78 protein-coding genes, 2 tRNA genes and 2 pseudogenes (1 of these 82 only partly in view) are annotated in these 115,343 nt (G+C 68.9%); 39 read left to right on the forward strand and 43 right to left on the reverse strand.

Going from position 1 to position 115,343, the window contains the following annotated elements; all coding sequences use genetic code 11:
• From D7Y04_RS14140 to D7Y04_RS14185, 10 genes are all read right to left on the reverse strand, one after another.
• Positions 1 to 2,828, reverse strand: a 2,828-nt coding sequence (locus D7Y04_RS14140; RefSeq protein WP_121759661.1) for an amino acid adenylation domain-containing protein, incomplete at its 3' end; no start/stop codon positions are given.
• A gap of 44 nt (positions 2,829 to 2,872) precedes the next feature.
• Positions 2,873 to 7,408, reverse strand: coding sequence for a type I polyketide synthase (locus D7Y04_RS46525; RefSeq protein WP_121759662.1), 4,536 nt, complete (start codon positions 7,406 to 7,408; stop codon positions 2,873 to 2,875).
• Positions 7,408 to 22,329 carry a non-ribosomal peptide synthase/polyketide synthase gene (locus tag D7Y04_RS14150; RefSeq protein ID WP_121759663.1) on the reverse strand — a complete coding sequence of 4,974 codons (14,922 nt, stop codon included), beginning with the start codon at positions 22,327 to 22,329 and terminating at the stop codon, positions 7,408 to 7,410. The genes D7Y04_RS46525 and D7Y04_RS14150 overlap by 1 nt, the downstream gene beginning before the upstream one ends.
• Positions 22,326 to 23,846 carry a GMC family oxidoreductase gene (locus D7Y04_RS14155; RefSeq protein WP_121759664.1) on the reverse strand — a complete coding sequence of 507 codons (1,521 nt, stop codon included), beginning with the start codon at positions 23,844 to 23,846 and terminating at the stop codon, positions 22,326 to 22,328. The genes D7Y04_RS14150 and D7Y04_RS14155 overlap by 4 nt, the downstream gene beginning before the upstream one ends.
• Positions 23,843 to 24,946: a Gfo/Idh/MocA family protein gene (locus D7Y04_RS14160; RefSeq protein WP_121759665.1), complete on the reverse strand. Its 1,104-nt coding sequence runs from the start codon at positions 24,944 to 24,946 to the stop codon at positions 23,843 to 23,845. The genes D7Y04_RS14155 and D7Y04_RS14160 overlap by 4 nt, the downstream gene beginning before the upstream one ends.
• 47 nt (positions 24,947 to 24,993) lie before the next feature.
• On the reverse strand, positions 24,994 to 26,634 hold the full coding sequence (locus D7Y04_RS14165) for a cyclic peptide export ABC transporter (protein ID WP_121759666.1): 1,641 nt from the start codon (positions 26,632 to 26,634) through the stop codon (positions 24,994 to 24,996).
• Between the two features lie 72 nt (positions 26,635 to 26,706).
• A complete protein-coding gene (gene sbnB / locus D7Y04_RS14170; protein WP_121759667.1) occupies positions 26,707 to 27,720 on the reverse strand; it encodes a 2,3-diaminopropionate biosynthesis protein SbnB in 1,014 nt (337 codons plus the stop codon).
• A 43-nt stretch (positions 27,721 to 27,763) separates the two neighbouring features.
• Positions 27,764 to 28,723, reverse strand: coding sequence for a 2,3-diaminopropionate biosynthesis protein SbnA (gene sbnA / locus D7Y04_RS14175; RefSeq protein ID WP_199749663.1), 960 nt, complete (start codon positions 28,721 to 28,723; stop codon positions 27,764 to 27,766).
• A 415-nt stretch (positions 28,724 to 29,138) separates the two neighbouring features.
• Positions 29,139 to 30,524: a serine hydrolase gene (locus tag D7Y04_RS14180; RefSeq protein ID WP_121759669.1), complete on the reverse strand. Its 1,386-nt coding sequence runs from the start codon at positions 30,522 to 30,524 to the stop codon at positions 29,139 to 29,141.
• On the reverse strand, positions 30,521 to 31,627 hold the full coding sequence (locus tag D7Y04_RS14185; RefSeq protein ID WP_121759670.1) for a serine hydrolase: 1,107 nt from the start codon (positions 31,625 to 31,627) through the stop codon (positions 30,521 to 30,523). The genes D7Y04_RS14180 and D7Y04_RS14185 overlap by 4 nt, the downstream gene beginning before the upstream one ends.
• Before the next feature lie 745 nt (positions 31,628 to 32,372).
• Here D7Y04_RS14185 and D7Y04_RS44025 point away from each other — a divergent pair.
• Both D7Y04_RS44025 and D7Y04_RS14195 read left to right on the forward strand, forming a co-directional pair.
• A complete protein-coding gene (locus D7Y04_RS44025; protein WP_147477109.1) occupies positions 32,373 to 34,478 on the forward strand; it encodes a P-loop ATPase, Sll1717 family in 2,106 nt (701 codons plus the stop codon).
• A 35-nt stretch (positions 34,479 to 34,513) separates the two neighbouring features.
• Positions 34,514 to 35,299 (forward strand): TIR domain-containing protein, encoded by a 786-nt coding sequence (locus tag D7Y04_RS14195; RefSeq protein WP_121759672.1) that lies wholly within the window; start codon positions 34,514 to 34,516, stop codon positions 35,297 to 35,299.
• A gap of 519 nt (positions 35,300 to 35,818) precedes the next feature.
• Here the strand turns inward: D7Y04_RS14195 and hutH are convergent.
• Positions 35,819 to 37,345, reverse strand: a complete 1,527-nt coding sequence (hutH, locus tag D7Y04_RS14205; RefSeq protein WP_121759674.1) for a histidine ammonia-lyase — start codon at positions 37,343 to 37,345, stop codon at positions 35,819 to 35,821.
• Between the two features lie 146 nt (positions 37,346 to 37,491).
• Here hutH and D7Y04_RS14210 point away from each other — a divergent pair, with 146 nt between their 5' ends.
• The 5 genes and pseudogenes from D7Y04_RS14210 to D7Y04_RS14225 all read left to right on the forward strand — a co-directional run bounded on the left by D7Y04_RS14210 (position 37,492) and on the right by D7Y04_RS14225 (position 42,616).
• Complete coding sequence (locus D7Y04_RS14210) at positions 37,492 to 38,769, forward strand: aspartate kinase (protein ID WP_121759675.1); 1,278 nt, start codon at positions 37,492 to 37,494, stop codon at positions 38,767 to 38,769.
• Between the two features lie 119 nt (positions 38,770 to 38,888).
• Positions 38,889 to 39,188, forward strand: a complete 300-nt coding sequence (locus D7Y04_RS14215; protein WP_233601410.1) for a helix-hairpin-helix domain-containing protein — start codon at positions 38,889 to 38,891, stop codon at positions 39,186 to 39,188.
• A gap of 9 nt (positions 39,189 to 39,197) precedes the next feature.
• A pseudogene (locus tag D7Y04_RS46755) lies at positions 39,198 to 39,296 on the forward strand (zinc-ribbon domain-containing protein); the annotation flags it as partial.
• 6 nt (positions 39,297 to 39,302) lie between these two features.
• Entirely contained in the window at positions 39,303 to 41,264 is a 1,962-nt protein-coding gene (locus D7Y04_RS14220) for a lipopolysaccharide assembly protein LapB (RefSeq protein ID WP_233601411.1), read from the forward strand.
• A 155-nt stretch (positions 41,265 to 41,419) separates the two neighbouring features.
• The gene (locus D7Y04_RS14225; protein WP_120600211.1) at positions 41,420 to 42,616 is read left to right on the forward strand and encodes a glycosyltransferase family 2 protein; all 1,197 of its coding nucleotides are present in this window, start codon (positions 41,420 to 41,422) and stop codon (positions 42,614 to 42,616) included.
• Between the two features lie 95 nt (positions 42,617 to 42,711).
• Here D7Y04_RS14225 and D7Y04_RS14230 read toward each other — a convergent pair whose 3' ends face one another.
• Positions 42,712 to 43,560, reverse strand: a complete 849-nt coding sequence (locus tag D7Y04_RS14230; RefSeq protein ID WP_121759678.1) for a CHAP domain-containing protein — start codon at positions 43,558 to 43,560, stop codon at positions 42,712 to 42,714.
• A gap of 134 nt (positions 43,561 to 43,694) precedes the next feature.
• Here D7Y04_RS14230 and D7Y04_RS14235 point away from each other — a divergent pair, with 134 nt between their 5' ends.
• From D7Y04_RS14235 to D7Y04_RS14265, 7 genes are all read left to right on the forward strand, one after another.
• Positions 43,695 to 45,383: a HEAT repeat domain-containing protein gene (locus D7Y04_RS14235; protein ID WP_121759679.1), complete on the forward strand. Its 1,689-nt coding sequence runs from the start codon at positions 43,695 to 43,697 to the stop codon at positions 45,381 to 45,383.
• Positions 45,384 to 45,429: 46 nt separating this feature from the next.
• The gene (locus D7Y04_RS14240; RefSeq protein WP_121759680.1) at positions 45,430 to 47,499 is read left to right on the forward strand and encodes an ATP-dependent helicase; all 2,070 of its coding nucleotides are present in this window, start codon (positions 45,430 to 45,432) and stop codon (positions 47,497 to 47,499) included.
• Positions 47,500 to 47,653: 154 nt separating this feature from the next.
• Positions 47,654 to 49,276 carry an Hsp70 family protein gene (locus tag D7Y04_RS14245; protein WP_120599638.1) on the forward strand — a complete coding sequence of 541 codons (1,623 nt, stop codon included), beginning with the start codon at positions 47,654 to 47,656 and terminating at the stop codon, positions 49,274 to 49,276.
• A gap of 9 nt (positions 49,277 to 49,285) precedes the next feature.
• Positions 49,286 to 49,711, forward strand: coding sequence for a hypothetical protein (locus D7Y04_RS14250; protein WP_120603318.1), 426 nt, complete (start codon positions 49,286 to 49,288; stop codon positions 49,709 to 49,711).
• Positions 49,712 to 49,726: 15 nt separating this feature from the next.
• A complete protein-coding gene (locus D7Y04_RS14255) occupies positions 49,727 to 50,011 on the forward strand; it encodes a hypothetical protein (RefSeq protein WP_120599633.1) in 285 nt (94 codons plus the stop codon).
• An 86-nt stretch (positions 50,012 to 50,097) separates the two neighbouring features.
• Positions 50,098 to 50,169 (forward strand) — tRNA-Val (locus D7Y04_RS14260).
• Positions 50,170 to 50,404: 235 nt separating this feature from the next.
• The gene (locus D7Y04_RS14265) at positions 50,405 to 50,695 is read left to right on the forward strand and encodes a hypothetical protein (protein ID WP_169822488.1); all 291 of its coding nucleotides are present in this window, start codon (positions 50,405 to 50,407) and stop codon (positions 50,693 to 50,695) included.
• 99 nt (positions 50,696 to 50,794) lie between these two features.
• Here D7Y04_RS14265 and D7Y04_RS14270 read toward each other — a convergent pair whose 3' ends face one another.
• The gene (locus tag D7Y04_RS14270; protein WP_370457110.1) at positions 50,795 to 51,760 is read right to left on the reverse strand and encodes a TerC family protein; all 966 of its coding nucleotides are present in this window, start codon (positions 51,758 to 51,760) and stop codon (positions 50,795 to 50,797) included.
• A 415-nt stretch (positions 51,761 to 52,175) separates the two neighbouring features.
• Between D7Y04_RS14270 and D7Y04_RS14275 the strand changes: the two genes are divergently transcribed.
• On the forward strand, positions 52,176 to 53,228 hold the full coding sequence (locus tag D7Y04_RS14275) for a carbohydrate-binding protein (RefSeq protein ID WP_121759681.1): 1,053 nt from the start codon (positions 52,176 to 52,178) through the stop codon (positions 53,226 to 53,228).
• A gap of 249 nt (positions 53,229 to 53,477) precedes the next feature.
• The gene (locus D7Y04_RS14280; RefSeq protein WP_121759682.1) at positions 53,478 to 55,109 is read left to right on the forward strand and encodes a Rieske 2Fe-2S domain-containing protein; all 1,632 of its coding nucleotides are present in this window, start codon (positions 53,478 to 53,480) and stop codon (positions 55,107 to 55,109) included.
• Positions 55,110 to 55,113: 4 nt separating this feature from the next.
• On the opposite strand, the gene uraH is transcribed toward D7Y04_RS14280, so the two are convergent.
• The 10 genes from uraH to D7Y04_RS14330 all read right to left on the reverse strand — a co-directional run bounded on the left by uraH (position 55,114) and on the right by D7Y04_RS14330 (position 65,569).
• Positions 55,114 to 55,455, reverse strand: coding sequence for a hydroxyisourate hydrolase (gene uraH / locus D7Y04_RS14285; protein WP_014397447.1), 342 nt, complete (start codon positions 55,453 to 55,455; stop codon positions 55,114 to 55,116).
• Positions 55,452 to 55,964, reverse strand: a complete 513-nt coding sequence (gene uraD, locus D7Y04_RS14290) for a 2-oxo-4-hydroxy-4-carboxy-5-ureidoimidazoline decarboxylase (protein WP_121759683.1) — start codon at positions 55,962 to 55,964, stop codon at positions 55,452 to 55,454. Before uraD ends, uraH begins: the two co-directional genes overlap by 4 nt.
• On the reverse strand, positions 55,961 to 56,983 hold the full coding sequence (gene alc / locus D7Y04_RS14295; protein WP_121759684.1) for an allantoicase: 1,023 nt from the start codon (positions 56,981 to 56,983) through the stop codon (positions 55,961 to 55,963). The genes uraD and alc overlap by 4 nt, the downstream gene beginning before the upstream one ends.
• 27 nt (positions 56,984 to 57,010) lie before the next feature.
• Positions 57,011 to 58,357: an allantoinase AllB gene (allB, locus tag D7Y04_RS14300; protein ID WP_121759685.1), complete on the reverse strand. Its 1,347-nt coding sequence runs from the start codon at positions 58,355 to 58,357 to the stop codon at positions 57,011 to 57,013.
• Positions 58,354 to 59,796 (reverse strand): FAD/NAD(P)-binding protein, encoded by a 1,443-nt coding sequence (locus tag D7Y04_RS14305; protein ID WP_120596085.1) that lies wholly within the window; start codon positions 59,794 to 59,796, stop codon positions 58,354 to 58,356. The genes allB and D7Y04_RS14305 overlap by 4 nt, the downstream gene beginning before the upstream one ends.
• Before the next feature lie 86 nt (positions 59,797 to 59,882).
• Positions 59,883 to 60,668, reverse strand: a complete 786-nt coding sequence (locus tag D7Y04_RS14310) for a hypothetical protein (RefSeq protein WP_233601412.1) — start codon at positions 60,666 to 60,668, stop codon at positions 59,883 to 59,885.
• Complete coding sequence (locus D7Y04_RS14315) at positions 60,665 to 61,792, reverse strand: hypothetical protein (protein ID WP_120596086.1); 1,128 nt, start codon at positions 61,790 to 61,792, stop codon at positions 60,665 to 60,667. The genes D7Y04_RS14310 and D7Y04_RS14315 overlap by 4 nt, the downstream gene beginning before the upstream one ends.
• A 32-nt stretch (positions 61,793 to 61,824) precedes the next feature.
• Positions 61,825 to 62,925 carry a hypothetical protein gene (locus D7Y04_RS14320; protein WP_120578869.1) on the reverse strand — a complete coding sequence of 367 codons (1,101 nt, stop codon included), beginning with the start codon at positions 62,923 to 62,925 and terminating at the stop codon, positions 61,825 to 61,827.
• Entirely contained in the window at positions 62,922 to 64,175 is a 1,254-nt protein-coding gene (locus D7Y04_RS14325) for a glycosyltransferase family 2 protein (RefSeq protein WP_121759686.1), read from the reverse strand. The genes D7Y04_RS14320 and D7Y04_RS14325 overlap by 4 nt, the downstream gene beginning before the upstream one ends.
• A 185-nt stretch (positions 64,176 to 64,360) precedes the next feature.
• Positions 64,361 to 65,569 carry a phosphatase domain-containing protein gene (locus D7Y04_RS14330; protein WP_121759687.1) on the reverse strand — a complete coding sequence of 403 codons (1,209 nt, stop codon included), beginning with the start codon at positions 65,567 to 65,569 and terminating at the stop codon, positions 64,361 to 64,363.
• 104 nt (positions 65,570 to 65,673) lie between these two features.
• Between D7Y04_RS14330 and D7Y04_RS14335 the strand changes: the two genes are divergently transcribed.
• Complete coding sequence (locus D7Y04_RS14335) at positions 65,674 to 66,468, forward strand: 4'-phosphopantetheinyl transferase superfamily protein (protein ID WP_121759688.1); 795 nt, start codon at positions 65,674 to 65,676, stop codon at positions 66,466 to 66,468.
• A gap of 2 nt (positions 66,469 to 66,470) precedes the next feature.
• Here D7Y04_RS14335 and D7Y04_RS14340 read toward each other — a convergent pair whose 3' ends face one another.
• Entirely contained in the window at positions 66,471 to 67,226 is a 756-nt protein-coding gene (locus tag D7Y04_RS14340) for a hypothetical protein (protein ID WP_121759689.1), read from the reverse strand.
• Between the two features lie 16 nt (positions 67,227 to 67,242).
• Positions 67,243 to 68,016 (reverse strand): thioesterase II family protein, encoded by a 774-nt coding sequence (locus tag D7Y04_RS14345; RefSeq protein WP_121759690.1) that lies wholly within the window; start codon positions 68,014 to 68,016, stop codon positions 67,243 to 67,245.
• A gap of 235 nt (positions 68,017 to 68,251) precedes the next feature.
• Here D7Y04_RS14345 and cysD point away from each other — a divergent pair, with 235 nt between their 5' ends.
• From cysD to D7Y04_RS14375, 6 genes are all read left to right on the forward strand, one after another.
• Complete coding sequence (gene cysD / locus D7Y04_RS14350; protein WP_120578874.1) at positions 68,252 to 69,157, forward strand: sulfate adenylyltransferase subunit CysD; 906 nt, start codon at positions 68,252 to 68,254, stop codon at positions 69,155 to 69,157.
• Positions 69,157 to 70,422 (forward strand): sulfate adenylyltransferase subunit 1, encoded by a 1,266-nt coding sequence (locus D7Y04_RS14355; RefSeq protein ID WP_120596096.1) that lies wholly within the window; start codon positions 69,157 to 69,159, stop codon positions 70,420 to 70,422. The genes cysD and D7Y04_RS14355 overlap by 1 nt, the downstream gene beginning before the upstream one ends.
• 10 nt (positions 70,423 to 70,432) lie before the next feature.
• Positions 70,433 to 70,993: an adenylyl-sulfate kinase gene (gene cysC / locus D7Y04_RS14360; RefSeq protein ID WP_120578876.1), complete on the forward strand. Its 561-nt coding sequence runs from the start codon at positions 70,433 to 70,435 to the stop codon at positions 70,991 to 70,993.
• 99 nt (positions 70,994 to 71,092) lie between these two features.
• Entirely contained in the window at positions 71,093 to 72,880 is a 1,788-nt protein-coding gene (locus tag D7Y04_RS14365) for an FHA domain-containing protein (RefSeq protein ID WP_121759691.1), read from the forward strand.
• Between the two features lie 8 nt (positions 72,881 to 72,888).
• Positions 72,889 to 76,980, forward strand: a complete 4,092-nt coding sequence (locus D7Y04_RS14370; RefSeq protein ID WP_233601413.1) for a TOMM system kinase/cyclase fusion protein — start codon at positions 72,889 to 72,891, stop codon at positions 76,978 to 76,980.
• Position 76,981: 1 nt separating this feature from the next.
• On the forward strand, positions 76,982 to 77,395 hold the full coding sequence (locus D7Y04_RS14375) for a BMA_0021/BMA_0022 family TOMM bacteriocin (RefSeq protein ID WP_158620662.1): 414 nt from the start codon (positions 76,982 to 76,984) through the stop codon (positions 77,393 to 77,395).
• 16 nt (positions 77,396 to 77,411) lie between these two features.
• Here the strand turns inward: D7Y04_RS14375 and D7Y04_RS14380 are convergent, their stop codons facing one another.
• The 4 genes from D7Y04_RS14380 to D7Y04_RS14395 are packed head-to-tail and all read right to left on the reverse strand — an operon-like array spanning position 77,412 to position 84,129.
• Positions 77,412 to 78,809, reverse strand: coding sequence for a SagB family peptide dehydrogenase (locus D7Y04_RS14380; protein ID WP_121759693.1), 1,398 nt, complete (start codon positions 78,807 to 78,809; stop codon positions 77,412 to 77,414).
• Between the two features lie 10 nt (positions 78,810 to 78,819).
• Positions 78,820 to 79,977 (reverse strand): amidohydrolase family protein, encoded by a 1,158-nt coding sequence (locus D7Y04_RS14385; protein WP_121759694.1) that lies wholly within the window; start codon positions 79,975 to 79,977, stop codon positions 78,820 to 78,822.
• Positions 79,978 to 79,980: 3 nt separating this feature from the next.
• Positions 79,981 to 81,933, reverse strand: coding sequence for a radical SAM protein (locus D7Y04_RS14390; protein ID WP_121759695.1), 1,953 nt, complete (start codon positions 81,931 to 81,933; stop codon positions 79,981 to 79,983).
• A gap of 3 nt (positions 81,934 to 81,936) precedes the next feature.
• Complete coding sequence (locus D7Y04_RS14395; RefSeq protein ID WP_121759696.1) at positions 81,937 to 84,129, reverse strand: TOMM precursor leader peptide-binding protein; 2,193 nt, start codon at positions 84,127 to 84,129, stop codon at positions 81,937 to 81,939.
• 95 nt (positions 84,130 to 84,224) lie between these two features.
• Between D7Y04_RS14395 and D7Y04_RS14400 the strand changes: the two genes are divergently transcribed.
• The gene (locus D7Y04_RS14400) at positions 84,225 to 85,898 is read left to right on the forward strand and encodes a protease pro-enzyme activation domain-containing protein (RefSeq protein WP_121759697.1); all 1,674 of its coding nucleotides are present in this window, start codon (positions 84,225 to 84,227) and stop codon (positions 85,896 to 85,898) included.
• A 20-nt stretch (positions 85,899 to 85,918) separates the two neighbouring features.
• Here the strand turns inward: D7Y04_RS14400 and D7Y04_RS14405 are convergent, their stop codons facing one another.
• On the reverse strand, positions 85,919 to 86,479 hold the full coding sequence (locus D7Y04_RS14405; RefSeq protein ID WP_121759698.1) for a hypothetical protein: 561 nt from the start codon (positions 86,477 to 86,479) through the stop codon (positions 85,919 to 85,921).
• A 56-nt stretch (positions 86,480 to 86,535) separates the two neighbouring features.
• On the opposite strand from D7Y04_RS14405, the gene D7Y04_RS14410 reads away from it, so the two are divergent.
• A complete protein-coding gene (locus D7Y04_RS14410) occupies positions 86,536 to 86,994 on the forward strand; it encodes a DUF3592 domain-containing protein (RefSeq protein ID WP_368666417.1) in 459 nt (152 codons plus the stop codon).
• Between the two features lie 41 nt (positions 86,995 to 87,035).
• Here D7Y04_RS14410 and D7Y04_RS14415 read toward each other — a convergent pair whose 3' ends face one another.
• The 3 genes from D7Y04_RS14415 to D7Y04_RS14425 all read right to left on the reverse strand — a co-directional run bounded on the left by D7Y04_RS14415 (position 87,036) and on the right by D7Y04_RS14425 (position 89,599).
• Positions 87,036 to 88,625 (reverse strand): MBL fold metallo-hydrolase, encoded by a 1,590-nt coding sequence (locus tag D7Y04_RS14415; RefSeq protein ID WP_121759700.1) that lies wholly within the window; start codon positions 88,623 to 88,625, stop codon positions 87,036 to 87,038.
• Positions 88,626 to 89,098: 473 nt separating this feature from the next.
• Positions 89,099 to 89,172 (reverse strand) — tRNA-Arg (locus D7Y04_RS14420).
• Between the two features lie 193 nt (positions 89,173 to 89,365).
• Positions 89,366 to 89,599 carry a hypothetical protein gene (locus tag D7Y04_RS14425; RefSeq protein ID WP_120597018.1) on the reverse strand — a complete coding sequence of 78 codons (234 nt, stop codon included), beginning with the start codon at positions 89,597 to 89,599 and terminating at the stop codon, positions 89,366 to 89,368.
• Between the two features lie 72 nt (positions 89,600 to 89,671).
• Between D7Y04_RS14425 and D7Y04_RS14430 the strand changes: the two genes are divergently transcribed.
• Entirely contained in the window at positions 89,672 to 90,802 is a 1,131-nt protein-coding gene (locus tag D7Y04_RS14430; protein WP_120597019.1) for an asparaginase domain-containing protein, read from the forward strand.
• A 14-nt stretch (positions 90,803 to 90,816) separates the two neighbouring features.
• Here D7Y04_RS14430 and D7Y04_RS14435 read toward each other — a convergent pair whose 3' ends face one another.
• The gene (locus tag D7Y04_RS14435; protein ID WP_233601414.1) at positions 90,817 to 91,833 is read right to left on the reverse strand and encodes an MBL fold metallo-hydrolase; all 1,017 of its coding nucleotides are present in this window, start codon (positions 91,831 to 91,833) and stop codon (positions 90,817 to 90,819) included.
• An 88-nt stretch (positions 91,834 to 91,921) separates the two neighbouring features.
• On the opposite strand from D7Y04_RS14435, the gene D7Y04_RS14440 reads away from it, so the two are divergent.
• Positions 91,922 to 92,851 carry a LysR family transcriptional regulator gene (locus D7Y04_RS14440; protein WP_121759701.1) on the forward strand — a complete coding sequence of 310 codons (930 nt, stop codon included), beginning with the start codon at positions 91,922 to 91,924 and terminating at the stop codon, positions 92,849 to 92,851.
• 106 nt (positions 92,852 to 92,957) lie between these two features.
• Here D7Y04_RS14440 and dnaG read toward each other — a convergent pair whose 3' ends face one another.
• Complete coding sequence (dnaG, locus tag D7Y04_RS14445; protein ID WP_121759702.1) at positions 92,958 to 94,709, reverse strand: DNA primase; 1,752 nt, start codon at positions 94,707 to 94,709, stop codon at positions 92,958 to 92,960.
• Positions 94,710 to 94,799: 90 nt separating this feature from the next.
• Between dnaG and D7Y04_RS14450 the strand changes: the two genes are divergently transcribed.
• The gene (locus D7Y04_RS14450) at positions 94,800 to 95,432 is read left to right on the forward strand and encodes a glutathione S-transferase family protein (RefSeq protein ID WP_121759703.1); all 633 of its coding nucleotides are present in this window, start codon (positions 94,800 to 94,802) and stop codon (positions 95,430 to 95,432) included.
• Positions 95,433 to 95,445: 13 nt separating this feature from the next.
• Here D7Y04_RS14450 and D7Y04_RS14455 read toward each other — a convergent pair whose 3' ends face one another.
• Positions 95,446 to 95,784 (reverse strand): UBP-type zinc finger domain-containing protein, encoded by a 339-nt coding sequence (locus D7Y04_RS14455; RefSeq protein ID WP_120597025.1) that lies wholly within the window; start codon positions 95,782 to 95,784, stop codon positions 95,446 to 95,448.
• Between the two features lie 37 nt (positions 95,785 to 95,821).
• The gene (locus tag D7Y04_RS46530) at positions 95,822 to 97,567 is read right to left on the reverse strand and encodes an FAD-dependent oxidoreductase (protein ID WP_121759704.1); all 1,746 of its coding nucleotides are present in this window, start codon (positions 97,565 to 97,567) and stop codon (positions 95,822 to 95,824) included.
• Between the two features lie 440 nt (positions 97,568 to 98,007).
• Here D7Y04_RS46530 and D7Y04_RS14465 point away from each other — a divergent pair, with 440 nt between their 5' ends.
• From D7Y04_RS14465 to D7Y04_RS14485, 4 genes and pseudogenes are all read left to right on the forward strand, one after another.
• Entirely contained in the window at positions 98,008 to 99,012 is a 1,005-nt protein-coding gene (locus tag D7Y04_RS14465) for a hypothetical protein (protein WP_121759705.1), read from the forward strand.
• A gap of 169 nt (positions 99,013 to 99,181) precedes the next feature.
• Positions 99,182 to 99,897: pseudogene (locus tag D7Y04_RS45640) on the forward strand (transposase); the annotation flags it as partial.
• 29 nt (positions 99,898 to 99,926) lie between these two features.
• Complete coding sequence (locus tag D7Y04_RS14480; protein ID WP_121759708.1) at positions 99,927 to 100,700, forward strand: hypothetical protein; 774 nt, start codon at positions 99,927 to 99,929, stop codon at positions 100,698 to 100,700.
• A gap of 119 nt (positions 100,701 to 100,819) precedes the next feature.
• Complete coding sequence (locus D7Y04_RS14485; RefSeq protein ID WP_121759709.1) at positions 100,820 to 102,085, forward strand: DEAD/DEAH box helicase; 1,266 nt, start codon at positions 100,820 to 100,822, stop codon at positions 102,083 to 102,085.
• Positions 102,086 to 102,101: 16 nt separating this feature from the next.
• On the opposite strand, the gene D7Y04_RS14490 is transcribed toward D7Y04_RS14485, so the two are convergent.
• Positions 102,102 to 103,379: an APC family permease gene (locus D7Y04_RS14490; protein ID WP_121759710.1), complete on the reverse strand. Its 1,278-nt coding sequence runs from the start codon at positions 103,377 to 103,379 to the stop codon at positions 102,102 to 102,104.
• A 225-nt stretch (positions 103,380 to 103,604) separates the two neighbouring features.
• On the opposite strand from D7Y04_RS14490, the gene D7Y04_RS44030 reads away from it, so the two are divergent.
• Positions 103,605 to 104,042: a DUF6210 family protein gene (locus D7Y04_RS44030; protein ID WP_147477110.1), complete on the forward strand. Its 438-nt coding sequence runs from the start codon at positions 103,605 to 103,607 to the stop codon at positions 104,040 to 104,042.
• A gap of 132 nt (positions 104,043 to 104,174) precedes the next feature.
• Positions 104,175 to 105,461, forward strand: coding sequence for an HNH endonuclease (locus tag D7Y04_RS14495; RefSeq protein WP_121759711.1), 1,287 nt, complete (start codon positions 104,175 to 104,177; stop codon positions 105,459 to 105,461).
• A 545-nt stretch (positions 105,462 to 106,006) separates the two neighbouring features.
• Here the strand turns inward: D7Y04_RS14495 and D7Y04_RS14500 are convergent.
• The gene (locus D7Y04_RS14500; RefSeq protein ID WP_120595514.1) at positions 106,007 to 106,903 is read right to left on the reverse strand and encodes a virginiamycin B lyase; all 897 of its coding nucleotides are present in this window, start codon (positions 106,901 to 106,903) and stop codon (positions 106,007 to 106,009) included.
• A gap of 151 nt (positions 106,904 to 107,054) precedes the next feature.
• Between D7Y04_RS14500 and D7Y04_RS14505 the strand changes: the two genes are divergently transcribed.
• On the forward strand, positions 107,055 to 107,291 hold the full coding sequence (locus D7Y04_RS14505; protein WP_233601415.1) for a SelT/SelW/SelH family protein: 237 nt from the start codon (positions 107,055 to 107,057) through the stop codon (positions 107,289 to 107,291).
• A 151-nt stretch (positions 107,292 to 107,442) separates the two neighbouring features.
• Positions 107,443 to 107,979, forward strand: a complete 537-nt coding sequence (locus D7Y04_RS14510) for a hypothetical protein (protein ID WP_147477111.1) — start codon at positions 107,443 to 107,445, stop codon at positions 107,977 to 107,979.
• A gap of 255 nt (positions 107,980 to 108,234) precedes the next feature.
• Here D7Y04_RS14510 and D7Y04_RS14515 read toward each other — a convergent pair whose 3' ends face one another.
• From D7Y04_RS14515 to D7Y04_RS14530, 3 genes are all read right to left on the reverse strand, one after another.
• Positions 108,235 to 108,687 carry an SMI1/KNR4 family protein gene (locus tag D7Y04_RS14515; protein ID WP_121759714.1) on the reverse strand — a complete coding sequence of 151 codons (453 nt, stop codon included), beginning with the start codon at positions 108,685 to 108,687 and terminating at the stop codon, positions 108,235 to 108,237.
• Between the two features lie 281 nt (positions 108,688 to 108,968).
• Positions 108,969 to 110,162, reverse strand: a complete 1,194-nt coding sequence (locus D7Y04_RS14525; protein WP_233601416.1) for a HAMP domain-containing sensor histidine kinase — start codon at positions 110,160 to 110,162, stop codon at positions 108,969 to 108,971.
• 13 nt (positions 110,163 to 110,175) lie between these two features.
• Positions 110,176 to 110,844, reverse strand: a complete 669-nt coding sequence (locus tag D7Y04_RS14530; protein WP_120595518.1) for a response regulator transcription factor — start codon at positions 110,842 to 110,844, stop codon at positions 110,176 to 110,178.
• Positions 110,845 to 110,961: 117 nt separating this feature from the next.
• Here D7Y04_RS14530 and D7Y04_RS14535 point away from each other — a divergent pair, with 117 nt between their 5' ends.
• Positions 110,962 to 111,747, forward strand: coding sequence for an alpha/beta hydrolase (locus tag D7Y04_RS14535; RefSeq protein WP_120595519.1), 786 nt, complete (start codon positions 110,962 to 110,964; stop codon positions 111,745 to 111,747).
• A gap of 97 nt (positions 111,748 to 111,844) precedes the next feature.
• Complete coding sequence (locus D7Y04_RS14540) at positions 111,845 to 113,014, forward strand: serine/threonine-protein kinase (protein ID WP_120595520.1); 1,170 nt, start codon at positions 111,845 to 111,847, stop codon at positions 113,012 to 113,014.
• Positions 113,015 to 113,018: 4 nt separating this feature from the next.
• On the opposite strand, the gene D7Y04_RS14545 is transcribed toward D7Y04_RS14540, so the two are convergent.
• Positions 113,019 to 113,378: a helix-turn-helix transcriptional regulator gene (locus D7Y04_RS14545; protein WP_120595537.1), complete on the reverse strand. Its 360-nt coding sequence runs from the start codon at positions 113,376 to 113,378 to the stop codon at positions 113,019 to 113,021.
• 197 nt (positions 113,379 to 113,575) lie between these two features.
• Between D7Y04_RS14545 and D7Y04_RS14550 the strand changes: the two genes are divergently transcribed.
• Positions 113,576 to 115,343: the 5' portion of a serine/threonine-protein kinase gene (locus tag D7Y04_RS14550; protein ID WP_368666418.1), read on the forward strand. Its footprint extends 74 nt past the window's final position; only the first 1,768 of its 1,842 coding nucleotides appear in the window; its start codon is at positions 113,576 to 113,578; its stop codon lies off the right edge, out of view.

Genomic DNA, 115,343 nt, shown 5'->3' on the forward strand with positions numbered 1-115,343 from the left:
GCGGGCAGCTGGCGCAGAGAGGCTTCGATTTCCCCCAACTCGATGCGGAAGCCGCGCAGCTTCACCTGGAAGTCGATGCGGCCCAGGAAGTCGAGGGAGCCGTCAGGCAGCCAGCGGACGCGGTCCCCGGTGCGGTAGAGGCGCGCGCCGGGTGAGGAGGCGAAGGGGTCCGGAATGAAGGAGACGGCGGTGCGGGAAGAGTCGAAGAGGTAGCCGCGGCCAACGCCCGTGCCCGCGACGAAGAGCTCACCGGGAATGCCGAGGGGGCAGGGACGCAGGAGAGAGTCGAGGACGTAGAGGCGGGTGTTGCAGACGGGGCGTCCGATGGGGACGACGGAAGAGGCCGGAGGGGAGGAGAGGAAGGCGTGGGTGACGTCGTCGGAGCACTCGGTGGGGCCGTAGGCGTTGACGAGGGGAATGGAGGGCCAAGCGAGGAGCCAGCGGCGAGCGGTTTCGGCGGGAAGCGCTTCGCCTGTGGGAAGCATGAAACGAAGGCGAGAAAGCGCGGGGCGCGAAGAGCCGCGAGAGTCCGCCTCCTCGAGCAGGGCGCTCAGCAGCGAGGGGACGGACTCGACGATGGAGACGGCGTGGGCCTCCAGTGCGTTGAGGAGGGCAGAAGGCGAATGCGCGACGTCGTCACCGAGCACGAGCGTCTGGCCACCGACGAGCAGGGCGACGAAGGACTGCCAGACGGAGATGTCGAAGCACTGAGAGGCCGTCTGGGCGACGACGTCCTTGGGACCGAGGCCGAGAGCAAGCACCTTGGCATGCAGGTGGTTGAGCATGCCGCGCTGCTCGACCATGGCGCCCTTAGGGGTGCCGGTAGAGCCGGAGGTGAAGATGACGTAGGCGAGGTGCGAAGGAGACGCGCGAGGCGAGAGGCGCGAAGAAGGAACGTCCGCGTTCAGAGAAGCTTCGAGCGAAAGGACGCGCGGGCGAGAGTCCTCGGGCAACAGCGCGAGGGCGGATGCCAGCAGCGGCGCGAAGACATCAGCGACGAGGACGAAGGGAGCGCGACTGAGGGAGAGAATCTGGGCGAGACGCTGGGGCGGGTGGAGCGGGTCGAGCGGCAGCCAGGCAGCGCCGGCCTTGAGGACGCCGAGGTTGGAAGCGATGAAGTCGCAGCCACGAGGGGCCAGCAGAGCGACGATGGAGTCGGCCTGGACGCCAGAGGCGACGAGGTGGTGGGCGAGGCGGTTGGAGCGAGCGTCGAGGGCGCGGTAGCTGAAGGAAGACGACGCGTCGCGGACGGCGACGGCGTCGGGAGCGCGGTCGGTCTGGGCCTCGAAGAGCTGGTGGAAGCAGACGTCGAGAGGGACGTCAGTGTCGGTGCGGTTGAAGTCGAGGAGCACCTGACGCTGCTCGGCCTCGGGCATGAGGGGCAGTGAGGCCAGGGGCGCCTCTGGGCGAGCGACGGCGGCCTCCAGCACCCTGCGCAGGTGTTGGGTGAGGCGCGCGATGGTCGCCTCCTCGAACAGGTCGGTGCTGTACTCCACGTGGCCGACGAGCCCGCCTCGCTCCACCTCCACCAGCGACAGGGTGAGGTCGAACATCGACCGGCCCGCGGTGCTCTTGATGGCCTCCAGCGCCAGGCCTCCCAGTTGGGGACGGCCCTGCGGCTTCTGGAGGATGAGCATCACCTGGAACAGCGGCGTGTAGCTGAGGCTGCGCCGAGGCTGGAGCTCCTCCACCAGCTTCTCGAAGGGCACGTCCTGGTTGTCGAACGCGCCCGTCGCGGCCTCACGCACCCGGCCCAGCAGTCCCAGGAAGGTGGGATCGCCGGACAGGTCCGTGCGCAGCACCAGCGTGTTGAGGAAGAAGCCGATGAGGCCCTCCAACTCGGCCTGGCTTCGGCCGGCGCTGGGCGTGCCCACGCAGACCTCGTCCTGCCCCGAGTACCGGTGCAGCACCGTCTGGAAGGCCGCGAGCAGCACCATGTAGAGCGTGGCGCCACTGCGCCGGCCCAGCGCCTTGAGCTGCTCCACCAGCGCGGCGGGCAGCTCCACGCGCAGCTCCGCCCCCTGGAACGTCTGCACGGCCGGACGCGGCCAGTCCGTGGGCAGCTCCAGCACCTGAGGCGCTCCGCTCAGCCGAGCCTTCCAGTAGTCCAGCTGACGCCGCAGGGTCTCGCCCTCGCGTCCCTGCTGCTGGCGCGCGAAGTCCGCGTACTGCAAGGGCATCGCCGGGAGCACTGGCGTGATGCCGGCGACGAAGGCCTCGTAGAAGACGCCCACTTCGCGGATAAGCACTTCGATGGACCAGCCGTCGGAGACGATGTGGTGCATCGTCAGGAGCAGCACGTGCTCCTCCGGTGACAGCCGCAGCAGCCGGGTGCGAAGCAGAGGTCCTCGCGTCAGGTCGAACGGCCGTCGCGCCTCCTCCGCCATCCGCTTGCGCGTCTGCTCCTCGCGCTGCTCCAGCGGCAGGCCCGTCAGGTCCTCCGGTGCCAGCGCCAGCGTCAGCGACGGATCCGCCACCTGCACGGGCTGGCCGTCCTGTTCCATGAAGCGCGTCCGCAGTGATTCATGGCGTTCCACGAGCGCGTTGAAGGCGCGTCCCAGGGCCTTCACGTCCAGCGGCCCTCGCAGGCGGAATGCGGCCGGGAGGTTGAACAGCGTCGTCCCGGGCTCCATCCGATCCAGGAACCACAGCCGCTGCTGAGCGAAGGACAGCGGCGACGGCTCGGACGCCGAGCGCGCGGGCCTCGGGGCCGGCGGAAGGTCCAGCGCCGGCGCACCGGAGGCCTGCTGCCGCTCGGCCATCTTGCGCAGCAGTTGCTCGCGCTTTTCGGGAGGAAGGTGGGCGATCCGGTTGCGAATGTCGCTCATGGTGCTCGGTCGGTGAAGAAGGTGGGGCGAAGAGGGGGAGCGGCTCACTCCAGCTCGGACAGGAGGGACTCCAGCTCTTCCTCGCTCATGTTCTCGGTGCGGCTTTTGACGATGGCCACGGCCATGCCCGCGATGGTGGGTGTCTCGAAGAGCGTCCCCAGGCGCAGCTCCACCTGGAACGCCTGCCGGACGCGCGCCACGACCTGCGCGCCCACCAGCGAGTGTCCGCCCAGCTCGAAGAAGTCATCGTGGATGCCGGGCTCCGCGACGCCGAGCAGCTCCGCCCAGATGGCGGCGATCCCCTGCTCGACGGAGTCCCTGGGCGCCACGAATGCGGTCCGCACGCCGCGCCGCGAGTGCCCGGTTCCCGTGCTCGTGGTTGGTGCCGTGCCGGTGCGCTCGCGCCGCAGCCACATCGCCTGCCGTGCGGAGAGGTCCGTGGTGGACACGGCCCAGCGGCCCTCGGCTCGCGCGGACAACAGCCGCCGCAGGGCGTCCGAGCCCTCGGCGAGCGTCATGTCCGACGCGCCAGGCACTTCACCGTCCTGATGCCAGCCGTCCCAGTCCACGCTGAGCCATTGCGTCCCGCCCGCCCGGGCGCGCTCGCACGCCAGCGTGTCCATGAAGGCATTGGCCGCCGCGTAGGCGCTGAACCCCGGGCCACCCAGCACGGTGGACAGCGAGGACTGCAACACCACGAAATCCAGCGGCGGCCCACCGGCCAGCGCGGCCGTGAGCCACCGGGTGCCATTCACCTTGGCGGCGAGCTGCTCCTCACTCCGCTCGCGTTCCAGGTCCACCAGCGGCACCGACGTCCGCGCGCCGATGATGCCTGCGGAGTGCACCACGCCATGCAGTGCCCCGAAGCGCGCTCGCGTGCGGGCCACCACGGACTCCAGCTCCGCCCGCCGGGACACGTCCGCCGACAGCACCAGCACCTGCGCGCCACGGGCCTCCATCGCCCGCAGGCGATGAATCTTCCGCGACACGTCATCCTCCTCGCCGTGCGCGCGCAGCCACGCGTCCCATTCTTCCGGAGAGGGGAAGGGCGAGCGGCCCACCAGCACCAGCCGCGCCCGCACCGCCGCCGCGAGGTGTTCGGCCAGGCCCAGGCCGATCCGCCCCAGGCCTCCGGTCAGCAGGTACACGCCCGCTTCGCGCAGCGGCGCTGTGTCCGCGCTCGCGGAGGGCAGCCGCGTCGCCTCGAAGTGCTCGGCGTAGCGGCGCGAGCCGCGCCAGGCCACCACGGGCTCCGCCGCGTCCAGGCGCACCTCCGCCACCAACCGCTCCAGCAGTCCCGCCTGTTTCGCCGCGTCCTCGGGCAGGCGCACGTCGATGCAGCGCGTGCGCAGCCCCACGTGCTCCTGCGGAACCACCTTGCAGGGGCCCACCATGAGCGCACGTGCGGGCACCAGCGGCTCGTCTCCCGTCACCTCCAATGCGCCACTCACCAGCACCGCGACGTCCACCGGCCCATTCGCCGGCCGGGCCTGGAGCGCCCGCAGCAGGGCGACGAGGCCGTGGAACCCACGCTCCAGCTCCGTGGCGAGCGCCGCGTCTTCGTCCCCACCAGTAGCGGGGCCCAGACTCCATGCGTGCACCACACGCCGGGGCGTGCCCACGGCCTCCAGCAGCGCGCGGTAGTGCGCGGGTTCGCCCGGCATGATCTCGAAGGTGCGCGCGTCCCGTTGAGAGAATCCGGACGCGGGCACCACCCGCACCACCGCTGAGCCTTCCGCCTCCAGCCGCGCCGCCAGCTCAGCGCCGAAGCCGCTGGTGTCGACGAAGGCCAGCACACGCTCGCCACCCGTGGCCGAAGGGTCAGGTGGCGGCGTGGGCTTCCAGGCCGGCTGGTAGAACCACTCCGCCGCGTCATCCCGCTTGCGGAGCGCCGTCCGGGAATCCGCCGATGCGTGCGTTCCCGCCGCGGCCTCCAGCCAGTAGTCCTCCCGCTGAAAGGGATAGGGCGGCAGCTCGACGCGGCGGTGCTCGCCCGGACCCTGGAGTCGCTCCACGTCCAGCTCCGCGCCCGCCAACCACAGCCGCCCCGCGGCGTTCAGGAGCACCACTGCGTCCGGTTGCGGATCCTGCGGCCGGCGCATCGAGGCGACAATCGTGCGCCCCGCCGCGTTCGTGGCCTGCCGCGCCAGCATCGTCAGCGCCTGCCCAGGCCCCACCTCCAACAACAGCCGGTCCGGCTCCTCGAGCAGCGTCGCCACGCCTTCCGAGAAGCGTACGGGCCGCCGTACCTGCTCCGCCCACGCGCGCGGATCCGTCGCCTCCGCGTCGGTGAGCCAGGTGCCGGTGAGGTTGGAGACGCAGGGGATGGATGGCGGCGACAGGCGTACGCGGCGCAGCGCCTCTTCCAGGGGCCGCAGCATCGGCTCCAGCATCGCGGAGTGGCCGGCGTAGGTGCTGTGCAGCAGGCGGCACTCCACGCCGCGCGCCACCAGCTCCGCCTGAACCGCGTGCACGGCATCGGGAGGCCCCGACACGACGCACAGCGAGGGCGCGTTGCTGGCGGCGATGCCCACCGGCCTTCCCACCAGCAACGGGCGCACCTCTGCTTCAGGGAGTGACACGGACAGCATGGACCCCGCGGGCAGCTGCTGGATGAGCCGGGCGCGCAGCGCCAACATCGCCGTGGCGTCCTCCAGCGTGAAGATGCCCGCCACACAGGCCGCCGCGTACATGCCGACGCTGTGGCCGATGAGCGCCTGGGGCCGCACGCCCACGTCCATCCACCAGCGCGCCAGCGCGTACTCGATGGTGAAGAGCGCCGGGTGGCCGAACGTCGTCTGCTCCAGCTTCCGGGTGGCCTCCGCGTGCTCCGACGCGGCCGGGAAGAGGATGCGCCGCAAGTCGGAGCCCAGGTGCGGGGTGAAGCGCTCGCAGCACGCGTCCACGTGCTCGCGGAAGCGGGGCTCCGCGGCGTACAGGCCGCGGCCCATGTCCACGTGGTGCGAGCCCTGACCGGGGAAGAGGAACGCCACCGAGCAACGCCCGTCCCCCGCGACCTCCGTGAGCAGCCGCGCGTCGCGTGCCGCCAGGGCCTCCCGGGCCTCGCGCGCGTCCTGGGACACCAGCACCCGCCGGTGCTCGAAGCGACGACGTCCCACCATCAGCGTGTGGGCGACGTCCGCCAGCGCAACCTCCGGGTGCTGCTCCAGGTGCGTGGCCAGCCGGTCCGTCATCTCCTCCAGCGCGGGCGCGGTCCGAGCGGACAGGGCCAGGAGCTGCCACGGGCGCCGCGCGGGCGGGCGCTGCGCGGGCGTGGGGGCCTCCTCCAGCACCACGTGCGCGTTGGTGCCTCCCATGCCGAAGGAGCTCACACCCGCGCGCCGGGACTTCGCGGCGGGCCACGGCCGCGACGCGGTGTTGACGGCGAAGGGACCGTCGTCGAAGGGGACGCGCGGGTTGGGATTCTGGAAGTGCAGGCTGGGGGGAAGCCGCCGGTGCTCCAGGGCCAGCGCCGTCTTGATGAGGCTCACCACGCCGGCCGCCGCGTCCATGTGGCCCAGGTTGCTCTTCACTGAGCCCAGGGCGATGGAGCCCCGAGGCAGTCCCTGGAACACCTGGTTGAGCGCGGCCACTTCAATGGGGTCTCCCAGTTGGGTGGCCGTCCCATGGGCCTCCACGTACTGGATGGAGTCGGGCTCCACGCACGCCACCGCGAGCGCCTCGGAGATGACCTGGGACTGTCCGTCCACGCTGGGCGCGGTGAAGCCCACCTTGTCCGCGCCGTCGTTGTTGATGGCCGAACCACGGATGACCGCGTGGATGCGGTCTCCTGCCTCCAGCGCGTCCGACAGGCGCTTGAGCGCCACCACCGCCACGCCCGAACCACCAATGGTGCCTTCGCCCCGAGCGTCGAAGGGACGGCAGCGTCCATCCGGGGAGAGGATGCCCCCGTCCCGATACGCGTAGCCGGCGCGCTGGGGCAGCGCCAGCGCGACACCGCCCGCGAGCGACAGATCCGACTCGCCGGACAGCAGGCTCTGGCAGGCCAGGTGCACCGCCACCAGCGACGTGGAGCACGCCGTCTGCACGGTGAGGCTCGGGCCTCGCAGGTCCAGGCGGTGGGAGACGCGCGTGGCGAGGAAGTCCTTCTCGTTGGCCACCATCAGCGAGAACAAGCCCTGCGACGCCACCAGGTCCGGCCGGGTCAGCAGGTTCGCGATGAGGTAGGTGCTCCGGCCCTCGCCCGCGAAGACGGACGTGGCGCCACGCCCACGTGCGTCCCCATGGCCGGAGCGCTCCAGCGCCTCCCACGCGCACTCCAGGAAGAGGCGGTGCTGGGGATCCAACAGCTCCGCCTCCCGGGGGCTGTAGCCGAAGAAGGCCGCGTCGAAGGCGGCCACGCCGTCCAGGACGAAGCCTTCGCGCACGTAGCCCGACTGCTCGCGCACGGTGCGAGGCACTCCAGCCGCCTCCAGCTCCGCGTCGGAGAAGGACGTGCGCGGCTCGACGCCGTCGTCGAGCAACCGCCAGAAGGATTCGGGATCGCGAGCGCCCGGAACGCGCAGCGCCATGCCGACGATGGCGACGGCCTCGGACGGGGACGAAGGGTCCTGAGCCATCACGCGCTTCCCTTCTTGCGGCGGTTCAGTCGCTGCTCCCGCTGTTGATCCATGCGCTCCTTGCGGCCCTCGCCGCGCTCCTGGCTGGACTCCAGCCGCGAGCCTCCGCCGGACTGGGACAGGTGTTCGGCCAGGCCCGCGATCGTGGGGTACTGGAAGAGCACGGGCAGGGAGAGCCGCAGGTCCAGCGTCGTCTGGAGGCGCTCCTGCACGCGGACGATGAGCAGGGAGTTGCCGCCCACGTCGAAGAAGCGCTCGTGGCGTCCCACGCGCTTGAGGCCCAGCAGCTCGCACCAGAGAGCCGCCAGCGTGCGCTCCAGATCACCCTGCGGCTCCACGTAGCCCTGACCGCCGCCGATATGGGTCTCGTCGGGAGCGGGCAGCGCGCGCGTGTCCACCTTGCCGCTAGCGGTGAGGGGCAGCGCGTCCAGGAACACGAACGCCGCCGGCACCATGTACTCCGGCACGCGCTCGCGCAGGTATGTGCGCAGCGCCGCCGCATCGTGCCCGGGCTCGCGCGAGACGACGTAGGAGACGAGGCGGTGGAGAGAAGGCGAGTCCTCGCGAAGCAGCGTGAAGGCGTCGAGGACGGAGGAGTGGTCGCGAAGGAGGGAAGAGACTTCGGAGGGCTCGATGCGGAAGCCGCGCAGCTTCACCTGGGAGTCGAGGCGTCCGAGGAACTCGAGGCGACCGGAGGGCAGCCAGCGGACGCGGTCACCGGTGCGGTAGAGGCGCTCGCCCGGCTCGCGCGAGAACGGATGAGGAATGAACCTCTCCGCAGTGAGCGAGGGCTGGCCGAGGTAGCCGCGAGCAACGCCGGGGCCGGAGACGAAGAGCTCACCGGGGAGGCCAACGGGGACGGGGCGCAGGAGTGAGTCGAGGACGAAGAGTCGGACGTTGGGGAAGGGCGCGCCAATGGTGGGCTGAGAGGGATTGAGCTGCGACTCGATGGAAGCGCAGACAGTCACTTCAGTGGGTCCGTAGGCGTTGAGCAGGAGGCGCTGGGGGTGTGCCCAGCGGGAAGCGACGGCAGCCGGAAGCGCCTCGCCCGCGGAGATGACGGTGCGCAGGGAGTCGAGCCCAGAGGGGTCGAGCTGCGCGAGGACGGACGGGGTGAGGGTGACGGCGGAGATGGAGCGGGCGCGGAGCAGGGAGTGGAGAGGAGTCCCTGGGAGGAGTTGGTCACGAGGGGCGAGGTGGAGGCAGGCGCCCGCGAGGAGAGAGGAGAAGACCTCGCAGACGCAGGCATCGAAGCCGATGGAGGCGAACTGGAGGACGTGGGAGGAGGAGTCGAAGCGGTGCTCGCGAACGGCGGCGAGGGCGGTGTTGGAGAGGCCGCGATGGGTGAGGAGGGTGCCCTTGGGCTTGCCGGTGGAGCCAGAGGTGTAGATGACGTAGGCGAGCGAGTCGGGCAGGGAGCGGGGAGGAGGCGGCTGGGTGGAGCGGGAGGCCACCTGACTCCAATCCGCGTCCACGCACACCGAAGCGCCGGCATGCGCGGGCAGCACGGACTTCAAGCGCTCCTGGGTGAGGACCACGCGAGCGCCGGAGTCGGCGAGCATGAACGCGAGTCGGTCCGCGGGCAGGGTTGGATCCAGGGGCACCCAGGCGCCACCGGCCTTGAGTACGGCGAGCATCGAGACGACGAGGTCGAAGGAGTGCTCGACGCAGAGCGCGACGCGGATCTCGGGACCGACGCCGTAAGCGCGCAGATGCCAGGCGAGCTGGTTGGCGCGTTCGTCGAGCTGCTGGAACGAGAGGGTGTCGTCGCCGGAGGCGAGCGCGGGGGCCTCGGGCGAGCGGGCCACCTGGGCTTCGAAGATCTGGTGGACGAGGCGCTCCTGGGGGAAGGCCACGTCGCTGGCGTTCCACTCCACCAGCACCTGATGACGCTCTTGTTCCGGAAGGAGCGACAGCGAGGCGAGCGGGCGGGCCGGCGCGGCGATGACCTCGGTGAGCAACGCGGACAGGTGATCCGCCATGCGCGCCACCGTGGCCTCGTCATGGAGGTCGGTGTTGTATTCGAACGACGCGCGGAGGCCTTCGTCGGTGTCGGTGAAGGAGACGGTCAGGTCGAACTTGGCGCCCTGTCCATCCAGGGGCACCGGGCGCGCGATGAGGCCGGGCAGTGCCTGCTCGACGTGCAGGTCCTGCTGGTAGGCCACCATCACCTGGAAGAGGGGTGAGCGGCTGAGGTCGCGCTCGGGCTGGAGCGCCTCCACCAGCTTCTCGAAGGGCACGTCCTGGTGCGCGAGCGCGCCCAGGGTGGATTCGCGCGCCTGGGCGAGCAGCTCCCGGAAGCTGATGCGTGGATCGAACCGGGCACGTAGCACCAGCGTGTTGACGAAGAATCCGACGAGCGCCTCCATCCCGGCATGCGTGCGGCCGGAGACGGGAGCGCCCACGGTGAAGTCGTCCTGGCCCGAGTAGTGATGCAGCAGCGCCTGCGTCGTCGCCAGCAGGGTCATGAACGGGGTGACGCCTTCAGCGCGGTGGAAAGCGCGCAGCGCTTCGGAGAGCGGGCGCGGCAGCATCCGGGTGAGGAGGGCGCCGTTGAACGTCTGCAGCGCCGGACGCGGACGGTCCGTGGGCAGTCGCAACGCATGCGGTGCGCCGTGGAGTTGCTGGCGCCACCACCCGAGCTGCGCGTCGAGCACGTCGCCCTGGAGCCAGGAGCGCTGCCACAGGGCGTAGTCCGCGTACTGCACCGGCAGCGGCGGAAGCGGCGACGCCTCGTCGCGAAGGAAGGCGTCGTAGAGCGCGGCCAGCTCACGCAGCACCACCTCCGAGGATCCGCCGTCGGAGACGATGTGATGCATCACCACCACCAGCACATGGTGATCCGCATCGAGCCGCACCAGCGTGGTGCGCAGCAGCGGTCCATGCGCAAGGTCGAAGGGCCGCCGGGCCTCATCGCTGGCGATGCGGAGCGCTTCCGGATCGCGCTGCTCCGAAGACAGCTCCCTCAGATCCACCAGGGTGAGCGGAGACGTGAGCACGGGGTGGATGAGCTGCACCGGGCCCTCAGGGCTGTCCTGGAACGTCGTCCGGAAAGATTCGTGACGACGGATCAGTTCGTCGAAGGCCGACTGGAGCGCGGGGAGGTGAAGGGGGCCGGTGAGCCGGAGCGCGGAGGGGACGTTGTAGAAGGCGCTCTGGGGCTGCCAGCGATCGAGGAACCAGAGTCGTTGCTGGGCGAAGGAGAGAGGCGGAGGCGCGCCATCACGGGGTGAGGGGCGAAGAGGAGGCGCGGAAGAAGAGAAGGAGGAGTCGCGAAGCGCATCGAGGCGCTGGGCGAGGAGCGCGGGAGAGGAGGCCTCGAAGAGGGCGCGAAGGGGCAGCTCCAGGCCGAGGGCTTCGCGCAAGTGGGCGACGAGGCGGGTGGCCAGAAGGGAATGGCCACCGAGAGCGAAGAAGTCGTCGTGGATGCCGACGCGCTCCAGGCGCAGGAGGCGAGCGAAGAGGCCGCAGAGGAGGGCCTCGGTGCGCGTGCGGGGCGGGACGAAGGAGGCGGCGCGAGAGGCGTCGGCGTCGGGGAGAGGAAGGGCCTTGCGGTCCACCTTTCCGTTGGAGCTGAGGGGCAGGGTGTCCAGCACCACGAAGGCGGCGGGCACCATGTACTCGGGAAGCACCTGACTCAGGTGGACCCTAAGGGCCTCGACTTCCAGCGAGGCATCCGCCTTGGGCGTGACGTACGCAACGAGACGCGCGTCGCCGGGGGAGTCCTGGCGCACGAGGACGACGACGTCACGCACAGCGGGCAGCTGGCGCAGAGAGGCTTCGATTTCCCCCAACTCGATGCGGAAGCCGCGCAGCTTCACCTGGAAGTCGATGCGGCCCAGGAAGTCGAGGGAGCCGTCAGGCAGCCAGCGGACGCGGTCCCCGGTGCGGTAGAGGCGCGCGCCGGGTGAGGAGGCGAAGGGGTCCGGAATGAAGGAGACGGCGGTGCGGGAAGAGTCGAAGAGGTAGCCGCGGCCAACGCCCGTGCCCGCGACGAAGAGCTCACCGGGAATGCCGAGGGGGCAGGGGCGCAGGAGAGAGTCGAGGACGTAGAGGCGGGTGTTGCAGACGGGGCGGCCGATGGGGACGACGGAAGAGGCCGGAGGGGAAGAGAGGAAGGCGTGGGTGACGTCGTCAGAGCACTCGGTGGGGCCGTAGGCGTTGACGAGGGGAATGGCGGGCCACGCGAGGAGCCAGCGGCGAGCGGTTTCCGCTGGAAGGGCCTCACCCGTGGGAACCATGAAGCGAAGGCGAGAAAGTGCAGGACGTGCGGAGCCGCGAGAGTCGGCCTCGTCGAGCAGGGCGCTCAGCAGCGAGGGGACGGACTCGACGATGGAGACGGCGTGGGCCTCTAGCGATTCGAGGAGGGCAGAAGGCGAGTGCGCCACGTCGTCACCGAGCACCAGCGTCTGGCCACCGACGAGCAGGGCAACGAAGGACTGCCAGACGGAGATGTCGAAGCACTGGGAGGCCGTCTGGGCGACGACGTCCTTGGGCCCTAGGCCGAGTGCGAGCACCTTGGCATGCAGGTGGTTGAGCATGCCGCGCTGCTCGACCATGGCGCCCTTGGGAGTGCCGGTAGAGCCGGAGGTGAAGATGACGTAGGCGAGGTGCGAAGGAGACGCGCGAGGCGAGAGACGCGAAGAGGGAACGTCCGCGTTCAGAGAGGCTTCGAGCGAAAGGACGCACGGGCGAGAGTCCTCGGGAAGCAGCGCGAGAGCGGACGCCAGCAGCGGCGCGAAGACATCCGCGACGAGGACGAAGGGGGCGCGGCTGAGGGAGAGAATCTGAGCGAGACGCTGAGGCGGATGGAGCGGGTCGAGCGGCAACCAGGCAGCACCGGCCTTCAGGACGCCGAGGTTGGACGCGACGAAGTCGCAGCCACGAGGAGCCAACAGAGCGACGAGGGAATCGGGCTGGACGCCAGAGGCGGCGAGGTGGTGGGCGAGGCGATTGGAGCGAGCGTCGAGGGCGCGGTAGCTGAAGGAAGAAGACGCGTCGCGGACGGCGACGGCGTCGGGGGCGCTGTCGGCTTGAGTCTCGAAGAGCTGATGGAAGCAGACGTCGAGAGGGACGTCGGCGTCGGTGCGGTTGAAGTCGAGGAGCACCTGACGCTGCTCGGCCTCGGGCATAAGGGGCAGCGAGGCCAGGGACGCCTCAGGGCGAGCGACGGCGGCCTCCAGCACCGTGCGCAGGTGCTGGGTGAGGCGCGCGATGGTCGCCTCCTCGAACAGGTCGGTGCTGTACTCGAAGCGGCCACGCAGGCCGTCATTGGACGCGGTCAGCACCAGCTCCAGGTCGAACTTGGAGGTGCCGTGGTCGACGTCCAGCCGGTGTAGCTCCAGGCCCGCGTGGGCGGTCTCCGGCAGGCGGTTGTTCTGGAACGTGAACATCACCTGGAACAAGGGTGAGCGGCTCAGGTCGCGCCGGGGCTGGAGTTCCTCCACCAGCTTCTCGAAGGGCACGTCCTGGTGCGCATATGCCCCGAGCGCCGCCGTGCGCACGCGCGTGAGCAGCTCCCGGAAGGAGATCGCGTCATCCAGACGCGTGCGCAGCACAAGCGTGTTGGCGAAGAAACCAATCAACCCCTCCAACTCGACGCGGCTCCGGCTGGCGACGGGCATGCCGATGCAGAGGTCGTCCTGGCCCGAGTACCGGTGCAACACCACCTCGAACGCGGACAGCAGCACCATGAACGGGGTGACGCCTTCACGCCGGCTCAGAGCCTCGACGGCGTCGGACAGCTCGCGGGGCAGGTGGACGAACCAGCTCGCGCCCTGGAGGGACTGGATCGCGGGGCGCGGCTTGTCGGTGGGCAGCTCCAGGACGCGCGGCGCGTCCCCCAACTGCTGACGCCAGTACGACAGCTGCGTCTCCAGAGCCTCGTCCCGCAGCCACCGCCGCTGCCACGCGGCGTGATCCGCGACCTGGATGGGCAGGTCGGAGAGCGGCGAGGGCTGGCCCCGGGTGAACGCCGCGTAGAGGGCCATCAGGTCCTCGACGAGCACGTTCATGGACCAGCCGTCGGAGACGATGTGGTGCATGGTCAGCAGCAGCACATGCTCGCGTTCGGCCAGGCGCAGCAGCGTGACGCGCAGCAGGGGGCCGCGCGTCAGGTCGAAGGGCCGGCGCGCCTCCATGGTGGCCCGGTGCTGGACCTCCGCCTCGCGCTCCGCAGTGGAGCGTGCCGACACATCGATGACCGTGAAGTCGGGAGCCAGCGAGTCCGCGATGCGCTGCTCGGGCCCTTCCACGCCCTCGTGGAAGGTGGTGCGCAGGGACTCGTGGCGATAGGTGAGGGCGGAGAAGCCGCGACGCAGGGACTCCACGTCCAGCGCTCCGCTGACACGCACGGCGGCCGGCACGTTGTACGCGACGCTGCCCGGCTCCAACTGCTCCAGCAACCAGAGGCGCTGCTGCGCGAAGGACAGCGCCAGGGGCCCGGTGCGCTCCGCCGGTGAGAGCGGAGGCGACTGCCGGCCCTGCTTCGCCGCGCGCAACGCATCCACCTTCTCCGCGAGCGCCGCCAGGGTCGGGGCCTCGAAGAGGCTGCTCAGGGGCAGCTCCACCTGAAGCGCCTCGCGGATCCGCGAGACGGCCTGGGTGGCCAGCAGAGAGTGCCCGCCCAGCTCGAAGAAGTGGTCATACGCGCCCACTCGCTCCACGCGCAGGACGCGAGCCCACACGGAGGCCAACAGCTCCTCGGTGAAGGTGCGCGGCGCGACGGTGCCGGACTCCACCGCGGTGGCCTCCGGCGCGGGCAGCGCCTTGCGGTCCACCTTGCCGTTGGGCGTGAGGGGCAGCGCGGCCAGGGTGACGAAGGCGGACGGCACCATGTAGCGAGGCAGGTGCCGCTGAACTGCTTCCTTGAGGACTGCCGCGTCCGGCACGTGGCCGGGCTGGGCCACGACGTAGGCCACCAGTCGCTTCTCGCCTGGAGCGTCCGAGCGCGCGTGGACGACGACGTCCCGCACGGACGCGTGAGCGCGGAGCACCGCCTCCACCTCGCCCAGTTCGATGCGGAAGCCGCGCACCTTCACCTGGTTGTCGATGCGGCCCAGGTACTCCAGGTCTCCGTCAGGCAGCTGCCGGACCAGGTCTCCGGTGCGGTAGAGGCGCGCGCCGGGCTCGCGTGAGAACGGATGGGGGATGAACCGCTCCGCGGTGAGCTCAGGCCGGTGGAGATACCCGCGAGCCTGCCCCGCGCCTCCCAGGTGCAACTCGCCGGGGACGCCCAGGGGCACGGGGCGTCCGCGCGCATCCAGCACCCACGCGGAGGTGCCGGGCAGCGGGCGCCCGATGGTGGGCTCGCTGCGCGCGTCCTGGGGAACCCGCGTGAACGTGGAGTAGGTGGTGTCCTCCGTGGGGCCGTACAGGTTGAAGACGTGCTCCACGTGGCCCGTGCGGTACAGGTCCGCCACCAACGAGCCCGGGAGCGCCTCGCCCGCCAGGTTCACCGTGCGCAGGGACGCGGGCAGTGCACCGGCCCGCACCAGCTCCGTCATGGCAGACGGCACCGTGTTGACGAGCGTCACCTCACCCGCCGCCGCGAGCCCCGCCAACGCCAGCGCGTTGTCCGCGAGGATGACGGTGCCTCCCCGTGCCAGCGGGGCGAACATCTCGAAGAAGGACAGGTCGAAGCAGAACGACGTCGCGGCCAGCACACCGGACAGCTGCTCGCGCGAGAACACCGACAGCGCCCAGCGCAGGAAGGCCACCGCGCTGCGATGCTCCAGCGCCACGCCCTTGGGCCGGCCGGTGGAACCGGACGTGTAGAGGACGTAGGCCAGGGAGTCCGGCCCGGTGCTCGCAGGCGCCAGCGGAGCCAGCGACGTGGGGACCTCCGCTCCCGCCTCCAACCGGATGACGCGCGCTCCGTGCGAGGGCAGCGTCCCCTCCAGCTTCGCCGTGGTGATCAGCACCGGCGCCTGGGAGTCCTCCAGCATGAACGCCAGCCGCTCGGCGGGGTAGGCCGGATCCAACGGGACGTAGGCTCCGCCCGCGCGCATCACGCCCAGCAGGGCGATGACGAGCTCGGGCGTGCGCTCCAGGCACACGGCGACGCGCGTCTCCGGGCCCACGCCAAGCTCACGTAGCGTGTGCGCCAGTTGGCGCGTGCGCGACTCCAGCTCGCCGTAGGTGAGCCGCCGCGCCTCATGCACCAGCGCCACCGCGTCCGGCGAGCGCGCGGCCTGTGCCTCCACCAGGTGATGGACACACGTCTCCCCCGGAAGCTCGGCGTGCGTCCCGCTCCACGCGCGCAGTTGCTGCCACTCGCGCTCGGGCAGCAGCTCCGCCCGGTCGTAGCGGCTCTGAGGCGCCTTCGACATGGCGCTGAGCACGCTCAGGTAATGGGCCTTGATTGACTCCACCTGCTCGGCGCCCAGGCCGTTGCAGTCCAGGGCGATGTGCAGCTCGGTGCTGGCCGTGTTGACGTTGAAATAGGCCGTCCAGGCGAAGTACGTCTGGTCGGTGGCCATCATGTCCAGGACCTCCAGCCCGCGCAGTTCGCGCAGCCGGTCCAGGATGTGGAACTGGGTGAAATTGAAGGCCGTGTCGAAGAGGGGCTGACCGCCTCCGAAGGTCTTCTGCAGCTCCGCCAGCGGGAAGCGCCGGTGCGGCAGCCGGGCGCGCTCCGCCTCGAAGGCGTCACGCGTCAGGTCCAGCCACGCCCCGCCCGCCACGTCCATGCACAGCGGCAGCGTGTTGAGGAAGATGCCCAGCACCTGATCGCCGCCGGGCACCTCCGGGCGTCCGTTGGCGATGATGCCCGTCACCACCTCGTCCTTCCCGGTCAGCAAAGCCACGACGCGCGCGTGAGCGGCGACGAGGACGCTCTTGAGCGGGAGGGTCGTCTCGGTGGCGATCTGCTTGAGGCCGGTGAGCACCTCGTCGGCCACCGGGAAGATGATCCGCAGGTGCTGTCCGGCCGGCTCACCTTCGGCCAGCGGCCAGGGCATGAGCGGGGCTCGCTCCAGCCGGGAAAGCTCCCGGGCCCAGAAGTTCTTCGACGCCTCGGAGGCCAGCGCCGACCGCTCCAGCGCGATGAAGTCCCGGTAGGTGGTGGCCGGAGGAGGCTCCACCGGCGTCGGGCCGTCCAGCGACGCCACGTAGAGCCGCAGCAGCTCCGACCACAGCGAGGCCACGCTCCAGCCGTCCAGGAAGGGCTCGGACAGGGTGATGCGGAAATCGTCGTCGGTGAGGCGGTGGACGCTGAGCCGGATGAGCGGCGGCGCGCGCCAGGTGAAGCCCAGACGGCGCTCGGCCTGGCTCCAGGCCTTGAAGTCCTGCCGCTGCTCCTTCTCCGTGCGATCCCGCCAGTCGAACACCGCGAGCGGCGCCTGCGCGTGCGTGTACACCAGCTGCAACGGCTCGCTGAAGGAGACGTCGAAGGCGGAGCGCAGCATGGGGTGTCGCCGCGCCATCTGCTCGAGCGCCCGTCGCAGCGCGTCCTCATCGAAGCGCACCCGGACGTGGAAGCTGGTGAGGTAGACCTCGTAGCCCTGGCGCAGCTCCGCGTGGAACACGAAGCCCGCTTGCAACCGCGACAGCGGATAGGCGTCCGAGAGGCCCGCGGGCAGCGCCGCGAGGTCCGCGTCGGACACCAGCGAGAACGGCTCGGTACGCACTGCGGTCTCACCCGAGCGGCGCAGCGCCTGGGCCAGCGCGCTCACCGTCTGGTGGTCGAACATCTCCGCAATGCTGAGCGTGAGCCCCCGCTCGCGGGCTCGCGCCACCACGCGCAGGCTGCGGATGGAGTCGCCTCCCAGCTCGAAGAAGTTGTCGTCCACGCCCACCTGATCCACGCCCAGCGCCTCGCTCCACACCTGGCACAGCAGCCGCTCCAGGTCGTTGGTGGGCGCCACGTAGCCCTCGCTCAACGATGGGCGCAGACGCTCCGGGGCGGGCAGCGCGCGGCGGTTCACCTTGCCGTTGGCGGTGAGCGGGAGCGTGTCCAGGAAGACGAAGGCGGCGGGCACCATGTGCTCGGGCAGCCGCTCGCGGAGGAAGGCGCGCAGCTCGCCCACGGTGGGCGCTTGCGCATCCGGGCGCGCCACCACGTAGGCCACCAGTTGCTTCTCGCCAGCCGCGTCCTCGCGCGGCACCACCACCACTTCGCGCAGCGCGGGGTGCCGGGCGATCGCGCTCTCCATCTCACCCAGCTCGATGCGGAAGCCGCGCACCTTCACCTGATCATCCAGGCGGCCCAGGTACTCCACGTCTCCATCGGGCAGTCCGCGAGCCAGGTCTCCGCTGCGGTAGAGGCGGGCCCCTGTCCCGGGGCGGAAGGGGTCGTCCAGGAAGCGCTGCTGATTGAGCTCGGGCCGCTGGAGGTAGCCGCGCGCGACGCCCGCGCCGCCGACATACAACTCACCGGGCACGCCCACCGGCACCGGCTGCTGGTGCTTGTCCAACAGCAACAGGGACAGGTCCTGGATGGGCGCGCCAATCACGCTGCCCGGCGCCTCGTCCACGTCACGCGCGCGCAGGGGCCGGTAGGTGACATGCACCGTCGTTTCGGTGATGCCGTACATGTTGACCAGCCGGGGCCGGGCGTCCCCGTGGCGCTCGAACCAGGGGCGCAGGCTGCCCAATGGCAGGGCTTCGCCGCCGAAGATGACGTGGCGCAGGGCCAGGGCGTCGGCCGGCGCCGCCAGGTCCTCGTGGATGAGCGACCGGAAGGCGGACGGCGTCTGGTTGAGGACGGTGACCTGCTCGGCGCGCAGCAGCGCGTGGAAGGCCTCCGGGGAACGGCTCACCCGGTACGGCACCACCACCAGCCGGCCGCCGTACAGCAGCGCGCCCCACAGCTCCCACACGGAGAAGTCGAACGCGATGGAGTGGAACAGCGTCCAGACGTCGGAGCTGTCGAAGCGGAAGTCGTCCCAGGTGGCGTCGAAGAGCCGCGTGACGTTGGCGTGCGTCACCTGCACGCCCTTGGGGCGGCCCGTGGAGCCCGACGTGTAGATGACGTACGCGAGCAGATCGCCCGATACCGCGACGTCAGGCCGCGAGCGCGGCGCGTCGGTGAGGCTCGGCGACTCCTCATCCAGCGCCACCACGTGGGCCGCCACGTCACCCAGGGAGTCCGCCAGCCGGCGCTGCGTGAGCAGCACGCGAGCCTGACTGTCCTCCAGCATGAAGCGGGCCCGCTCGGCGGGGTAGGCCGTGTCGATGGGCACGTACGCCGCCCCTGCCTTCAGGATGGCGAGCACGGCCACCACCATGTCCAGCGAACGCTCCAGGTACAGCCCCACCAGGTCGCCCGGCACGACGCCCTGGTGCACCAGGTGGTGGGCCACCTGATTGGCGCGGGCGTCCAGCTCCGCGTAGGTCCACGAGCGCTCCTCGAGCGTCACCGCCACGGCATCCGGCCGCTCCGCCGCGCGCGCCTCGAAGCGTTGATGCAGGCAGGCCTCGCCCCGGGGCTCCACGCGGAGCGAACGGGGAGGACGCGTGAGCGCCTCGCGCTCCTCCGCCGAAAGCAGGGGCAGCCGGGAGATGGGCCGCGAGGGATCCTCCGCGATGCCCTCCAGCAGCCGCTCCAGGTGCCCCGCCATGCGGACCACGGTGGCCGCGTCCAGCAGGTCCACGTTGTAGCGGAGCGAACCCGCGAGCGTGCCCTCCACCTCGGCGAACGTCAGCGTGAGGTCGAAGGGGGCGACGTGCCGAGCGAGCGCGAGCGACTCCACCTCCAGCTCGCCCAGGCGCATCCGCAGCCCGCTCTCGTCCAGGGCGAAGCCGCTCAGGTCCTCCTGTCCGGGCAGCGACGCGCGCTGCAACACCAGCTCCACCTGGGCGAGCGGAGGCCGGCTGGGATCGCGCCGCACGCGCAGCCGGTCCACCAACGTCGTGAAGGGCAGGTCCTGGTGGGCCAGCGCGTCCACCACCACTCCGCGCGCGCGCTCCAGCAGCTCCAGGAAGGACGGCTCGCCGCTCAGGTCTCCGCGCAGCACCACCTGGTTGACCAGGTAGCCCACCACGCTCGCCAGCTGCGGCCGGGGGCGGCCGTTGACGGGAGAGCCCACCCACACGTCCTCCTGCCCGGTGTAGCGGTGCAGGAGCGTCTGGAACGAGGCGAGCAGCAGCGTGAAGAGCGTGACGCCGCGCTCGCGGGTCAGCGTGAAGAGCCGCTGGGCCAGCGGCGCCGGAAGCCGGAAGGCATGCGCCGCGCCCGCGTAGGTCTGCACGGGCGGACGCGCGCGGAAGCGGGGCAGCTCCAGCGGCGTGGGCTCACCGGCAAGCCGCTCCTTCCAGTGCTCCCAAAGCCGCTCGCCGTCGCGCGCGAGGACTTCGCGCAGCTGACGCTCGACGCCGGGCATGTCCAGACGCACCGGAGGCAAGGCCGGCGGCTGGTGACGGAGCTCGCCCTCGTACAGCGCGCCCAGGTCTTGGAGCAGCACCGCCATGGACACCAGGTCCACGACGATGTGATGGACGCCCAGGATGAGCACGTGCTCGCCCGCGGGACGCGCCAGGACGTGCACGCGTATCAGTGGCCCAGAGGCGAGGTCGAAGGGCCGGGCCGCCTCTTCGCCCAGGAACTGCTCCAGCCGCGACGCGTCCCACGCGGTGGCGTCCTCGTGGACGAAGTGGACCGGCGCGTGGGGCAGGATGCGCTGGACGGGCTGGCCCTCCACGCGGACGAAGAGGGTGCGCAGGCTGGCGTGACGGTCCACCAGTGCCTGGAAGGCGCGCTGCAACGCGGGCACGTCCAGCGCGGAGCGGATCCGCAAGGCCTGCGTGACGTTGTACTCGGTGGTGTGCGGGGAGAGCTGGTGCTGGAACCAGAGCCCCCACTGGCCGGGGGTGAGCGCGTAGTCCCCGGGCGCTACCGTCGTCGTCTCGGAGGCGGGCACATGCTCCGCGACGTCGAGCGCCTGCACGAGGAAGCCCGCGAGCTCCTCCGGCGTGGGGCCGCTCAACACGCGCTGGAGCGGGAGCGTCACGCCCAGGTGCTGCTCGACGGCGTGGCCCAGCTCCACGATGCCCAGCGAGTCCAGTCCCAGTTGGCTCACCCGGACCGCCGGCTCCACGGCAGACACCGGGGCGCGCAGGGCCCGCGCCAGCTCGCGCCGCACCCAATCGAGCAGGGCCTGCTGCCGCTCGGCGACGGGCATGGCCCGCAGCGTGGCCACGTCCGGCCCGGGTCCGGCGTCGGGGCTCGCGTCCTCAGTGGAGGCGAGCGTCAGCACGGAGCGGCCCACCACCCGGATCTGGCCATCCCCCAGCCACTGCCGACACGTGCTGCGCATCAGCTTGCCGCTGGAGGTCTTGGGCACCGCGCCGTGGGGCACCAGCACCACGGTGTCGAGCCGCAGCTCGTGTTCCTGTTCCATGGCCGCGCGCACCGCGGCGGCCACCTCCTCCACGTCCACCGTCTCGTCGCCCACCTCGACGACCATCACCACCCGCTCGCCCTCCGACGCGTGCTCGGAGAAGGCCGCGTTGCAGCCCGGCCGGATCGCGGGGTGGCTGCGCTCGGCCGTCAGCTCCAGGTCCTGGGGGTAGTGGTTGCGGCCGCGGACGATGATCAGGTCCTTGCGGCGGCCGGTGATGAAGACCTCGCCGTCCTGCACGAAGCCCATGTCACCCGTGCGCAAGAAGGGACCCGTGCCATCCGCCAGACGAGCCCTGAAGATCTCCTCGGACATCTCGGGCCGGTTCCAGTAGCCGGCGGCCACGCTGGGGCCGGACACCCAGAGCTCGCCCACCTCGCCGGGGGCCCGGAGCTGGCGCGTCTGTGGCTCCACCACCAGGATGTCGTGGTCGGGCAGAACCCTCCCGCTGCCCACCAGCACGCGGGCTTCCGGAGCGTCCGCGCTCGTGGGCACGGGCCGGTGGTCCTCCATGCTGGACGCGACCACCGGGAACAGCACGGGGGGCGCGGTCGTCACGCAGGCGGTGAGGGCGAGCGTCGCCTCCGCCAGGCCGTAGCCCGGCATGAAGGTCTCCATGCGGAAGCCCTGGGGCGCGAAGGTCCGCGCGAAGCGCTCCAGCGTGTCCGGGCGGATGGGCTCCGCGCCGTTCATGGCTCCGCGCCAGTGGCTCAGGTCCAGCGTGGCCCGCTGCTCCGGCGTCGTCTTGCGCACGCACAGGTCGAACGCGAAGTTGGGGCCGCCGGACACCTGGGCGCGAAACCGCGACATCGCCTCCAGCCACCGCAGGGGCTTGCGGAGGAAGGACAGCGGCGACATGAGCGTCACCGGGTTGCCCGCGTACAGCGGGTTGAGGATGCCGGAGATGAGGCCCATGTCGTGGTACGGCGGCAGCCACATCACCCAGCGGTCGTCCTGCCGCAGGTCCAGGCCATGCGTGATGATCCGCATGTTGGCCACGAGGTTGCCGTGGCCGACCATCACGCCCTTGGGCATGCCGGTGGAGCCGGACGTGTACTGGAGGAACGCCAGCGACTCGGCCTTCAGCTCCGGGCGCCGCCAGCCGTCCTCCAGCCCCTCGGGCAGCGCGTCGGTGGCGATCCACTCCAGGTCCCGCAGCTCCGGGGCCAGCTCGAAGATGTACTCCGCCAGCTCCAGGATGAAGGACGTGGTGAGCACCACCGTCGCCTGGGCGTCGCGGATGATGGCGCGCAGTCGCGGCAGCGTGCGCTCCAGCCGAGTCGGATCCGGCGGATACGCAGGCACCGCCACGGCGCCGCCCAGGACGCAGCCGAAGAACCCCGCGATGTACTCAGTGCCCGGCGGGTAGAGCAGCATCACCCGCTGTCCCGAGTGCCGCTCCGCCAGCCGTGCGCCAATGCGCCGCGCCCGAGTGAAGAGCCCCGCGTGCGTCATCACGGTCTCCTCGCCCGGTTCGTCCTCCAGGAACGTGTAGACGGGGAAGTCCGCGCGCGTCTCCACCCGGAGCGCGAGGAGGTCCATCAGCGTGTCGGCCTTGGGATGAATGACTCGATCGTTCATGGCTCGGGGCGGGGCGGCGCGGGACGCGCGGAAGAAACAGAAGGGAGGGAAGCGTGGGGTGAAACCCGAGCGGCGATGTGTTCGGCCACCCGCAGCGACATGGCGATCACCGTCAGCGTCGTGTTCACCGCGCCCGCGGAGGGCAGGAAGCACGAGTCGACGACGTAGAGGTTGTCCATCCCGTGGACGCGGCAGTGCGGATCCAACACGGAGGTGGCCGGGTCTTCGCCGAAGCGCGCCGTGCCCACCAGGTGCCACAGGTCCGCGGGGCTGCGGGGCGCCAGCACGACGGGGAAACCGGCCTTCTTGAAGATGTCGATCGCCATGCGCCGCAGGCGCCGGAACGTCTTCACGTTCGGCCGGGGAGGCTCCATCCGGACGATCTCATCGCCCTGGAACACGAAGCCGGACTCCTTGCTGGCCACGGCCTCGGTCATCAGGAAGCACGTCACGCTGCGCTCGACGATGAACCGCACGAACGGCCGAGCCACGGCGGGCACGCTCTTCCACAGCGGCAGCTGGCCCGCGGCCTGGATGACGCCCAGGGGGTAGGGCCATTCCGCGGAAGGGCCATAGAAGGAATTGATGGCGAACGTCTTCTGGTGCAGGTCCGGCACGCGCTTGAAACCGCGCATGGGGAACACCAGCCCCGCCGTGTGGCCCGCCAGGTAACGGCCCAGACACCCGCTGGCGTTGCCAATGCCCTCCGGGTGCGCGTCATTGCGTGAGCGCCGCAGCAGCAGTGGCGTCCGAGCGAAGCCCGCGCACACCGCCACCACGTCCGCGTCCACCTCCCACGTCTCGCCGTCCTGCTGCAGCAGCACACCCGTGGCCCGGCGCCCATCCGGTGTGGTGAGCACCCGCAGGCACTGCGTCCGAGTGAGCAACTGGACCCGCCCCGTCGCCAGAGCAGGGCGCAACGCGGCGATCTCCGCGTCCATCTTCGCGTCGCGCTGGCAGTAGTGGCCGTCGCACCGTGCGCAGAGGATGCACTTGCCGCCGGGGCCCACGTCCACGGCCTTGGGGATGTACGAGACGGGAAGCCCCTGGGCCCGCAGGCGCTCCACGATGGGCGCGATGTACGGCTCGTGCTCGATGGGCCCGTACGGGAAGGGGCGGGAGCGGGGAGGCTCGGAGGGGTCCTCGTGCGTCGAACCGCGGACGGCGTAGAGGCGCTCCGCCTCGTCGTAGAACGGCTCCAGGTCGCTGTAGCGGACGGGCCACGCGGGGGACTCGGCAGTCTCCGTGGCGGTGGCCTGGAAGTCCTGCTCGCGCAGCCGGTAGAGCGCCGCGCCATAGAACTTCGACGGCCCGCCCACGAAGCTCTGCTGCGCACCCTGCATGAACTCCTGCATGTGGATGCTCGTGTCCGCACGCGAGGGATCCGGCCGCAGAAAGTCCCCTTCCTCCACCACCAGGACCCGCGCGCCGCGGCGGGAGAGGCCATGCGCGAGCGTGCTGCCGCCAGGACCGCTGCCGATGATCACCACGTCGCAGCTGCGAGGACGCGGGCTCATGACAGGCCCCCCGCCACCGCCGTCAAGGGGACGGCATCCTCCAGCCGGACGGGCCTCGTGACGGTGCGCTCCCGGGCCGATGTGAGCAGGGCCTCGATGACGGCCAGGTCGTGCAGGGCCTCGCGGGGGCTGTTGCGGATGGGCTGACCCGCGCGAACCCCAGCGTGGAAGTCCTCGAACTGCCGCACCATCATGTCGGCCGAGCGGACCTTGAACACGGTCCGCTTCAGGCCCCGCACCAGCTCCACGCGGTCATGCATGAAGAAGATGGACCCGTGCGTGCCCACGATGTGCTTGCGGCCAAAGCGGTCGCGCACGGGCCGCTCGGCTCCGGAGAGCAATGCCTTCACCACGCTCCAAGGCGTCAGCCGGACCGGCTCCAGCGCGTAGCTGACGGAGTAGTTCGCCACGAGCCCGCTCTCGAACTGGAGCGACGCGGCCAACGTGTCGGCGGGAGGCAGCGCCGGGTCCACGCCGCGCACGAAGGCGCTGACGTGCGACACCTCGCCCAGCATCAACCGCAGGGCGGCGATGTCGTGCACCCCGCCGTCCAGCAGGAAGCCGCCCGAGTACCCCGGCTCGCGGCGCCACTGCGTCTGGAACCACGGCGTGGACTTGATGGGGACCAGCGTCGGGTAGTGGCACAGAAGCGGCGTACCAATCTCCCCCGAGGCGATCAGCTCCCGGACGCGCCAGGCCGTCTCCCAGAAGCGGAAGTTCTCCGCGACGTACCAGACCTGCTCAGGGCGCGGAGCCTGGAGCGTGAGCAGCGCCCGCGCGCGCTCCACGGACTCGGCGATGGGCTTCTCGCTGAAGACATGCAGGCCCCGGCTCAGTGCCGCCGCGATGGCGTCCGACGCGGGCAGGATGGGAAGCGCCACGTCCACGGCTTCAATCCCAGGCATCTCCAACGCCCGGTCCAGCTCCGTGAACACCTCCACCGGTCCTGGCAGCTCGCCCGCCACGGCCTCCGCCTTCGCGCGCGTCCGGCTGAAGACCCCCGCGACGCGGAAGCGCTCGCCCAGACCTCGCAGGGCAGGGACGTGCGCTCCCCGGGAGAAACCGGCTCCCAGCAGCAGGAGTGGGATCGGGCGGCTCATCGGGCGTCAGGGGCGTTGGGGTGGAGAGCGGGGCGCATGTGAAAGCCTCACGCCGCCGAAGCGGGCGCCGCCGCGACGGTCTTGCCCAGCTCCAGCTTGATGACCCGATGCGCGAGGTGGAAGTAGCGGTCGTCGTGCGTGATGACGAGCACGCCCTTGCCCCGCGCGGCCAGCTCCGGAAGCAGCCGGCGGTAGAAGACCTCGCGGAACTCGGGGTCCTGATCCGCCGCCCATTCATCGAACAGGTAGAACGGCTTGTCCTCCAGGAGCGCGACGACCATCGCCAGGCGCTTGCGCTGTCCGGTGGACAGGCTCGTCGTGGAGAAGCGCCCGTTGACGACCTGGAGCTTCGTGTCCAGTTCGAACAGCCGCAGGTATTCCTGCACTCGGCCCTGGAGCTGGGCGGGGTCCACTCCGCGCAGGTTCTCGAAGAGATGGAAGTCGGTGAAGATGGCGGAGAACGTGTTGCGGTACGCCTCCCGGTTCTGGTCCGTCACCGGCACACCGTTCCAGAGCAGCTGGCCGGACCGGGGCGTGTAGAGCCCGGTGAGCAGCTTGGCCATTGTCGTCTTGCCGCTGCCGTTGCCACCCACCACGAACACCAGCTCCCCGGAGCGCAGCGCCAGGTCGATGGGGCCCACGCGGAAGGCGGCTTCCTCGCCCGCGTCGCTGAACGCGTACGTCGCCGACTCGACGACCACCTCCTGCCTCCCGTCGGCGGGCAGGGCCAGCGGGGTGGAGGAGGGCTCCTCGGTGAGCGACTCGGTGAGTGAAAGCTCCAGCTGCTGGAGCTTGTCGAGCGCGATGCTCACCTGGGGCCAGCGGCCCACGTCCTCCAGCAGCCCGCGGAACGGCCCCCACATGTACATCAGCGACAGCACGTAGCCGCGCGTGGCGTCGGTGTCGTGCGCGCTGAGGGCGAAGACGCCGAAGAGCATCACGCCCAGCACCAGCCAGGTGAAGAAGTGCACGAAGCTGCCCAGCAGCGCGACGCTGATGGCCGCCTGCATGCCCTTGATCCGGGTGCGCTCCACGGCGGGCGCGTAGTCCTCCTCCATGAACGCACGGCGGCGCGACCCGTGGAGCTTGAGCTCCTTGATTCCGTCCAGCACCTGCTGCTGCTCGCGGAACAGGTCGTCCTGGGTGTCGCGCTCCTCGCGCCACAGGGGGACCATCTTGCGGGTCGCGAAGTAATAGAAGACCACCAGCAGCGTCATGGCGGGCAGGACCAGCGTCATCCCGCGGGGCGACAGCCACGCCATGTATCCCAGGCAGCCGAGCACGATGGTGGTGCAGACGATGAGCCCGGGGATCTTCGAGGCGATGTTGACGATGGCCTGCACATCCTGGGAGAGCGCCGCGAGCACGGGCCCCTTGCCAATGATCTCCAGGCGCCGGTAGGGCGCCACGAGGATGCTGCGGCCCAGCTTGAGCCGCAGCTCCGCGGTGATGGAGCGCGACACCTTCGCCAGCAGCAGCTCCGGCACGGTGTTTCCCACCAGCACGCCCACGCTCAGGGCGATGAAGCCCACGAGCATTGTTTTCAGGCTGGACTGGTCCGTGCCCAGCGCATGGCTGATCAGCGCGAGCAGGGCGCTATTGCAAAAGCCGGAGAAGATGCCCGTGACCGCGATGACGATCATCGAGGTCCGGGAGCGACGCAGCAGGAGCGACAGCAGGGAGAACATGGAGGGCCTCTGCGGCGTGTCACTGCCCCAGATGCGGCGGAAGGAGCCTTCCCCCCCGCACGCGATGGGACGTCAGCGGGTGAGCTCCCAGAAGAAGTCGTTCACGGCGACGTGTTCGTCACGCGCGACGGCGACGTCGTAGACCCACTTGCCGACCGCCAGGTCCAGCACGCCGAGTCCGAAGGGCGAGAAGATGATGGGCCGGGAGCGGTCCACCTGGCAGCGGCCCAGGATGAGCTGGGCGAGCGTGCCCGTCACGAACCCCCGTCCGCCGCTCAGCTGCTCCGCGAGGTGGGGCGACGTGTTGGCCTTCATGACGTGCTCGACGTCGTCGACGATGTTGTGCGACGCCAGGAGCAGCTCGGGGGCCAGGTCCCGCAGGGAGATGTTGAGGACGATGGGGTTGTGCGCCAGCAGGGCCGGGTCACGGATGTAGGGCGCCCCTGCGACCGTCGCCAGGACGAGCAGGTCGCTGGAGTGCACCACGGTCTCCAGCTCCTTCTCGCAGCGGATGACGCCATGGCGCGTCGGGCGGCACGACTCCCGGGCGAAGCGCTCGGCCTCCGAGGGGACCAGGTCGTGCAGGAGGACTTCATCCACCTCCCAGCCCAGCTCCATGAGGAACGTGTAGATGTAGCGGGCGATCAGGCCATTGCCCACGATGCCCAGCCTGCGCACCTGGCGCCGCCGGCCGTTGAGCCACTCCGCCGCCAGCACTGCGGAGCCCGCGGTCCGCGCCGCGGAGATGATGGAACTCTCCAGGCACGCGAAGGGGTAGCCCGTCTCGTAGTCGTTGAGCAGGAGCACCGCGGAGGCGCGAGGGAAGCCCTTCGCGACATTGTCCGGGTAGCTGGCGATCCACTTGATGCCGGACACGTTGGTGGTGCCGCCCAGGTAGGCCGGCAGCGCGATGATCCGGTCGCGAGGCCTCTCCGGGAAGCGCAGGAAGTAGCTGTCCGGGTTGACGCTCTGCTTCTCCTCGTGGGCGAGGTAGGCGTCCCGCACGCGGTCCACGCACTCCTGGGTCGCGCCCTGGATGATGGAGTGGATCGTCTTTCCGGTGATGACGTTGAAGGGGAAGGTCATGGGGTGTTCGAGGGCTCGTGGACTCGAGCAGGGGCGCGGCGGCTCAGGAGAAGCGCGCGGTCCAGGAGGGGGAGAAGATGGTGTCCAGGTAGGCCGTCCCGCGGTCGGCGCACATGAAGAGGACGGTGGGAGGCGCAGGCAGCTCGCGGAAGCGGGGCAGGTAGCGTTTGACGGCCGCGAAGCACGACCCCGAGGACCCGCCCACCAGCAGGTTGTGTTGCAGGAGCAGCTCCCGGCAGCACTGCACCGTTTCGTATTCCGGCACCAACACCACGTCATCGATGAGCGCGTGGTTGACCAGCTCAGGCCGCACGCTGGCGCCGATGCCGGGGATGAACCGCTTGCCAGCCGCCCCGCCAAAGATGACGGAGCCCTGCGCGTCCACGGCGACCACGCGGATGGAGGGGAACACCTCCTTGAGCCGGCGGGACACGCCCGCGATGGTGCCGCCCGTGCTCACTCCGACGAAGACGTAGTCGAGCCGCTGGAACGTCCGGCGGATCTCCTCACCCGTGAGCCAGTAGTGCGCCTCGACGACGTCAGGGTTGCCGTACTGGTTGGGCCAGAAGGCGCCCTGGATGGTGCCGCAGAGCTCCCGCACCTTGTTCAGGCGGGTCTTCAGGTAGCCGCCCATGTCATCGCGCTCGGTGACCTTCACCACCTGCTCGCACGTGCGCTCCAGGAAGGACTCGTAACCGGGCGTGATGTTCGGATCGATGACCGGGATGAACTTCAGCCCCAGCAGCTTCGCGTACGTGGCCAGGGCCGAAGCGAAGTTGCCGGAGGACGACTCCACGATGGTGGAGCCCTCGTGCAGCTCCCCTCGTTCGGCGGCGCGCTTGAGGACCCACAGCGCCGGCCGATCCTTGAGACTGCCCACGGGATTCTGGCCCTCCAGCTTTGCGTGGAGATCCAGTCCCTCCCACGACAGCCGCACAGTGGGTGTTTCCTTCAGGACGAGCTGCAGCGCCGCGATTCGCTCGATGAGGGGTTGTGGTAGCACGGTGAGTGCTAGCGATAGTCCCTCAATGCCAGCAAGTCAACAATCGTTGGGAATCCGTGACAGAGTAGCATTTCATGTCACAAGTCCGAGCTGGAGCTGACGAGGACGTCACTCGTCCCGCGGATCCACGACCGGCCTCATGGATGCGGACGACCCGCCGAAGGTTCACGGGCGGTCGTGTTGCCGTGGCGTGACGGGGGCTGCTGGGGGCTTCACCCAAAGTGATCCCTCCTCGAAACGACCCGCTCATCCCCATCGCAGCGAAGCACCGGGCGGCCCTGGAGAAGTACCTCTCCTTCAAGCCCGGGCAGAACTTCGCGGAGACGCGGCGTCCAGGGTCAAGGTCGAGCACCACGTCTGGGTGACCGCGGACGAGGCTTCGAAGCGATAAGCGAAACGACCGCCTTCGCGGTGTCTACTCGTCCGCCACGTCGAGTTTCGAAATCAGCCCTGCCGGATCGAAGCGAACCTTCCAGCGCTGCGTCACGTCCTTGCCGAACACGGCACGGTAGGTCCGTGACAGGTGGTCCGAGGAGTCCTCCAGGAGGACCCACCGGCTCAGCGGAGGCATTCCGCCAAGCTTCATGCTGAACCACTCGTTCATGTCCGCGAGCTCGTCCTTCGCGGTCCCGCTGAAGTGGCGGGCGTCCGCCTTGCCCTGGATCAGTGCGGGCAGGAGTTGCTTCAAGGCCTGCGTGCGCTCGGGCGTGGCGTCGGAGATGCCAGGCTCGTTCAGGAAGGGCGGGGGCGACAGGTAGAAGTTCGCCACGCCGTGGGCGAGGGTAGGGACCAGCTTCCGCTGATTCGTCAGCACCACCACGGCCAGCTTGTCGTCCGGGTAGTAGACCGTGTCTGAGAGGGCAGGTCCGCCGCTGTGGGCCACCTCGCGACGTCCCCGGTACTGACCCACGGTCCAGCCCACCGCGAAGCCGCTGGGCTTGCCGTCGTTCAGCTTGGGCTGCGTCCACATGGCGGTGCGCAGGTCCGCGTTCAAGAGCTTGTCGCCCATCAGCGCGGCAGTGAACCGGGACATGTCCGTCACGGTGGAGAACAGGCCGCCGGCGGAGAGCGTGTAATACGGATACATGAACCAGTACTGCTGCTGGTGGTCTGTCTGCCATTGATAGGTCGCCGCGCGTTCCGCGACGACGTCGCTGGTCAGGACGACGTGCGCTTCGGTGAGGGTGGCGTGGTCGAAGCCGCTGTTCGTCATGCCCAGGGGCGTGAAGATGCGGTCGCGCAGGAGCTGCTCGTAGGGAGCACCGCCGACCTTCTCCAGGACATGGGTGAGGAGGACGAAATCGTCCGAACCGTAGGCGTTCTTCTCACCCGGTGTTGACGCAAGCGGGGCCCGCTTTGCCACATCGATCGCGACCGTGACGCTGGCGTTGTCCGCGTCCACGGGGCCAGGCTTCAAGCCCGACGTGTGGCTGGCGAGGTGGAGCAGGGTGATGTCCTTCCAGGCCGGAGGACACTCGGCGATGTACTGACAGACACGGTCAGCGAGCCGGAGCTTTCCCTGGCCCACGAAGTCCATCAGCAACACGGCCGTGAACATCTTGGTGCCGGAGGCAATCTGGAACGCCGTGCGAGTGCTCGCGGGGGCTTTCCATTCCAGGTTCGCCGTGCCGTAGGCCGCGAGCTTGATGACCTTGCCGTCACGGACCACCGCGACCGCGGCGCCAGGGATGTGATTGCGAGCCATCTCCGCGTGGAGGAATGCATCTACCTTGTCCGGGGCGCTCCAGGCGACCTGGGCCCAACCCAGGAGAAGCAACAGGCCGAAGCATCGGAAGTTCACGGGGCAGTCTCCTCCGGGGCCTGCTTGAGCTCCAGGAGCGACTCCGTGAGGTCGAAGAGCTTCGCGTCATCCGGGCGCAGGTTGCTCATGAGGATGACGGTGCGGCCGTCCTCCAGGACGCGCCAGGCGACGGTGCGGTACGCGCCGCCCGTCCCATCGTTGGTCGCGACGGTGTAGGGGGCGGGCCTCTTCTTCGAAGCGAAGGTCCGCACCCGGCCACCCAGGGCATACGCGGACTCGGGATGGTCGATGGTCAGGAGCGCCTTGCGTGACTCGGTGGACAGGAGCTTTCCGGAGAGGACTCCGTGGGTGAGGCGCAGCATGTCGTCGGCGGTGCTGTAGAAGCCGCCCGCGGCGACGATGTAGGCCGGAATCAGGAAGGCCTTGCGTTCCGCCTTCGGCTTCAGGGCGCGGTAGCCCAGGGCGAGCTCCCGGATGTCCTGGGATTCACCCGCCGAGATACCGCTGTCCGTCATGCGCAGCGGTTTGAAGACGAGCCGCCTGGCGAGCTGCTCGAAGGACTCCTTGGAGACCCGCTCGAGAATAGCCTGCACGAGGAGCCAGTTCGTGAGGTTGTAGTCGAACCGGGTACCTGGGGTGAACGCGAGGTCCCCGCTCGCGAACCTCGCGACGGCATCGGGCACGGCCGACCGATCGCTCTGGATGCTGGGGTCCTTCTCGTAGGCCGCCATGAGGCTATCGGGCAGGCCGCTGCCATTGCTGAGCAGGTGGCGAAGTGTGAACTGTTTGCCGGTGTCCTCCCGGTACTCCGGGATGTAGGTGAGGATGGGCTCGTCGAGCTTCAGCTTCCCATCATCCACCAGCCGCAAGACCATGATGGACGCGAGCCACTTGCCCACGGAGCCCGTGAAGAAGCGGCTGTTCCGCTTGATGGGGCGAAGGGTTTCGGCATCCGCGAGGCCAAACGCCTCGACGTAATCCACCCGTGTCCCCTTGCCCACGAGGACGACGCCGTTGAAACGCGTGTCTGCGGCGAACTGCCGAACTTGTTCCTGGACCCTGTCTGCCGCACGTGCAGGCAGCGACACGCAGAGGCCGGCAAGCAGCCCCAGGCAGGTCAGCTTGAAGTGGCTCACGGACATGAATTGCCTCGGTGTGTGTGTGGTCGGCCTACCGTCAGTCGACTTCCGTGTACGTCGGGAGACGACGCCGATTGCTGGAGACCGGCTTTCCGTCTCAGACCATCAGGAGTCTCAAGGGACCTATCCTGAGTCCTGCACACGTTGGGGCGTGCCCTCCGCACCTATCGTAGCACCTAATAAATGCCAGGATAGATGCGACGGAGCAGCCGAGGGCGAGGAACACGAGGTGGACGTTAACCCTGCGCTTGTCGCGGACGTGAAGGCGGAGCAGTGGCTCCTTCCAGTCCAGCATGTACTCTACGACAAACAGGAACATCCAATCCGATTCTTGGATTCGACTCCTGGCAGCGCGATTCGAGCGGTGATGCGCCGCCTGGGCCGGCTCCTTCAGTTCTTCCTGTGGCCTTGGGCCTGGGAGGGCGCCCTTCTGACGCCCGGACGGATAAAGGGTCGATGGTGGCGCGAGTGAAGGCTATCATTCCGCGCAGCCCCAACACCATGCTCTTCAGTCTGGAGGTGGTACTTGCTGCTGACCATTCGGGCCGGCCTTTTGTTAGGCGCTGTTGGTCGAAGCTGCGGCGCCAAGCCTGAACCACCTTTGCAGAGCCTAGCCCTGGTGCGCTTGGCATGGGTTGAAATGGACACCACGGCGAGTCTAGGCCCCTATGTTGCCTGGGGGGCCGAAAACGATTGAAGTACGCGACGCAGAGTAGGCCTAGAGAACTCCCCACCAGTAGAAACGCCCATGAGCTCATCTGACAACGTATCGCTATCGTCAAAACAAAAGATTGGCATGGGCAATGTGCTCGGGGAGGTTCGCGGAGAGAAAGACAAGACGATGCTGTCTTCTGCTTTTGTTGAGACAGCCAGTTACGAAGCTCTCATCCATAGAAACGATTATAATTTTGTTGTTGGGCGCAGGGGCTCAGGGAAGAGTGCGCTTTTCTATAAGGTTTCAGGAGAACTCAAGAAGACCGCGCTCCATCTTGTCGAGGAAAGACCGGATGAAGAGCATGTGGCGGTATTTCAAGATGTTCTCAAGAAAATCGCCCCCGATTATCGCACGGCACGAATCATTACTCGGCTAATCTGGAAGGCCCAGTTGCTCACATCGGCGCTTCGGGGGCTTCGTGATAACTACAAGAGTAAGCGGCTCGGCGCTATCGATTTTATCGAGGGATATATCATAAGACATAAAGATGTGTTTGATCGCCGCGGAACAGCTCGGAGTTTGTATGTTCTCCAGCAATCCATTCGCAGGTGTGTGTCGCCCGCAGAACTCCCCGTTGAGATTGCTAATTACTATGAGCTGGGGAAATTGCAGGAAATAGTCTCTTCAGCCCTGTCGCAGATGGGGAAGCGAATAGTTGTTTTGTATGACGGCCTTGATGAAGGGTGGATACCGACCCCGATCGCAACAGCAATACTTGGTGGGCTGGCAAAGATTGTTGCGGATCTTGCTGATGCGAATTCTGGGGTGCATTGCATTCTTTTTATTCGCGATAATATGTTTCGAGCGCTTGCTCAGTTCGATGATGATTTCACGCGGAACATTGAGGGCAGTGCAATGCGGTTGCATTGGGATGAGGAGTCGCTGTTGGCTCTTGTCGCTGCGCGCCTTCGGGTAACACTCAATCTCTCTGGGGAGAGCGATGTTAAAGTGTGGAATCGCTTTGCGTACAGAGAGCTAAGGAATCGCGAGGGTTTCCTGCGTTGCCTTAAGTATACGCTGTATCGCCCGAGAGATATTATCGTTCTTTTGAATAAGGCCTATGCGGTCGCGTCATTGGCGGGGCGTAGTGAAATTGTTGAGAGCGACCTTGAGGCAACGGCAGCAAGTATTTCAAAGTCGCGGTTTGAGGATCTTCTTAAGGAGTATGATGAGGTGCTTCCCGGGCTTGGCCTGTTTGCGAGTATATTTCATGGGCGTCCTGCTGTTGATACTTATGAAAATGTTCTGAAGGTGCTGGACGCGGCAGTTGCGCGAAATGACAGGCTTGGCGTCGGGGTTAGGGACTTTGCGTTGCTTGGTTCGGGGCGAGAAATTTTTTCTGCGCTCTATAGCGTGGGTTTTCTCGGGGCTGCCGAGGCCGGTGGCGAGCGATTTTCGTTTTGCCATGATGGAAACAATTCAAACATAAGCTCACTGGATTCCAGGAAGAATACGATAGTCCATCCTTGCTATTGGAAGGCGCTTGAGATTGTTTCCGAACTCGCTCCTGAGGATGTTTTGATTCAGTTGGATGATGAGGAGAGTGAGACGCAGGTGGGGCCGGTTGTTGAGGCGGAATTGCAGGATCTACGTGTAAAGAGGTTGGGACAGGTCGCAGAAGAGTTTCACCGGATTCCGCTGGGAATTGGGGACGCCCACCATCTTGAGCGATGGGTGCATAGTGCGATGCAGATGCTGTTTTCTGAGTCCATTACGCATGTTGAGCTTAAACCCAATAACGACGTGTCTCAAAGTAGAGATCTGCTTGCAACCAACATGGCTGAGAGGGGCTTCTGGAAGCGAGTGCTTCAGGATTATGGAGTCCGTCAGGTAGTGGCGCTCATACGCAATGAGGCTGAATTTACAGAGGAAGATCTTCGTAACGCGGCCAAGGCAAATTATGAGAAATCTGGAAGACTTGCGCTCTTGATTACTCGCGCCACGAATGAGGGGTTGACGCTGGCTGAAAGGAAGTGGATTAAGGATGTCAAGGAGAGGGAGGGTAAGTTGATTCTGGTTGTGCCTGCATTTTTGATTGCGCGTGCGCAATCAAAGCTTCGGGCAAAAAGGAAGCGAATTGATTATGCGGATGAGTTACTGACAAAGCGACTGGATACCTATGAACGGTCGTATCTCTAATGTGTGAATAGAGGCAAGGGGCGTGCGACTTGGTGATGACTGGGGCAATTGTTCGTCGACTTACTCGTCTGGTTGATGGTGCATATGATATTTCCAGGCAAGATGCGGTTGTTGAGGCGGATGAAGAGAACTGGTGGTTTCGCGTCGAGTCGGCTTTGTGTGAGGCTTTTGGTCGGGAGAGCCTTCAGTATGAGACTGCTTCGCGGAGAAGGAGTCGGGCATCGAAGCGGCTAATGAATTCCAACTTGTTTTTACCTAATACGGCGCAAGAGCTTTCTGAACATTATCGCCGTTTGGTTTCTGAGCAGGCGGACTATTTGAAGGTCATTATCTCGGAAGTCGAAGATCGAGATGCTGATGTGGAGATCCCTGTGGAAAGGATTGGTGTCTCAATGGGGAAGAAGATTTTTGTGGGGCACGGCCGGTCATCGGAGTGGCTTGTGCTTGAGAAGTTTATCAAGGATCGACTGCGTCTTGAGGTGGTTGAGTTTAATAGTGTGCCAACTGCGGGTGTTCATACTGTTGATCGGCTCAGACAAATGCTTGAGCAGTCGAGCGTTGCCTTCTTGGTGATGACTGCTGAGGATGAGCGGGCTGACGCAACTCGGGTTGCGAGAGCGAATGTTATACATGAAGTTGGTTTGTTCCAGGGGCGACTTGGATTTGAGAAGGCGCTCGTTCTTCTGGAGGAAGGTTGTGAGGAGTTTTCTAATATCGCCGGCCTTGGGCAGATCAGGTTCCCGTGCGGTAATATTGCGGCTGTTTTTGAGCAGGTTCGCGCCACCTTGGAGCGTGAAGGACTCCTGGTCGCCGCGAGGTAGCGGTCAGTTTCATCCTTGTTTTGTTCGCAAGGATTCAGGTCGGAGTTTGTCCCGAAGATAGCTGGTGCGGCTATTGATGCCCTGCCGCCGATATGCCGAGATACTTGCTCAGGGCAAAGACGGAGGTGAGCCACTTGATCACAGAACCCAGGTGAAAGTGGCTATCCCGGTGGAACTGTTTCTTAGAGTTAGCGGCTGCGAGCCCGGACGCTTTCACGTACCCCGCCCGCCCGTCGTTGCCGGTCAAGACGGCCCCGTTGAACCGGGAGTCCGCTACGAACTGCGGTGAGTGCGCGACCGTCTTTGTCCTGGGATGCCGGCGCGTAGACAATCACAGCAAGCTCGATTGGATTGGAGGTCATTCGCACCAATCCATTATGATGATTGAACTCGGTGGCATCCCCTGCCTGTCTAACCAACCGCCCAATGAAGGGCAGGGTGACCGGATTTCTCGGAAGCCCCATTGGACTGCGAGCAGAGTTGGACAAAGATTAGTCCAACCCTGCCTCAATGCTGCGACTATGCGGTCGCCGACCGCACCGCCTCACGAATCGCCCCGGACTCCACCAGCGCCGTGACCGCCGTGATGTCGTGATGCAGCTCGCGGTCACGGTCCATGTGCGGAACCTTGCCGCGGATCAGCTCATACGCCGCCAGCACGCCCTTGCCGGGCTTCACCGGCTGACGGAAGTCCAGCGCCTGCGCCGCGACCAACAACTCAATCGCCAGACACGACCGCGTGAACTCCGACACCTGACGTCCCTTCAGCGCCGCCGTCATGCCCATGGACACATGGTCCTCACGGCCCGCTGAGGACGGAATCGAGTCCACGGACGCCGGGTGGCTCAGGATGCGCGACTCGGCCACCAGCGCCGCCGCCGTCACCTGCGCGATCATGAACCCGGAGTTCAACCCGCTGTTCTTCGCCAGGAACGCGGGCAGACCCGACAGGCTCGGGTTCACCATCTGCTCCACTCGGCGCTCGCTAATCGACGACAGCTGCGTCAGCGACATGGCCACCACGTCCATTGCCAGCGAGATGGGCTGACCGTGGAAGTTGCCTCCGGAGATGATGTTTCCCGTGTCCGCGAACACCAGCGGATTGTCCGTCCCGCTGTTCACCTCCACCTCCAGGATGCGCCGCGCGAACGACAAGCCCTCGCGCGCAGAGCCGTGCACCTGCGGAATGCACCGCAGGCTGTACGGGTCCTGCACCTTGCTGCAGTTGACGTGCGTCTCCACCAGCTCGCTGCCCTTCAGAATCCGGCGCAGGTGGTCCGCCACCGCCTTCTGTCCCGCGTGCGGGCGCACCGCGTGGATCTCCGGCAGGAACGGCTTGTGGCTGCCCAGCAGGCCCTCCACCGTCATCGCTCCCGCGATGTCCGCCACGTCCGCCAGCAGCTCCGCTCGCAGCTGCGTCAGCGTTCCCACCGCGCACATCGCCTGCGTGCCGTTGATCAGCGTCAGGCCTTCCTTCGCCTCCAGCACCACCGGCTTCAGGCCCGCCTTCTCCAGCGCCTGCTTCGACGGCATCCGCACGCCCTCGAAGAACGCCTCGCCCTCGCCAATCAGCACCAGCGCCAGGTGCGCCAGCGGGGCCAGGTCTCCGGACGCGCCCACGCTTCCCCGCTCGGGGACCACCGGCACCACGTCCTTGTTCAACAGGTCGATGGCCAGCCCCAGCGTCTCCATCCGGATGCCGCTGAAGCCCTTCGCCAACACGTTGCACCTCAGCAGCAGGAGCACGCGGGCCTCCGGCAGGGGCAGCGGATTCCCCACGCCACAGGCGTGCGACAGGATGAGGTTGCGCTGCAGGTCTCGCAGGTCCTTCCGGTCGATTCGCACCTCCGCCAGCGTGCCGAAGCCCGTGTTGATGCCGTAGGACGGCGTGTCTCCGGCCGCCACCCGGTCCACCAGCGCTCGGGAGGCCTGCACCCGCTTCGCGGCTTCGGGGGCGAGCTCCACCGTGACTTCGTGGCGGGAGACCTGGAGGATCTCCTCCAGCTTCAGGGTGTCACCATCGATGAGGAGGCGGGGGCGGGACATGAGCGGGCTACTCCGGGTATGCGGCTTGAAAGTCGTTGGGCCACGAACGCTAGCGGATTCGCGGCAGGCAGGTTGAGGGCCCTTTACACCCAGGCCCCGGCGCCCATATAGCCTGCGCCCGTCCGTGCAGGGAGGTCGCAAACCCCGTGGCCCTCATCGTCCAGAAGTACGGCGGTACCTCGGTGGGTGACACCGAGCGCATGAAGAACGTCGCGCGCCGCTGCATCGCCGCCCAGAAAGCGGGCCATGACGTCGTGGTGGTCGTCTCCGCCATGTCCGGTGAGACCAACCGCCTGCTCAAACTGGTGGCGCAGATCACCGACCGGCCCGACGAGCGCGAACAGGACGTCGTCGTCGCCACCGGCGAACAGGTGTCCATCGGGCTCGTCGCCATGGCCATCCATGCGCAGGGCGGGGAGGCCGTGAGCTTCCTCGGCCACCAGGTGCGCATCGTCACCGACAGCACCTTCTCCAAGGCGCGCATCAAGAGCATCGACGCAGAGCCCATCCGCGCCGCGCTGAAGCAGGGGAAGATCGTCGTCGTCGCCGGCTTCCAGGGCGTGGACGAGACGGGCAGCGTCACCACGCTCGGCCGCGGTGGCTCCGACACGACGGGCGTCGCGCTGGCCGCGGCGCTCAAGGCCGACGCGTGTGAAATCTATACGGACGTCGACGGCGTCTACACCACCGACCCCAACGTGTGCCCAGCCGCGAAGAAGCTGGACCGCATCACCTACGAGGAGATGCTGGAGCTGGCCAGCCTGGGCGCCAAGGTGTTGCAGATCCGCTCGGTCGAATTCGCCATGAAGTACAAGGTGCCCCTGTGGGTGAAGTCTTCCTTCACCGAGGATCCGGGCACGCTCGTCTGTGAGGAGGACGCATCCATGGAGGACGTGCTGGTTCGAGGGGTCGCGTACGACCGGAACGAGGCGAAGATCACCGTGGTGGGCGTGCCGGATCAGCCGGGCGCCGCGGCGAAGCTCTTCGGGGCGCTCGACGCGAAGCACATCGTGGTGGATCTCATCGTACAGAACCTGTCCCGCGACGGGCGCACCGACGTCACCTTCACCGTCGCCAAGTCGGACTTCGCCAAGGCCCACGAGGTCGTGAAGCAGGCCGCGCAGGACGTGGGCGCCACTGGCGTCGAGGTGGATGACACCATCGCCAAGGTGTCCATCGTCGGCGTGGGCATGCGCAACCACTCGGGCGTGGCGGCGCGGATGTTCCAGACGCTCTCTCAGGAGGGCATCAACATCCAGCTCATCTCCACGTCGGAGATCAAGACCTCCTGCGTGATCCACACGAAGTACACGGAGCTGGCGGTGCGCGCGCTGCACACGGCCTTCGGGCTGGACGCGCCGCCCCCCGTGACGGCCACGCCCACCGTGTCGGAAGTGGACGCGCTCCAGGGGCAGAAGGCCTGAAGCGGTTCGGGCGCACGTCCGCGCTCGCGGCGCTGTCCCTGGGGCTGCTCGCCCTGGGCTTCACCGCTCGGGCGCGGTGGCCGGATTCGCGGCCCTCGCTCGACTGCCCGCCGGAGGCCGTGCGGCTGGACCCGGCGGGGCTGGCCACGTGTGGCCCGGGGGCTGTGCCCAAGGGGGCACAGGCGCTCGCGCTGGGGCTCAAGCTGGACCTCAACGCCGCCTCCGAGTCGGAGTTGGCCCTGTTGCCCGGTGTGGGGCGTGACCTGGCCAAACGGCTGGTGTCCGCCCGCGAGGAGCAGGGCCGGTTCTCGAACTGGGAGGACGTGGACGCGGTGCCCGGTGTGGGCGCTGCCAAGTTGGAGACCCTCCGGGCAGCCACCGTGCTGGACGCGGCGGCGGCCGATGGAGGCGTGTGGTAAGCACGGCCGGTGCAGATCGCCTGCCCGCAATGCTCGATGCAGTACGTGCTGGATGCCCGACTCCTGCCGCCAAGCGGCGCGTCGGTGCAGTGCACGCGGTGTGGCCACGTGTTCATGGCTTCGCCCACCGGCGTCATGGCTCCCGCGCCGAAGATTCCTCCGGCGGGTGGGGGAGACCGGACGGGCGCGCAGTCGTCCACGCAGATCTTCGGCGGTGAAGGCGCTTCCAACCTGAAGTCCACGAACCTGTTCGCGGGTTCGACCACGGCCTCCGGATCCTTCGTTCCGCAGCCGACTCCGGCTTCGGGCGCGCTGACTTCGTCCGGCGTGATTCCTCCGCCTCCGTCCATCGCTCCGGTCGCGGCGTCCAGCACACTGCCTCCGGCGGCGATGGGCACGACGCGGGCCTTCGGGGCGGTGGGGCCCGGAGCGGGGGCTCCTCCTCCTGCGGCGGCGCCGATGGGGCAGGGGGCGGCGCCCGAGGCAACGACGCGCGCGTTCGGCGCTGTCTCCGCGTCGTCCTCGGGTTCATTCCGCCTCGCGGAGCCGGGTTCTTCAACGCGTGGACCCGAGGGCGTGGGCGCGACGCGTGCGTTCGGCGCGGTACCGGGTCCTGCTGCTCCTGGTGCTGCCGAGGCGGGCAGTGGAGCAACGCGTGCGTTCGGTGCGGTGCCGGGCCCCGCGGGTTCACCGGTGGCCGAGGCTATCGGATCGACCCGTGCATTCGGTGCGGTGCCAGGCCCCTCGGGTTCATCGGTGGCCGAGTCGATCGGATCCACCCGTGCGTTTGGCGCGGTGCCGGGCCCTTCGGATTCCGTTTCGGTGTCGGCCCCTCCGGTGTCCACCGCTCCCCGTTCCTTCGAGAGCATCTCGCCTTCGGGCGACCCCGCGGATCCACCATGGTCGGCGGCTGGCGGCTCACGCTCCAAGCTCGTTCCGGAAGGCCACGGCGACGCGCCCTGGGCGACCTCTTCACCGACCGCGACCGTCTCCCTGCCCGGCGACGACGCGCCCTTCGCTCGCACCGAGCCCTCGAAGCCCGCGGTTTCACCGTCCGGCGCGTCGGTGCTCGGGGGCGGGCTGGACCGGCCCCTTCCTTCCCGGAAGCCCTCCGGCAACCTTCCCCCGGAGCTGCTCGGAGCGTCTTCCCGCGCAGACGCCATCGTCATCGAGGACGGCAGCCGGCGTTCCTCCGGGATGAGCTGGGTGCTCCTCGGGCTCACGGTGCTCGCGGGCATCGTCCTGGCCGGGTACCTGGCGTATCCCGTCTTCCGTGACCGCAACTCGGCCATGCCCGTGGAGGCCGTGACGAAGAAGGAAGAGGCCGTGCGGGCCCTGCGCCTCGATGACGCTCCCGCGCGCGAACAGGCCATCCAGAACCTCAAGGTCCTGGCCACCGCGCACCCCAAATACGCCGAGGTCCAGGCCGAGCTGGCCGTGGCCTACATCCTCCAACTGGGTGACCTGCACGCCGAGTTCGACCGCCTGAACCTCCAGGCGTCCGCGATCAAGCGGGAGATCGATGCGGTCACCACCGCGAAGTCGTCGCCGAACTGGATGGGCCAGGCCAACGCGCTCCATGACGACCTGCGCGCGACCGAGCGCGACATGCAGCCGCTGCGCACCGACATCGCCGAGCGGCGCAAGGCGCTCGACGCGCTGATGGAGACCCTCCGGGCCGCTCCGGACGTGGAGCCCGCCGCCACCGTCGCCGCGCGCCTCAAGGCCCAGGCCCTCTACGCCGCGGTGACCGGAGCCCCCAACGCCCTGGGCCTCGCGGAACGCCTGCGTCAGGTGGAGCTCCCGCCGTCCTGGAGCATCCTCGCCCGCGCCGAATACGCCCTCAGCTCCGGCACACCCGCCACCATCGAGGCCGTCGCCAGGGAGCTGGAAGCCCTGCGCGCGCAGGACCGGTACCTCTTCCGCGCCTTCGTCCTGGGCGCCCGGCTGGCCATCCGCCAGGGCGACCCGGATACGGCCCGGAACCTGCTGGACGAAGTGGTGGCGCTCAACCCCAAGCACGACCTGGCCAGGCGCATGCTCGCTCAAACCGCGGCCTCCGAGCCCTCGCCCTGAAACGTTGACCGGATCACCTCCGCCTCACCCTGGAGAAACTCCAGTCCGTCCCGGGGGCTCGGTGGCTCCCTCGCCCTGAAGTCCCTCTGGACGCCCAGGCATGCACCTTGCTTCGTCCCTGGGTGTCGAGGACTCGGGGTTCGGAGGGTGGGTCGATGGCGGAGGTCTTCTTCTGGTGCGCGGCGCTTGCGCTCGTGCACACTTATTTTCTCTATCCCTTGAGCCTGTTCGCCCTGGAGGGCGCGGCCCAGGTCTTCCAGAACCTGCGCAGGATGCGCTCGGGTGAGGCGGCCAGCGTGGGCGTCAAGGCCGGGCCGTTGCCCTCGGTGAGTCTGGTGGTGGCCGCCTACAACGAGGCGGACTGCATCGAGTCCAAGCTGCGGAACAGCCTGGCGCTGGACTACCCGGCGGACCGCTTCGAGGTCGTCATCGGTTCGGACGGCTCCACGGATGGCACGGACGGCCTCGTGCAGAAGTGCGCGGATCCGCGCGTGCGCCTGTCGCCCGCGGCTCGCGCCGGCAAGACGACGGTGCTCAACCGCTGCATCCCGTCCGCGCACGGCGACATCGTGCTGCTGTCGGACGCGAACACGATGATCGACGCGGACGCGGTGCGGAAGATCGTCCGCCACTTCGAGGATCCGGAGGTCGGCGCCGTCTGCGGCAAGCTGCGCCTCTACAACCCCACGAAGCAGGACTACGAGGAGAGCGCGTACTGGAGCTACGAGTCCCTCATCAAGATGTACGAGGGCCGGCGCGGCGCGGTGGTGGGGGCCAACGGCGGTCTCTACGCCATCCGGCGCTCGCTCTTCACCCAGCTGCCGCCGTCCACCATCGTGGATGACTTCGTGATTCCGCTGCGCATCCTGGAGAGCGGCTTCAAGGTCGTCTACGAGGAGGGCGCCGTCGCTCACGAGGAGACGACGGAGGACTACGGCAAGGAGTTCGGCCGGCGCGCGCGCATCGCGGCGGGCAACTTCCAGAGCCTGGGCCTCGTGCCCGGGCTGCTGCTGCCCACGGCGGGCTTCGCTGCGTTTGCCTTCTGGTCGCACAAGCTCCTGCGCTGGTGCGCTCCGGCGCTGATGGCGCTGGCGCTCGTCGCCAACCTGTTCCTGCTCGACAGCGTGTTCTACCGCTTCACGCTGGGCGCGCAGCTGGGCTTCTACGCCCTGGCGTATCTGGGCCGCTCCGGTGTCTTCAAGAGCGGCGCCGCGAAGAAGGCCACGTCCATCGCGTACTACTTCGTGACGATGAACGCGGCCATCGCCGTGGGCTTCTGGCGCTTCCTGCGCAACTCGCAGCGCGCCGCGTGGGACCGCACGGCTCGCGTGCCGACCTCCACGTCGACCTGACCTTCAACCGAATTGGCAGTCCAGGCCCGCCGGTTCCCCGCGGCGCTCCGGCTGGTTCCGGAAGCGCACGGATGGAATCGGCGGGCTTTCCTTTTTCAGCGGGCCGCCACGGCCATGGGCTTCGCCGGGCCGGAGGGCAGCACGCTTCCGAACGCGGCGAAGAGCTGGCCGGTGAGCACGTGCGGCTGACCGGGGCCGGGGCTTCGCAGCATGTCGTTGAGCACCTCGCCCGTCTTCGGATCGCGGGCCATGTGGGGGCGCGCCAGGTTCATCTGGTAGCGGACCACGCCGCGCTTCACCCGGTGGATGACGGTGACCGTGCCGTCCGCGTCCACGCCGTCCACCAGGCCCACGTGGGTGAGGCCGTCGTTGCGCCGGCCGTCGCGGTTCTGATCGTACGTCTCGCGGAAGAACACCAGGTCACCCGGCACGGGGCGCCCGCTCGTGTACACGCGGCCGTTCGCCTGGGCGTAGCGGTACATCGCGGTGACGCCGTTGTCCCCGGGCTTGAGGGTGCCCCGGAACTTCACGCCCGCCTGGGAGTAGGTGGCGTCGATGAGCGCCGTGCAGTCCGCCGGGTAGCGCTTGCCGTTCACCTGCACGGAGGACTGACCCACCAGCGCGCGCGCCGTGGCCAGCACGCGCTCGCGGGGATTGGCCGTGGGGGCCGGGTTGGCCGTCTGCTTCGCGGGCGTGACGCGCGCCTTCGCCGGGGCCTTCTTGGTCGGGGCCTTCGCTACCGCCGGGGCTTTGCTCGAGGCGGAGGACTTCGCGGGGGCGCTCTCACGGACCGCCACCTCCTCGGACAGCGCGGCGCGCGGGAAGGCCGGCGGGGAGGCGGAGCGGTAGCGCACGGCATCCGACGCCACCCAGGCCCCCGTGGGGGAGCCCGTCGCACAGCCCGTCGTCATCGCCAGCATCGCCATCCATGCGCCCAGCTTCATGGCCACCTCGTCCTGTAGCGTCCTGGGACAGAGGCTCCCTCCGCTGGCGCGTGTAGGCAAGAAAACCACCCAGGCAACCGGGCGGAGCGGCTCGGGTTTTCGACCGGGGGCGGGTGGGGTATTGCTGGAGGGGAATGCCCACCTTCCGCCGCGCTCTCGCCCTCGTTCTCCTGGCCACCGGTTGCTCGCACATGTCCTTCGACAAGGCCAGCGAGCTGGACACCGTGCAGGCCTACCAGGACTTCCTGCGTGAGAACCCAGAGGATCCCGAGGCCCTGACGGCCCAGGGGCGCATCGAGGGGCTGGAGTTCGACGAGGCGAAGCGGCTGCACTCGGTCCTCGCCTACAAGCGCTTCCTGGAGACGTACCCGGACGCGCCGCAGCAGCAGCGGGTGAAGTCGCTGCTGGAGGGCCTGCGCTTCAACGCGGCGAAGGAGGCGGACACGGAGGCCGGGTGGCGGCAGTTCCTCGCCGAGCACCCCGATGGCACCCACCGCGACGAGGCGCGCACCCGGCTGCAGGCGGCGCAGGAGCGCGACGTCCAGTCGACCACGGACCTCAAGCGCGTGTCCCAGCTCCTCCAGGGTGAGGCCGCCGGCGCGCGCCGTGACGAGCTGGAGCGCAAGCTGGACGACGAGTCCTTCGCCCAGGCCAAGGACGCCGGAAGGCTCTTCGCCTACCTGCGCGACTTCCCCTCGGGCGCGCACCGCGAGGAGGTCCGCGTCAAGCTGCTGGAGCTGGAGGTGGAGGGACTGCTCGTCTCCGGGCTGGTGGACGAGGCCGAGGCGAAGGTGAAGATCCACCCGCTGGGGCCGAAGCTGACGGGCTTCCCCACGCGCCTGGCCCGCGCCCGCGAGGAGCAGGGCGCTCTCTCCCGCACCGAGCCCGCGGTTCGCGCGATGCAGGCGGGCCACTACCTGCGCGACCTGGAGGACCTGAAGCGCGCGCTCGTGGCGCCGGATCCGCTGGACCGCTGGCAGGCGGCGGAGGAGCTGGGCCAGCACGTCTCCGTGCGCGCGGTGGATCCGCTGCTGGAGGCGCTGCGCACGGCGCGCAACCCGCTGATCCGCCAGAACGCGCTGTCGTCGCTGCGCTCGGTGCTCTCCTCGCTGCCCGCCCCCGTGGCCGGCTACGAAATCTCCGTGCGGCTGGAGTCCCTGCGCGAGCGAGCCAGCAGCCCGGAGCTCTACATCACCGTGGCGGCGCTCCTGGACCTGAGTGGCCAGCTGGAGCAGGCCGCCAGCCAGTACCAGCGCGTCTATGAGTCCGGCGGCACGGATCCAGTGGTGCTCTGGCGCTGGGTGCAGCTGCGCGAGCAGCGCCGCCAGGCGTTCTCCGCAGCTGTGGCGGCCCGGCAGCTCGCGGTGTGGGCCCAGACGACCGCGCGCGAGGAGCTCGTGTCCGCGGAGGGTGGGGTGCCCCTGGCGTCGGCCCGTCAGCTCTGCGCGGCGGTGGTGGACGCGCGCTTCGCGGCCCAGGCCATCGCCCGGGTCCGCAACGAGAAGACGGAGTTCCCCGAGGACATGGACACCTTCGAGCGCACCGCCCAGGACGCGGTCCGCCTGGCCGAGGCGAAGCTCGCGGACGCGGAGCTGCTCCTGCGCCAGCAGCACCCCGGCGTGCGCACCTGCGCGGATCAACAGGTCGCCGAGCGCCTGTCTCAGGGCGTGAAGGAGCGCACCCAGGCGCTCCAGCAGGCGACGAGCGCGAAGCTGCCCAAGCCCGTGGGCACGCTGCTGCTGGAGCTGGCCCGCGAGCGCGATCCCTCCCCGGAGGTCCGCGCCGCGGCGGCCTCCCGGTTGGCTGGATCCACCCCTCCCTGAGACGGACTGGCGGACCCGACGGCGGCGGTTAGAGTCCCAGCCCCCCATGGCCGCCCCCCTGCCGCTGATCCACGCCGTCCCCTCCGGAGCGCCCTCGCGCGGTCTGGACCTGGATGGCGCGCTCAACGACGAGCAGCGCGCGGCCGTCGAAGCAGGGGAGGGGCCCGTGCTCGTGATTGCCGGTGCGGGCTCCGGCAAGACGCGCACGCTCACGTACCGCGTGGCGCGCATGCTGGAGCGAGGCGTCCCGCCGTCGTCGCTGCTCCTGCTCACGTTCACCAACAAGGCCGCGCGCGAGATGATCCGCCGCGTGGAGGAGCTGGCCGGCGGCTTCGCGGACGTGGGCAGTCTCCTCGGAGGCACCTTCCACCACGCGGCGCACGTGCTCCTGCGCCAGCACGCAGGGGCGCTCGGCTTCTCCACCGGCTTCACGGTGTTGGACCGCGAGGACGCGCGCGACCTGATGGCCACGTGCCTGGCGGAGCGGAAGCTGAGAAGCGACAAGCGCTTCCCGCGTCCGGACGCGCTCTTGGACCTGGTCTCCCTGGCCACCAACCTCCAGCAGCCCGTGTCGCAGGTGCTGGTGGACCGGCGCAGGGAGATGCTGCCCGTGGCCCCGGAGGTGTTCGCCACCGCGCGCCGCTTCCAGCAGCGCAAGGCCCAGCTGCACCTGATGGACTACGACGACCTGCTGGCGCACCTGAAGCGGCTGCTGGAGGACCACCCGTCCGTCCGCGCGGAGCTCACCGGGCGCTTCAAGGGCGTGCTCGTGGACGAGTACCAGGACACGAACCGCCTCCAGGGCGACCTCGTGGACCTGCTCGTGGGGGAGCGCCGCAACCTCACCGTCGTGGGCGACGACTGCCAGTCCATCTACAGCTTCCGGGGCGCGGAGTTCACCAACATCATCGACTTCCCCCAGCGCTATCCCGGCTGCGGCATCTACCCGCTCACGCGCAACTACCGCTCCACGCCCCAGGTGCTGCGGCTGGCCAACGCCGTCATCGAGCGCAACACCCGCCAGTTCCCCAAGGCACTCGTGTCCGACGGCGCGCCCGGTCCCGTGCCCCAGGTGGTGCCCACCCGCGACGTGAAGGCCCAGGCCGCCTTCGTCGCCGAGCGCGTCCTGGAGCTGCGCGCCCGGGGGCAGCGGCTGGAGTCCATGGCGGTGCTCTACCGCGCCCACCTGCACTCGCTGGAGCTTCAGCTGGAGCTGACGCGCCACGGGCTGCCGTTCCGCGTGCGCTCCGGGGTGCGCTTCTTCGAGCAGGCCCACGTCAAGGACGCGCTCGCCCACCTGCGATGGGCGCACAACCGGAACGACGAGCTGGCCTTCAAGAGGCTCGCGCGGAAGCTCTCCGGCGTGGGCACCGCCAGCACGGAACACCTGTGGACCGCCCTGTCCTCGCTGCCCCCGGAGCTGTCCCTCGCGGACGCGCTGGCCCACCCGGACGTCCAGGCCCACGTGCCGCGCAAGGCGAAGGCCGGCTTCCAGCGCTTCCAGGCCCTGATGACCGCCCTGTCTGTCGGAGGTCTCCAGAGCCCGGGGAGCCCCGGCGCGCTGCTCGCGGAGGTGCTGGCGGTTCGCGAGCCCCCGGCCACCCCGGACGGGGTGGACCCCCGCGCGGAGGACCTGCGCCAGCTCCAGGAGTTCGCCGGCCGCTTCGAGGACGTGCCCCGCTTCCTGTCCGCCATCGCCCTGGTGGCCGAGTTCTCCGCCCGGGCCGCCCTGGAGGGCGACGGGGAGGCTCCGGACGACGTGCTCACCCTCACCACGGTCCATCAGGCCAAGGGGCTGGAGTGGCGGACCGTCTTCGTGCTGAGCCTCACCGACGGGCGCTTCCCCCTGTCGCTCGCCACGCGCGACCTGGAGAACGAGGAGGAGGAGCGCCGCCTCTTCTATGTCGCCGTCACCCGGGCCCGGGAGGCGCTGTGGCTCGTGTACCCCCACACCTCACTGCCCCGGGAGGACGGGCGGCTGCTGCTCACCCCGTCCCGCTTCCTGGCCGAGCTGCCGGTGGGGCCTGACGCGGTGTGTGAGACGCATCCGCCCCCGGAGCCCGACGGGCCGATCCGCCTGCGCGACCTGGGGCCGGATCCAGACCGGGAGTTGTAGGCCAGGCCCGAAATCAGCCCACCTGGTGGGCAGGCTGGCCAGAACTACAGTCAGGGAGGAAGCGTCCGCCTAGAAACGCGCACGCGACGCCTCGACGTGCTAGAGAGTGAGGACGGGCGCGGCCTCTCCCCCTGAGCCGTGCACGTTGACCTTCATGGCGGACAGACCTCGCATCGTCGGGATTGACCTGGGCACCACCAACACCTTGGTGGCATCCGTGCGCAACCGCATCCCGAAGATCGTCCCCACGGACCGCGGCAACCTCATCCTGCCCTCCGTGGTCGCGCTGTCCGCCAAGAATGACCTGCTGGTCGGCGGCGTCGCCAAGGACCAGATGGTGACCAACCCCAAGAACACGCTCTGGGGCACCAAGCGGCTGATCGGCCGCAAGTACCATTCGAAGGCGGTGGAGGACCTCAAGGGGTACTTCCCCTACGACATCGTCGAGGACCCCAACGGGGACACCGCCGTCACGATGGGTGGCAAGCTCTACACGCTGCCGCAGGTCTCCAGCTTCGTGCTGTCGCAACTGAAGACCATCGCGGAGCAGTTCCTGGGCGGCCCCATCGACGCGGCCGTCATCTCCGTCCCCGCCTACTACAACGACAACCAGCGCAACGCGGTGAAGGAGGCCGGGCGGCTGGCCGGCTTCGACGTGAAGCGCATCGTCAACGAGCCCACCGCCGCGGCGCTGGCCTACGGCTTCAACCGGGGTCTGGATCAGAAGGTCCTCGTCTATGACCTGGGCGGCGGCACCTTCGACGTCAGCGTGCTGCACCTGGCCGGCAACGTCTTCGAGGTGCTGGCGACCGGCGGCGACTCCTTCCTGGGCGGCGCGGACTTCGACAACCGCATCATGGAGTACGTGCTGGAGCGCTTCCGCGACGAGACCAAGGTCGACCTGACCGAAAGCCCCATCGCCCTCCAGCGCATCAAGAACGCCGCCGAGGCGGCGAAGATCGACCTGACGCTCATCCCGAACGTCGTCATCGACCTGCCCTACATTGAAGAGCGCAAGGGCAAGCCGTTGGATCTGCGCATCCCGCTGACCCGCGACTACCTCAACAACCTCACCGGCGACCTGGTGGACCGCACCTTCGACATCTGCGACCGGGTGCTCGCGGAGAAGGGCATCAGCCGCTCGGAGATCGACGAGATCATCCTGGTGGGCGGGCAGAGCCGCATGCCGCTGGTCCAGCAGAAGATCCAGGCCCACTTCGGCAAGGCCCCGCGCAAGGGCGTGCACCCGGACGAGTGCGTGGCCCTGGGCGCGGCGCTCCTGGGCGACTCGCTGGGCAGCATCGACGCGGTGACGCTGCTGGACGCGCTGTCCATGCCCATCGGTTACGCGATGCCCAACGGCCGCGTGAAGCGCATCATCGAGAAGAACTCGCTGATCCCGATGGTGAAGAGCTTCCGCCTGCCGCCGCCGGCGCAGCCGGGCGCGCAGTTCATCGAGCTGGACATCTACCAGGGCGACAGCGACCTGATGGTGGACAACGAGTACCTGGGCACCGTTCGCGTGCCGGCCGCCGCCGCGGGCCGGAAGATCGACTTCCGCCTCACCGAGGAGTGTCTCCTCCAGGTGCAGGTGGAGGACGCGAGCGGCATGTCGCGCAAGGTGGATCTGGCCACCCGTGACACGCCCGAGCAGTTGAAGAAGGCCCTGCAGGAAGTCGCCTCGCGCAACACGCCGGCTGCTCCGTCGAGCAGCAGCGGGCCGAGCGATGACCGCGGCCTCTTCTCCAGCATCAAGAGCATCTTCCGTAGGGGGTAGGGAGGCGCGATGCCGAAGTTTCCGTCGAAGGAATGGCTGGACGAAGCCGTCCGGCTCACCAATGCAGACCCGGAGTGCGCCATCGCCGGCAAGGGATGGAAGGGCGACTTCGGGGCCATCATCGAGGCGGAGAAGGGCAAGCTGGACAAGTCCTTCGTCGTCCACGTGGAGCCCGGGGACTGCAACATCAAGCGGGCCCGCGTGCTGTCGGATCCGGACGACCTGGACGAGCTGGAGCCGGTGTACCTGGCCCGCGCGCCGTACTCCGTCTGGAAGCAGCTGCTGCTGGGCACGTTGGATCCGGTGGAGGCGGTGCTCAAGCGCCGCATCTCCATGCGGGGGGACCTACAGCCGCTCATCGAACGCATGCGCTACAAGGGCATCGCCGACCGCGTCTTCGCCGCGCTGAAGACCGAGTTCCCCGACGGCCCCTGAGGCCAGAGGACACCCATGGGCATCCGGGACGACTTGAAGAAGCAGGCGCTGGGACTGTCCAGCATGGCCATGGAGAAGCTCATGGCCGACGAGAAGCGCGCCATGGCCGTGGCCCAGGCCATTGGCCGCGTCCAGCGCGGCAAGCAGGCCCTGGACCGCGGGCAGGAAGAGGTCATGAAGGCCCTGCACTTCGCGCCGAAGGGCGACTTCAAGGCCGTGGGGAAGCAGCTCGCGGGCCTCAAGCGCCGCCTGCGCGAGCTGGACGAGAAGCTGGAAGAGCTCGCGGAAGAATCCTCCTAGAAAAGGCGTTGACACCCACGCGCACGAATGGCATTTACCGCCGCGTCCGTTGCGCAGCGGTGGCGCGGCGGGCGGCACAGACAGCAGGGCGCGTAGCTCAGCGGTAGAGCACTGCCTTCACACGGCAGGGGTCGCAGGTTCGAAACCTGCCGCGCCCACTCAGAAAGGCCGTGAGTCCTCAGGGGCTCACGGCCTTTCGCTTTTCCACCTCCTGACAGTCGCTGTTCGCCGGGCGGAGACGCCCGTTGGCTGCCGCACGCGGCCGGGCCGCAGTGTCGGGTTCCGGCGCAATCGGCAGGGTCGGGGCGTGGCCGGAGATCCGCGGACTGTGCGACCTTCCTGGCCGTGCCCAGGACATTGCGATTCACGTGGGATCAGCAGGGACGGGCGGTCGTGAGTGGCCTGCCGCCCGACGACGTGCTGGCGGACTACCTTGCCCAGGAGCTGCGGCCGGATGCGAACCGGGCGCAGGGGATGCTGCGCGAGCTGACGGCGCTGCGGCAGGGACAGCGGGAGCGGTGGGACGTCACCGGGGAGACCTGGAGCCTGGAGCTCAACCGGGCCCGGGCCTCCATCCACAGCGAGGTGGCCATCCCCGGCCGCTCCCAGGACTTGCCCCTGGAGGAGTTCGAGGACGCCATCCGCTCCTGGCTGGAGTTCATGGAGCTATCGCGGGGCCACTGAAAAAAGAGGCCCGAGCCCCCATGCGCTTCGAGGGCCCGGGCCCGGAGCCCCACACCCCATGGGACCCACAGCCGGAAAAATGTTGGTTCCGCGGGAGCGTCAGCTCTTCGCGGTGGCCGCCGCGTCGCGGCTCACATCCGAAGACGCCTCGGCGTTGGGCGCGTGCGGCGGCGTGTTCTTGGCCTTCACCAGCGAGGCCACGATGCTTCCGCCCAGCACCAGCGCGATGACGCCCAGGGAGACGGCCGGGGACAGGTGCACCACGTCCACCAGCGCCATCTTCGCGCCTACGAACACGAGCACGCCGGACAGGCCGACCTTCAGGTAGGTGAACTTCTCCATCGCGCCGGCCATCAGGAAGAAGAGCGAGCGCAGGCCCAGGATGGCGAAGATGTTCGACGTGAAGACGATGAACGGGTCGCGCGTCACCGCGAAGATGGCGGGGATGGAGTCCAGCGCGAAGAGCACGTCGGACGCCTCCACCAGCATCAGCGCCATGAGCAGCGGCGTCGCCAGCTTGCGGCCGTTCTCCACCGTGAGGAAGTGCTGCCCGTGGAAGTGCGGCGTGGAGGGGATGACGCGGCGGGCGGTGCGCATCAGCCAGCCGTCCTCCGGGTGCTCTTCATGGTTGCGCTGGATGAAGAGCTTCACGCCCGTGATGATGAGGAAGGCGCCGAAGACGTAGATGAGCCAGTGGAAGCGCTCCAGCATCGCCACGCCCGCGAAGATCATCGCCGCGCGCAGCACCAGCGCGCTCAGGATGCCCCAGAAGAGGACCCGGTGCTGGTAGAGGGCCGGGACCTTCATCGTGGAGAAGATGACGACGAAGACGAAGATGTTGTCGACGGAGAGCGACTTCTCGATGAGGTAGCCGGTGAGGAACTCCATGCCCGGCCCGGCGCCGTAGCGCCACCACAGGAAGGCGTTGAACGCCAGCGACAGGCTCACCCACACCGCGCTCCAGGCCCCGGCCTCCTTGAAGCTCACCGTGTGCGCCTTGCGGTGGAACACACCGAGGTCCAGCGCGAGCATCGCGAAAACAAACGCGATGAAGCCACCCCACATGAGGGGGCTGCCGATGGTTTGGAAGGATTCCAACGAGTTCACCTGGGGAAGGCACGGGGAGCCAACCCCTCTCAAATAGGAGCGTCGGCAATCTTCGGCAAATAGAGAATCCGGACGCGATACTTAGGGAAAACAGAAGTATCGCCCGGGAGCAGGCGTCCCACCGATGTAGGGGGGCCGGACGGCCGGGGGCTCTTGAGGCCCTTGTCGCCAGGGGAAGTGTTCATTTCCGCCATGGTTTTCAATGACCCCGGCTGGAGAACGCTTTCACCGGGCCATTGAGACCAGCCGAGCGCCCGAACCTCCCGTGGCATGTGAGCCAGGAGGCACGGTGCGTGGGTGACGGGGCCGCCGGCGAAGGCGTCGCGGCCGCTGCCCGTCTTGAGGGCCCCCGAGCACGGAAACCCCCTGCCCGATGCGGAACCGATTTGTCTTCACGTCCAGCGCGCTGCTGGTGGCACTCCATGCCTTTGGCTGCGGCGCGAGCCCCGAAGGCGACACGACGACCCCGGCCGGCGAGGTGAGCACCCCCGCGCCCAGCCCTGCCCCTGGCGTCCCCGCGACGCCCACGCCGGCCCCCGAGCTGGAGGGCACTCCGGAGCCCGTCCCCTCGGAGACGGAGGCCCCGCAGGACCCCACGGCGCCCACGCCCACCGCTCCGCCGGAGGACACGCCGGCCCCCGCTCCTTCGGGCGTGGATGGCTTCGGCGTGACGATGCTGTACCCCTCACTGCCGGGCGGCGAGTCCTGGGCGCTCGCGGAGGATGCCACCGCGGACAAGCGCTTCGATCCGCAGGAGACCATCACTCGCAACGCGGACGGCTCCTGGAAGATGAAGAGCACGAAGGTCCGCATGAGCGCCTACCCGGCCTCGGGCTACGACGCGAAGCAGATCGCCACGTATGACCGCGACGTGCTGGCGAGCCGCGGCTACATGCAGGCGCCGAACGACTGGAAGAACATCGAGATGACCGGCTTCGTGAAGGTCAACGCGGTGAACAACACCCAGGACAACTTCGCCTGGTACGCGCGCGGCGGGAAGCACAACGACAACAACTCCGGCTGCGAGGGCAGCAGCTACAAGGGCGGTCTGCACTACGACGGCCGCGTGCGCTGGGAGAAGGAGACCTGGCACGTGTCCTACGACCAGGCGCCGTACAAGCCGGCCACCTCCGCGCTGAAGGGCCGCTGGGTGGGCTTCAAGGCCGTGATGCACAACGTGCCGGGGGCGAACGGCGCGGAAGCGGTGAAGCTGGAGCTGTACCTCAACGACAACGCCGACAAGGTCACCTGGACCAAGGTCTACGACATGACCGACGACGGCGGCTGGGGCGGGGATGCCCAGCACTGCGGCGGCTCCGTGGGCGCCATGCCGATTACCTGGGGCGGCCCCATCGCCACGTTCCGCTGGGACAACGCCACGGACGTGGACTTCAAGTGGATGAGCGTGCGGGAGATCCAGCCCTAGTCAGGCCGCACGCCGCACGTCCTGAAGTCAGCAGGAGAGGGGGGCCTCACGCGGGCCTCCCTCTTTTTTTGTTCGCGGCCTGACGTGGCGGGCGTGGGCTTTCCGACAGGAGGGGCGCGCCGGGGTGCCGCTGGAAAGAGACGCCCTAGCTTCGCAGCCTAGCTGACGCCGGGGCCGTGGGCCGCGCGCACACAGCCACTCCAGGGCGCGGTCCTCCCGGCCGGGCCCTCCACACGAGGGACGACGTTCATGCGGATCACCTTCCTGGGTCATGCGGGCTTCGCGGTGGAGACCGCTGGAGCGCTCGTCGTCATGGATCCGTGGCTGACGCCCCAGGGAGCCTTTGACTCCGCGTGGATGCAGCTGCCGCGCAACCACCACCTGGCACCGCGCGTGAAGGAGCTGCTGGAGACGCCGGGCAAGGAGCGCTTCCTCTACATCAGCCACGAGCACAAGGATCACTTCGACCCGGAGTTCCTGGCCACCATCGCGAAGCGGGACTTCACCGTGCTGGTGCCCAAGTTCCGCCGCTCGGAGCTGCGGGACATCTTCGAGAAGTACGGCTGCAAGCGCGTCATCGCGTGCGAGGACTCGCGCGAGATTCCCATCAAGGGCGGCTACATCAAGCTCTTCGTGTCGGAGCAGGGCACCAACCGCGACTCCAGCGTGATGGTGCGCGGCGACGGGCAGTGCTTCCTCAACATCAACGACTGCAAGATGCACGACCGGCTGGTGCGCGTCATCGCGGAGGAGGGGCCCATCGACGTCTTCTCCGCCCAGTTCTCCGGCGCCATCTGGCACCCCACCTGTTACGAGTACCCGCAGGAGACGTACTCGGCCATCAGCCTGAAGAAGCGCGACAGCAAGTTCGAGGCGGTGGCGCGCGCGTTGGAAGTGGTGCAGCCCCGCGCGTACATCGCGGCGGCGGGCCCGGCGGCCTTCCTGGACCCGGCGCTCTTCAACCTGAACTTCCAGGACGTGAACATCTTCCCGCGCGCGCCCGTGCTCTTCTCCTACCTGGAGAAGCGCATGCCCACGCTGCCCACGCGCTACCTGGAGCCCATGCCCGGGGACGTGCTGGACGCGGGCTCGCTGGAGTTCGTGTCCCAGGTGCCGGAGCGCGTGACGACGGAGAACTTCAAGGAGTACCTCCACACGTACGCGAAGGACATGGCCTACGTCTTCCGCGAGCGCCGCCGCAACCTGATGCGCGAGGAGGTGGATGAAATCCACGCCCGCCTGCGCGTGGAGCTGCAGCGCAAGCTGGACCTGTTGGACCTGCACGACCGCGTGGGCATGCCGTTCTACGTGGAGCTGACGGAGGCGCCCACGCGGCTGCTGCGCGTGGACTTCAAGGGCCGCCGCGTGGATGAAGTGACGGAGATGCGCGACAAGAGCCGCTACGCGATGAAGGTGAGCGCGAGCGACATCGTGCGCGTGTTGGACCGCAAGCTGAACTGGGAGGACTTCCTCTTGTCCTTCCGCCTGCGCCTGTCCCGCAACCCGGACGTCTACGAGCCCGTGCTGCACGGCTTCCTGGGCGTGGAGGTGGAGGACATCCGCGAGTTCTGCGACGGCATCCGCGCCACGGAGGCCCAGAAGGAGCGCACCGTGGTGGAGGCCGGCGGCAAGCGCTTCACCATCCAGCGCTTCTGCCCGCACCAGGGCGCGGACCTGGCGGAAGGCTGGGTGGAGGAAGGCCGCTACGTGGTGTGCCCTCGCCACCGCTGGCAGTTCGACCTGCAGAACGGCGGTGCGTGCAAGTCCAACAACTCCTCGCTCTGCGCGGAGCCCGTCGCGGACAAGCCGGAGAAGGTGGAGCGCGGCGGCGACAAGGCGCCCGCCGTGGACAAGGCGCCCGTCGAACCGCCGCGCGTCTGAAGCTTCAGCTGCCCCGGTAGGTGGAGAAGCCGAAGGGGCTCAGGAGCAGCGGGACGTGGTAGTGCTCGTCGGTCGCGGTGACTTCGAACACGACCTGCACATACGGGTAGAAGCCCCGCTGTCCCCGGGCCTGGAACCAGGCCCCGGTGTCGAAGGTGAGGCGGTACACGCCGGGCTGAAGCTTCGTGTTCGCGCCCGACAGGTCCTTCACCCGTCCATCCGCGTTGGTGACGCCCCGGGACAGTTCCCGGAAGTCTTCGCCCGAGCGGGCCTCCAACGTGAGGGAGAGCCCCTCCGCGGGACGGCCCGTGCTCGTGTCCAGGACATGCGTGCTGAGGGTGCTCATGACGCGAGGAGCTTCTCCAGTCGGATGCGGGTGATCTTCGCCTGCTCCCCGGCCGCGATCTTCAGCTCTTCGTCCGGGGTGTGGTGCATGCGGTCCTGGAGCAGCTCCAGCATTTGCGCCGCGCTCTTGCCTGTGGCGCAGACAAGGAAGATGAAGCCGTAGCGGGACTCGTAGTCCCGGTTGCCCTGGGACAGAGCCTGCAACACGCCTTCGTCCGCGCCGGCCACGCCCTTCTGCTCCTGCGACGACCACTGCGCGGTGGAGGCGAACTTCTCCCGCAGCTTCGACACATCGCCGATGCGCGGGTGGTGCGTGAAGGCCTCCTTCCAGTCCTCCGGCCCCGTGCGCGCCCAGGCGTCCACGGCCTCCGCGTACAGGTGCTCCGCGTCGCGGAACGGGCGGACGGCCAGCATCCGCTGGACCCACTTGGTGCTGCCGCAGCAGCGGGTGAAGGCCTCGGTGGCCTCCTCCGTCGTGGCGGTGTTCAGGCGCTCCAGCGGCGTCGTCACGCCGGCTCCCCGAAGAGGCGCAGCCGGCTGACGCCGCCGTCCGGGAAGATGTTGAGGCGCACGTGGGTGATGGGGCCCACGTTCTTCAACTCCTTCTCGAAGACGTGGCAGTGGTCCGCCTGGAGCTTCGACTGGGGCAGCAGCTCCTTCCACTGGAGGTGCGTCGCGTTGGCGAAGTCCAAGAGCGGCTCCTCCAGGTGGATGCCCTCCAGCGAGCAGCGGTCCGGGAAGTTGCCCTTGAAGTAGTGGGTGTCCACCTCCGCGCGGCGCAGCGTGCCCGCCGTGGCCAGCTTCACGACGATCCAGTCGAAGCCCGGCACGCGCTTGCGGCGCGTCTCCCAGCCCTCGCCCATGTTCGCCGCGCGGCCCGGGAAGATGAGGTTGTCCTTCGTGCCGAAGAACTGATCGTTGCACGTGACGACGGAGCCGCCGTTGGCCGCCGCCGCCAGGTTCACGAGCCCCGCCTTCTTGAGGGCGTGCCAGTCCGGCAGCACCTGCCCGTGCACGCGCAGGCGCGCGACGCCGCCGTCCGGGTAGATGTTGAGGCGCACGTGGGTGAAGCGCCGCTCGTTCGCCACCGCGAAGAGGTTGCGAGAACCACCGCGCAGGCGCTGCTTGGGGACCAGCTCCGTCCAGCGCGACACGTCCTCCGCCAGCGACTCGGGCGACGGATCTCCGTCCACCTCGCACGCCTCCAGCGAGGCGTACTCGGGGAAGTTGCCGAGGAAGTGGTTGGTGTCCACGTCGATGCCGTGGATGGCGCCGGGCAGGCCCAGCTTCACGATGCACCAGTCGTAGCCGGGCACGCGCTTGCGGCGCGTCTCCCAGCCGTCCATCCACTTGCCGCGCTCCGTGTACTTGTCCGCGATGAAGACGCCGCGCCCGGGCTCCAGCATCGCTTCCTTGGGCGCGAAGAACTCGTCGTTGGCCAGCAGGGCCTTGCCGCCCACCTTGCTTGCGGCGAGATCAATCAGGTCAGCGAAGGCGACGTGCATCGCCCCGGGTGCTTCGGCTTGCATCGGTATTCCTCTCCTGGACCGTCGGGGCTAGCCGCGCGGCAGCCACTGGCCGATGCGCGGGCCCGTCAGTCCCTCGGTGGCGTCGAAGATACGCTGGCCGCGCAGGTATGTCCTCATCACCCGGCCTTCCAGTTCGCGTCCGGCGTAGGGCGTCAGCCGGTGCCGGTGGCGGATGTCCTCGGGCGCCACCTTGAAGCGCGCCTCCGGGGCGAAGACGACGAAGTCCGCGTCCAGCCCCGACCGGATGGCCCCTTTGCGCCCCGACAATCCGGCCAGCTTCGCGGTGCGGTGCGCCATGCGCTCCACCAGCGTGTCCAGGCCCAGGCCGTGTGCGCGCATGCCCGTCCACACCGCGGACACGCTGAGCTGCAACCCGGCGATGCCACCCCAAGCGCCGGAGAAGTCCCCGGCCTCCAGCTTCTTGAGCGCGGGCGTGCAGGGCGAGTGGTCCGACACCACCAGGTCGATGAGGCCGCTCTTCACCGCGTCCCACAGCCGCTCGCGGTTGGCCGCCTCGCGGATGGGCGGGGCGCACTTGAAGTGGGTGGCGCCGGCTTCAATCTCCTCCGCCGTGAAGGTGAGGTAGTGCGGGCACGTCTCCACCGTGAAGGGCAGCCCTTCCGCCTTCGCCTTCGCGATGTCGTCCAGCGCGTCCGCCGCGGACAGGTGGACGATGTGCACGGGGCCGCGGTGCTTGCGGCACAGGTCGATCATCATCCGGATGGCGTCCACCTCCCACGCGGCCGGACGGGACGCGAGGTAGCTGGCATACGCGCGCACGTCGCCCGCGAAGGGCGGTTCATGGTCCGTCAGCTCCGCGTGGACCAGCAGCGGCACGCCCGCCTTCGCGAGGATGGGCATGGCAGCGTCCAGCACCTCGCGCGTGGCGGCGGGGAACTCATCCACGCCCGAGTGCACGAGGAAGCACTTGAAGCCCGGCGCGCCCGCTTCGACCATCGCCTGGAGTTCGTGGGCGTTGCCGGGGATGACGCCGCCCCAAAGGCCGTAGTCGATGGCGCACTGGCCGGAGGCGGCCTCCGCCTTGGTGCGCAGCGCGGCCAGGGACGTGGTCGCGGGGATGGAGTTGAGCGGCATGTCCACCACGGTGGTGATGCCGCCCGCCGCCGCCGCGGCCGTCGCCGTGGCGAAGCCCTCCCAGTCCGTGCGGCCGGGCTCGTTGATGTGCGCGTGGCTGTCCACGATGCCGGGCAACAGCGCGTCCCGGCCCAGGTCCACCACCTGCGCGTCCTTCGGCACGTCCACCGTCGCGTGAATGCCTTCGATGCGCCCGTCGCGCACCACCACCGCCGCGGCGCGCGTGCCTTCGGGCGTCACCACGCGCTCGCTGCGAAACACGGTTACAGATGCACTCACGTCTCGAACTCCGTCGTCGCGTAATCTGCGAGCGCGCGGAAGTGGCGCTCGCTGTCATCCAGGTAGAGCTGTTTCGTGATGCCGCCCACCAGGCGGGGCAGGCTGTACTTCATGCCGGAGATGCTGGCGCCGCCGAAGCCCAGCGAGAGCAGGCACCCGAAGGTGTAGTTGAACACGCCGCCCAGCCATGGCGCGGTGCCGGGCTGCTTCTCCTGGAACTCGAAGGAGGGGCCCAGGTACGGGTGGCGCAGCAGGTCCGCGTTCCGTTCGTTCTCCGGCGGCGTGAAGCGGTCCTTCCACAGAGCGATGTGCGGGTGCAGCTCCGCCAGCTCCGGCCGCAGCGACAGGTCCGTGGTGAAGCCGGACGCGATGATGAGGAAGTCGAACGCGTGCGTCGCGTGCGGCGTGCGCACCACGGCCATGCCGTCCTGCGCCTTCACCTCCACCCAGGGACTCTCCGCGTGCAGGTGGAAGTGCGGGTGGCGGCGGGCGCGCTCGAAGGTGTCGCGCGGAGGCAGCTGGCCCATGTCGATGATCTGCCGGATGAAGCGCCAGCGCTGCGCGTCCGGCAGGTCGCCGTGGTGGCGCAGGAAGCCCGCGAACTCCGCCCAGCGGTAGGGGTTCACGTTGGGCAGCTTCTTGCGGCGGTAGAACAGATCCACCTGGCCCACGCCCATCTCCAGCGCCACGGAGGCGTTGTCGAACGCGGAGGCCCCCGCGCCCAGCACGCCCACGCGCTTGCCCTTCAGCGCGGCGAAGTCGATGGGGTCATGCGTGTGCGCCCACAGCGCGCGCGGCAGCGGCTGCACTTCTGGCGGCGCCTCCCAGCGGCCGGAGCCGTCGATGCCGGTGGCCAGCACCACCTTGCGCGCGAAGAGGAACTCCGTCTCACCGTTGTGCGCGGCGGGGACCTCGAAGCAGTCCAGGTCCTTGCGCCAATGCAGCGCGCCCGCCTTGGTACCGCACTTCACCGGGATGCCCAGCACGCGCCGGTACCAGAGGAGGTAGTCCGCCCACAGCTCCTTCGGGATGAGGGCCACCTGCTGGAAGCCCTCCGCGCCGTGCTGCGCTTCGTACCAGGCGCGGAAGGAGAGGTTGGGGATGTTGTAGTCCGCACCGGTGAGGTACTTGGGCGTGCGCAGGGTGATCATCCGCGCGAACGTCTTCCAGGGCCCGTGGAAGCCGTCCCTGCCGTCGTCCAGCACGAGCACGTTCGTCACGCGCTCGCGCATCAGTCCGAACGCCGTGCCCAGCCCGCTCTGGCCTCCGCCCACGATGAGCACGTCCAGGATGGGACGGCCGTCCGGCGTGGAGCGCGGCGGCACCCAGCTGCGGGCGGGGTACGACAGGATGTCCAGGTCGCGGCGGAGGGCGTCTTCCAACGCCTCCAGTCCCTGCGGTGGACGATACGTCGAGGCCAGCGGGTCGCGGTCGGGCATCGTGCCTCAAGCAACCCATGCCCGGATCTTCCATGCAAGGGGGCCCCCTGGCATTCGCCCCGACGGGCGGGTTCCGGACGACCGCCTCAGAGGTGCGAGGTGGGGCCGGCCGCCTGGGGCACGAGCAACTCGAAGCGCACGCGCGCGTTGTCCGTGCGCATGCCGGCGGGGCCTTCCAGGCCGAGCGCGTCGGGGGGCAGCAATCCCTCCCAGACGCGCACACCGTCCGCGTACACGGTCAGCACGTTCGCGTCGATGCGGGCGCGCAGCACGTGGGACTCACCGGGGGACAGCCGATCCAACGGCTCCATGAAGCGCGGCCGCACGGTGGAGTAGCCCGCGTTGCCGCACTCGCGGCTCTCGTGGTCGTCCGGGTTGGACTTGAACTGGACCACGATGCCCGCGGAGGGCGCGATGCGCCACATGGCGTAGATGACGTTGCAGCCGTCCCGGGCGCGCAGCTTGAGGCCCACCTGTTCGCGCTGCTGGCCCGACGCCAGCGGAACCACCTCGCTGGTGGCGCCCAGCCAGGTGAAGCGCAGCTCCGCCTCGTCCCCCGTCGTCTCCAGGACGACCGCGCGCTGGCGCGGCCCTTCGATGGCGAACTGCGTCCCGCCCTGTTCCTCCTCCTCCTGGAGGTTCTCGACCTGGCCTTCGGTGACGTGCAGCTGTCGCCTCGTGACGGGGGCCAGTCCGTTCTTCGTGGCCGGAGTGTCGGTGCGCAGCGCGCGCGTGCTGGAGGATGCGGGGGATTCCATGGGCTTCCTCGCGCTGTTGCAGGCGCCGTGGCTCAGGAGCAGTGCGCCCGCCCACAGCATCAATACGCCCGATGCCCCGAGCGCCACCCACCGCCGTTGCCTTGCGTCGCTCATGGGCCCGTTTCTCCCAGAAGCGTGCGGAGGGTCTTCAGATGCGCGCCCAGGTAGGCCTGCTCCGCCTGCAGCCGCGCCAGCTCCAGCAGCAGGTAGTCGCGGAAGCGGCGCACCTGCCGCGTCTGCAATTGCTCCACCTCGCGCAGCTGGCCCTGCAGGTCCGACACCAGCGCGGATACCTCGCCCAGTCGCTGCTGCTCGCTGCGCTCGGTGATGCGCAATTCGCCCAGGAGCTGGCGCACCCGACGGGGCGCTCCATCCACCGCGTCGCGCGACTCCAGGCGGCGGCCCTCGCGAGCCTGGGCGTTGGCCCGGCCCTGCCACAGCTGGCCCAGGTTGTAGCCCAGCGTGAGCTGGCCGAAGAGGGGCGTGCTCTGGTCCACGTCGAAGACCTCGTCGTAGCCGCCGCGCACGCTCAGTCGCCACGCGCCCGCCGTGCGCAGGCCGCCGGACAGGACCTCCACCTGATCATCCGCGGCCTCGAAGGCGCTGATCAGCGCGCCCAGGGTCTGCCCCTCCGGCACCGCGGGTTCGAGCGCCAGCCGTTCGCGGGCCTGGGCGGTGTCGCGCGCGAGCGAGCGCAGATGATCCAACCGCACCTGCACCGCGTTGAGCTCCTCCAGCGTCGCGCCGCCGTCGCGCAGGTCGTCGCGCAGATGGGCCACCAGCTCCTCCGCGCGGGGCAGGGACGTGGCCAGCGCCCGGGAGCGTGCGTCCAGCGCCGCCGCTTCCCCCAGCCGCGAGCCCTGATCCACGGCGCTCTGGAGCGCGGCGAGCGCCTGGTAGCGACGACACTCGGCCTCCGCACGCGAGCGCAGCGTGTGGCCCCGGTAGAGGCCCACGAAGTCGTAGCCCAGCCCCGCGGTGACGCGCAGCTTGGGAGAGCCCAGGGGTGTGTCGTCAGAGCCTCCCATCGCGTCACCCGCGTTCACCGCGCCCACGCTGGCGAACACCTCCGGCGCCAGCTCCAGCACGGCCTCCGCCTTCGCGGTGCCGCGCACGCGTTCGCAGTAGCCCTTCGCGAGGTCTCCCTGGGCTTGCACCGTCCCCGCTTCTTCCGCCGGCGCCACGCCCGCCCACAACCCGAGCCCCAGCAGGGCTCCCCTCGCGAGGCTCGTCCGCATCCTCCGCTTCCTTTCCGATTTCACGACGGGGTTCACAGCATCAACGGGGGATGGCCCAGGTGAAGCAGCGGCTCGCGCGCGCTCGGCGCATCCCGAAGCTGGAGTTCCACCATCACGCCTCGCAAGTGGTACTGGCGAATGGGGTGCTGCTGGGAGATTTCTCCCTCCAGCACGGGCCCCACCACGCCCACCTCGCGGCACCAGAAGATCTTGAGCGCGCAGGTGTAGAGCGGGGTGCCGGCCCGGGCGTTGGGCAGGTTTTCGTAGGGCACGAAGGCCACGTTGAGGTTCTGCTCCACCGCCTTCAGGTACGGCGAGCCATGCACCACCTGGAGCAGGTGATCGAAGCGGCGGATGCGGTCGTCCAGCGCGCGCACGTCCGCCTCCAGGCTCTTGCGCTGCGCGTCCGCGCGGGCCAGCGCCAGCACCGACTGCGTGTATTCACGCTCCAGCAGCAGCGTGTCCGTCGTCAGGCCTTCGGCGGCGGTGTCGCGACCCAGGCCGTTCTCCGCGGCGGTGAGCCCCTCACTCTCGCGCCGGAGCGTGTCCAGGCGCATGTCCAGGTCCACCGTCTCCTGCGCCAGGGACAGGTTGCTCTGCGCCATCTGCGCCAGGTGGTGGTTGGCGGTGAGGACGTCCTCCCGCTCCATCAGCTTCGCGCCGTAGAGCGCGTTCGTCCGCGTGCGGGACAGGCCGCTGAACGCGCGGTTGGACTCGGCGATCTCCTCGCCCGTGCGCAGGTACTCCTGGCGCAGCGCGGACAGCCGCCTCGCCAGCCGGTCGCGGGAGCGCTTCTCCCCCTTGAGCGCCACCACGAAACGCTGCTGGAAGGACCGCTCCGCGGCCACGGTCCGCTCGGCCTCCAGGAGCCGGTCCGACGCCTCTCGCCTTCGGGCCATCAACCCGTCCCGCTCCGACTCTTGCTGCGCCGCCTGCGCGTTGAGCGCCAGCACGTTGGGGTCGGTGGGCGACAGGATGGTGGGCGCCGCCCAGCTGTTGCTCGCCAGGAAGAAGCCCTGCACCACGAGGAACGACATCAGGCCCAGGAGGATCAGCGCCAGCAGCACCGAGCCCATGAACTTGTAGGCGGACACCGCGATGGAGTTGAGCCGGTTGGCGACCTGCTGGTTCATGACGGGGTTCCTTCGCCTGCGGAGTTGGACGTGAGCTTCGCGGGGGCGGGAACGGAGGAGGGCGCCGGCGCCGTCGTGGGACTGCCGCGCGTCTCCCAACTCCCGGAGTCGAGCGTCAGCAGCGCCAGCGGCGTGAAGAGCGCGTACGTCACCGGCATGAGCAGCGCCATGGGCAGGAAGCTCGCGGGGTGCACGCGCCGGTCCTCCGGCAGGTAGCGCGTCTCCATCCGGTAGATGAAGCCCAACAGGCCAATCACCAGGAAGTGGAACGCGAGGATGTCCCAGAACTCGCCGTTGAGCAGGTTGTGGACGATGACCACCGGGTACGCCAGCAGCAGCGCCAGCTGCGATACGTAGTGCACGGTGATGACCGGGTGCAGCCGCCACGCGTGCGACAGGCCGCAGATGAGGTCCACCAGGTTGGAGCGCCGCCAGCGCAGCTGCTGACTGAAGTAGCCCGCGAGCGTGGAGGGCGCGGCGGTGAAGCAGTACGCGTCCAGCGTGTAGACCGTCTCGTAGTCGTGCTTGACGATCTGCCGCGTGAGGAAGCGGTCCTCGCCGTACTTGATGGGGATGCCCGCGATGGCGCGCGCCTCCAGGATGGGCTCCAGCTCCAGCAGCACGGAACGGCGATACGCCGTCAGGCAACCGGACAGGCACATCACCTGTCGGAACGAGCGCTCCAGGTCCTTCAGCCACTTCTGGGCGAAGTGGAACTTGATTTCGATCATCCGCGTCAGCCAGTTCTGGTGACGGTTGATGACGAAGGTGCGCCCGCCCACCGCGGCGACGTTCGGGTGCACGAAGCGGCGGATGAGCTGGCGCACGGCGCTCTTCTCCACCACCACGTCCGAGTCCACGGAGACGATGATCTCCGCGTCCGTCGCGGCGCGGACGCCCCGGTTGATGCCCTTGCGCTTGCCCATGTTCTCCGGGTTGCGCATCACCCGGACGTTGGGGTGGCCCTCCGCGGCCTTGGTGGCCCACGCGACGCTGTCGTCGCGCGAGCAGTCATCCACGACGATGATCTCGGTGAGCTCGCTGGGGTAGTCCTGGTCCAGCAGCGCCCTGACGGTGTGGAAGATGCCCTGGCCTTCGTTGAACAGCGGAACGACGATGGCGACCTTCGGGCGGTACGTGTCGTCCACCCGTTCGAACCGCCGCCCCTTCAGCCGCCGCAGGAAGGGGCCCAGGATGTAGCGGTTCATCAAGACGACGATGAACAGCAAATGGATGGGAAACAGTTCCATCGGTCCCGCGCGCCCCCTCACGCCCCGGAAGGGCCCCGGGAACCTCCCGGAGCCCTTCCTTCCGTCCCCAGACGGCCGCTCCACCCCTGTGAAGCGCCCGGAAGGTTGGGGTGCGTCATACGTCCCGCCAACTGTCCGGGACCGGTGGGCCGGCTGGTGATGGAAACCGGGCCTTCAGCGCGGGTTCAGACCGCGGGCTGCGTGCGCGGCAGTGCCCGCGCCAGGGCCAGGTCGCGCTCCAGCTCCGCCTCTCGCGCCTGACGCAGGGCCGGGGAGGGGAAGGAGATGGCCGCCAGTGATTCGGTCGCGGCGGTGGCGACGCGGTCCACGCCGTCGCGGGAGATGACGCCCGCGTGGAACGCGTCCACCGCCGCGCCCACGTACGTGTCGAAGAAGAAGACGTGCTTCGCGCGCCAGGCGTCCCGCTGCTCCGGCGGCGTCGCCACCACGTCGTGGATGAACACGGCGCGCACCGCCTGGGGCAGGGACTCGCGCATGCGGGCGCCGAACTCCACGTCGCCCTGGCCGCTGTCGCCCACGAAGACGAAGCCGTACTCGGGGAAGAGGCGCGCGTACTGTTCGAAGTTCTCGAACTTCTTCTGCGCGATGCGCGTGTTGCCCACGAGGTAGAAGAAGCTGCCGGAGAGCATCACCGCCAGCGGCACGCCGCGCTTGCTCAGCGAGTCCAGCGTCGCGTTTTCAATGAGCCCCAGCGGATCCTGCGGACGCGCGCTCACGAAGACGAGGTCGCCCGCGCGGCCCGGGATGATGCCCGGCCCCCGGTCCAGCTCCTGGTAGAACGCCAGCACGCCCGGGTACACCGTCTTCGGCGGGTAGCGCTGGTCCACCCAGTTGGCGAAGAACGTGTCGTCGATGTCGCTCAGGACCTTGTTCTCGCCGCTGGGAAAGGCCTGCGCCTCGCGCTGGAAGTGGGCGAGCAGTTCGGTGCGCACCACCATGTCGTCCACGTCGTCGAACACCAGCTTGTGCAGGTCGTGGTACTCGCCGCCCGCCTCCAGCAGGTTCTTGAACCCGGTCAGCTCGCGGCCCTTCAATCCCAGGAACAGGTCGCGCAGCCGCGCTTCCGCCTGCGCGGGCGTGGCGCCCTTCTGGAGCGCGGTGGCCAGCGACGCGCGCACTGGCAGGGACAGCTCCGCCGCGCGGCGCGTGCACAGCATGTCCAGGAGCGCCGTGTGGTGGTCCGGGCCCACCAGCCGGTCATCCAGGTCCGACAGCAGGCGCACCAGGTCCACGTTGGACAGGAGGAAGTTCAGCTCCTCGGCGGTGGCGCCCTCCAGCAGGTCCAGGATGCGGCGCTCGTCGTGCCGGTCCGTGTGGCCCGTCATGTCCCGGCGCAGCGCCTGGAGCTTCGTGGTCGCGGTGGTCAGGTCCATGCGTGTCTCTCCCCCTGGGATTTGGGCTGTGAAGCCTACGCGCCGGCCGAGCGGCCGGACCAGCCCCCGTGACAGGCGCGACGGTTCCTGATTGCCTGCACGACATGACGGTGTCCCCATCCTCCATGCCCCTCGACCTGCGCCCCGACGAGGTCCACGTGTGGATCGTCGAACCCGAGCGCATCGACGACCCGCGCCTCCTGGAGGCGTACAAGGCCCTGTTGGACCCCAGCGAGCGCGAGCGGCAGCGGCGCTTCCACTTCGAGCGGCACCAGCGGCAGTACCTGGTGTCCCACGCGCTGGTGCGGCTGACCCTGTCGCGCTACGCACCCGTCGCGCCGGAGGCCTGGCGCTTCGTCCCCAACGAGTACGGCCGTCCCGCCATCGTCGGTCCCGAGGGCCAGTGGCTGCGCTTCAACCTGAGCCACACGGACGGCATGGCCCTGGTCGCGGTGGGCCGGGACGTGGACCTGGGCGCGGACATCGAGGACGCGGAGCGGCCCGGCGAGACGGTGGAGATCGCCGACCACTACTTCGCGAAGACGGAGGTGCAGGCCCTGCGCTCGCTGCCCAAGGAGCGCCAGCGTGAGCGCTTCTTCGAGTACTGGACCCTGAAGGAGGCCTACATCAAGGCTCGCGGCGCGGGCCTTTCCTTGCCGTTGGATCAGTTCGGCTTCGACCTGGTGCCGGGACAGATGCCCGGCATCCGCTTCGACCCGCGGATGAACGACCTGCCGGACGTGTGGCAGTTCATGCAGCACAAGCCGTCCGCCCGGCACCAGGCGGCGTTGGCCTTCCGCAGGCCCCGGAGCGGGGCGCTCACGGTGCGCTGGCAGCACACCGTGCCGCTGGCCGGGGACATGGCCCCGGTCATCAAGACGGTTCAGGCCGGGGGCTGACGTCAGGAGGCGGGCGGGTCGTCCAGGTACACGAAGCCGCCTGGAATGGGGCCTGTCGCGCGGTTAAGCTCCAGGACGATTTCCGGCGGGTAGGCCGCCATGAGAGCGCGCTGGTAGCGCAGGTGGAGCGCGTCGTAGCCGCCCCGCTTGAGGCGCAGGATGCTCCAACCCGCCGCGGCGGCTACCAACGCGCCGAGCACGCCCAGGGTGAGCGCGGCCTGGAAGACCACGGTGGCCAGGACGGCGGCCACCGCCACCACGGCGACGAGCCAGCCAGTGCGGAGCGCCTTCCCCAGGCGGAGGTACCTCGCCAGCTCTTCGGAGGTGAGGGCCCGCGCTGCCTCCTCGTGAGCGCGCTGTTCCTCCTCGTCGGAGCCCTCCGTCTGGTTGAGGTGGACGCGGACGCGATACCAGGAGGGCTCGACATGGAACCGGTCCCCGGCGGACGTGATCTGTGGGCGTGGATTGCGAAAGTCCTCGCACCCACCCGCCATCGCGGTTCCCGATCCGAGGTGGAGTCCCAGCTCGTTCCCGACCGTGTCGAACCGTTGCCCGGGCGACGGGACGAACGGCTCATCGACGTGGATCCGGAGGAGGTAGCGGCCGTCCGCGCTGGTGTCGATGACGAGCACCTCGCCGCGCGCGGCGCTCTCCTTGAGCGCCGTTCCCTCGATGGCACGCTTCGCCAAGGGGAGTCCGGCGTCCCAGACTCCCACGCAGGCGATGTCCGTCCCCGCGTGGATTCGGTGCTGGGCCATGGGTGGGACTATCGCCTCAGGTCGTGGCCGTCATCCAGCGCGTCAGGTCCTCGCGCACGGCGGCCAGCACCGGCGGTCCGTGCGTGCGGATGAAGAAGTGGCCGCCCTCGAAGTGGCGGAGGCGCACGTCGGCGGTGGACTCCGCGCGCCAGTGCTCCATCACGTCCAGGCCCACGTGCTTGTCCCCCTTGCCCGCGTACACGGACAGCGGGATGTCCAGCGGGGCCGTGTCCTTGCCGTTCTCCGACCAGGCCAGCGCGAAGTCCGCGCGCAGCGTGGGGAGGATGAGCTCCAGCAGCTCCTTGTGCTGGAGGACCTCCTCCGGCGTGCCGTCGTACTCGCGCAGCTTCGCGATGAACCCCGCATCATCCAGCGTGTGGATGGGCTCCCGGTCGTTGTGCGACGGCGGGGGTGCCGCCGCGGCGATGAAGCCCAGCGGCTTCGGGCCACCCTGGCGCTTCAGCGTCCGGGCCACCTCCAGGCCGATGCGCGCCCCCATGCTGTAGCCGAACAGCGCGAAGGGCCGGTCCATCAGCGGCGTCAGCGCCGGCATCAGCACGTCCATCAGCTCCGGCATGGACTTGAGCGCGGGCTCCATCAGGCGCCGCTCACGCCCGGGCAGCTGCACCGCGCACAGCTCCACGCCCGTGGGCAGCGCCATGCCCCAGGACTGGTAGATGGCCGCGCTCCCGCCGGCGAACGGCAGGCAGAACAGGCGCAGGCGCGGCTCCGGGAGCGGCTTGCGGGACGGGAACCAACGGTCGAGGACGGGAGGGGTTGCGCTTGCCATGGCGCGGCCGTCTATACCATGCGCCCCCCTCACGGAAACCGCCTCCCGCACACCGGGTGGGGGCCCCGGGCACGCACCGGGAGTGGGGCCGTGAAACATCCATCCCAGCAGGTCCTCCGGCCATGTTTCATCGCCCCCTCCGGCATGTCGCATCCGGCGTGTCTCACACTCGCGGAAGCGGAAACCTTCACGGCCACGGTTGGGCGTGGGAAGGGTTGTGGTAGCTTGCCTGACCGTGAGCTACGAGCTTTCACATCTTGAGGCGCTGGAAGCCGAGTCCATCTTCATCATCCGGGAAGTCGCGGCGGAGCTGGACCGGCCGGTGCTGCTCTTCTCCGGTGGGAAGGACTCCGCGGTGATGTTGCACCTGGCGGTCAAGGCCTTCTGGCCCGCACCGCTGCCGTTTCCGCTGATGCACGTGGACACGGGGCACAACTTCCCGGAGGTCATCCAGTATCGCGATGAACGGGTGGCGGAACTGGGCGCGCGGCTCATCGTCGCGTCCGTGCAGGAGGCCATCGACGCGGGGAAGCTGACGGAGGAGAAGGGTCCTCGCGCGTCCCGCAACCGCCTGCAGACGCAGCCGCTGCTGGAGGCCATCGAGAAGAACGGCTTCAACGCCGTCTTCGGCGGCGCCCGGCGCGACGAGGAGAAGGCCCGCGCGAAGGAGCGCGTCTATTCCTTCCGCGACGAGTTCGGCCAGTGGGATCCGAAGAACCAGCGGCCGGAGCTGTGGTCGCTCTACAACGGCCGCCACCGCCGCGGTGAGCACCTGCGCGTGTTCCCCCTGTCCAACTGGACCGAGCTGGACATCTGGCAGTACATCGGCCGGGAGAACGTGGCGCTGCCGTCCATCTACTACACGCACCGGCGCGAGGTGTTCCGCCGGGACGGCATGCTGATGGCATGGTCGCCCTTCATGTCCATGATTCCCGGCGAGACGGTGACGACGGAGACGGTGCGCTTCCGCACCGTGGGCGACATGACGTGCACCGCGTGCGTGCCGTCCACCGCGTCCACGGTGGCGCAGGTCATCGATGAGGTGACGGCCTCCCGCGTGACGGAGCGTGGCGCCAGCCGCGCGGACGACAAGTTCTCTGAGACGGCGATGGAAGACCGCAAGCGCGAGGGATACTTCTAGTGGAACTGCTGAGATTCGCGACCGCGGGCTCCGTGGATGACGGCAAGAGCACCCTCATCGGGCGGCTGTTGTACGACACGAAGTCCATCCTCGAGGACCAGCTCGCCGCGGTGGAGCGCACGAGCCAGGCCCGGGGCGACGAGTACGTCAACCTGGCGCTGCTCCTGGACGGCCTGAAGGCCGAGCGCGAGCAGGGCATCACCATCGACGTGGCTTACCGCTACTTCTCCACGGCGAAGCGCAAGTTCATCATCGCGGATACGCCCGGACACCTGCAGTACACGCGCAACATGGTGACGGGTGCGTCCACGGCGGACCTGGCGCTCATCCTGGTGGACGCGCGCAAGGGCGTGCTGGAGCAGACGCGCCGCCACGCGTTCATCGCGTCGCTGCTGCGCGTGCCGCACCTGGTGCTGTGCGTGAACAAGATGGACCTGGTGGACTACGACCAGGGCGTCTTCGACCGCATCCGGGAGGAGTTCCGCCAGTTCTCCATGAAGCTGGACGTGTCCGACCTGTCGTTCATCCCCATCTCCGCGCTGGGCGGGGACAACGTGGTGACGCGCTCGGAGAAGATGACCTGGTACCAGGGCCCCACGCTCCTGCACCACCTGGAGAACGTGCACATCGCGTCCGACCGGGACCTCATCCACCTGCGCTTCCCCGTGCAGGGCGTCATCCGGCCCGCGTCCGCGAAGAAGTTCCACGACTACCGCGCGTACTCCGGGCAGCTCCTGGGCGGCGTGATGCGTCCGGGCGACGAGGTGATGGTGATGCCGTCCGGCTTCACCACGCGCATCAAGTCGCTGGAGCTGGCCGGCAAGCCGCTGACGGAGGCGTTCCCGCCCATGTCGGTGAACGTGTCGCTGGAGGAGGAGCTGGACATCAGCCGCGGCGACATGCTGTGCCGCCCGGGCAACCCGCCCACCGCGAGCCAGGACATCGACGCGATGGTGTGCTGGTTGTCGGACGCGACGCAGCTCAACAGCGGCTCGCGTCTGGCCATCAAGCACACCACCCGCATGGCGCGCGCCATGGTGAAGCAGCTGCACTACCGGCTGGACGTCAACACGCTGCACCGCGACGACCAGAGCCCCGGCTTGAAGCTCAACGAGGTGGGCCGGGTGACGCTGCGCACGACGGTGCCGCTCTTCTTCGACGAGTACCGGCGCAACCGCAGCACCGGCAGCTTCATCCTCGTGGACGAGGGCACCAACGCCACCGTGGGCGCGGGGATGATCAACGGTCCCGCGGTGGACAGGTAGGGGAGTGGCGATGCAACAGCGTCCGGGCTTCATCCTCTGGTTCACTGGCATGTCCGGCGCGGGCAAGAGCACGCTGTCCGCCGCCGTGGCACGGCAGCTGTCGCCCGTGCAGCGCGTGGAGCTGCTCGACGGGGACGAGGTGCGCACGTACCTCTCCCGCGGCCTGGGCTTCAGCCGCGCGGACCGCGAGGAGAACGTCCGGCGCATCGGCTACGTGGCGCGCGTGCTGGCCAAGCACGAGGTGGGCGTCATCACCGCCGCCATCTCTCCGTACAAGAACTCCCGCGACGAGGTGCGTGCCCTGGCCACCCAGGCAGGCATCCCGTTCCTGGAGTGCTACGTCCAGGCCAGCCTGGACGCGCTCATCGCCCGCGACGTGAAGGGGCTCTACAAGAAGGCCCTGGCCGGGGAGATTCCGCACTTCACCGGCGTGTCGGACCCGTACGAGCCGCCCGAGTCCCCGGAAATCACCGTCCGCTCCGACGCGGAGACGGTGGATGCGGGGCTGGAGCGCATCCTCGACACGCTGCGCGACCGGGGGCTCCTGGCTCCGGCCGCGAGCGCCGCTTAAGGCAAGGGCCCGCCGCCCCGGCTGAATCCGCCGGGGCGGTTCGCGCGCGAGCTTTTCGGCTAGGCTTGCGACCCTGGAGGGGGTCTGAAGGCCGTGCCGATGCTCGTCTACAACCCTGGGCAACCGGATGAGCTGTCCTACCCATTGGGGGACGTGCCCATCACCATTGGCCGCGCGGACGACCAGGGAATCTGCATTCCCCACCGCAGCCTGTCGCGCCAGCACGCCCGCATCGAGTCCTCCGACGGGCGCTTCTTCGTCACCGACCTGCAGAGCAAGAACGGCACGTTCGTCAACGGCGTGCAGATCCGCCGCAAGGAGCTGCGCCCCGGCGACACGCTGACGCTGGGCGACCTCGTCTTCCTGCTCACCCACGAAGCACCACCGGCCGCACCCGCGGGCCCGCCCGGCTCGGCGTCCGGCGCGCCCGACGAACCCCGTCCCCAGCTCACGCGCGCGCTCACCCGCGTGCCGCTGAAGACGCTGGTGAAGGCGGTGTCCGGTTCGGAGAAGTCCGCGGTGGAGGCCCCCAGCACGGCCACGCGCGCCCGCGAGCGGATGCGCATCCTCCAGGAGGTGGCGAAGCTGTTGTCCGGCACGGACGACCTGGAGGCGCTGCCCGGCAGGGTGCTGGACCTGGCGTTTCAAATCCTCCACGTGGAGCGGGGCGTCATCCTGCTCATGGACGAGGCCACCGGGAAGCTGGAGCCGCGCGTGACGAAGACGGCCGAGGGCACGGCCGTGCGCGGGCCCATCTACAGCCAGAACATCGTGGACTTCGTGCTGCGCCGGAGCGTGGCGGCGCTCTTCTCCGACGCGGTGAATGATCCGCGCCTGGGCGCCGCGGAGTCCGTCATCTTCAGCTCCATCCGCGCCTCCATGTGCGTGCCGCTCAAGCCCCGCGACGAGGTGCTGGGCGTGCTGTACGTGGACAACGTCTCCACTCCCAAGAGCTTCTCCGAGGACGACCTGGAGTTCCTCGTCGCGTTCGCGGGGCAGGCGGCGCTCGCGCTGGAGAACGCGAGGCTCTACCGCCGCATCGAGCAGGAGACGGTGCAGCGCATGCAGCTCATCATGGACGCGAAGCTGGCCTCGCTCGCGGCGCTGGTGGGCGGCATGGCGCACGAGCTGCGCAACCCGCTCAACTTCATCAGCAACTTCGCCGGCCTCTCCGTGGGCCTCACGGAGGACCTGGCCAGCGTGCTGGAGCCGCAGCGCGAACGGCTGACGGTGGGCTCCGCGAGCGACGTGGATGAAGCGCTCGCGTGCCTGCGCACCAACGTGCAGAAGATCAACGAGCACGGCCGCCGTGCGGACGCGCTCATCCAGAACATGCTCCAGCACGCGCGCCGCTCGCCCGGTCCGCGCGAGCAGGTGGAGCTGAACGCGCTGGTCGCGGAGGGCATCGCGCTGGGACAGGGCGGCATGCGCGGCGAACCCCTGACCGTCCACCTGGATGCCGAGTACGACCCGGACGTGGGACGGCTGGAGTTGAGTCGCGCGGACGTGAGCCGCGTCATCATCAACGTCGTGGACAACGCGCTCTACGCCATGCGTCAGAAGCGCCAGACGCAGGGGGCCACGTACGTGCCGGTGCTCAAGGCTCGCACCCTCGCGCGTCAGGAGCAGGTGGAGGTCCGGCTGCGCGATAACGGGCCGGGCATCCCCGCGGAGAGTGCGGGAAGAATCTTCGACCCCTTCTTCACCACGAAGCCACCAGGGCAGGGGACGGGGCTGGGGCTGTCGCTCAGCCATGACATCATCGTGCAGGGCCACCAGGGCACGTTCCGCATGGAGTCGGTGCCGGGTGAGTTCACGGAGTTCGTCATCACCCTGCCCAGGCGGGGGGGACGGTCATCAATGGAGCGAGGCTCGGGAACGCGATGAAGAACCCAATGGATCCCCAGCTGTTGGAAGCCTTCCAGGGCCGGTACGAACTCCTGTCGGAGCTGGGAGAGGGCGGCTTCGGCCGCGTCTACAAGGCCCGCCAGGTGACCACCGGCCAGAACGTGGCGGTGAAGCTCCTGCGCCTGACAGACGGCGCGACGCCGGAGTCCGTGGAGCGCCGCAGCGCGCGCTTCGAGCGCGAGATGAAGCTGTGCGCGCAGATGCACCACCCCAACATCGTGCGGCTCATCGATTCAGGCCGCGCGCAGGGCGGCGCCGTCTACTCCATCTTCGAGTTCGTGCCGGGAAAGAACCTGGCGCAGGTGCTCGCGGAGGAGGGCGTGTTGGATCCGGTGGAGACGCGCCACCTGATGCTCCAGTTGCTGGATGCGCTGGCGTGCGCGCACGCGCAGAACGTGGTGCACCGCGACCTGAAGCCCGCGAACATCATGGTCGTGCCCACCGGCGCCCGTCGCAACGCGCTGGTGCTGGACTTCGGCATCGGGTCGGTGACGGACGAGCTGACGCGCACGGAAGCGCAGCCGCGCATCACGTCCACCAATGAGTCGCTGGGCACGCCGTCGTACGCGGCGCCGGAGCAGCTTCGCGGGCAGGCGCCCACGCCGCGCTCGGACCTGTACGCGTGGGGGCTGGTGTTCCTGGAGTGCCTCACCGGCCGCCGCATCTTCGAGGGCGCCACCGTCGCGGAGGTCATCTTCCAGCAGCTCTCCTCGGAGCCGGTGCCCATTCCGCCGGCCATCGCCGCGCACCCGCTGGGCAAGCTGCTCCAGCGCGTCACCTCGAAGGACCCGTCCCAACGCACCGTGTCCGCGGAGGTGCTGCTGCGCCAACTGGAGGCGGTGGACGTGTCCAACCTGCCGCGCCGGCCCTCGCCCGTGCGCATCCAGCCCGCGGCGCCCAACGCCGAAACGGCGACGGTGGAGCTGTCCAGCCGCACGCCCAATGCCGTGTCCACGCGCTCGCGCCGGTGGGCGGAGGGCGAGCGCCGGCAGCTGACGGTGGTGTGCTGCACGCTGTCCGCCACGCAGACGGCGCCGGGGCCGGTGGACATCGAGGAGTTGGATCACGTGCTGGGCGCCCAGCAGGAGGTCTGCATCGAGATCGCCCGGCGCTACAACGGCCACATCGCCAGCGCGCTGGGCGACATCGTCCTCTTCTACTTCGGCTATCCGGCGGCGCGGGAGGACGACGCGCGGCGAGCGGCGCAGGCGGCGCTGGACATGGTGGCGGAGGTGAAGCGGCGCGGCCGTGCCATCGAAGCCGAGCGCGGCACCCGGGTGGAGATCCGCGTGGGCCTGCACACGGGCCTGGTGGTGTCGCGCGAGCAGCGGGATCCCACGCTCTCCGGCCTGGGCTTCGTGGTGGGCACCACGCCGAAGCTGGCCTTCCGGCTGTCTACTTCCGCGCCTTCGGGCGCCATCCTCGTCACGGGTGACACGCAGCAACTGGTGCGCAAGCACTTCCCGTTGGACCCCGCGCCCGCGTCCCCGAACGAGCTGTTGCCCCCGGGCCTGGAGACGTTCGTGCTCCAGGGCGCGGACGCGACATGGAGCGGCACCGACGACGCGCTCTCGCTCGTGGGCCGCTCACGCGAGCTGGACCTGGTGCTGTCGCGCTGGGAGCAGGCGCGCTCGGGGCAGGGGCAGGCGGTGCTCATCACCGGTGAGCCGGGCATCGGCAAGTCTCGCCTCATGCGCGAGCTGGGAGACCGGCTGGGCGCGGAGCCCCACACGTGGCTGGAGGCCCGCTGCACGGAGGACAGCTCCGGTCAGGCGTATGCCCCCGTGGTGGACCTGCTCACGCGGATGCTGGACCCGAACCGCGACCTGCCGCCGGAGGGCCGGCTGACGGGCCTGGAGGCGCTGCTGTCCGGCTACAGCTTCGAGCTGCCGGAGACGCTGCCCCTGTTCGCGTCGCTGCTGTCCCTGCCGCTGCCGCCGGAGCGTTGGGCTCCGCTGGACGTGTCGCCCTTGAAGCACCGGGAGCTCACGCGCAACGCGCTGCTCGCGTTCCTCGCCGCGATGGCGGAGCGGCAGCCCGTGGTGCTGGCGCTGGAGGACCTGCACTGGGCGGACCCGTCCACGCTGGAGCTGCTCAAGGCGCTGGTGGAGGAGGTGTCCTCGTCGCGCCTGCTCGCCGTGTTCAGCGCGCGGCCGGAGCTGGAGCCGCCCTGGGCCGCGTCGGCGGTGACGCAGGTGCAGCTGGGCGCGCTGGCTCGCGGGGAGGTGGAGCGGCTGGCCACCGCCGCCGTGGGAGGCCCGCTCTCGCCGGAGGCGCTGGAGGAGATCGCCACGCGCACGGATGGCATCCCGCTGTTCGTGGAGGAGCTGGTGCGCACGCTGCGGGAGTCCGGCGCACTGGTGGAGCGCGAGGGCCGATTCGCGCTGGATGCCAGCAAGGCGGGCCCCGCGGTGCCGGGCACATTGCGCGATTTGCTCGTCGCGCGCCTGGACCGGCTGGGCCGTGCGAAGGAGACCGCGCAGATCGCCTCCGTGCTGGGCCGTGAGCTGACGCATGAGCTGCTGCGCCACGTGAGCCCGCTGACTCCCGAGGCGCTGGAGGCGGACCTGGAGCGGCTGGTGGGCTCGGGGTTGCTGCACCGCAAGCGCCGGCCGAAGGGGCCCGTGTACCTCTTCAAGCACGCGCTGGTGCGGGACGCGGCCTACGACTCCATGCTCAAGCGGTACCGCCAGCAGATGCACGCGAAGACGGCGGAGGCGATGGAGGCGCACTTCCAGGAACAGGTGGAGTCGCGGCCGGATCTGCTCGCGCACCACTGGGCCGCCGCGAACCTGAAGCGCAAGGCCATCATCTACGCGCAGAAGGCCGCGTTCGCCGCGCTGGTGCGCTCCGCCTACCTGGAGGCCATCCTCTTCGCCCGGCTGGGCCTGTCGTGGCTGGACGCCATCGACGACCCGGTGGAGCGCGCGCAGTTGGAGCTGAGCCTCAACGGTGTGCTCGCGCCGGCGCTGATGTCCACGCAGGGCTGGCGCTCGCAGGACCTGCGCAACGTGGCCGAGCGTTCGCTGGAGCTGCTCTTCACGGTGGGAGAGAGCCCCTACGCGGCACCGACGCTGTGGGTCCTCTCCATCTTCTACCACCTGGGAGGTGATCAGCGCCGGGTGCGCGGATTGCTGGACCGTCTGGTCGCGCTCGCGCAGCGCACCGGAGACGCGGGCCAGGAGGCGGTGGCGCTCACCATCCTCTCCAACATCGAGTTGCTGGAAGGCCGCCTGGGCGAGGCGAAGGCGAAGGCGGACCGGTGCCTGGCGCTGTTCGACCCGGTCGCGCACCGGATGCACCGCATCCTCTACGGACAGGACACGCGCGTGGGCGGCGAGTCCGTGCTGTGCCGGGGGAAGTGGCTCTTGGGCTTCCCGGATCAGGCGAAGGCGCACGGCGAGGCCGCGGTGGCGTGGGGCCGCGAGCTGAACCACGGCACCAGCATCGGCCTGTCGTTCATCTACCTGCTGCTGATTGCCCAGGAGCATGGCGACCGGACGGAGGCGCTCCAGCTCATCTCCCAGCACACGGAGCTGTCCCACCGCTACGGCCTGCTGGAGCAGTCCGTCTACGTGGGCATCCTGCGCGCATGGGCCGTGAAGGACCTGGAGGCGATGCGGCGCAGCATCGCGCTGCGTGAGGCGTTCGGCACGGAGATGGACCAGCCGGCGTACTACGCCATGCTCGCGGAGCTGGAGCTGGAGCTGGGCCATGTGGAGGCGGCGCTCGCCTCCGTGGAGCGCGGACGGCAGCGCGCGCAGGCCCTGGGCGAGGCGTACCACGAGTCCAAGATGCTTCACGTCAAAGGGCGCGTGCTGCTGCAGCGGGATGGAAACACTGCACTCTCCGCGGAGACGTGCTTCCGGCAGGCGGCGGAGGTGGCACACGCACAGGGCGCGCGGATGCGGGAGCTGCAGGCCGTCACCGCCCTGACACGGGTGCTCCAGGCATCCGGGCGACAGGAAGAAGCCCGGCAACGCCTGCAAACGGTCTACAGTACCTTCTCCGAAGGATGGGGAACCCCGCCCGTCTCGGAGGCCCGCGCGCTGTTGGATGCGCTGGGAGGAGAAGGCTGACATGAGCAAGAAGAAGCCGGAGTCGAAGGCCGCGCCCGCAAGGGCCCGTCCGGTGGCGCGCAAGCCCACGCGGGGCCCGGAGTCCAAGGCCTCGGTGAATGACTGGCAGGCCGTGTGGATGCGCGCCGTCGCGCTGGCGTGGAAGGAGCCCGAGTTCGAGGCGGCCCTCCAGAAGGATCCGCGCCAGGCCCTCAAGAAGCGCTTCGACTTCGACCTGCCCGCCAGCATCCACCTGAAGGTCGTCCCCTCCACCGCGAAGGACGCGGTGACGGACGGCACCTGGAAGGTGAACAACGCGGAGGTGGAGCTGCACCTGCCGAAGAAGCCGGCGGACGTGGCGGACCACGCCGTGGCGCTCTCCAGCCTCACCGACACCTACGGCCGTTCGCACTGCTGCGGCAGCCCCTGCTGCTGAACGGCGCGCGGGGCGCTCAGCGGTCCGGAGAGTCTCCTCCCGACACCGCGAAGGCGCCCACGCTGGCCTCGCCGAAGCCGTCCACGCCCGCCACGCGCTGGAAGAAGTCCGGATCGCTCCGGCCCAGCGCGTAGGGCCGCAGTCCCTGCGCGGTGGACACCAGGTAGAGCGTCTGCACCAACGCTCCCGTGTCCTGCAGCACCAGCGAGTACGCCAGCGTCTCGTACTTCCACGCGAGCCGGGGCACGCGCGCGGCCACCACCATCAACACCTCCGGCCGATCGAAGGGCTCCACCGGCGCGCGGGCTTCGTCCAGCAGCGCGTGGAACTCCGGCGTGGGGCCGCTCAGCTTCTCCAGCCGGTGGCCCAGCGGGTCGTAGTGGTAGGCGCCCGGGGCCAGGCCCTGGCACTCGCCCACCATGGGGTAGAGCTCCAGCGCGTACGCCGCGCCCGCGCCGGGGTAGGGCCGGTCGGTGACTTCACCGTCCTGCGTGGTCCGCACGTCGCGCACGCGCGCGGCGCGGTAGAGCAGTTCGCCCAGCTGCTTCACGGTGAGCGGTGAAGCGCCCCGGCCTCGCAGGCTGCGGCGGTCCTCCAGCACCTCCGTGAAGGAGCGGTCGCCGCCAGCACGCAGCGCCTCCAGGTCCGGCCGGTACAGCTCCACGACCTCCTCGGTCACGGTGGGCTTGAGGGCGGGCGGGTTGGGAAGCTCTCCCCGGAAGCGGTAGGTGGCCCCGGCGCGCGTCTGGTGGCCCCAGCCGCGCGAGCGCAGGTGGAAGAGCAGGTCGTGCGGCTCCCACTGCTTGAGCGCCGTCTGCGTCTCCTCCGATGCCGGCACGTCCAGTCCGTTGGGGACCAGGATGCCCGTCTCCGCCAGCAGGCGCACCAGCTCACGCAGCGTGAAGGACTCGATGCCGGTGTTGAACTGGTTCAGCCGCGCCAGCAGCGTGGGGCGGGCCATGTCGAAGAGCAGCGACACCACGCGCCGGTCATGCAGCGCCGCGGTGGCGTGCACCGTGGGGCAGTCCAGCACCGCGCGGCCCTCCGCCATGCGCGTGTGCGCGAAGCGTGACAGCTGCAGCGGTTGGGCCGCGTCGAACGTCGCGCGGTGGCGCAGGAACGACGCGGATGCGGGTGTGAGCGTCAGGAGCAGGTTGCCGCGCTCCTCCACCGTCCACGACAGCAGGCCGCCGTCTCCCGCCAGGTCCAGCCAGTACCACGCGAGCGTCGTGTCCGAACCCGCGGCGGCCGGCACCTCCGTCTCGTGGATGCCTCCGTCCGCGAGCGACTCGAAGACGGCGCGCACACCGGGGGCCAGCGGGCCCAACCGCAGTGAGCGGCCAGGGCCCTCCACGCGCGCGTCCTCCGCGTCGGGGCAACGCAGCGCCACACCTTCGGCGAGCGACAATCTCATTCGTGATGCCTCACGGTTCCACACCGTAGAACCGAGTCGGGTTTTCCCAGAGAACCTTTCGTAGACGACTTTCGGTCATCACGTCACGCAAGGACAGCATCGCACCCAGTACATCCTCGCCGTGGTCGAGATGCGGGAAGTCGCTTCCGAAAACCAATCGGTCCTCCGGGAGGTGGCGCACCATGTCCGACAAGTACGGCTCGTCCGGTTCCATGGAAACGAAGCAGTGCTGGCGCAGGTAGGTTGAAGGGAGCTGTCGGATGGTGGCGGAGACCTCTGCACCCACAGCGCGATATTCCTCATCCAAACGCCACGCCCAGTACGGCAGCCAGCCGCAGCCCGCCTCCATGGCGCCAATGCGCAGGGCCGGGTGCCGCTCCAGCACGCCCCCCTGGAGGAGCGCGAGCAGCCCCATCATCAGCTCCATGGGGTGGGCGCACACGTGGTTGGCGAAGCGGGTGTCGAAGCGGTCCGCGCCCGCGGACGGCACGTAGACGTGGCCGCTGCCGTGGAGGACCACCGCGAGTGAGAGCTTCTCGCACTCGGACCAGAAGGGCTCGTAGGCGGCGTCCGACAGGAGCCGGCCGCCGATGGGGTTGGGGCGCACCATCACGGCGCGCCAGCCGAAGCCCGCGACGCGGCGGACCTCCGCGACCATGGCCTCTGGCTGGTGCCGGCTGATGAGTCCCACGCCGCGCAGGCGCTCCGGCTGGTGCGCGCAGAAGCCGTGCAGCCAGGTGTTGTAGACGGACGCGAACGCGGTGGCGACGCGGGGCTCGAGGGGGGAGAAGCCCTCCAGGAGCAACGCATAGGTGGGGAAGAGGGCCGCCATGTCCACGCCGTCGCGATCCATCTGGGCCAGGTACACGTCCGGCCGCTGCAGCAACTCATTGCGCCCCAGCTGCGCGTAGGAGCGCGCGGAGAACTCCAGCCAGGCCTTCTCCGGCATGTGGTTCCACAGCGGCTTGCCGTCCACTTCCGGCAGGGGCAGCACGGGCAGCAGGCCCTGGGGGCCCAACCGCGCCAGGCGCTCCTCCAGCGTCTCCTCGGGAAGGCGTCCGAGGCGGGGCGCGTGCCGGCGCAGGCCGGGCTCCAGCTGCTCCGCCCACAGGTTCAGCGGCTCCAGGACGTGCCGGTCCGCGTCGAAGATGTGAAGGCCGTCGCGCATCCGTCAGGGTCCCCAACTCGCGAGCTCGTCGCGCACGTCCTTGAGCAGTGCTTCCAGCAGGCCGGTGCGGCGCGCCTGGGTGCGGAGGGCCTGCTCCTCCGAGACCTCCAGCGTACCCGGATGGCCACCGCGCGCGGCCACCTGCCGGTCGCACAGCTCGCGCAGGAATTCGTGGTGCTGCGGCTGGAGCGCCTGGAAGCCTTCGCCCCAGCGGGCAACGAAGTCCACCAGCACGTCGCGTGAAGCCTCCGGCACCTTGCGGCGGTCCGGCAGGTCGCGGCTCAGGCGCACGAAGAGGTCCGGGAACACGTCGCGCATCGCGGTGGCGAAGCCGGGCGGGACGTAGACGGGCTGCGTGTCCGGGACGAGGTCGCCCTGGCGCTCGGCGGCCAGCACCGCGTCGAAGTCCGTGAAGAGTCGCTCATGGCGGCGGCGCTCGTTCTGGTTGCGCGCGAGGAAGAACACCGCGCGCGGCAGCATCGCCGGGGCGGTGCGGCGCACCTGGGCGAGCGTGTCCCCCAGGGCGTGGCGCTCGGATGGCGTCAGGGCCCAGGCGGCAGTGGCCTCGCGCAGGAAGCGGTCGGTGACGGCCTCCGGCCAGTGGGGCTCCTCCACCTGGGGCGGGCGCTGGATGCCGGCGATGAAGCCCCGGATGCGCTCGCAGGCAGCGTCCCAGGTGGACAGCCGCTCCACCAGGTCGCGGAAGCCTTCGAGCAGCTGGGGCCGCGTCATGCCCAGGGGCATCACGTTGAGCACGATGGCGCCCCGGTCCTTCGCGTGCGCCTTGCGGGGCGTGGCGAGCCGGCCTTCCGCGCGCAGCCGCGTCCACAGCTTCGTGCCGCGCGGAGCCTGGAGTGGCGCCACCACCACCCAGGGCAGGTGCGTGCGCTGGATGTTCGCGTGCAGCGAGTCGAAGACCGCGGGCGTGTCATGGTCGAATCCGACGATGAAGCTGCCCCGGGGCCCGATGCCGTGCGCCTGGATGTGCAAGAGGTCGCCCACGAGGTCCGCGCGCACGTTCTGGTGCTTCTGCGCTTCCTTGAGCGCGCCGATGTCGAAGGACTCGATGCCCAGGACGATGGTGTAGAAGTTGGCGTCCGCCATGCCTTCCAGCAGCGCGGCGTCGCGGCTCAGGTTCATCGTCACCTGGGTGAAGAAGCGCAGCGGACGGGGCAGGGCGCGGTTGAGGGGCACGAGCCCCGCGAGCACCTCCTTCGCGTACGCCGCGTCGCCGATGAACTCATCGTCCGCGAAGAAGACGCCCTCGGCTCCGAGCGCAGCGTGGGCGCGCACTTCGTCCAGCACGCGGTCCACCGGCTTGTGCCGCTGCTTGCGGCCGTACAGGTAGATGACGTCGCAGAACGAGCAGTCGAACGGACAGCCGCGCGTGGTCTGCACGGAGCCCCACGCGTAGCGCGGGAGGTCCGCCGCGATGGCGTCCCAGCGGGGCAGGGGGCTTTCGCTCAACGAGGGCTTGTCGAGCTGACGGTACTCGGGCGCGTACTCGCCCCCGAGCCAGTCCGCGAGGAAGCGCGGCCAGGTGCGCTCCGCCTCGTTGACGAAGAGGGCGTCGAAGAAGCCCCGGTAGTCCTCCGGCGCGGCGGAGATGGCGGGGCCGCCCGCGACCACGGTGGCGCCCAGGTCGCGGAAGTGCCCGCCCAGGAAGCGCGCCTGGTAGGTGAGGGCGGAGTACATCACCGACACGCCGACGATGTCGTAGTCCGGCAGCTCCGTGTCCGCGCGCAGCTGGCCGTGCAGCTCCTCGTCCCAGATGTCCACGGTGAAGCTGTCCGGCGTGAGCGCCGCGAGCGTCGCGCAGGCCAGCGGCGTCATCGTCGCGCGCTTCACCAGGCCACGCTCGGGATCGAAGTCCTCCGTCTCCCGGTCCACGTGGCGCCGGTCGGGGCCGCACTGGACGAGCAGGATGCGAGGCTTGGGTTCAGGAGGAGGCGCCATCGCTCAGAAGTAGAAGGGCACGGGGTTGAGCTGCGCTTCGGTCTTCGGGGCCTTCAGCCACCCCATCCTCACGGGGACGTCATACAGCCGTCCGGGGCCCAGCCGCGGCCAGAAGTGGCGCAGCCCCGGGACGATGACCTTCACGGCGGATACGCCCACGTCGGGCCGTGATTGCTCCACCACCAGCGTCTCCAGTCCCACGCTCGCGGCCCGCGCCACGCACTCGCGCACGTCGTCCCGCAGGTCGTCATGCCACACGCGCGGAAAATCGGCGCGGACGCGCGCGGGGACCAGGTCGTTGGGGAAGAGCCAGCTGACGTCGCTGTGCGCGCTGGCGTCCCAGGGTGACGGCGACAGGTCCTTCGGGTCGTAGCACTGGGCCACCTCCGTGAGCGCGCGCTGCACGGCGAGCTTCGCGTCGAAGTGGCAGCCGCACCCGGCCCAGGCCCGGCCCCGCTCCGGCGACCACACGAGCGCGGCGAACACCGGGATGCCCAGGTCGTGCGTGAGGTCCAACACCGACAACTGGAGGCCGAGCGACTGGTAATGCTCGCTCACGGACGCGAACCACGGCTCGTCGAAGGAGCTCATGTCCACGCGTGGACGGCGCAGGCGGTTGTACCACCAGAGCGCCACCGCATCGCGCTCCACCAGCTCCAGGAAGCCCTGGAGGATGGCCTCCTCCACGCAGTTGCCCGCAGCGTTCCCGTTGGAGTTGAAGAAGCAGAACGGGCCGTCTCCGAGCGGGGGCGTGGGCGCGAAGAGGTACGCGAACGACGTGGGCACGTACTTGTGGACCCCGTGCGTGAGTGAATACGCGGGGCTCCAGTCCATGGGCTGATCCGCGTACGGACGGGGCACCGCGGTGCGCATGTCGCGGCTCGCGCTTTCGGGCCGGGACTGGAACTGCGCGGCGCTGAAGTGCTGGAGCATGTCCGGGTGCACGGCCTGCGTGCCCAACTGGGACGCCGTGGCGTGGACGCGGGGTTCGTCGCCCTGGAACACCGCGCTGTATCGCTCGAGTGCTTCGCACAGCGCGCCCGCGCGGGCCTGGGCCTCCGTGCGGCCCTTGCCGCTGGCCACGCGATGGAAGTCGTCGGAGGCCGGCGCGTCCGTCCACGGGCACACGCGGAAGACGGCGGACTGGATGTGGCCCAGCGGCGCGTCGCCCGGCACCGCGCGCAGGTCGCTCACCACGCCCGTCACCGGGCTGATGAGGTGGCGATGGCGCTCCCAGGTCTGCTCGGGCGTGAGGATGCGGTGGCCGCCGTCGTCGGTGAAGCGCTTGGAGCGCGAGGCCAGCTCCAGGGGCTTCTTCGCGCGCGCTTCCATCCAGTGGGGGTCGCCGCAATCCGGGCACTGCGGACGCCTCGCCACTGCGTGCGATTCCAGCTGCCAGGTGGCGAAGTCCAGCGTCCACAGCCGCGTCTGTCCCGGGCCTCCAGGTCCGTCCACCACCCACCGGGCCACGAGCGTCGCCGCGAAGGACAGTCCCGCCTTCGCGGTGGTGGGCAGGCCCGTGCGCGGCGGGCGGATGGCGCGCGGCGGGGTGCCCTTTCGCGCGAGGTACTTCTCGATGGGGCGGTTGTCCAACAGCCGCGCCGTGAGGCACGTCCAGCAGGCGCGCTCGCCGGTGCCCACCACCGGGCCCGCATGGCACGCGGTGCCGGACACCTTCAGCGGGAGGAACGCGGCGCCCGCGCTCCGGGCCTCCCGGGCCAGCGCGAGCGCTTCGGTCGACAGGTAGTCGTCCACCAGCAGCACGCGGCGCTCGGCGTCCTCGCGCACGTCCAGGCCGGTGTCGCGCAGCGCCTCCTCCAGCCCCTCGCCATCCTCGCCGTCCACCGCATGCACGGAGACGGACACGTCCAACAGCCGACCGGCCGCGGTGGCCGCGCCCACGCCCAGCGACTCCCAGAAGCCGGCGACGCTGGCGTCGAAGACGTCGTGCGCCTCCTCCAAGTGCCCGCGCTCCTCCAGGAGCGACAGCGCGTAGAGCACCTCCGGCGCGGAGGCCCGTCCCGCCAGCGCGGCGATGACGTTCGCCACGGTGCGCTCGCCGTCCAGCAGGGGCACGATGCTCGCGTGCAGCTCCCCCTCCAGCAGGAACTGGGCGCGCTCCCCGATGAGGAACACGCGCCGCGTGTCGAGCACCTCGGCGCGCAGGTGGGGCTTGATGCGGAGGACTCGGTCCATGGGCAGGCGGGCGAGCCTAACCGGGGCCCGCGCTCGTGGATACGACCTGGCCCGGCCTTCCGGGGGCCTGGACTCCGCGTGGTAGAACGCCGCGCATGGCCCGCATCCCATTGACTCAGAGCGCGCGTGTGTCCCCGGCGTCCCTTCACCCTCCGCTCCGGAGCCGCGCCGCCACTGGCAAGGTGGAGGTCACCCTGTTGCTGCGTCACGGGGCGCCGCTGCCCACGGTGGAGGAGCTGTGCGCGAACCCGCCGCGCCGCCCGCTCACGCACGACGAGTTCGAGGCGAAGTACGGCACGAACCCGAAGCACCTGGCCGCCGTGCGGCGCTTCGCGAAGAGCCATGGCCTGACCATCACCTCCGAGCGGCGCGACCGGAGCTACGTCGTGCTCCAGGGGTCCACGGCCGCGATTCGCAAGGCCTTCGAGGTGGACCTGCGGCGCTACACCCACGGGAAGACCTCCTACCTGACCCACACGAAGCCGGTGTGCCTGCCGCGCGCGCTGCAAGGCGTGGCGGAGTGGGTCCTGGGCCTGGACACCCGGCCGCTCGTCACCCACAACGCGGCGGCCCTGCCCATCCCCGCGGAGATGGCGAAGCAGGCCGGGCTGCGCACGTACACGGCGCCCCATGTGGCCAGCCTCTACCGCTACCCCCGCAACCAGGGGGAAGGCCAGTGCGTGGGCATCATCGAGCTGGCGGGCGGCTACAAGCAGTCGGACCTGGATGCGTACCTGAAGTCGGTAGGGGTGGAGCGCACGGCGCCGGTGGTGAACGTGGGGCCGAACAAGGCGGGGCTCCTCAACACCGCCTCCAACTCGGAGGTCACCATGGACGTGGAGTTGGTGGCCTCGGTGTGTCCGGCCGCGCGCGTCGTCGTCTACAACGCGGGGTCGAAGGACTACTCGCTGCGCGACTACCACCGCGTCCTGTCAGAGGCCATCAGCGACCGGGAGAACCGGCCGTCGGTGCTGACCACCAGCTGGTCCTTCTACGAAGGGTCGCTCATCCAGCAGGGCGAGGAGCTGGCCTTCGAGCGGCTCTTCATCGAGGCGGCGCTCCTGGGCATCACCGTGTGCGCCGCGTCCGGAGATCTGGGCTCGCAGGTGCCGGTGAATGCCCGCTCACCCACGGGTGCCATCACCCTGGCGGCGACGAGCTACCCCGCGGCGAGCGCGCTGGTGCTGGGCTGTGGAGGCACCACGCTGGAGGCGGTGGGGGACGTCCTCCACCACGAGCGCGTGTGGAACCGCCTGGGCGAGGCGATGTCCATGGGCCCCAGCTCCACGGCCGCGGGCGCGAGCAGCGGCGGCGTCAGCACGATGAACGCGCTGCCGCTGTATCAGCACGGCATGGGCGTGCCGCACCTGGTGAAGTCGTCGTGGAAGAACGGCGTGTTCGAAGTGTCCCGCAGCACGGGCCGGGGCGTGCCGGACGTCGCGGCGAACGCGGACCTGCACACCGGCTATCAAATCGTCTTCAAGGGCCAGCAGGGCGTGGCCGCGGGCACGAGCGCCGCGGCGCCCATGTGGGCCGCGCTCATCGTCCGCCTCAATGAGGCGCTGGGGGAGCGCGTGGGCTTCCTCCACCCCCGGCTGTACGCGCTCGTCACCGAGGGACAGCCTGTCATCCGGCGCATCACCCACGGAGGCAACGGCGCGTACTTCGCCAGTGACGCGACGTTGTGGAACGCGTGCACGGGTCTGGGCACGCCGGACGGGGAGGCGCTGCTCACGGGCCTGCGCAAGCTCCAGCGCCGCAAGCACTGACCCGCGCGCTCAGGCCTTCCTCACCAGGTCACGTCCCAGGAGAGCGAAAGGGTGCTCCCCTGTTCCGTGAACACCTCGCCGCGCGCGGCGAAGTGGCGGGCGGCGGGGTCGTACTCCAGCACCTCCAGCTCCCCACCGCCCTGGATGAGGAAGTGGTGCTCGCGGTTGCCCAGCACATCCAGGGCCGCGCCATAGAAGCCGGGGGCCTGGCCCCGAGGTACAGGGAGCTTGAGGGGCGTGCCGCTCACGGGCCCCGGCAGGAAGGCGATGGAGGAGTAGCGCCACGTCTCCACGCCGCCGCCCGCCAGCACGCACGCGGAGAACCAGACGTCATGGACGCCGCTCGCTTGCGGCACATCCGAGACGGCCAGCCGCCACGTGCGCACCTCGCGCCCATCCACCGTGACCTCGAAGCGTCCGGAGGCCTTCGCGTAGCTGCTCGGCTGGTATTGCGAGCACTCGGCGTCGCCCACCGGATCCACGACGTCGGGATCCGGTGGCTCCCCGCCACAGTCCGCGCCCATGAGCGCGCAGGAGAGGAGGACGAGTGCCGCGGACCGGGTGAGGACAGAGGTCTTCATCGTGGAGTAAACGTCTCCTGGCCATGTGGCTGCGCGCCAACCTGCAAGCACTCGTGATGAGCACAACAGGTTTCAGCCTGATGTTTGGGTACTTTGCCTGGAGCCTTCATGGCACGGAGCAGGCACTGCTGGCCCGGCCGACGGTGCCGGGGCGCATGCTCGCGATCTCGGTGGAACTCGGGGTCGGGAAATCCCGCGACTACTGGAGCGTGAAGCCGCGCTACGCCTACGAGATCAAGGGCCGGTCGTATGTCGGCGAGGACCTGTCCAATTCACCTCCGAGGGAGTACCGGCTCTGGAACCCCCAGCCGAGCCCGGAGCTGACGCGGTATCTGGCGCGCTACCCGGTGGGCGCCACGGTACCCGTGCACTACGACCCAAGGATCCCAGGGCGCAGCGTGCTGGAGGTGAACACGGGCGCCGCACTCGGCTTCACGCTGGCATCGGCGGTGCTGGGCCTGTGCGCGGTGCTGCTGTTCTCGTGGTCCCGACGCGACGGCTCGCACGCGCCCTGAGGGCCCGGCGTCCTCCGCCGGGCCGCGTGACGTCCCGCGGATTACTCCAGGATCTGCTCCATGCTCAGGAAGGGCCGGGCGGCGGGGATGTTGCGGCCCTTGCAGACCTCGATGAACTTGTTGGATTCGATCATCTGGGGCGCGGTCTCGTCGTACTGGAGCACCATCACGTGGCGCAGCCAGGGCTCCTGGCCCATGGCGTAGATGAAGACCTCTTTCGGGTTGAGGTGATTGAGGATCTCCGTGGCGCGGGCGCTGTCGGAGCCGTTGAGCCGCCGCGACTGATCCATCTTGCGGGGCAGGGGCTGGCTGAGCAGCGGGCCGTACATCCAGCTCATCGGGCCGCCTTCGCACTCCATGCCCAGGTAGAGCGCGTCCAGCGGGCCCACCAGCTTCGACAGGTGCTGGTACATGCGCGGCTCCAGCGCGTTGGAGTCCGCGGCCATCAGCATGGAGCGGCCGGCCAGCCGCACCAGGTGCGCCGTCTTCGCCTGCACGGCCAGGTCGCTGTGCTCGCCGATGAAGGGGATGCCCATCAGCGACCCGCCGGGGATCTTGATCTCCTGCAGGTCGTCGATCTCGATGACGTTCTTGAAGCCCGTCTGCTCCAGCACCAGGCGCAGCGAGGGGTCCGCCAGCGAGTACGCGTTCGAGCGGGGCACGACAATGGTCCCGATGCGGTGACGCAGCTGGAGCAGCGTCTCCATCATCAGGTGGTCCGCGTGGCCGTGCGTGATCAGGACGTAGTCGATCTTCTCCGGCAGGTCCGCGTGGGTGAAGCGCCGCTGGTCCGTGGGGAACTCGTAGCTGATGACGGGGTCGGTGAGGACGGACACCTCGCGGGTCTCCATCAGCACGCACGCGTGGCCGAAGTAGCGCACGCGCACGCCGGAGCCGGTGTACGGCTCGGGCTTGCGAGGGGCGGTCTCCGTGAAGAGGTCCGCGAAGGCCTCCGCGGCGGTGGACGGCACGCCCAGCATCTCCGCCACCTGCCCGGGGCTGCCCGGCGTGTGGCGCATGCGGAAGAGGGCGTCGATGCCCTCGTGCTTGTAGGGCACCTGGAGCCACAGGGGCGAATCGCCCTCCAGGCGCGGGGTGCTGAAGACGTACTTGCGCGCGTCACCGGCCACGCGCATCAGCGAGATGCTCTGCGCGGATTCCTTGTAGAGGCTGCTGCGGTAGAGCAGCGGCTCCATGATGCGGGCGTTGGCGCGGTGGGCCAGGTCGTAGTGCAGCTCCACGAAGCCGCGGAGCATGTCCGGCACCTTGGCGTAGAGCGGCTCCAGGGACTCGCCCTTGGAGCTGGCCAGCAACTGCTCCAGGTCCGACACGGCCTTGGTGTAGGCCAGCATGTCCGCCTGCTCGCGGGTGGTGCGGTCGAGCAGGGCCTTCACCTCGTTCACGCGCGACACGGGGTGGTTGATGAAGGGGCCGCCCATCAGCGCCGGGTTCTGCAGCGCGGCCACGTGCACGTCCGGGTTCGCGACGAACGACTGCATCAGCTTCAGGTGCAGGCGGGAGACGAACAGCGGCGCCGTGGCGGGCGAGATGAGGTACCACCAGACGTACCACTGGTTGAACAACGGCTCGATGGCGACATCGGGCTTCAGGTACATCGGGCGGTCGAGCATGGTGGTCTCGCGAGGGCGTCCGCCGGGACCTGAGGGGACCGGCGCGGGGGGATGTGGCTGCCAGTGTGAGCAGGCAGGCTCCCGGGCAAGCCCGGAAGCACGCGTGAACCGCCAATGTTGATGATTCCGCGCCTGAACTCAAGGCGCCGACTTCCGGGCGAGGCTCGGAAGCGGGCGGACGCGGATCACACTTGACGTGTCCGCCCTGTCCCGTGGCGGGCAGGCGTATCCGTCAAAGGCAGACAGCTTGGGGCTCCCCACGCTGGCTCATGAACGACCCGCGAGGCCTGGGGGCAACGGGCAGGTCCACGGGGAACGCATTCTGCGAAGGGCGGAACCGCTCTCGCGAGCACGAGGGCGCCACCTGCCGAAGGGCTGCCCCCTGAGGCCACGACAGCGCCACGGTCTGGGCCTCTTGAGGGCGCAGACCCCTGTCCCGACGAAATCCTCAGTCAGAACAGGGGGTTGCGGAGTGACCCCGACAGGAATCGAACCTGTGGCCTGCGGTTTAGGAAACCGCCGCTCTATCCAACTGAGCTACGGGGTCGGAAGTGGCGGGCTTTATAGCAGGGGACTCGACGCGCGCAACGGGTCTGACGTCCGGACGGGCGGGCTCTGTCCACCGGGCGGCGGCCGAGGGGCCGGGCGGACCTGGGCGAAACCCGCCCAGGCTCGTGAGGACTCAACAGCTCTCGGCGGTCGCGACGTGCTCGGCGTCCCGGTGCTCCTCGCTGCGGACGTCAGTAACCGGCGCCGCCGCAATGATTGTTCATTCCGTCCTCGGTGCCGTATGGGATGCCGTCCTCGCAGATCTGACGGCTGGGCGCGTAGACGTCCTGCCAGATCATGCCTCCGGGGGAGGAGACCAGGGTGAATGCGGAGCCAGCGAAGTTTGACGTCCAGAAGCCCATGACGTCGGGGTTGCCCTGCACGGTATCGAGCAACTCGGAGATGTTCTTGCGCGTGTAACGCATGGCGGGCTTCCTTGAGGGGAGGGGGGCGGCGAAGGTTGAAATCCTAGGAAGCGGCAGGAAAAGGATCAATTCATGTCCAACGTCTACGTCCTCTATACCGGCGGTACGATTGGCTGCATTGGGAAGCCCCTGGCTCCCATGCCCGCGAGTCAGTTCGCCCAGCTCGTGGCCTCAATGCCCGGACTCGCCCAGGGGCAGGTCGCCGGTCTCGACGTCCCAATCCAATTCACCATCGAGCCCTACACGGTGGGCGGCCAGGTCCAGACGCTGGACAGCTCGAACATGAACCCCGCGGATTGGGTGAACATCGCCATCCAGCTCGCGGCGAATTATGCGAAGTACGACGGCTTCGTGGTGCTCCATGGGACGGACACCATGGGCTTTACTGCCTCCGCGCTGTCGTTCCTGCTCCAGGGGCTCTCCAAGCCCGTGATTCTGACGGGCTCCCAGATTCCCCTCTCCTCCACGTTGAACGACGCGCTGCCCAATCTGGTGGGCGCCATCACGCTGGCGGGTAAGCAACCAGCCCTCGCCGAAGTCTGCATCTACTTTGATTCGTTGCTGCTGCGAGGCAATCGGGCGGTGAAGGTCAACGCCAACCAGTTCGCCGCGTTCAACTCGCCCAACTATCCCCCGCTGGCGACTGTCGGCACCATTCCAACAGTAAACACGGCCCTGCTCCTGCCAATGCCGCCCGCGAATCTCTCGCTCGCCACGCAAGACAACCTGCAGGCGTTGCAAGACCTGCTTCCGAAGCTCGCGCAGAACGTCACCCAGTTCTCCATCGCTGCCCTCATGCTCTATCCCGGCATCCAACCGTCCACGGTGAGTGCCATCCTCCAGAACACGACGCCGAGGGTGAGTGGCATGGTCCTCCTCGCGTTCGGAGAAGGGAATGGCCCCTCCGGGTCTCCGCAGTTCATGGGTGTATTGGAGACGGCCAGTGCCAACGGCGTGGTGCTGGTCGACAACACCCAGGTCCTGGCGGGCTCCGTGGAGAATGCCGCCTACGCGACGGGCCTTGGCGCGGCCGGAGCCATCAGCGCAGGAGACATGACACCCGAGGCCTCACTCACCAAGCTGATCTACCTGTTCGCGCAGGGAAAGAGCGCGGCGGACATCAAGACGCTGATGCAGCAGAGCCTGCGGGGCGAGCTCACGACGGGCACCCCGACAGGCTCCAGGCACACTGCCCAGCGGTGAGGGGCGGAACCCTCTCACTCCGCCCTGGCCTTCGTCCCCTCCCAGCGCTGTCCTGAGCTGTAGTTGACCGGGATCCACCGGTAGCCCTTGCCCTCCGCGCTCAGCCGGCCCAGACCCGGAAAGGGCATGTGCGCCAGGCCAATCAGATCGCCGCGCTTCGCCGCTTCCGTGAACGCCCGCGCCCGCTGCGCCGCGGCCGCGCGCTCATCGACGTCGTAGGCGACCGTCACCGAAGGCTCGCGCAACTGCACCGAGCCGAAGTGCATCAGGTCGCCCCACAGGAGCAACCGCGCTCCGCGGCTCTCCACGACGTAGGCGCTGTGCCCCGGCGTATGTCCCGGGGTCGGCATGGCCCGGATGCCTGGAACGAGGGTGTCCCCATCCGCGAACGTCTTCAGCTTCCCCGCGTCCTGGTAGGGCCCCACCATCGCCCGCGCCTCCTCGAAGAACTTCGGGGCCACTTGTCCCTTCGCCTGCTCGTCGCCACCCAGCCAGAAGGCCACCTCTCGCGCGTGTGCCCGGAGGATGGCGTTGGGGAACGCCCGGCCCGTCTTGGCCATGAGCCCACCGGAATGGTCGGAATGGATGTGCGTCACCAACACCACGTCGATCTGCTCGGGGCGATAGCCCGCCGCCTGGAGGCTTTGCTGGAGCTGGCCTCCCGCGCCAGGGCCGAAGAAGGTCCCCGAGCCCGTCTCCACGAGCACCAACGCGGTGCCGGTGTTGATGAGGAAGGCATTGATGGACGCCTCGATCGGATCTTCCAGGTGGTCGCGCGAGAGCAGCTCCTTCACCCGCCCTGGCGTCGTGCCCTTCGCCACCTCGCTCACGGTCTGGGGCACGGTGCCGTCGGACAGCGCGGTGACCTCGAAGTCACCGAGCATCATCCGATGGAACCCGGGGGCCTGGGTCCGGACCTGGGGCGCGGCGGCGTGGACGGCGGACGAAAGCAGGGGAGCACCCCCCAGCATCAAGAGGGTGAGGGCGCGAGAGACAGCGAGGAAGGCACCGCGAGCGAAGGGCGTTTTCATGCGCGATGAGATACGCCCCGCCTCCACTGGGATAAACGGGAGCACTTCGCACACTGCGTTTCACCGCTGAAACAATCCGGAGTGGAAGATGGACACGTTCACGGCGATGGAAGCCTTCGTCCGCGTGGTGGAGACCGGCACCTTCACCAAGGCAGCCGACGCGCTGGGCCGCCCGAAGGCGGCGGTGACCCGGCTGATCCAACAGCTGGAGGCGCACCTGCGCGTGAAGCTGCTGCACCGCACCACGCGCCGCGTGACGGTCACCCCGGAAGGCATGACCTACTACCAGCAGGCTTTGCGGCTGCTGGGCGAGGTGCGGGAACTCGAAGCCACGTTGTCCCAGTCACGGCGTGGTCCCCGGGGGCGCCTGCGCGTGGATTCGAGTGGGACGATCTCCCGGCTGCTGCTCATCCCCGCGCTGCCGTCGTTCTACGCGCGCTATCCCCAGATGCACATTGAGCTGGGCGTAAGCGATTGCGTCGTGGACCTCATCGCGGACAACGTCGATTGCGCTATTCGCGGAGGACCGGTGAAGGACGAGTCCCTGGTGGCACGCCACCTGGGCGACCTCTGCTATTGGCTGTGTGCATCCCCGCGCTACCTGGAGCGCCACGGCGCGCCCCTCCACCCGCAGGAGCTGGCGGGTCCAGCGCACGCGGTGGTCAGCTACTTCTCGTCGCTGAGCGGCAAGGAGCATCCCTTCGTCTTCCTTCGCGAGGGCGAGCGGCTGGAGGTCCGGGGTCGAAGCCTGCTCACGCTCAACGAAACCAATGCGTACCTGGCTGCGGGACTCGCCGGCCTGGGCGTCATGTTCGCTCCGCGTTTCGTGGTGGAGCCCTACCTCGCGTCCGGGGAGCTGGTGCGGGTGCTGGACGGCTGGCGGCCCGAACCCCGGCCCCTCTTCCTGGTCTACCCACCCGCGCGTCAGCTGGGCGCCGGGGCGCGGGTCTTCATCGAATGGTTGACGGAGCTGTTCGCGAGCCGGCCCAACCTGTGGCGCGATGACGGAGGTGCCTAGAGCGCGCTCATGCTCCACGATGAATCAGGTAAAGCTCGGGTCCCAAGGCCTGGTCATCTCGACTCAGCCCTCACGCGCTGACGGTCTGAAAGGCATTGCTGGCGTCTCAGCGAAGGCCCTGCAGCACCTGTCGCACCCGGTGCCGCAGGGCCAGCAGCTCCGAGCGCTGGGAGAGTCGCGCGAGGGTCGCGCCACTGGGTCGGGGGTCACGATTGAGTTCGGCCAGCTTCGCCAGCTCCGCGTCCATCCTGCGGAGGGACAGCTCACAGCAAGTGGCGCGGAAGACCTTCACCAGGGCGTCCGCGTCCGTGGGCAGGGTTCGCGTGGCGCCCGCGAGGGCTCGCGCCACCACGCCGGTGGCCGTGAGGCCTCCGGTGGTCGCGGTGCCCAGCGCCATTCGCAGCCCGGCCTCCTGAAGATGCTCCAGCGCCCCGAAGGCGTCCTGGTCCCGCACGCTGGGATGGCGCAGCACACAGGCCACCGCGCGGGCCTCCAGCGCATCCACTCCGCGCTCGGCTGGCGTGACGACCGCGGGGGGCGGGGAAGGTGCCTGGGCCGCCGTCGCTCCCGGTGTCCCGGTGAGCACGCCCTCCAGCTCCGCGGAGGGCAGGCCCACATGGGCGGACAGCGCGTGGAGGAAGGCCGTGCGCATGAGGCCCGGGGGGATCTTCGCCACGACGTCGCGCAGCCGTCCCAGCGCGAGCATCTTCGCTTCGAAGCTGGCGTCACGTCCCTCGGGCAGCACGGTGGTGAAGAGGTGGCGCGTGAGCGGACGGGCGTCCTCGAGCAGACGGGACACTCCTGCGCCGCCCTCCCGCAGCGCGAAGGTGTCCGGATCCTCCCCTTGGGGCAGCAGCGCCACGAAGGTGGCCACTCCGGCGGCGAGCAGCGGTCCGGCCAGGCGCTCCACCGCGGCGAGCCCCGCCGCGTCCCCGTCCAGCAGCAGCACCAGCTCGCGGGCCTCCGCTCTCGCGAGCATCTGGAGGTGGCCCGGCGTCAGGTGCGTGGAACAGAGCGCCACGGCGTGGCGCACCCCCACCTGATGCAGCAGGACGCAGTCGAAGTAGCCCTCGACCAGCACCGCGCGATGCAGCCGGCGGATCTCCGCCCGCGCGAGGTCCATCCCGAACAGCGTGTCCGCCTTGTGGTAGAGCGGGCTGTCCTTCGAGTTGAGGTACTTGGGCCCCTCGGCGCCACCGGCCATGAGGCGCCCCCCGAAGCCCAGGGGCCGGCCGTCCGGTGAGCGCAGCGGCAACATCACCCGGCCCCGGAAGAAGTCGTAGCAGCCCGCGCCCTTCTTGCGCGGCTGCACGAGTCCCGTCTCGAGTCCCGCCTCCCGCAGCCCTGCGCGCTCAAGCCGCTCCGCGAGCCGGTCCCAGGCTTCGGGAGCCCAGCCCAACCCGAACGCGCGCGCCGTCTCCTCCGTGACGCCCCGCGCTTGCAGATAGGCCCTCGTCGATGCGCCTTCACTGCTCCAGAGCAGGGTCTGGAAGTGTTCCTGGGCCAGCCTCGTCACGTCGCGCAAGCGCTGGCTGGAGTCCGCCGCCGAGGCCTCGGATTCGGACACCGGAAGTCCCACCTGCCGTGCCAGCTCCCGCACGGCCTCCCCGAAGGAGAGCCCGAGCATGCGCCGGAGGAAGTCCACCGCGTCTCCGCGCGCGCGGCACCCGTGGCAGAAGAAGAAGCCCTTCTCCGGGACGACGAAGAAGGACGGGGTGCGCTCCTCGTGGAAGGGGCACCGGCCGCGAAATTCCTTCCCACTTGGCGTCAGCGCCACGTGACGTGAGATGAGGCCGGGCAGGTCCACCCGGTGACGCAGTTCCTCAAGGGTCTGGGGAGAGATCCGCCGCGATGCCATGAGCCGTTCCGGAGGGCCACTCTACCCTGGACGGACGCAGGGCCTGTTGCCCACACTCCAGGGCCGTTACCCCGCTCGCACGGAGACCGCATGTACACGCTCTACTATTCGCCGGGTGCCGCCAGCATGCTGGTGCACTGGGTGCTGCTCGAGCTCGGCCAGCCGCACGCCCTGGAACACGTCGACACCGGCGCCGGACAGCAGAAGCGCCCCGAGTACCTGGCGCTCAACCCCAATGGCGTCGTGCCGACCCTGCTGATTGACGGAAAGCCGCATTTCGAGGCCGCGGCCCTGGTGATGTCCCTCGCGGACCGCCATCCGGAGGCGGGCCTGGCTCCCGCACAGGGAAGCGCGGCGCGCATGGCCTACTGCCAGTGGATGTTCCACCTGGCGAACATGGTGCAGCCGCTGTTCCGGCAGTGGTGGTATCCCCACGAGCCTGCGGGGGAGGCCCATGCCGAAGCCGTGCGCTCCACCGTCACGGTCCGCATCGAGCGCGCGTGGCAGGTGCTGGATGCGCACCTCGCCGCGAACGGTCCCTTCCTGCTGGGGAAGACGCTCAGCGTCGCGGACTGCTACCTCGTCATGCTGATGCGCTGGTCCCGCGCCATGCCGAAGCCCGCCACGGCGTGGCCGCACCTGGCCGCGGTCGCGACCCGATTGAAGGCGCGGCCTTCGTTCGCGACCCTGTACCAGCGCGAGGGGCTGACGGAGTGGGCATGAGGGGCTGAGCTGCTTAGGGCGCGCCCATGGGGGCTGAGTAGTGCACCGGCGGGGACTCGCCTGGGAAGGTGGGGATCCGGTCGAGGAACTGCTCGTCCACGAAGCACCAGGCCCAGTTCTCTCCAGGCTCGAACGATTTGATGACCGGGTGGGCGCTGGCGTGGAAGTGCTGGGTCGCGTGGCGTGACGGCGAGTCGTCGCAGCAGCCCACGTGCCCACAGGTCAGGCACATCCGGAGATGGACCCAGTCCCCTCCGTCCTTCAGACACTCCATGCATCCGTGGCCGCTGGGGTGGACGGGAGCCGTCCGGTGATGCTGGGTGTCTTCCAGGTGGGGACATGCCTTCTTCATGGCTCGCGCTCCGTGTTGGGGCCTCCGACCGATGGCCTCATGGTGTCGAACATGGGGATGTGTGGGGGCCTGTCGCAACGCGCGTGGTGGCGGAGGCCAGGCAGGCATGCAGCTGCGCCACCACGGCCGCACCCTCTCCGATCGCCGCTCCCACCCGCTTGACGGAGTCCGAGCGCGCGTCGCCGATGGCGAACACTCCTGGCAGGCTCGTCTCGAAACCCAACGGCGACCGCCCGGCGGCCACCCAGGCTTCCGCCTGGAGCGGCTCCTCGCCGAGCACCGCGCCCGTGCGCACGAATCCCTTCGCGTCCAGTGCCACACCGCAGCCCGTGAGCCACTCCGTGGCCGGATCCGCGCCGATGAAGAGGAAGAGGTGGCGCACGTCGTCCGCCTCCTCCCGCCCGCTGGGTCGGTGCCGCCAGCGCACGCGCCTCAAGCCGCGCTCGACCGAGCCCGCCAGCTCCACCACCTCCGTCTCCATCACCAGCTCGATGCGAGGGGACGCGGCCAGGCGCTCGACGAGGTAGCTGGACATGCTCGCCGCGAGCTCCCGGCCACGCACGAGCACTCGGACCCGACGCGCGTGGCCCGCGAGGAACACGGCCGCCTGGCCCGCGGAGTTGCCACCGCCGACGAGCATGACCTCCTCGTCGGCGCACATGCGTGCCTCGATGGGGCTGGCCCAGTAGAAGACCCCACGGCCTTCGAACTGGCCGAGGTTCGCGAGCGCGGGACGGCGGTAGCGGGCGCCACTCGCCACCACCACGGTCCGCGTGCGCACCTTGCGCCCGTCGGTCAGGGCGAGTGTGAGCGGCGCGCCAGGGGCGGCGCAGCGCAGGGAGGCGACCTCTGCCGGGATGGCCATCTCCACGCCGAACTTCTGCGCCTGCACGTAGGCGCGCGCGGTGAGTGCCTGGCCAGTGATGCCCGTGGGGAACCCCAGATAGTTCTCGATGCGCGCGCTCGCGCCCGCCTGCCCCCCGAAAGCCCGCTGATCCAGGACGAGCACTCGCAGCCCCTCGGAGGCCGCGTACACGGCGGTGGCGAGCCCCGCGGGCCCCGCGCCCACCACGGCGACGTCATAGTGCGTTTCGAAGGCCCCCTCCGGCAGCAGTCCGAGCGCTCGGGCAAGGGTGCTCTCGGAGGGATTCTTCAGGACCGAGCCATCCGGGCACACCACGAGCGGGAGTTCCTCCGCGTGTGGCGAGTAGCGCTCAAGCAGTGAAGCCGCCTCCGCGCCCTGCGCCGGATCCATCGCGAGATACGGGTGGCCATTGCGCGAGAGGAAGCCTTCCAGACGAACCCTGCCCGCGCCCTCGGGAGGGCCGACCAGGACGGGCCCACCGGAGCCTGTCTCGAGCAGGCCCACGCGGCGCAGGATGAGGGCGCGCATGATGCGCTCGCCGAGGTCTGCCTCCGCCACGAGCAGCGCACGCAGTCGGTGCGGGGGGATGACCAGCGCCTCCACTTCCCCTACCGCGTGAGCGTCGACAAGCGAGGGGCGTCCGGAGAGCTGGGCCACTTCACCGAGGAACTGGCCCGGGCCCTCCTCCACGATGGGAATCGAGTGCCCCAGGCCATCGCGCCGGGAGAGGGCCACCCGGCCCTGGGCGAGCACGAGCATCCCAGGGCTCGGTTGTCCGGCCGCGAAGAGGCACTCCCCATCACGAAAGTGCCGGACCTCACCGAAGCGCTGCATGCGCTCGATGTCCCGGGCGTCCAGGACAGGAAACATCTGGGGACGGCGCGACTCGAGGTTCGGAGGAAGGGGAGGGGGAGGCATGACCGTGCTCAATGCATGGGCATGGGACGCGCGGGCGACAGCGCACGGGCAGGGGGCTCCACCGGCCGCCCGCCTTCACAGCCTGCGCAGGCGAACACGTCGCAGGGACAGGAGGTCTCGGTGCACCCAATTCCCGTGACACGTGCCTGCGGACAGACTGCGCGCTTTCGACGCTCGTTCACCCTTCGAGGACGCAGGCCATGTGTGCATTCTGTGATCTGGGGATCTGCCACGACCCGGCGCATCGAAGTGGAGCGCTGATCGGTGAGTGGGTTCGCGACACGTGTCGTTTCTGCTCGCTCGGCATCTGCACGGAGCACGGTCCCCAGGGGCCGAACGTGGGTGAGACTCCCGTTCGGCTGTTCGATATCCGGAGGTCCCGCCCGTCCGCGAGCCTCACGCCCGCGCCCTTGTTGGAGGTCCCTCGAGGCCTCTTCGCCATGCCCCGTGCTTCGACCACCGGGCAGGTGCACCTGCATCCCAGTCAGGCCCAGGAGGCGCTGATCATCTCGGGGATCCTCGGCTCTCCGATGGGGACGACGCACGCCATCCCGAAGAACATCCATCGCTTCTGGACCGGCGGACCCATGAGTCCCGCGGTGGTCGAAGAGCTGATCGCCGATGGGCTCCGGGCGAAGCGGGCGGGCTGGACGTGTCACCTCTGGTATTCCGACGAGGTCGAGCGGGTGCTGGACTCGCACCTCGAAGGGGCGATCGCGAAGACGAAGGGCGTCTTCATCTTCTCCAAGCGCCCTCAAGCGCCCCAGGACAAGCGGCCCCTGCGCGCCACCCAACGGCGCAGGCTGGAGCAGGCGGGCTTTCGGGTCCTCGCCATCGAGCGGCTCGACAGCGGTGGCTGGTTGACGGAGCTGGCGAACCGGGCCGGCAACTCGGCGCTGGCTGGCATCTGGGATGACGTCAAATACTTCTCCGACCTGGCGCGACTGCTCTATCTCTATTTCGTCGGGGGCATCCACATGGATGTCGACATCTCGCTGGGCGACATGGACCTGACGCAGCAGTATTTCCACAACGACCCGGCGGGACAGGTCCCGCTCATGGGCAGCCTGCTGCGCGACCAGCGCGACGCGTTGATTCCGAAGCTCCGCTACCTCAAGCGGATCCGTCAGCAGAGCGTGCTCACGCAAGAGGAGTACGACGAGTACAGGGAGGCGCTGCGGGCGGCGGTGACCAAGGGCGTGAACGCCGCGGGCATGTTGAACGCGTTGATCGCCTCGCGCGGTGGCACCACCCACCTCAAGGACGCCATCGCCGAGTACCGACGGCGCACCGACGGCACCGGGGACTTCATCACGGGAATGGGGCTCGCCCCCATCCTGCTCCTCGGAAGCGCAAGGGCGGGCAACCTGGACCAGGCCCTGAAGTGGACCGTCCCGCCGTACCTCGTGCGCCTGGATCCGGACACCGAGGAAAGCAACCTCTGATGGTTCAGCGTGAACTCACCCTAGGGGCTGTCCCTGATCTCCGGCCCGAAATTCAACCTGGTGGATCAAACACCGGCGTTGGACCCGGCCTTGAGGGGCATATGAGGTTGCCAGCCAGCGTCAGACATGATCAACGCTGGCTGTGCGCCGACATGAACTGAGCGATGCCGAGTGGAGCCGCATCAAGCCCTTGCTGGGCTCGCGTAGCGGCCCACCCTCGAAGCGAGGGGACCGCGACTTCATCAACGCCGTCATCTGGCGCGTGAAGACAGGGGTGCAATGGCGGGACCTTCCGGAGCGATTCGGCCACTGGAAGACCGTCTACAACCGCTTCCACCGCTGGGCGCAAGCTGGGCGCTGGGAAGCCATCTTCAAGGCCCTGCGACTTCCGGTAGATGAGCTCGGCTCGCTGGCAGACGCCTCCGTCGTCCGGGCGCATCAGGACGCCTCGGGCGGAAAAGGGGGGTCCGAAGCAATGCTCTGGGGCGTTCTCGAGGAGGTTTTTCAACGAAGGTTCACGCCGTCACAACGACGGGCGGTAAGCCGCTCCACCTCGCGCTGACGGCCGGGCAGCAGCATGAGTCCACGATGGCCGAGGAACTGCTGGTGCACGCCGAAGGCGACGCCTTCATCGCGGACACCGGCTATGACGCCGAGCGCATTCGCGCCAACGCCCAGAAGGTGGGGATGAAACCCGTCATCCATCCCCATCCCAGCCGGAAACAGCCTCCACCTCTGGACCGAACCCTCTACCGGCTGCGCTACCGGGTGGAGTGCTTCTTCCACGACCTCAAATGCTTTCGCGCCGCTGCCACCCGTTACGACAAGACAGCGACCTGCTACCTCGCCGTCCTGCACGTCGCCTCCATGCTTCTCTGGCTGCGTTAATCAGGGACAGCCCCTAGACTCCGCGGATGGACTGGCCGCTTCTGATTGAATTCGTCCGCCAGCGGGCCCCGGAGTTCCTGGCGCAGCTGGAGGGTGTCCCGGATGCCTCCATCTGGGCCCTGACGGCCGACCGCGGCGCGGCGCTGCCCGCCTCCTATGTGGAGTTCTTGCGACGCATGGGCAGCCACAGCGGTGGCTGGCCTCCGTTCGGCGCCACGCTCGACCACCATTTCGCCGCCATCGTCGAGCGCCTCGACCAAGAAGATGAAAATGCCCCTCCGTCCGACCGCTTCTTTCCCGTGGCCATCGAAACGGATGAATCAATGGTGGCCTTGTATGACTGCTACTTCGATCTACAGCGCGTCGAAGGGGACGATGCTGCGCTCGTGATGCTGGAGGCGGGTGTTCCGTATCAATGGCAAACGCCAATCGAAATCCATGAAACCTTCAACGAGCGGGTCACCCAGAGTCTGTTCCACCGCTTCGAGTTGCGCCGCTGCGCCGAACGCGACGAGGTGAATCTGGGCGGCACCCTGCGGGCCGGTGAAGGACGCGCCGGGTTGCAGCAGGCACTGGTGCTGTTGCAGCGCGCCGGGTTCGAGCCAGCCCTTCCACCGCTGGGCCGGGTCGCCTGCTTGCGAGCGGGAGGCATCAGCGTCCTGGCTCGCGTGAACGAAGAATACGAGCTGCTGACGCTGCTGCTTGGCGGCGACAACCGACTGTCCGTGAAAGCGCTGGCGGATCAGCTGCTCGCGGGCCTGCCCGGTGCGCGGCGTCCATCGGGTCCGATCGAAGGCTGAGGCAGGCTCCTGCTTCCAGTGGGGAGCACCCGCCGGGCTCAACTGGACACCCCCGCCGCCGCCCCCTGCGCCAGGTAGGGTAGGGTTCGACGCGTCGTGCTACCCAGGGCCCCTCTCCCATGACCTTCGCTTCACTTGGCCTGTCGGACGCGCTCGTCCGCGCCGTGGCCGAACTTGGATACGACGAACCCACGCCGGTGCAGCGCGCGGCCATCCCCGTGGTGCTGCGCGGCGGCGACGTCCAGGCTTCGGCGAAGACGGGCTCGGGGAAGACCGCGGCGTTCCTGCTGCCCCTCCTGGAGGCCTTGCGCGCCCGTCCGGGCGGGACGGTCCGGCCGGTGCGGGCCTTCATCCTGGTCCCCACGCGGGAGCTCGCCGCCCAGATCGTCGACTCCCTCCAGCGGTATGGCCGTCACCTGAAGAAGCCGCTGAAGACCTGCCTCGCGGTCGGCGGCGTCTCCGCGAACCCGCAGATGCTGGCGCTCCGGGGCGGCGCGGATGTCGTCGTGGCCACACCGGGCCGCGCGCTGGACCTCGTGGAGCAGAACGCGCTCCGGCTGGGGGAGGTGGAGACGCTGGTGCTCGATGAGGCCGACCGGCTGTTTTCCCTGGGCTTCGCTGACGAGCTCAACCGCCTGCTCACGCTCCTGCCCGCGCGCCGCCAGAACCTGCTGTTCTCCGCCACGTTCCCGCCCGCCGTGCGTACGCTCGCGGAGCGACTGCTGCACGAGCCCACGCGCATCGACGTCGATGACGGCGAGTTGCCCTCCGCGGACCTCATCCTCCAGCGGGCCATCCAGGTGGATGCGCCCCGGCGCACGATGCTCCTGCGGCAGTTGCTGGAAGCCCACGCGTGGTCCCACGTCCTCACGTTCGTCGCCAGCCGCTACGCGGCGGACCATGTCGCGCTGAAGCTCAACCGCGCCGGCATCCCCGCGACGTCGCTGCACGGAGACCTCAGCCAGGGGGCCCGCACGCAGGCGCTCGCGGACTTCAAGGCGAAGCGCGTGCGCGTCCTCGTCGCCACCGACGTCGCCGCGCGCGGCCTGGACATCGCGGGCCTGCCCGCGGTCGTGAACTACGACCTGCCGCGTTCGACCGTGGACTACGTGCACCGCATCGGCCGCACGGGGCGTGCGGGCGACCAGGGCGTGGCGATCAGCTTCGTCAGCGCGGACACCGAAGCCCACTTCCGCCTCATCGAGAAGCGCAACAACCTGTCCGTCGCGCGAGAGCAGGTGGCGGGCTTTGAACCGACGCAGACGGCCGTGTCCGCCGCACCGCCGCTGGATCCGAACGGCGGCGTGAAGGGCCGGCGCAAGAGCAAGAAGGACAAGCTGCGCGAAGCCGCCGCCGCCGTCCATCCCCCGAAGCGCAAGCCGTAGCGCCCTTCATTTCGCGCTATCCGAGCGCCGCCTTGCCGTCCGGCTTTCGCTGGAACCGGTAGAGCACGAAGCCCACCGCGAGCGCGATGGCCCCGGCGACGAGGTTCTCTCGCTCCGCGCTCAGCGCGAAGACGACGCACAGTGCGGCGGCTGCGAGGGGAATCACGGGTCCCCCCGGGATACGGAACGCGTTCGGGGGCGCCTGGAGCTTGCGGCGCAGCACGGGCACCGCCAGGGCGGTGCCGAAGTACGTGGCGAGCCGGGCCACCACGGAGAGGGTGGCGAGCACCTCGAACGAGCCGGAGAACGCCAGGGGCAGGGCGATCGCCGTCTGGGTGAGGATGGCGACCGTCGGCGTACGGTAGCGCGGATGGAGCGTGGCGAGCGCGGCGGGGCCAAAGCCGTCCTGGGCCAGCGCGTACAGGTAGCGCGGCCCGGCGAGCACGGTGTTGCTGTTGGTCCCCAGGATGGACAGCACCCCGCCCACCGTCATGAGGAGCCCACCCCAACCGCCAAGGAACCGCTCAGCGGCGTTGGCGAGCGGCGTCTGCGCGTCCGCGACCCCGGGCAGCGTGCCCAGCGCCACCCACTGCACCGCCGTGTAGATGAGCGTGACAACGCCAATCTGCACGATGAGCGCGAAGGGCACGTCGCGGCGCGGGTTCTTGAACTCACCCGCCGGAGCCGCCGTGTTCTCGAAGCCGGCGTAGGCGAACAGCAGCAGCAGCACCGCGGACCCCAGGTTGCCTCCATCCCTGGGGGCCACCGACGTCGCCAGCGGCACGGACACGGAGAAGAGGCCCACGGCGATGAACACCAGCAGTGGCACCGTCTTGGTGACGGCGAGGAACACCGCGGTGCGAGCGCCGCTCTTCACGCCCACGACGTTGATGGCGGTGAGCGCGAGCAGGGGCACGGCGATGGCCAATCCCTGGCCCAAGCCCGAGTTCGCCGCGGGCCACAGGAAGCCCAGCGCACGGGAGAAGCCGACGGACAACGAGGCCACGGACGAGACGCGAGCCAGCCACGTCATCCAGCCGACCTGGAAGCCCACCCGTTCTCCAAAGGCTTCACGCGTGTAGAGATAGGCGCTGCCGGGCTTGTCGAAGTAGCTGGCCGCCTCCGCGAAGCAGAGCACGAGCAGCAGCACCGCCAGCCCCGCGAGCACGACGGCACCCGTGCTGGCCGAGCCCAGGTTCGCTGCGGCCGCCGCAGGCAGCAGATAGACACCGCTGCCGATGACGTCGTTGATGGAGAAGCCGACGATTTCCCAGCGCGATACCGCGCGCCGCATGCCTGGCTCAGGAGGAGGCGAATGGGTTCCGGTGGTCATGGACGGAGGGGGAGGGGGAAACCCACTGGAGCACAGATGCGTCGAATCCGCGAATTCGCGAGAAGCCGTGCTCCTGCCCTGGGCGTGGGTACGGCTCTTGAGCCATGTCGCTTCAGATGGGCATACTGGATGGGCGGCCTCTCGCTCCAGTCGATGCGCTTTGAGGGGCACTCCCGAGAAGGCTCCATGTCAACCCTGCCGCTGATCCGGCTCTATGACTCCGCGAGTGTGGGTCTCATTCTTCTTTGGCCGACCGGAATCCTCTATTCAAATCAAGCTGGAGGATCCTTCTGTCTGCAGCCACAGGCGGAGGGTGCATTCCTTCCGCTCGTGGACGAGTTGGTGGCGCAAGCGGAACTGCTGCGCCAGCACTTCACTGGACCCAAGTGGCGGGGCGCATGCGCCAATGGAATCGACGAAGAAACGGCCCAGGAGATTGATCGAATCCTTGGCCTTTCATTTGTCACGCGGGACTTGGGCGTTCGAGTCGATCGCGCACGGCTTGGGGAATCCCATGAGGCTTGGGTGTACGTAGAGGTTCCGGCGCAGCCTGAGAACGGGTCGGTCTGCCTTGAGCGCATCCCCGCTTCACAGGGCATACTGACCTGGCCGAATAGCGACTGACGCCCACGTTCACCAGGATGTCGACGCTGGTTCGAGCCTCGGTCCCCCGTGGCGTCAATCGCCTCGAGCGAGTGCCTCCGGCGAGCTCAAGACCCAGGAGACAGATGGCTGAAACTCAGCCAAGATAGGCGCATGCCTTTTGATGAGTTCCGTGCTTGGCTCCATACGAGATATACTTCGGAAGTGACGGGGCGGCCGCTGAGTCGCGCCGCTGCGGTAGATTATGTCTCTCGCCTGCGAAAGCTGTCCCATCTTACGGGCCGAGATGTCGAGAACGCATCCGGTGACGAACTCGACAGTTTTCTAGACTTGTTGAGCACAGATGCAGAGCTGCGCCAGCGTATTCCTCTCAAGGTCGTAGACGATGTGGCAGTTGCAGTTCGTCGCTACCGGGAATTTCTGGATGAGGCCGCCACGTCCACGGAAGACCAGGTTGAAAATGAGGTGGTGGATTCGGCGAGGCCTCATGATGGAAGTGAAGACGTGACGGACGAAGCCCTTGCGGAGTCGGTAACGGGCAGGACGAGGTCCGCGAAGCACACGCCGGAACAGTTCGCGGCCGCTTGTGAATGGGCGGCGCAAGTGGTTGACGGACATAAGACACGTGCGGAAGCGATCGCTGCGTTGGTTCAAGATCAGGCGATGAACGCCGGCAGTGCTGAAGTGCTGCTTAATAACTATCGGTGTTTGCGATTGGGACAGGGGTTCAGTTCCCCAATGAGTGCGGAGGCGGTGCAGTATTTCGTGGATAGCATCGTGGCTCGCTTCGGCGCGGAGTCCATTCCGGGACTGATGACCTCCCTCCAGGGGTACGTGGACTATGCGGTTGCTCAATGGGGCAACCCTTCAAAGGGCGTGGTACGCATCCTCGAAGCCCTGCGCGGACAGTTCACCGCGTCCGAAGCGTGGAGTCCTCTTGTTTCTGCCGCGACCGCTCAGCAGCCTTCGTCTCCGGAAGGAAGTTCGAACCTTCCTGCGTCCGAAATCCTGCGTGAAATCTGGGTTCGCGGTCCGCAGCATGCTGCGTTTCGGCGTGAACTTCTGCGCCGCTGGTCTGGTTCGTGCTCAGTGCACGGCGTTCCCTGCAATGGACAGCTTCGCGCGTCCCATATCGTGGCGTGGCGGCTGGACGAGTCCTTGCGAGGCGATGTGAACAACGGTTTGTTGCTCTCGAGCCCGCTGGATGCTCTTTTCGACCAGGGCCTGATCTCATTCGCAGACGACGGCAACCTTCTGGAGTCGGACCAGTTGCAGCGCGAGACAGCGCTCCATTTTGGTATCAGGCCCGGACTCCGCCTGCGTTGGGATCATCTCCCCGAGTCCGCGCAGCAGGCGATCCAGGCGAATCTTGCCCGGCACCGCGCGTTTCATGCTTCCGAGCAACAGCACGGATACGCACCGCCAGCCTCGGCGCCCTGAGTTGGGTGAAGCTTGGCTTCTTGAACCGGGGGGACTCCGCGGTCCATCTTTACCAGCCCTCCTCCCTTTACCGGGCCCCATGCGTCCCATCCTCTCTTTCCATTTCTCTCGAAATGGCTTCGATGGGTATGAGCATGGCTGTAGCTTCGCCTATTCATGGGTGCGTACGACTATCGCTGTCTGTTGAGCGGCGTCTCCCTGCGCGGCGCGTGTCGACCGTCGTCGCTCCATCCGGCTGCGCGGCGGGGACCGCTCCGCGACCCTGGAGGACGTCGCAGCCTTGGAGGAGATACTGACCGAGCCCGGTCCGGAGCCGCGGCTCGAAGTCGATCCGATCGACGTGCCGGCGCTGCACGCACCGGTCGCGGTCGGGCGCGGCACCTTTTTCCGACGTGTCGTTCATCGTCCCGACGCCTCCACCCTCCTGGCTCAACGACGAGGAGAAGTACGAGGCGCTCATCCCGTTCACGTTCGGAGCCGCCGGATAGAGAGCGCCGGCCGGACTCGGGCCACCCAGCAACGCAGGGAAGCCGCCGTCTGGGTCGTCATGGATGCAGTGGCTCCAGGCGGGCCACCCGGCCCTTCTCCAGGGCAATCCACACCGCTCCGTCCTGGCCCAGTGTCAGGCCGTGTGGCTCGGAGGCGGGTGTCGGAAGGTCATACAGCTGAATCGCCCCGGTTCCGCTAATGCTGCCAACGCGGTTGCCGCCCCATTCGGTGAACCAGAACGTACCGTCCCTGCCGGCCACGATGGCGTGGGGTTTCGCATCGCGATGAGGCAGGGGGAACTCCTCTACCGTTCCGTCCAGGGCCATGCGGCCAAGCTGTCCCGCGATGATTTCGACGAACCAGATGGCATCCGGCCCCGCGGTCGCGCCGACGGGAGCCGCGCCGGGGGTTGGGAGCGGGAAGAGGGTGACGGTTCCATCCAGGGTCATCCTGCCGAGGGCGTTCGTCTGGTTGAGGGTGAACCAGAGGGCACCGTCCGCGCCCGTGACGATGGCGGACGGATATCCACCGGTGGTGGGGAGGCGGTACTCGCGGATGTCTCCGTCAGGCGTGAGCCTTCCGATGCGGTCGTTGTGCATCAGAGTGAACCAGAGTGCGCCATCCGGGCCCACGGTGATTCCGTAAGGGCCGCCCTCGCCGGGAATCGGGAAGCAGCTCACGCTCCCCTCCAGGGTGATGCGTCCAACGCGGTGGCTCTTGAACTCGGTGAACCACAGCGCGCCGTCGGGACCGGGCGTGATTCGCGACAGTCCCTCCGCGCCTTCGACGGAAAAGCGCGTGACGTGCCCTGCCGTCGTCAGCCGGCCAATCTGGCCATGGTGGACGAGCGTGAACCAGAGCGCCCCGTCCGCCCCCGTCGTGATGTCGTAGGGACCACAGCCGTCGTCGCAGATGGGGTACTCGTGAAGGGTGAATGACCGGGCGGGTGTCATGGAGGGCTCCCATCGTAGTTCGGCAGGCCTGAGGAATCTCCATGTCAACTCTGCCGCGAATCCGGAGCTTTGATTCCGCTCGGCTGGGATCCACGATGGTGCAGGTGCCGCGCATTCGCGCGCGGTGTCCCATTTCGTCAGGAGGAACACCATGGCCGACGCGAAGGTTTCCATCACCTACTGTACCGCTTGAGGCTACCTGCCCCGGGCCGCCCGTGTGGCGGCCGCACTGAAGGACGAACTGGAATTGGATGCGGAGTTGAAGAAGGGCGGGGCGGGGGTTTTTGAAGTGGCGGTGGATGGGAAGGTCGTCATCAAGAAGACCGGCCTGGCGTTCCCCACCGAGCAAGAGGTGGTGGACGCGGTGTTCCGCGCCCTGAAGCCTTGACGTGAAGCGCAGTTGTGAAATCACTGATCGCCGGAGTTGCTGGAGTATGATAAGGATTGTGGCGGGGTTGTGACTGCTTGTGCAGCCTCCTGCCGCGTCTGGATACGCGGTCGATCGACGGCCCAACTTGCGAGGACTCATGAATACGAGAATGAACCTGTCGATTGTCACACTGGCTGTTCTGGTGCTGTCCACGAGCACGAGCTTTGCTGCCACACCTGCCGTGGGGGATGTGTGTTCGGGGGCAGGCTCGCCGCCGTCCGGCTTCCCGACCTGCGTGTGGTCGATTCCGGTGACGGGTGGCGAGGTTTTGTTCGACACGGTGGGCACCGCCAGCGCGTCGGAAATCCGCCAGGCGTGGGCCGAAGGGCGTGCGCCGAAGCTCGCGCCCCATGTCTTGACCGGCGGGGAAGGCGCGCTCGCGGTCGAGGCGTTGCTGTACGCGACGGGTGAGCTCTCCTCCGTGCTCGGCAGCGAGATGCCGACCTACGAGATGCCGACCGGTGAAGCCCAGGCGACGGTGATGACTGGCACGCTCGTCGGCCCGTGGGGCCAGTCAGGCCAGACGGTCATGTTCAAGGTCCATTTCTACGACTGGGGCAACGGTCGCTGGACGATCATCTTCGAGTTCGGCGAGAACAACGGCTTCTTCTACGACACCACGATTGGCTGGGGCTACCTGTACTGAGTTGACCCGCTCTCTCAAAACCGGGCCCTTGCCAGTGCACAGGCAAAGGCCCGGTTGTACCCTCTCGCGTGAGCCAGTCGCGAGCAATGGCTGCTCACCGGGCCCGAAGAGCTCAAAGCGCGAGGGAGTTCATCCATTCAGCCAGTATAGGCCAGCTCCGGGAACGTCCGCCTACGCCGCTACCCTGCCGTGCTGATGCTGGGAAGTCGCTTGTCCGCCGACCCGTTACGACGGGGGAGTCCCTCCTGGGGGTGTTCAGCCATCCAGCCAGAATGACTCGTTGCCGCTGCTCAGCGCCTTCTCCAAGAACTCCCCGAAGCTGGATGCGATGCGCTTCGTCGCCGGGTAGGTCTCGTGCCATGCATCGAAGAGCGGAAGACTGGCGCCAGCACGCTGCGCGACGTCCACAATGACGTAGTCCCCGTCCTGCATGTCCACCACGCAGTAATGCGATGCGGGGCCAGCGCCGTCCTCGTCGCGCCCCAGGATGGCAACACGCGCGCGAACGATGCGCTCCAGCGGGAGCAGGTGGTAGTTGACGTCAGGGAGCGGGGCAAAGAGCGTGGCACCGTTGCAGTGCAGGTAGAAGGCCCGCAGGTCCTCGTCCAACACCCAGCCGACATGCGTCTCGAACGCAGCGATCTGGGCTGGCGAGGCGGGGGGGCGTGGGTAATGGAGACGCGAGATCTCGGCGAGCAGGGTCGTCATTGACCTGGGCGCTCCTCAGTCCGCGTAGGGCCGCTCAGGGCCCGGCGTGAGCCACTTGCCGCCGGGCGCGTAGCATGTCCGGAGTTGGCCGCCGTCCGGCGTCGTGACGATGGGGCTGACCCACTTCGCGCGCGCAGGACTTCCTCCGCCGCCGACGGTGGCCGAACCGCACCCAACGAGAGCGAGAAGGACAGCAGCGCTCACGGCGCTGCCGAAGGCGACAACGACTGTCATGGCAATCGATGACAGCACAGCCACGGCTGCCACGCCAAGCGTTCGCATCAACTCTTGACTGGCGTGTCGCCCTCTCCGCGCCAGCTCAACCGTACGCGAGTGCCCCGGGGCTCCAGCGCGTGGATGGACAGCGTCCACCCGAAGCGCTGGGCCAGTCGTTCCACCAGAGACAGGCCGATGCCGTGGCTCTCACTCCCGGGTTCGGCGCGGCCAAAGCCAACCCCCGTGTCGGTCAGGGTCCACGCCTGGGGCTCGATGGTGATCACGATTCGCCCTTCGTTCGTGTAGGCGAGCGCGTTCTTGAGAAGGTTTCCCATCATCACCCTGGCGACGGATGCAGGGACGGGCGCGTGGACTTCACCTGCGGACTCAATGGTGAGCTCGATGCTGCCACTGCGTCGCAGGTGCCCGTACAACGCAAGCAGTTCTCGCGAGACGCGGTGCAGGTCGCAGCGCTCCTCGGAGTAGCGCTCGCGGGCCAGCCAGAGGATGCCCTCCGTCAGCAGGCCCATCTGGATCACGGCCCGGCGCAGCCGGTCGAACGTCTCCGTGTCTCGTGGCGGGTCGAGCTCCAGGATCTCCACCGCGCCCTGGGCCACGGCCAGGGGCGTGCGCAGCTCGTGACTGGCGTCGCGGTTGAACCGCCGCTCACGCTCCAACTGCTCCTGGATGCGCGCGTCGCGTGCGAGCAGCGCGTCCCGCAGCGCCCGGACTTCGGCCACTCCGCCGTCATCCTCGGGCGCCAGTGCTCCTTCAGTTCGGATCCACTCCACCATCCGCTCCAGCGGACGACCGAGCCTGCGAGCCACGAGGCGGGCGAGGAGCGCGGCGGCCAGCAACGCCAGCAGCGCACTGGTGACAAGCAGTCCAGCGGTCCGCTTCAGGTGGTCCGTCGTGCTCGTCAGGCGCGTCACGTCGAACGCGAAGTACTGGCGGCCCCCTCCAGCGCCGGGTCGCACCGCGACGTGGAAGTGTCCGTGACTCCCGGCGGCCACCTCGTACTCTCTCGGAGGTGCGTCCGGACGCAGGCGCTCCGCGAGCCAGGGCGGCAGCGCGGCGTGGCCGTCATACCGCGTGATTCCGGGGACGTGACCTGGCTCGGTCCGGTCCGCCTCCGCGGCGACAATGCGGCTGAAGATGACGTCCTCGAGGTCGTAGCTGAAGAGCGTGAAGAACCCACCCATCAGCACCAGCGCGAACGCGGCGGACAGCCCCATGGCGCGCTGGAGTACGGCGCGCACCGACCTGCTCGACCTAGCGCGCATCCAGGCGGTACCCCTCATTTCGCAGGGTGGTGATGGCATCGTCGAGCCCCAGCCCGGCGAGCGCCTTGCGCAGGGCATAGACGTGCGTGCGCAGCGCGCTGGACTCGGGGGCCTCGTCCCCCCAGAGCCGCTCGGCCAGCGTGGCCGCGGGGATGGCTTCGGGCGCGGCCTCCATGAGCCACCTCAGCAAGAGCGCCTCGGTGCGGTTGAGCCGGACGGTGCGCCCACCCCATTGCGTGTGCCCGCTCTCCGGCTCCAGCGTGAGCCCGCCCCACGTGAGCTTCCGCCCGCTCGGAGGCACGGGCCGGCGCGCCAGGGCCTCCAGTCGCCAGCGCAACTCACGCAGCGAGAACGGTTTGACCAGGTAGTCGTCCGCGCCCGCCTGGAAGCCCGCTTCCTTGTCCTCGAGCGTGTCCCTGGCGGTCAGCATCAGGATGGGGACGAGCCGGGGCGCGAGCTGCCGGTAGCGCTCGCACACATCGAGGCCGCTCATGCCGGGCAGCATCACGTCCAGCACGATGACGTCGTACGGATGGCCCAGCGCGAGCGCGAGCCCCTCGGGCCCGGTGCTCGCGAAGTCCAACTGGAAGTCCGGCTCCAGGAACCGCGCGATGTTGGCCTGGAGGTCGCGGTTGTCCTCGATGACGAGCACGCGCATGGAAGTGCCCCGGATGTTACCCGCGTCTACGTCAAATGAATGTCAGCGCGTGGGTGACGCCTGTCTGACCGCCGCTCCCGCACCCTTCACGGCCTCTCTCCAACGAGGAGTCCCGTGATGATGCGTTCGCTGTTCCTGTCTCTGATGTTCCTGGTCACCTCCGTGGCCCACGCCGCGAGCCCCCCGGTCCCCCTGGAGGTCCGCGCGGAGGATGGGGAGCGGATTCCCGCGTGGGTCCTGGAGCCGGAAGGGAAGGGGACGAATCCGCCCGTGGCCGTCCTGCTTCACGGCCTCACCCGGAGCAAGGACGACTGGCTGTCGGATGCGGAGCCGACCTTCGGGGGGGCCCTGACGGAGCAGCTGCGGAGCGCCGGTTATCGCGTCTACCTCATGGATGCGAGACGGCACGGCGCGCGAGCGACTCCCGACGCGCGGCCCGGAGCCCTCGCGAAGCGAGCGCATGCAGGGGAGCCCGGTCCCTATCAAGCGATGATCGTCGACACCGTGCGCGATGCGCAGGCGCTCCTCACGAAGGTGCTCGCCAACGGCAAGAAGCCGCCGAGGGTGCTCGTCGCCGGCTACAGCATGGGCGCCCAGGTGGGCCTCCTGCTGGCCTCGCGCGAGCCTCGAATCACCCATCTGGTGACGATGGTGCCGCCCCATGTCGACCCCGCGCTGGGCGACGCCGCACCGGTGAACCGGATGGGCCAGGTTCATCAGGACTGGCTGCTGTTGACCGCGAACCGCGATGTCTTCTCCACCGAGGAGGACACCCAGAAGCTGTTCAAGGCCGCGCCCTCCAAGCGCAAGACGCGCCGGGCCTTCGACAGCGGGCACGCGCTGCCGCGCGAGTATCTGGACGAGGTCCGTCGCTGGTTGGGCGAGACCCGGCAGGCCAGGTGAATCGCTCTTTAAGGTTCGTGAGTCTGGACTTTAAAGGTTGAATTCGCCCAGACTCCCGGAGAGACGCCGCCGCCTCTCTTCCGCCTCCCGAGGAGTCATGTCCGACACGACGACCGACGACCTGGCACGCACCGAAGCCTCCCCGCGCCGCAGGCGGCTTCCGCCGACGCTTGAGAGGCCCGTGCACCTCTTCACCATCGACGGCATTCGTTACGAGGCGGTCCGCGAGCTGGTGCTGATGCCGACGGGTGAGCTGCTGATGCTGGCGCAGCGCTTCCCGGAACGCGACAGCACGCTGCCCGGCTTCTGCTTCGTGCGAAGGCTGGCGAACCCCTCCACCTATCTTCAGCGCAAGCGCCTGGGAGAGGAGATCCAGCTGGCCTTCCGCCTTCGCCACCCGGCCATTGCCCAGGTCTTCCACCGCAAGGTGCACCAGGGGGCGCTGCACGTCGTCATGGAGTCGGTGGCGGGTCCTTCGCTGGAGACGCTGGTGAGTGCGGGCGTGGCGCGCGGCCGGCCCGTCTCCGAGGCGTTCGCCCTCTATGTCGGTGCGGAGATCGCGGAGGCCCTTCATCACGCGCACACACTGACGGACGCGACCGGCCAGTCGCTGGGCGTCATCCACCGTGACGTCAACCCCCGGCACGTCTACGTGGGGACGCAAGGCGAGGTGAAGCTGGCGAATTTCGGCGCGGCGTACTCGATGGTGGTGGGGCGCGCGGAGTCGCCCGCGAACCTCGTTCGGGGCGATGTGGCCTACGCCTCGCCGGAGTATCTGGCGCGAGCGCCGCTTTCGCCGCGCTCTGACGTGTTCAGCCTGGGCGTGTTGCTGGTGGAGCTCTTCACCGGCAAGCACCTCTTCGACGTGGAGGACGTGCCGCTCCCACCCGCGAACTTGAGCTACCTCTTCACGGAAATCATCTCCTCGCTGCCGCTGACACAGATGCAGGTGTTGCTGGCGAGCTTCGGCCCGGAGGACGTCGAGGAAGCCGTGGCTTCACTCTCCGCGGACGTGAAGGCGATGCTGCATGTCGCGCTGCGCGCCAACCCCGAGGAGCGGTTCGCCACGGCGGCGGACATGCGCGACGCCATGCGAGTCGCCCTGGCGAAGCGGCACCCGGGCTACGGCCGGCAGGAAGCCGCGGCGGAGTGGGCCCAGGTGCTGGTGGAGGGCAGCGTCCTTCGCGACGAAGTGGAGTTCGGCGAAGGAGACCTCTTCGGCAATGGGCTGGACGCCTACGGGTTGGAGGACCTGGAAGAGGAGTAGGGCGTCAGCGCGCCAGAGCCGAGGCGACATGGAGGAGGGCCGCGAGGTCCTCCGCGTCCAGCTTGCGCGCGAGGTGGAGAAGACGCCGCAGCTCCGGAGCGTCCTCTTCCTGGGGCTTGGGCTTCGTGCCCTTGCGCACGTCGCCCGTCGCGGTGAGCCCCATCAGCTTCTCGGGGGACACCCGCAGCTCCCGGCAGATGCGGTAGAGGGAGGGGACGCTGGGAAGCATCTTCCCTCGCTCCAGGCGGTTGTAGACGGGGTGCACCAGTCCAACGCGCTCCGCGACTTCGGCCTGCGTCAGGCCCAGGTGCTGACGGGCGGCGCGGGCCTCCGCTCCAATGGTGATGCCGAGTTCTTCGTTCATGGCGGGCGCAGCGTAGCCGAGGACACGGAGGGGATGAATGCTGGAGGTCGAAAAGGTCTCGATGGACTCCACGGGTTTTCTGCCGGACGCGCGCGAAGGGGAGGGGTTCCCGGGTTTCTCATGTCCTTGGTAGGGTGCGCGCCCCTGCTGGGAGGACGCCGCATGCAAGACGCCTGGGAGCCCGAAGGAAGGCCGTCATGATGCGGGGGCCGCCTCCGGCCGTGCTGTCTCCTGGGGTCCAGGTGCTGGGCTACACGGTGGAGCGCCAGTTGGGGCAGGGCGGCTTCGGCACGGTGTACCTGGCGCGCTGCGAGGGCCAGCGCTGTGCCCTGAAGCTGTTGCACCTGCCGCGCGTGGGGGCGCGGGCGGAGCGCGAAGTCTCCATCCTCACCCGGCTGCGGCACCCCAACGTGGTGGGGATCCTGGGCCATGGCTACTTGCCGGTGGTCCAGCCGCAATTCGCCGTCATCGCCATGGAGTACGTGGACGGACCCCGGCTGGACGAATGGGCGGACGCGCACAACCCCACGGCGCGGCAGGCGGCGCACGTGCTGCTGGGGGTAGCGCGGGGGCTCGCCGCGACCCATGCGGACGCGGTGGTGCACCGGGACGTGAAGGAGGCCAACATCATGGTGCGCGCCTCGGATGGCGTGGCCAAGCTGGTGGACTTCGGCATTGGCGACTACGCGGGCGCGCGTGACTTGACGGCGGACATCCTCCCGCCCGGGACGGTGGACTACCGCGCTCCGGAGGCGTGGCGCTTCCTGCGAGCCCACCGCGAGGCGCCGGACGCCCGGTATACGGCGGGCCCGGCGGACGACTTGTGGGCGCTGGGCCTCGTCTCCTACCGGCTGCTGACGGCGCGCTTCCCCTTCGATGGCCCGGACGCCGCCGGTGTGACGGAGGCGATTCTCTCCAGCGAGCCCACGCCGCCGCACGAGGAGAACGCGCGGGTGCCTCAGTCGCTGGGTGACGTGTGCATGCGGCTGCTGGGGAAGACACCCGAGGCCCGCACGCCGAGCGCCCAGGTCTTTTGCGAATCCCTGGAGCAGGCGCTGCGTGGCGCGGACGCGACGTGGGACGTACCCCTCTGCGACGCCTATGCCGAGGACTCCGCGACGACGGAGGGGCAGGACCTCGACAGCCTCAATCAGTGGGTGAACGAGCCCCGGCACCGTCCCCGACGGGGCAAGCGCCTTCCCCCGGGAGATGCGCCAGCGATGGGCGCGGCTGCCATGGCGAAGGAGGTGCCGCCTCCCGCGTCGACCGTGCGTGCGGCGCCCGGGAAGCGCGGGGCCTTCCGCGCCTGGATGGCGCTTGCCGGGGCGCTCGTCGTGGCGGGGGCGGTGTGGGGACCCGGGATGTCGCGGGTCGCGGAGCCCGGCCCCCTCCGTCAGGAAGTAGCGACCTCTGGCAAGTCACCTCAAGCTGACCGCGCCGCGGCTTTCACCGGACCGAAGACCACCGCCGCGGCCGTCGCTCTCCCCGCGACGCTCCAGGAGGTTTCAGCCACCGTGACGACGCCGAAAGACACGCTGCCCCTTCAACTCTCCTCGAAGCCCACGAAGAAGGGCATGCGCGTCATGGCTCGTGCGGTCGGCACGGCGGCGGCTTGCGCGGCGCTCGGGTGTCCTGGAACCCAGGTGCGTCCGAGTCCTCCTCCCGAGCCTTGCCCTGAGGGAGCCGTGGAGGCCATGGAGAAACGACACATCCGTATCGGTCAATTGCTCGATGCGGCTTTTGATCTCGATGAGCGGTTCGTCTCCGTCCAAGAGGGCCCACGTCAGTTGACCCTGTTTGGCCGGCACGGGGACATCCCGGGCAGTACGTTGCTTTCGGGCCGTCTCTTCGTGCGCGACCGCGTTTATGGCCGACTCACATGGGCAACGACACCGAAGGGGGAGCGCTTTCCCGTGTGCTTCGAGGTCTATGCGACGAGCGGTGGGCGAGGCATGAAGCGAGAGC

This window comes from Corallococcus sp. AB038B (assembly GCF_003668955.1).
Lineage (GTDB): Bacteria > Myxococcota > Myxococcia > Myxococcales > Myxococcaceae > Corallococcus > Corallococcus exiguus.

Bases quoted from the DNA above. Each gene is read 5' to 3' on its own strand.
- D7Y04_RS46525 (WP_121759662.1), bottom strand. From the start codon at position 7,408: ATGGCTCAGGACCCTTCGTCCCCGTCCGAGGCCGTCGCCATCGTCGGC.
- D7Y04_RS14150 (WP_121759663.1), bottom strand. From the start codon at position 22,329: ATGAACGATCGAGTCATTCATCCCAAGGCCGACACGCTGATGGACCTC.
- D7Y04_RS14155 (WP_121759664.1), bottom strand. From the start codon at position 23,846: ATGAGCCCGCGTCCTCGCAGCTGCGACGTGGTGATCATCGGCAGCGGT.
- D7Y04_RS14160 (WP_121759665.1), bottom strand. From the start codon at position 24,946: ATGAGCCGCCCGATCCCACTCCTGCTGCTGGGAGCCGGTTTCTCCCGG.
- D7Y04_RS14165 (WP_121759666.1), bottom strand. From the start codon at position 26,634: ATGTTCTCCCTGCTGTCGCTCCTGCTGCGTCGCTCCCGGACCTCGATG.
- sbnB (WP_121759667.1), bottom strand. From the start codon at position 27,720: ATGACCTTCCCCTTCAACGTCATCACCGGAAAGACGATCCACTCCATC.
- D7Y04_RS14185 (WP_121759670.1), bottom strand. From the start codon at position 31,627: ATGTCCGTGAGCCACTTCAAGCTGACCTGCCTGGGGCTGCTTGCCGGC.
- D7Y04_RS44025 (WP_147477109.1), top strand. From the start codon at position 32,373: ATGAGCTCATCTGACAACGTATCGCTATCGTCAAAACAAAAGATTGGC.
- D7Y04_RS14195 (WP_121759672.1), top strand. From the start codon at position 34,514: ATGACTGGGGCAATTGTTCGTCGACTTACTCGTCTGGTTGATGGTGCA.
- hutH (WP_121759674.1), bottom strand. From the start codon at position 37,345: ATGTCCCGCCCCCGCCTCCTCATCGATGGTGACACCCTGAAGCTGGAG.
- D7Y04_RS14220 (WP_233601411.1), top strand. From the start codon at position 39,303: ATGGCTTCGCCCACCGGCGTCATGGCTCCCGCGCCGAAGATTCCTCCG.
- D7Y04_RS14225 (WP_120600211.1), top strand. From the start codon at position 41,420: ATGGCGGAGGTCTTCTTCTGGTGCGCGGCGCTTGCGCTCGTGCACACT.
- D7Y04_RS14230 (WP_121759678.1), bottom strand. From the start codon at position 43,560: ATGAAGCTGGGCGCATGGATGGCGATGCTGGCGATGACGACGGGCTGT.
- D7Y04_RS14235 (WP_121759679.1), top strand. From the start codon at position 43,695: ATGCCCACCTTCCGCCGCGCTCTCGCCCTCGTTCTCCTGGCCACCGGT.
- D7Y04_RS14240 (WP_121759680.1), top strand. From the start codon at position 45,430: ATGGCCGCCCCCCTGCCGCTGATCCACGCCGTCCCCTCCGGAGCGCCC.
- D7Y04_RS14245 (WP_120599638.1), top strand. From the start codon at position 47,654: ATGGCGGACAGACCTCGCATCGTCGGGATTGACCTGGGCACCACCAAC.
- D7Y04_RS14250 (WP_120603318.1), top strand. From the start codon at position 49,286: ATGCCGAAGTTTCCGTCGAAGGAATGGCTGGACGAAGCCGTCCGGCTC.
- D7Y04_RS14255 (WP_120599633.1), top strand. From the start codon at position 49,727: ATGGGCATCCGGGACGACTTGAAGAAGCAGGCGCTGGGACTGTCCAGC.
- D7Y04_RS14270 (WP_370457110.1), bottom strand. From the start codon at position 51,760: ATGTGGGGTGGCTTCATCGCGTTTGTTTTCGCGATGCTCGCGCTGGAC.
- D7Y04_RS14275 (WP_121759681.1), top strand. From the start codon at position 52,176: ATGCGGAACCGATTTGTCTTCACGTCCAGCGCGCTGCTGGTGGCACTC.
- D7Y04_RS14280 (WP_121759682.1), top strand. From the start codon at position 53,478: ATGCGGATCACCTTCCTGGGTCATGCGGGCTTCGCGGTGGAGACCGCT.
- uraH (WP_014397447.1), bottom strand. From the start codon at position 55,455: ATGAGCACCCTCAGCACGCATGTCCTGGACACGAGCACGGGCCGTCCC.
- alc (WP_121759684.1), bottom strand. From the start codon at position 56,983: ATGCAAGCCGAAGCACCCGGGGCGATGCACGTCGCCTTCGCTGACCTG.
- D7Y04_RS14305 (WP_120596085.1), bottom strand. From the start codon at position 59,796: ATGCCCGACCGCGACCCGCTGGCCTCGACGTATCGTCCACCGCAGGGA.
- D7Y04_RS14310 (WP_233601412.1), bottom strand. From the start codon at position 60,668: ATGAGCGACGCAAGGCAACGGCGGTGGGTGGCGCTCGGGGCATCGGGC.
- D7Y04_RS14315 (WP_120596086.1), bottom strand. From the start codon at position 61,792: ATGCGGACGAGCCTCGCGAGGGGAGCCCTGCTGGGGCTCGGGTTGTGG.
- D7Y04_RS14320 (WP_120578869.1), bottom strand. From the start codon at position 62,925: ATGAACCAGCAGGTCGCCAACCGGCTCAACTCCATCGCGGTGTCCGCC.
- D7Y04_RS14325 (WP_121759686.1), bottom strand. From the start codon at position 64,175: ATGGAACTGTTTCCCATCCATTTGCTGTTCATCGTCGTCTTGATGAAC.
- D7Y04_RS14330 (WP_121759687.1), bottom strand. From the start codon at position 65,569: ATGGACCTGACCACCGCGACCACGAAGCTCCAGGCGCTGCGCCGGGAC.
- D7Y04_RS14335 (WP_121759688.1), top strand. From the start codon at position 65,674: ATGACGGTGTCCCCATCCTCCATGCCCCTCGACCTGCGCCCCGACGAG.
- D7Y04_RS14340 (WP_121759689.1), bottom strand. From the start codon at position 67,226: ATGGCCCAGCACCGAATCCACGCGGGGACGGACATCGCCTGCGTGGGA.
- D7Y04_RS14345 (WP_121759690.1), bottom strand. From the start codon at position 68,016: ATGGCAAGCGCAACCCCTCCCGTCCTCGACCGTTGGTTCCCGTCCCGC.
- cysC (WP_120578876.1), top strand. From the start codon at position 70,433: ATGCAACAGCGTCCGGGCTTCATCCTCTGGTTCACTGGCATGTCCGGC.
- D7Y04_RS14365 (WP_121759691.1), top strand. From the start codon at position 71,093: ATGCTCGTCTACAACCCTGGGCAACCGGATGAGCTGTCCTACCCATTG.
- D7Y04_RS14370 (WP_233601413.1), top strand. From the start codon at position 72,889: ATGGATCCCCAGCTGTTGGAAGCCTTCCAGGGCCGGTACGAACTCCTG.
- D7Y04_RS14375 (WP_158620662.1), top strand. From the start codon at position 76,982: ATGAGCAAGAAGAAGCCGGAGTCGAAGGCCGCGCCCGCAAGGGCCCGT.
- D7Y04_RS14380 (WP_121759693.1), bottom strand. From the start codon at position 78,809: ATGAGATTGTCGCTCGCCGAAGGTGTGGCGCTGCGTTGCCCCGACGCG.
- D7Y04_RS14385 (WP_121759694.1), bottom strand. From the start codon at position 79,977: ATGCGCGACGGCCTTCACATCTTCGACGCGGACCGGCACGTCCTGGAG.
- D7Y04_RS14390 (WP_121759695.1), bottom strand. From the start codon at position 81,933: ATGGCGCCTCCTCCTGAACCCAAGCCTCGCATCCTGCTCGTCCAGTGC.
- D7Y04_RS14395 (WP_121759696.1), bottom strand. From the start codon at position 84,129: ATGGACCGAGTCCTCCGCATCAAGCCCCACCTGCGCGCCGAGGTGCTC.
- D7Y04_RS14400 (WP_121759697.1), top strand. From the start codon at position 84,225: ATGGCCCGCATCCCATTGACTCAGAGCGCGCGTGTGTCCCCGGCGTCC.
- D7Y04_RS14405 (WP_121759698.1), bottom strand. From the start codon at position 86,479: ATGAAGACCTCTGTCCTCACCCGGTCCGCGGCACTCGTCCTCCTCTCC.
- D7Y04_RS14410 (WP_368666417.1), top strand. From the start codon at position 86,536: ATGAGCACAACAGGTTTCAGCCTGATGTTTGGGTACTTTGCCTGGAGC.
- D7Y04_RS14415 (WP_121759700.1), bottom strand. From the start codon at position 88,625: ATGCTCGACCGCCCGATGTACCTGAAGCCCGATGTCGCCATCGAGCCG.
- D7Y04_RS14425 (WP_120597018.1), bottom strand. From the start codon at position 89,599: ATGCGTTACACGCGCAAGAACATCTCCGAGTTGCTCGATACCGTGCAG.
- D7Y04_RS14430 (WP_120597019.1), top strand. From the start codon at position 89,672: ATGTCCAACGTCTACGTCCTCTATACCGGCGGTACGATTGGCTGCATT.
- D7Y04_RS14435 (WP_233601414.1), bottom strand. From the start codon at position 91,833: ATGAAAACGCCCTTCGCTCGCGGTGCCTTCCTCGCTGTCTCTCGCGCC.
- D7Y04_RS14440 (WP_121759701.1), top strand. From the start codon at position 91,922: ATGGACACGTTCACGGCGATGGAAGCCTTCGTCCGCGTGGTGGAGACC.
- dnaG (WP_121759702.1), bottom strand. From the start codon at position 94,709: ATGGCATCGCGGCGGATCTCTCCCCAGACCCTTGAGGAACTGCGTCAC.
- D7Y04_RS14450 (WP_121759703.1), top strand. From the start codon at position 94,800: ATGTACACGCTCTACTATTCGCCGGGTGCCGCCAGCATGCTGGTGCAC.
- D7Y04_RS14455 (WP_120597025.1), bottom strand. From the start codon at position 95,784: ATGAAGAAGGCATGTCCCCACCTGGAAGACACCCAGCATCACCGGACG.
- D7Y04_RS46530 (WP_121759704.1), bottom strand. From the start codon at position 97,567: ATGCCTCCCCCTCCCCTTCCTCCGAACCTCGAGTCGCGCCGTCCCCAG.
- D7Y04_RS14465 (WP_121759705.1), top strand. From the start codon at position 98,008: ATGCCCCGTGCTTCGACCACCGGGCAGGTGCACCTGCATCCCAGTCAG.
- D7Y04_RS14480 (WP_121759708.1), top strand. From the start codon at position 99,927: ATGGACTGGCCGCTTCTGATTGAATTCGTCCGCCAGCGGGCCCCGGAG.
- D7Y04_RS14485 (WP_121759709.1), top strand. From the start codon at position 100,820: ATGACCTTCGCTTCACTTGGCCTGTCGGACGCGCTCGTCCGCGCCGTG.
- D7Y04_RS14490 (WP_121759710.1), bottom strand. From the start codon at position 103,379: ATGCGGCGCGCGGTATCGCGCTGGGAAATCGTCGGCTTCTCCATCAAC.
- D7Y04_RS44030 (WP_147477110.1), top strand. From the start codon at position 103,605: ATGTCAACCCTGCCGCTGATCCGGCTCTATGACTCCGCGAGTGTGGGT.
- D7Y04_RS14495 (WP_121759711.1), top strand. From the start codon at position 104,175: ATGCCTTTTGATGAGTTCCGTGCTTGGCTCCATACGAGATATACTTCG.
- D7Y04_RS14500 (WP_120595514.1), bottom strand. From the start codon at position 106,903: ATGACACCCGCCCGGTCATTCACCCTTCACGAGTACCCCATCTGCGAC.
- D7Y04_RS14510 (WP_147477111.1), top strand. From the start codon at position 107,443: ATGAACCTGTCGATTGTCACACTGGCTGTTCTGGTGCTGTCCACGAGC.
- D7Y04_RS14515 (WP_121759714.1), bottom strand. From the start codon at position 108,687: ATGACGACCCTGCTCGCCGAGATCTCGCGTCTCCATTACCCACGCCCC.
- D7Y04_RS14530 (WP_120595518.1), bottom strand. From the start codon at position 110,844: ATGCGCGTGCTCGTCATCGAGGACAACCGCGACCTCCAGGCCAACATC.
- D7Y04_RS14535 (WP_120595519.1), top strand. From the start codon at position 110,962: ATGATGCGTTCGCTGTTCCTGTCTCTGATGTTCCTGGTCACCTCCGTG.
- D7Y04_RS14540 (WP_120595520.1), top strand. From the start codon at position 111,845: ATGTCCGACACGACGACCGACGACCTGGCACGCACCGAAGCCTCCCCG.
- D7Y04_RS14545 (WP_120595537.1), bottom strand. From the start codon at position 113,378: ATGAACGAAGAACTCGGCATCACCATTGGAGCGGAGGCCCGCGCCGCC.